This window comes from Rathayibacter sp. AY1F2, assembly GCF_002930885.1.
Lineage (GTDB): Bacteria > Actinomycetota > Actinomycetes > Actinomycetales > Microbacteriaceae > Rathayibacter.
In genome coordinates this window covers 57,672-173,014 of the sequence record NZ_PSVG01000004.1, presented here as the reverse complement: position 1 = coordinate 173,014, position 115,343 = coordinate 57,672, and the positions used below count along the sequence as shown (strand labels likewise).

Genomic DNA, 115,343 nt, shown 5'->3' with positions numbered 1-115,343 from the left:
GCCGCTGCGCCGCGACGAGGACGTGCTCGCCCTCCGCGAGGCCCTCGCCGACGGCACCATCGACATCGTCGCCACCGACCACGCGCCGCACCCGGTCGAGGCGAAGGACTGCGAGTGGGACGCCGCGGCGTTCGGCATGGTCGGCCTCGAGAGCGCGCTGAGCGTGGTGCACGCCGCCGTCGTCGAGGACGGGCGGATGAGCTGGTCCGACGTCGCGCGCGTGCTCTCCTCCGCCCCCGCCCGCATCGGCCGGCTCGACGGCTACGACCGCGGCCTCGCCGTCGGGGCCGCCGCGAACGTCGTGCTCTACGACCCGGAGGCGCGACGCCGCTTCTCCGTCGAGGACCTGCGCGGCCGCAGCGGCAACTCCCCGTACCTCGGTCGCGAGCTGCCGGGCCGCGTCGTCGCCACCCTCCACCGGGGCTTCCCGACCGTGCTGGACGGCGAGCTCGTCGACGCGGCGGTCGTCGCCGCCTCCGCGAAGGCCTCCCGTGGATAGGGCCGCGATCACGATCGTCATCGCCGCGGTCGTCGTCCTCGTCTTCGTCGGCATGCTGCTCTCCTGGCGCGCGCGGCGCCGCCGCTCGGCCGCCCTCGCGCCGGAGCCCGTGCCCGCGTCCTCGCTGGGCGCCGAGGTCGAGCGCGTCGACCTCCCGTACGTGGCCACGACCCGCTTCGAGCAGCCGCTCGAGCGCGTCGTGCTGCCGGGGCTCGGCTTCCGCGGCAACGCTGTGCTGCGCCTCCACGAGCGCGGCGTCGTGATCGCCCCCGTCGGCGAGCGCGAGACGGTGATCCCGGCCTCCCTCCTGCGCGGAGCGGGCCAGGGCAGCTACGTGATCGACCGCGTCGTCGAGGAGGGCGGCCTGCTCGTGATCTCCTGGTCGCCCCGCGGCGACGAGACCGTCGACAGCTACCTCCGCGTGGCCGAGCCCGCCCTCCGGGCGCACCTGGTCGCCGAGCTGCAGCGCCTCGCCGGCCCCCGTTCCTCCCCCTCCCACCCCGGAGCCGCCGACGGCGGCCCCGACACGACCCAGAAGGGCTCCTAGTCCGTGCCAACGACACGCCTCAGCACCGAACCCACCGCCGTCCTCGTCCTCGAGGACGGACGACGATTCCGGGGACAGGCCTACGGCGCCCGAGGCCGCACCCTGGGCGAGATCGTCTTCGCCACCGGCATGACCGGCTACCAGGAGACGCTGACCGACCCGAGCTACGCCGGCCAGATCGTCGTGCAGACCGCGCCCCACATCGGCAACACCGGGACCAACGACGAGGACATGGAGTCGCGCCGCATCTGGGTCGCCGGCTACGTCGTCCGCGACCCCTCCCGCGTCGTCTCCAACTTCCGCGCGCAGCGCTCCCTCGGCGACGACCTGGAGACCGACGGCATCGTCGGGATCTCCGGCGTCGACACCCGGGCGATCACCCGCCACATCCGCTCGGCCGGCTCGATGCGCGCCGGCGTGTTCTCCGGCGAGGACCTCGCCCTCCCCGAGGAGGAGCAGCTCGCGCTGGTCCTCGGCGGCCGGCAGATGCAGGGGCTCAACCTCTCCTCCTCGGTCTCGACCGACGAGCAGTACACGGTGCCCGCCCGCGGCGAGCGCGTCGGCTCGGTCGCGGTCATCGACCTGGGGGTGAAGACCTCGACGGTCAACTACCTCGCGGAGCGCGGCTTCGACGTCCACGTGCTGCCCGAGTCGGTGACCGCCGAGCAGGTGCTCGCGCTCGACCCGTCCGCGCTCTTCTTCTCCAACGGCCCCGGCGACCCCGAGGCCTCGGACCGCCACGTCGAGCTGCTGCGCACCACCCTGCGCGCCGACCTGCCGTTCTTCGGCATCTGCTTCGGCAACCAGCTGCTGGGGCGCGCTCTCGGCTTCGGCACCTACAAGCTCCCGTTCGGCCACCGCGGGATCAACCAGCCCGTGCTCGACAAGCTCACCGGCCGCGTGGAGATCACCTCGCAGAACCACGGGTTCGCCGTGGACGCGCCGATCGAGGGCGAGCTGGACTCGCCCGAGGGCTTCGGCCGCGTCGAGGTCAGCCACTACTCCCTCAACGACTCGGTCGTGGAGGGCCTGCGCTGCCTCGACATCCCCGCCTTCTCGGTGCAGTACCACCCGGAGGCGGCGGCCGGCCCGCACGACTCCAACCACCTCTTCGACCGCTTCCGCGAGATGGTCGTGCAGCGCACGGCCGGGCGCGGGGCCTCGGAGCCCACCGACATCCCCACGACCAGCAGCATCGGAGAGCAGAAGTAATGCCGCGCAGGGAAGACATCCAGAGCGTCCTGGTCATCGGCTCCGGCCCGATCGTCATCGGACAGGCCGTCGAGTTCGACTACTCCGGCACCCAGGCCTGCCGCGTGCTGCGCGCCGAGGGGGTGCGCGTGATCCTCGTCAACTCCAACCCGGCGACGATCATGACCGATCCCGACTTCGCCGACGCCACCTACGTGGAGCCGATCACGCCCAAGGCGATCGAGGCGATCATCGCCAAGGAGAAGCCGGACGCGATCCTGCCGACCCTCGGCGGGCAGACGGCACTGAACGCGGCCATCCAGCTGCACGACCTCGGGATCCTCGAGAAGTACGGCGTCGAGCTCATCGGCGCGAGCTTCGAGGCGATCAACCGCGGCGAGGACCGGCAGATCTTCAAGCAGCTGGTGCTGGACGCGGGCGCCGACGTCGCGAAGTCCTACATCGCGCACACCGTCGACGAGGCGATCGAGTACGCCGAGGACCTGGGCTATCCCCTCGTCATCCGCCCGTCGTTCACCATGGGCGGCCTGGGCTCCGGCTTCGCCTACACCCGCGAGGAGCTGGTGCGGATGGTCGGCGACGGCCTGCACCAGAGCCCCACCACCGAGGTGCTCCTGGAGGAGTCGATCCTCGGCTGGAAGGAGTACGAGCTCGAGCTGATGCGCGACACGGCCGACAACACGGTCGTCGTCTGCTCGATCGAGAACGTCGACCCCGTCGGCGTGCACACGGGCGACTCGATCACCGTCGCACCGGCGCTGACCCTCACCGACCGCGAGTACCAGAAGCTGCGCGACATCGGCATCCGGATCATCCGCGACGTGGGCGTGGACACCGGCGGCTGCAACATCCAGTTCGCGATCGACCCGGCGGACGGCCGGATCATCGTGATCGAGATGAACCCGCGCGTCTCCCGCTCCTCCGCCCTCGCCTCCAAGGCGACCGGCTTCCCGATCGCCAAGATCGCCGCGAAGCTCGCCATCGGCTACCGCCTGGACGAGATCCCGAACGACATCACCAAGGTGACGCCGGCGAGCTTCGAGCCGACGCTGGACTACGTGGTCGTGAAGGTCCCGCGGTTCGCGTTCGAGAAGTTCCCGGCCGCCGACAAGACGCTGACCACGACCATGAAGTCGGTGGGCGAGGCGATGGCGATCGGCCGCAACTACGCGCAGGCGCTGCAGAAGGCGCTCCGCTCGCTCGAGAAGCGCGGCTCGTCGTTCCACTGGGGCGCGCAGGAGCGCTCGGTCGAGGAGCTCCTCGAGATCGCGAGGACCCCGACCGACGGCCGCATCGTCACCGTGCAGCAGGCGCTGCGCCTGGGAGCCACGGTCGAGCAGGCGTTCGAGTCCACGAAGATCGACCCCTGGTTCCTCGACCAGATCGTGCTGATCAACGAGATCGCCGACCTGGTGCGCGAGCACGACGGCCTCGACGCCGGACTCCTCCGCCTGGCGAAGGACCACGGCTTCTCGGACGCGCAGATCGCCGAGCTCCGCGGGCTCGACGAGGCGGAGGTCCGCCGCACCCGCTACGCGCTGGACGTGCGCCCGGTCTACAAGACCGTCGACACCTGCGCGGGCGAGTTCCCGGCGCTCACGCCGTACCACTACTCCTCGTACGACGAGGAGACGGAGGTCGTCGCCGCCGACCGCCGCAAGGTCGTCATCCTGGGCTCCGGCCCCAACCGCATCGGCCAGGGGGTCGAGTTCGACTACTCCTGCGTGCACGCCTCGTTCGCGCTCTCGGACGCGGGCTTCGAGACGATCATGATCAACTGCAACCCCGAGACGGTCTCGACCGACTACGACACCTCGGACCGCCTCTACTTCGAGCCGCTGACTCTCGAGGACGTGCTCGAGGTCATCCACGCGGAGTCGCAGTCCGGCGAGCTCGTCGGCGTCGTCGTGCAGCTGGGCGGCCAGACGGCGCTCGGGCTCGCCGCGGGCCTCGAGGCGGCCGGCGTGCCCATCCTCGGCACCACCCCCGCGAACATCGACCTCGCGGAGGAGCGCGGCGCGTTCTCGCGGATCCTCGACGAGGCGGGACTTCTCGCTCCGCGCAACGGCACCGCGACCGACCTCGACGGCGCCCGCGAGGTCGCGGTGGAGATCGGCTACCCGGTCCTCGTCCGTCCGTCGTTCGTCCTCGGCGGGCGCGGCATGGAGATCGTCTACGGCACGCCCCAGCTCGAGGACTACTTCGAGCGGATGGCCGGCGAGGGGATCATCGACGAGGCGCACCCGCTGCTGGTGGACCGCTTCCTCGACGACGCGATCGAGATCGACGTCGACGCGCTCTTCGACGGCGAGCAGCTCTACATCGGAGGAGTGATGGAGCACATCGAGGAGGCCGGCATCCACTCCGGCGACTCGGCGTGCACGCTCCCGCCGGTGACGCTCGGCCGCCGCCAGATCGACCAGGTGCGGGAGGCGACCCTCGCGATCGCGCAGGGCGTCGGCGTCCGAGGACTGCTGAACGTCCAGTTCGCGATCGGCCAGGGCGTGCTCTACGTGCTCGAGGCGAACCCCCGGGCCTCGCGCACCGTGCCGTTCGTGTCGAAGGCGCTGGGCATCCCGCTCGCGAAGGCCGCGTCGCGCCTGATGGTGGGCGAGACCATCGCCGCGCTGAAGGCCGAGGGCCTGCTGCCCGAGCGCGACGGCTCCGACGTCCCGATGGACTCTCCCATCGCGGTGAAGGAGGCGGTCCTGCCGTTCAAGCGCTTCCGCACCAAGGAGGGCCAGATCGTCGACTCGCTGCTCGGGCCCGAGATGCGCTCCACTGGCGAGGTCATGGGGATCGACCGCGACTTCCCGCGCGCCTTCGCGAAGAGCCAGGACGCCGCGTACGGCGGCATGCCGGCGAGCGGGACCGTCTTCATCTCGGTCGCCGACCGCGACAAGCGCTCGATCGTCCTGCCCGCGCTGCGCCTGCGTCAGCTCGGCTTCGACATCCTCGCGACCGAGGGCACGGCCGAGGTGCTGAACCGCAACGGGATCCAGGCCCGCGTGGTCCGCAAGTACAGCGAGACCGCCGAGGGCGACGCGCCCTCCATCGTCGAGCTGATCGCCCGCGACGAGGTCGACGTGGTGATCAACACGCCCAGCGGAGGAGCGACCCGCGCCGACGGCTACGAGATCCGCGCCGCTGCGGTCGCCGCGGACAAGCCGCTGTTCACCACGATCGCCCAGCTCGCGGCGGCGGTCGCCTCGCTCGACGCGGCGAACGAGCCCTTCGAGGTGACGAGCCTGCAGGACTACGCCCTGCGCCGCGCGGAGCGCACCGCGTGAGCGGCGGCGCGGCGGGCACCGCCTCCTTCGGCTCGCGCCTCGAGGCGGCGTTCGCCGCGCACGGCCGGCTCTGCGTCGGGATCGACCCGCACGCGTACCTGCTCGACGCGTGGGGCCTCGCCGACGACGCGGCCGGGCTCGAGAGCTTCGGCCGAACGGTCGTCGAGGCGGCGGCCGGCCGTGCGGGCGTGGTGAAGCCGCAGATCGCGTTCTTCGAGCGGCACGGCTCGGCGGGCTACGCCGCGCTCGAGCGCGTGCTCGCCGACGCCCGCGAGGCCGGACTGCTGGTGATCGCCGACGTCAAGCGCGGCGACATCGGCACGAGCGTCACCGCCTACGCCGAGGCGTGGCTCCGGCCCGGCTCGCCGCTCGAGGCGGACGCCATGACCGCGGCGGCCTACCAGGGGCTCGGCTCCCTCGAGGGGATGCTGACCCTCGCCGAGGAGGCGGGCAAGGGCGTGTTCGTCCTCGCAGCCACCTCCAACCCCGAGGCCCGCCCCGTGCAGCGCGCCCTCGTGCAGGACGGCGGCCGGGCGGGATCCACCGTGGCACGCGCGGTCGTGGCGGACGTGGCATCCTGGAACGACGCTCACGCTCGCGCGTCGATCGGCTCGATCGGCTCGGTCGGCGTGGTGCTCGGCGCCACTGTCGCCCTGGGCGACTTCGGCATCGGCATCGACGAGCCGCTGCACCCCGCACTTCCGGTGCTCGCGCCCGGCTTCGGCCACCAGGGCGCAGCCGTCGCGGACGCGCAGCGGCTGTTCGGCGCGCTGAGCGCCGCCACCATCGTCAGCGAGTCGCGCAGCGTGCTCGGCGCCGGCCCCTCGGGGATCGCGGCCGAGATCACCCGCCGCGCGACCGACATCCAGGAGACCCTTGTCCGCTGAAACCGTCAGCCCCGATCCCGGCGCCTCCTCGCGCCCGGAGGCCGTGCGCCGTCCCTCGCCGCCCGAGGTCGACCGGCGCGCCGCCTCCGAGGCCGCGATCGCGGCGCGCCGTGCCCGCGCCGCCGTCAAGAAGGCCGTCGCCGCCGGACGCCGCCCCGCGACCGCCGTGCTCGCGGCGGCCCAGGCCGAGCCGCTCGGAGTCGAGGGGCGGATGCGCGTCAGCGAGCTGCTCCGCGCCGTGCCCGCACTCGGCGTGGTGAAGACGCCCCGGGTGATGGACCAGCTGCGGATCGCCGAGTCGAAGCGCCTCGGCGGGCTCGGCCGGCGCCAGGTCGAGGGCCTGGCGTCGTTCCTCGAGGAGCGGGAGTCGCGGCAGCGCCGCCCCGGCCGCAACCGCCTGCTCGTCCTCGCCGGTCCGACCGCGGTCGGCAAGGGCACCGTGTCGACCTACATCCGCGAGAACTACCCGGACGTCCTGCTCTCGGTCTCGGCCACCACCCGGGCCCCGCGTCCGGGCGAGGTGGACGGCGTCAGCTACTACTTCGTCGACGACGCCGAGTTCGACCGGATGGTCGCGGCGGGGGAGTTCCTCGAGTACGCCGTCGTCCACAACGCTCACCGCTACGGCACGCCCCGCGGCCCCATCGACGCCGCGCTGGAGCAGGGCCGGCAGGTGATGCTCGAGATCGACATCCAGGGTGCCCGCCAGGTGCGCGAGCGGATGCCGGACGCGCGGCTGGTCTTCCTCCTGCCGCCGAGCTGGGACGAGCTGGTCCGCCGGCTGGTCGGCCGCGGCACCGAGAGCGCGGAGGAGCAGGAGCGCCGTCTGGCCACCGCGAAGGTGGAGCTGGCCGCGCAGGACGAGTTCGATTTCGCCGTCGTCAACAGCACCGTGCCCGAAGCGGCCCGCGAGGTCGTAGAATTGATGTCGCCTCGTGCCGACGGCGCGCCCGCTGACCCGGGCCGCTGACACCGGGCCACCGACCACCTCCGGGCCGACGCCCCGGGTCCCACCGGGCACACGCCCCTCGGAGCCCGCGCGCCGTGTTGCTCCGGAGCCGCAGATCGGCGCTGATGCGCCTGCAAGGAGACACCCATGGCCAACAACCTCGGCATCATCGACCCGCCCATCGACGAGCTCCTCTCGAAGGTCGACTCCAAGTACGCGCTGGTGATCTTCGCCTCCAAGCGCGCCCGCCAGATCAACGACTACTACGCCGACCTCCACGAGGGCAGCCTGTTCGACAACGTCGGCCCGCTGGTCGACTCCACCATCGACGACAAGCCCCTCTCGGTCGCACTGCACGAGATCAACGAGGACAAGCTCGTCGCCAAGCCCCTCGCCGAGTAGTCCCCTCCGGGTGGGCTCCTCTCTCGAGGCCGGCCGACGGCTCAACGTCGTCGTCGGCATCACCGGCGGCATCGCCGCGTACAAGGCCGTCGGAGTCGTCCGCGCGCTGGTCCTCGCGGAGCACGACGTGCACGTCGTCGCGACCGAGGCCGCGCTGCGCTTCGTCGGGAAGCCCACCCTCGAGGCCATCTCGCGGAACCCGGTGCACACCGAGCTCTACGAGGGCGTCGCCGAGGTCCGGCACGTGGCCATCGGCCAGGCCGCCGACCTCATCGTGATCGCGCCCGCGACGGCGCACACGCTCGCCAAACTCGCTGCCGGCCTCGCCGACGACCTGCTCGGCAACACGGTGCTCGCGAGCACCGCCCCGCTCGTGGTCGCCCCCGCGATGCACACCGAGATGTGGGCGAACGCCGCCACCGTCGCGAACACGGCGGTGCTCCGCTCCCGCGGCGTGCACGTCGTCGGCCCCGCGGTCGGCCGCCTCACCGGCGCCGACTCGGGCCCCGGCCGCATGGAGGAGCCCGAGACGATCGTGGCGGAGGCCCTCGCCGTCCACGCCCGCTCCGCCTCCGCCCGCCGCGACCTCGCGGGCGTGCGCGTCCTCGTGACCGCCGGCGGCACCCGCGAGCCCCTCGACCCGGTGCGCTTCGTCGGCAACCGCTCCAGCGGCAGGCAGGGCGTCGCGCTCGCGCTGGCCGCTGCGGCCCGGGGCGCGGAGGTCACCCTCCTCGCCGCGAACCTCGACGTGCCGGCGCCGGAGGGCGTCACGGTCCTCCCGGTGGGCACCGCGCTCGAGCTGCGCGAGGCCGCCCTCGCCGCGGCCCCCGGCGCGGACGTCGTGATCATGGCCGCGGCCGTCGCCGACTACCGGCCCGCCGCGGTCGCCGACGCGAAGATCAAGAAGGAGCAGCAGGGCGACCGTCTCGTCCTCGAGCTCGTCAAGAACCCGGACGTCCTCGCCGAGATCTCCGCCTCCCGGCGGGAGGGGCAGATCGTCGTCGGCTTCGCCGCGGAGACCGAGCCGGACCGGGACGCGATGCTCGCCCTCGGCCGCGCCAAGATCGCCCGGAAGGGCTGCGACCTGCTCGTCCTCAACAGGGTGGGCTGGGCCGAGGGTTTCCAGAGCGACAGCAACGCCGTCGTGGTCCTCGATCGGGCCGGCGATATAGTTGGCGAGGCCTCGGGCAGCAAGGCGGAGGTGGCCGATCGCGTCCTCGACGCGGTCGTGCGCTAGCCCCGCCGGTCCGCCCGCCCAGGCGCCGATCGCCTGCCGCCCGGCATCGCGCCCGCCAGGCCACTCCCGGTACGAACGACCCCGGTCCGCACGAGCCGGGACGAGAAGAGAAGCATGACCTCCGGTCCCCTCCGCCTGTTCACCTCCGAGTCCGTCACCGAGGGCCACCCGGACAAGATCTGCGACCAGATCTCGGACCGGATCCTCGACGCCCTGCTCCGCGAGGACCCGCACAGCCGGGTCGCCGTCGAGACGCTGGTCACGACGGGGCTCGTGCATGTCGCGGGCGAGGTCTCCACGAGCGGCTACGTCGAGATCCCCAAGATCGTGCGCGACACGATCGTCGAGATCGGCTACGACTCCTCGGAGAAGGGCTTCGACGGCCGCTCCTGCGGCGTCTCGGTCTCGATCGGCCAGCAGTCGCCCGAGATCGCGGCGGGCGTCGACACGGCGCTCGAGGTCCGCTCCTCCGAGGCGGGCGAGGACGCCTTCGACCGCCAGGGCGCGGGCGACCAGGGCCTGATGTTCGGCTTCGCGACCGACGAGACCCCCGAGTACATGCCGCTGCCGAGCTGGCTCTCGCACCGCCTCGCCGAGCGCCTGGCCGCCGTCCGCAAGTCGGGCGAGCTCGACTACCTCCGACCCGACGGCAAGACCCAGGTCACCATCGGCTACGACGGCACGACGCCGTCCACCATCGACACCGTCGTCCTGTCCACCCAGCACGCAGAGCACGTCAGCACCGAGACGATCCACGCGGACATCGCGGCGCACGTCATCCGCCCCGTCCTCGAGACGGTCGACCTCGACTCCTCCGCCGTGCGCCTGCTGATCAACCCGACGGGCCGCTTCGAGATCGGCGGCCCTCAGGGCGACGCCGGGCTCACCGGCCGCAAGATCATCGTCGACACCTACGGCGGAGCGTCCCGCCACGGCGGCGGCGCGTTCTCGGGCAAGGACCCGTCGAAGGTGGACCGCTCGGCCGCCTACGCCATGCGGTGGGTCGCCAAGAACGCGGTCGCCGCGGGGCTCGCCTCGCGGCTGGAGGTGCAGGTCGCCTACGCCATCGGCAAGGCGGCCCCGGTCGGCCTCTACGTCGAGACCTTCGGCACCGGCACCGTCTCCGACGAGACGATCACCGAGGCGATCCGCTCGGTCTTCGACCTGCGCCCGGCCGCGATCATCCACGCACTCGACCTGCTCCGCCCGATCTACGCGCAGACCGCGGCTTACGGCCACTTCGGCCGGGAGCTCCCCGACTTCACCTGGGAGCGCCTCGACCGGGTCGACGACCTGCGCTCCGCCGCGGGCCTCTCGTAGCGGGCGCGGCGGCGATGGCGACGAGCGGAGCCGTCGCGCGCGTGCTCCTGGACTCGCCCCTCCCGCAGCTCGACCGGCTCCTGGACTACGCGGTGCCGGAGGCGCTGCGCGGCGAGGTGGTCCCCGGCGTGCGCGTGCGGGTGCCGTTGCGGACCGGAGGCCGGATCGCCGACGCGTTCGTCGTCGAGACGGGGGAGGGGACCGAGCACGCTGGAGCGCTCAGCGGCATCGAGGAGCTGGTCTCGCCGCTCGTCGTGCTGACCCCGGAGGTCTGGGCCCTCGCCCGCCGGGTGGCCGACCGCGCCTCCGGAGGCGCGAGCGACGTGCTGCGCCTGGCCGTGCCGCGCCGCCACGTCCGCGTCGAGAAGGCGCGACTCGCCGCGGGTCCCGCTCCTGCGGCGCCCGCGGTCGAGGCGGGCGGCGTGACGGGCTACCCCGACGCCTCCTTCGCGGGACTCGCCGAGGGGGCCCGGCTGGCGGTCGGCGCCGTGCCGGCTCCGGTGAGGCTCGACTCGGGCGCGTGGGTCGGCGGCTGGGCCGTCACGCTCGCCGAGCTCGCCCGGGACACGCTCGCCGCGGGCCGCGACGCGATCCTGGCCGTCCCCGACTACCGCGACCAGGAGCAGCTGGAGCTCGCTCTCGCCGCCCTCGTCCCCGCGGAGGCGGTGGTGCGCCTCGATGCGCGGCAGAAGGGCGCCGAGCGCTACTCCGCCTTCGTCCGCTGCCTCGATCCCGGGCCGCGGGTCGTCGTCGGCAACCGCTCCGTCCTCTACGCGCCCTCCTCCGCCCTCGGCCTGATCGCGCTCTGGGACGACGGCGATCCGCTCTTCGCCGAACCGCTCGCGCCCTACGCGCACGCCCGCGACGTCGCCCTGGTGCGGCAGGAGCAGAGCGGCGCCGGCCTCGTCCTGCTCGGCAACACGCGCACGGTCGAGGTCGAGCGGCTCGCCGAGATCGGCTTCGCGACCGAGGTGGAGCCGCGGCCGAGCCGCCGCCCGCACGTCGTGCCGACCGCCCAGCAGTGGGCGGCCGACGAGCACGACGCGGCAGCGCGCATCCCCTCCTCCGCCTGGCGGGAGGCGCGGAAGGCCCTCGACTCCGGTCCCGTGCTCGTCCAGGTCGCGCGCCCCGGCTACGCGCCGGTGGTCGCCTGCGCCCGCTGCCGGACCGTCGCACGCTGCAACCGCTGCCAGGGTCCGCTCGGCGTGCACTCCGAGGGCGGGCGGCCGAGCTGCGGCTGGTGCGGCCTGATCGCGGCCGACTGGACCTGCTCCGTCTGCGAGGCGACGGCTCTGCGCCTCGTCTCCCTCGGCGCGGGCCGCACCGCGGAGGAGCTCGGACGCGCCTTCCCGGGTGCCAAGGTGATCGTCGCCGACGGGCAGCGCCCCGTGCTCACCCTCCCCGACGAGCCCGCGCTCGTCGTGGCCACGCGCGGGGCGGAGCCGCGGGCCGACGGCGGCTACCACGCCGTCCTGCTGCTGGACGGCGAGCGGATGCTGGCCCGCGAGAGCCTGCGGGTCGCCGACGACGCGCTCCGCACCTGGTCGAACGCCGCGGCGCTGGCCCGCCCGGGCGCGCCGGTCCTCCTGGTCGGGGTCGGCGGCCGGCTCGCGACCGCCCTGGCGACCTGGCGGCAGGCCGAGTACCTCCGGGCCGAGCTCCAGGAGCGGCGCGCTCTGCGCTTCCCGCCCGCGGTGCGCCTGGCCACGGTGAGCGGCGACGCGCACGCGGTGGAGGAGGCGCTCGAGGCGCTCGACGAGGACGACCGGCACGAGGTCCTCGGTCCTGTCGGGCTCGAGGACGGCTCCGTCCGGGCGATCGTCCGGTTCGACTACGCTCGCGGTGCGGATGTGGCCGCGCGCCTCCGCTCCGCCGTGATCCGCAACGCCACGCGCCGTCGTCGCCCGCCGACCACGCCCGGCCGCTTCCGGCCGGCCCCCCGGCTCCGGGTCCGTCTCGACGACCCCGACATCCTCTGACTCCCCAGGAGACCCCCGTGCGCCTCGTCTTCGCCGGCACGCCCGCCGCCGCCGTTCCGACCCTCCGCGACCTCGCCGCCTCCGCGCACGAGGTCGTGGCCGTGGTCACCCGGGAGGACGCCCCGGTGGGACGCAAGCGCGTGCTCACCCCCTCGCCGGTCGCCGTCGTGGCCGAGGAGCTGGGGATCCCGGTGATCCGGGCGAACCGCCTCGACGAGGACGTGACCGACCGGATCGCGGAGCTCGCCCCCGACCTCGGCGTGATCGTGGCCTACGGCGGCCTCGTCCGGCAGCGCCTGCTGGCGGTGCCGCGCCTGGGCTGGATCAACCTGCACTTCTCCCTGCTGCCGCGCTGGCGCGGGGCGGCTCCCGTCCAGCGGGCGCTGATGGCGGGCGACACGCGGATCGGCGCGAGCGTCTTCCAGCTGGTCGCCGAGCTCGACGCCGGTGACGTGTACGCCGAGCTCGCCGTCGACGCGGGGGAGCACACCGCGGGCGAGCTGCTGACGGAGCTGGCCGCGAGCGGCGCCGGCCTCACCCTCGGCGTGGTCGACGCGCTGGAGGAGGGCACGGCCGTCGCGACTCCGCAGACCGGAGAGGCGACCCCCGCTCCCAAGCTCGACGCCGCCGACGGCCGGATCGACTGGAGCCTCCCGACCGCGCGGGTCCTCGCGCTCGTGCGCGGAACGACTCCCGAGCCCGGAGCCTCGACCGCGGTGGGGGACGCGCGCCTCAAGGTGCTCGCGGTCCGCGCGGCCGAGGGGGACCTCGCTCCCGGCGTCGTCCGCCTCGACGCGGGGCGCGCCCTCGTCGGCACCGCGGACGGAGCGGTCGAGCTGGTCACCGTCCAGCCCGCCGGCAGGACCCCGATGGCCGGCGCCGACTGGGCCCGCGGCCTGCGCGAGAGCACGGTGCTCGCGTGAGCGCCCGTCGCGAGGCCGCTCCCGCCCGCCGGGTCGCCTACGACGTCCTGCTCGCGGTGAGCGGGTCGGACGCCTACGCCAACCTGATCCTGCCCGCGCGGATCAGCGCCGCCGGCCTCTCGCCCGCCGACGCGGGACTGGCCACCGAGCTCTGCTACGGCACCCTGCGGATGTCCGGCTACTACGACCGCGTGATCGCCCTCGCGGCCGGCCGGTCCGTCGAGAGCATCGATGCGCCCGTGCTCGACGCGCTGCGCCTGGGCGTGCACCAGCTGCTCGCGACCCGCGTGGCCCCGCACGCCGCGGTGAACGAGAGTGTCGCGCTCGTCGCGGCCGGCTCCTCGCGGGGAGCGGTGGCCTTCGCCAACGCCGTGCTGCGCGAAGTCTCGCGCTCGAGCGCCGGCGAGTGGCGCGAGCGGGTCTCCGCGGCCGCGGTCTCCGGGGACGACCGGATCGCCGCGCTGAGCTCCCACCCCGTGTGGATCGTGCGCGCCCTGCGACGGGCGCTGGCGGCGGAGGGGGCGGCCGACGAGCTCGACGCGCTGCTCGCCGCCGACAACGCGGCTCCGCGGGTGAACCTGGTGGCTCTGCCGGGCCTGGCGTCTCCCGGCGAGATCGCCGACGCCGAATCCGACCGGTTCTCGCCGGTCGGCATGACCAGCACCGGCGGCGACCCGGAGGCCTTCCCCGCGGTGCACGAGGGCCGCGTGCGCGTGCAGGACGAGGGCTCCCAGCTCGCCGCTCTGGCGCTCTCCCGGGCACGGCCGGTCCGCCCGGGCGAGCGCTGGCTCGACCTGTGCGCGGGACCCGGCGGCAAGGCGGCGCTGCTCGCGGCGGAGGCGCGCGCAGGCGGGGCGGCGCTGCTCGCCAACGAGGTGGTCGCGGGCCGCGCGGGCCTGGTGCGGCAGGCGCTGGCCGCCGTCGATCCGTCGGTCGAGGTGCGCACCGGCGACGGGCGCGACCTGGGCGACGAGCAGCCGGGATCGTTCGACCGCATCCTCCTCGACGCGCCGTGCACCGGTCTCGGTGCGCTGCGGCGGCGGCCGGAGGCGCGCTGGCGCAAGTCCGCGGCCGACGTGGAGCCGCTGGCCGCCCTCCAGGGCGAGCTGCTCGACTCCGCGGTGAGGGCTCTCGCTCCCGACGGGCTGCTGGCCTACGTGACCTGCTCGCCGCACCTCGGCGAGACCCGGCGCGTGCTCTCCCTCGCGCAGGAGCGGCACGAGCTCGAGCTCGTCGACACGCCGGCCGTGCTGCGCGCGGTGACGGCGGACCCGCTCCCGCTGCCGGACGGCCCCCTCCACGTGCAGCTCTGGCCGCACCGGCACGGCACCGACGCCATGTTCGTGCAGCTCCTCCGCCGCCGGCCCCTCGAGGCGGCGTCCGGGAACGCCTGACCCCTCCGGAGCGGGAGCGTCCTCGGCCGGGCGGACGCGGAGGACGCTCCGATCTAGGCTGGAGGCATGCCCGCACGGATCAACCCCAGCATCCTCTCCGCCGACTTCGTGAACTTCGAGGCCGAGCTGCAGCGCATCGCCGGAGCCGACCTCGTGCACGTCGACGTGATGGACAACCACTTCGTGCCGAACCTCACCTTCGGGCTGACCATGGTCCAGCGCCTCCAGGACGTCTCGCCCCGCCCGCTCGACCTGCACCTGATGATCGACGACCCCGACCGGTGGGCCCCCGACTACGCCGAGACCGGCGCCTTCTCCGTGACCTTCCACGCCGAGGCCGCGCGCGACGCCGTGGCCCTGGCGCGGCGCCTGCGCGGGATCGGCTCGCGGGCGGGGATCGCGCTCAAGCCGGGCACGATGGTGGACGACTACCTCGACCTCCTGCCCGAGTTCGACCAGGTCCTCGTGATGACGGTCGAGCCCGGCTTCGGGGGCCAGTCCTTCATGCAGGAGACGATGCCCAAGCTGCGCACGCTCCGGAACGTGGTGGACCGCACCGGGCTCGACGTCTGGCTCCAGGTCGACGGCGGGATCGCACCCGGCACGATCGAGATCGCAGCGGAGGCGGGAGCCGACACCTTCGTCGCGGGCTCCGCGGTCTTCGGCGCGGACGACCCGGAGGCCGCGATCGCGTCGCTGCGCGAGACGGCGACCGCTCACCTGCACCGGCACTGAGGCGTCCCGCGCCCGGCCGCCGTATAGACTTCCCCGGTGAAAACTTTCGACGACCTCTTCGCTGAGCTGGGCGAGAAGGCCGCCGCCCGTCCCGAGGGTTCGGGCACCGTCCGCGAGCTCGACGCCGGCGTGCACTTCATCGGCAAGAAGATCGTCGAGGAGGCCGCCGAGGTGTGGATGGCCGCCGAGTACGAGGGCGACGAGCGCACCGCCGAGGAGATCTCGCAGCTGCTCTACCACCTGCAGGTGCTCATGCTCGCCAAGGGACTGACGACGGCCGACGTCTATCGGCATCTGTGAGCCCCGCCCCGCTCGCCGGGGTGCGCCTCCGCTCCGCGCCGTCGCGCCCGCACGCTCCCCGAGGAGCCGTGCCGCCCCCTGAACAGCCGTCGAGTCATGAAGGACGTCCCGTGACCACCACCCCCGCCCCGGCGCTCCTGCGCGTCGCCGTCCCCAACAAGGGCTCCCTCTCGGAGACCGCCGGTCAGATGCTCGCGGAGGCCGGCTACACCGGCCGCCGCGACCCGAAGGAGCTGCACGTCGTCGACGAGCGCAACGGGGTCGAGTTCTTCTACCTGCGCCCGCGCGACATCGCCACCTACGTCGGCTCCGGCGCTCTCGACGTCGGGGTCACCGGCCGCGACCTCCTGATCGACTCCGGCTCCGAGGCGCGCGAGATCGCGAGCCTCGGCTTCGCGAACTCCACCTTCCGCTTCGCCGGGCCCGCAGGCCGCTACGACGAGCTCGCGCAGATCGACGGCCTCCGCGTGGCGACCAGCTACCCGGGCCTCGTGGGCCGCTTCCTCCGGGAGCACGGCGTCGAGGTGACGCTGATCCGCCTCGACGGCGCGGTCGAGTCCGCGATCCAGCTCGGCGTCGCCGACGTCATCGCCGATGTCGTCGAGACCGGCACCACGCTCCGCAAGGCCGGCCTCGAGATCTTCGGGCCGGTCATCCTGGACTCGACCGCCGTCCTGGTCTCCGCCGCGGGGGAGCCCGAGGGCATCCCGGTGCTGCTGCGCCGCCTGCAGGGCGTGCTGGTCGCCCGCGAGTACGTGCTGCTCGACTACGACTGCCCCGTCGCGCTCCTGGAGAGCGCCACGGCGATCGCCCCGGGCTTCGAGTCGCCGACGGTCTCGCCGCTGCACGACGCCGAGTGGGTGGCCGTCCGCGTGATGGTGCCGCGCTCGGACATGAACCAGGTGATGGACCGCCTGTACGACCTGGGCGCCCGCGCGATCCTGGTCACCTCCATCCACGCCGCGCGCCTGTAGAGGGGGAGCCGATGAGTCTCGCCGTCCGCGTCATCCCCTGCCTCGACGTCGCCGCCGGCCGCGTCGTGAAGGGCGTCAACTTCCAGAACCTGCGCGATGCGGGCGACCCCGTCGAGCTCGCCCGCCTCTACTTCGAGCAGGGCGCCGACGAGCTGACCTTCCTCGACGTCACCGCCACGGTCGACGACCGCTCGACCACCTACGACGTGGTGCGGGCGACCGCCGAGCAGGTCTTCATCCCGCTCACGGTCGGCGGAGGCGTGCGCAGCGCCGAGGACGTCTCGCGACTGCTCGCGCACGGCGCCGACAAGGTGGGCGTCAACTCCGCCGCGATCGCCCGGCCCGAGCTCCTCGGCGAGATCGCCGACGTCTTCGGCGCGCAGGTGCTCGTGCTCTCGCTCGACGTCAAGCGGAGCGACGCCACGCCGTCCGGCTTCGTCGTCACCACTCACGGCGGACGCCGCGAGACCGAGCTCGACGCCCTGGCCTGGGCGGCCGAGGCCGTCGAGCGCGGCGCCGGGGAGCTCCTGGTCAACTCCATCGACGCCGACGGCACCAAGCAGGGCTTCGACCTCGAGCTGATCGCCGCGATGCGCGAGCTGAGCTCCGTGCCGGTCATCGCCTCCGGAGGCGCCGGCGCCGTCGAGCACTTCGCTCCGGCCGTCGACGCGGGAGCCGACGCCGTGCTCGCCGCCTCCGTCTTCCACAACCGCGAGCTGACGATCGGCGACGTCAAGCGCGCGCTCGCCGCCTCCGGGATCGAGATCCGATGACCCCCGCCGAGCTCGACGCCGTCCTGGACCGCGCCGCCTTCGATCCGACCGGGCTCCTGCCCGCGATCATCCAGCAGCACGACACCCGCGAGGTGCTCATGATGGGCTGGATGGACCGCGAGGCGCTCCGGCGGACCCTCACCGAGGGCCGCGTCACCTTCTGGTCGCGCTCGCGCCAGGAGTACTGGCGCAAGGGCGACACGTCCGGGCACGCGCAGTACGTGCGGGGTGCCGCCCTCGACTGCGACGCCGACACTCTGCTGGTCCAGGTCGAGCAGATCGGCGCAGCCTGCCACACGGGCGAGCACGCCTGCTTCGACGTCGACCCCCTCGTGCCGTTCACCGGCCTCGGCCCGGCGGAGTGAGCATGAGCGGACGGCGGCTGAAGTACACGGCGATCCTCGGGGTCGTGCTCCTCGCCGCGCTCGAGCTGACCTCCTCCACTCAGACCTGGTCCACGCTGACCCTGGCCGCGATCGAGGGGGAGGGCCAGCGGATCGACGTGGCCGGGACCGTCGCCGCGCCCGCGCTCTCCGCCCTGGCGCTCGCGGGCCTCGCCCTCGCCGCGGCCCTCGCCATCGCCGGCCCCGTCTTCCGGATCGTGCTTGGTGTGCTCCAGGCCGTCCTCGGCGCCTCGGTGGTGCTCGCGGCCGCGACGGCACTGGGCGACCCCGTGCGCGCCGGCGCTTCGCTCGTCACCGAGGCGACCGCCATCGCGGGGGAGCAGTCCGTCGCGGCGCTCGTGGCCTCGTCCTCCGCGACGGCCTGGCCCGTCGTCGCCCTGGTCTGCGGCGTGCTCACCGCGCTGCTCGGGATCGGCGTCCTCGCGACCTCGGGCCGCTGGCCGGGAGCGGCGCGGAAGCGCGCGTCCCGCTTCGAGCCCGCCGACGGCTACGGCCACGGCGCGTCGACCGTGCAGACGGACGACGGCGACATCGACCCGGTCGTCTCGTGGGACGAGCTCTCGCGCGGCGACGACCCCACCTCGGGCCGCTGACACCGGCCGGGGTCGTGTCCGGCGGTCCGGCATCCCCGCCTCCTTCAGGCGGCTGCGCAGGCGAGTCCGGGGCCGGGCGCTCAGGCGCCTCACGCTAGACTGCTCTGGTCCCGATGCACCCCCAGGAGGAGACCCATGAGCACCGAGCACGACGACGACAACCACGGCCACTCGCCCGCAGCGTGGACGGCCGTCGTCATCATGCTGGTCGGATTCACGATCGGCACGATCGCGTTCTGGTTCGACGTGCCCCTGGTGGTCTGGCTCTCGGCCGGCCTGGTGGTGGTGGGTCTGCTCGTGGGCATGGGCATGGCCAAGGCGGGCTACGGCGTCAACGGCGCGAAGGCGAACCCGAAGGCGCGCGCCTAGGTGCTCGCCGACCTCACCGCCGGCGCCCTGGCCGACGCGGCCCGGCGCCGCGAGAGCGCCCCGCTCGAAGCCGTCGAGCGCCGCGCGCTCGCCCAGGCGCCCGCCCTCGACGCCCTGGCCGCTCTGGCCCCCGCCGAGCGCGTCAGGATCATCGCCGAGGTGAAGCGCGCCAGCCCGTCGCGCGGAGCCCTCGCCGACATCCCCGTCCCCGCCGAGCTGGCCGGACAGTACGAGCTCGGGGGAGCGAGCGCGATCAGCGTCCTCACCGAGGAGCGCCGCTTCAAGGGGTCCCTCGCGGACCTCGAGGCGGTCCGCGAGCGCGTGTCGATCCCCGTCCTGCGCAAGGACTTCGTCGCCGAGCCGTACCAGGTCCTCGAGGCCCGCGCGGCCGGAGCCGACCTGGTCCTCCTCATCGTCGCCGCGCTCGAGCAGCCCCTGCTCGCCGAGCTGCACGCCCTCGTGCTCGAGCTGGGGATGACCCCGCTCGTCGAGACGCACTCGGCCGACGAGCTCGAGCGGGCCGCCGACCTCGGCGCGCGGCTCATCGGCGTGAACGCCCGCGACCTCTCCACCTTCCAGCTCGACCGCGACCTCTTCGGCCGCCTCTCCGAGCGCTTCCCCGACGATGCGGTGAAGGTGGCCGAGTCGGCCGTCCTCACCGCCGACGACGTCGCGCACTACCGCGGCTCCGGAGCCGACGTCGTCCTCGTGGGCGAGGCTCTCGTCACCGGCGGCGACCCCGTCTCCACCCTCGCCGGCTTCCTGGCGCACTGACCACACCGATAGGCGGTACCCCCATGGCACTCCGGGATGAACTCGGCCCCTACTTCGGCGAGTTCGGCGGACGCTACGTCCCCGAGTCCCTCGTCGAGGCCCTCGACGAGCTGAGCGCCGAGTACGAGCGCACGAAGGTCGATCCCGCGTTCGCGGCAGAACTGATGGAGCTGCACCGCAGCTACACCGGTCGTCCGTCGATCATCACCGAGGTGCCGCGGTTCGCCGAGCACGCCGGCGGTGCGCGGATCATCCTCAAGCGCGAGGACCTCAACCACACCGGCTCGCACAAGATCAACAACGTGCTGGGCCAGGCGCTGCTCACCAAGCGGATCGGCAAGACCCGCGTCATCGCCGAGACGGGAGCGGGCCAGCACGGCGTCGCGACCGCCACGGCCGCCGCCCTGTTCGGCCTCGACTGCGTGGTCTACATGGGCGAGGTCGACACCGAGCGCCAGGCCCTCAACGTCGCCCGCATGCGCCTGCTCGGCGCCGAGGTGATCCCCGTGACGACCGGCTCGCGCACCCTCAAGGACGCGATCAACGACGCGATGCGCGACTGGGTGACGAACGTGGGCACCACGAACTACATCTTCGGCACCGTCGCCGGCCCGCACCCGTTCCCGGCCCTCGTCCGGGACTTCCAGAAGATCATCGGCGAGGAGGCGCGCGAGCAGGTCCTCGAGCTCACCGGCTCGCTGCCCACCGCGGTCACCGCCTGCGTCGGCGGCGGCTCCAACGCGATGGGGATCTTCCACGCCTTCCTCGATGACCCCGAGGTCCGCCTCGTCGGCTTCGAGGCCGGCGGCGACGGGATCGAGACCCCCCGCCACGCGGCGACCATCAGCAAGGGCCGCCCCGGCGTCCTGCACGGCGCCCGCAGCTTCCTCCTCCAGGACGAGGACGGCCAGACCGTCGAGTCGCACTCGATCTCGGCCGGCCTCGACTACCCGGGCATCGGCCCGGAGCACGCGTGGCTCTCGAGCATCGGCCGCGCCGATTACCGCGCGGTCACCGACTCGGCCGCGATGGACGCGCTCATGCTGCTCAGCCGCACCGAGGGGATCATCCCGGCGATCGAGTCCGCGCACGCGCTGGCCGGCACGCTGGAGCTCGGGCGCGAGCTCGGCCCCGAGGCCACCATCCTGGTCAACCTCTCGGGCCGCGGCGACAAGGACATGACGACCGCTGCGCACTACTTCGGCCTCATGGACCAGGGCGCGGTGCAGTCGTGAGCGGCCGCGGACCGAGCGTCGCCGAGACCGTCCGGCGCCGGAACGAGGAGGCGGCGGGCGCCCTGATCGGCTACCTCCCCGTCGGCTTCCCCGACCTGCCGACCAGCATCGACGCCGCCGTGGCCATGGCCGAGAACGGCGTCGACGCGATCGAGCTCGGTCTGCCCTACTCCGATCCGGTGATGGACGGACCCGTCATCCAGGAGGCGACCCAGGCCGCCATCGCGGGCGGCTTCCGCCTCCGCCACGGCTTCGAGGCCGTCCGCGAGATCCGGGCGCGCGTCGACGTGCCGGTCCTGGTGATGACCTACTACAACCCCGTCCTGCAGTACGGGGTCGAGCGCTTCGCCACCGATCTGGCCGAGGCCGGCGGGTCCGGCCTCATCACGCCCGACCTGATCCCGGACGAGGGCGCCGAGTGGCTCGCCGTCTCCGAGCGGCTCGGACTCGACCGCGTGTTCCTCGCGGCACCGTCCTCGACGGACACGCGCCTGCGCCAGGCCGTCGACTCGAGCCGTGGATTCGTCTACGCGGTCTCGACGATGGGCATCACCGGCGCGCGCACCGATGTCGACTCCGCGGCCCGCACCCTGGTCGACCGCCTCCGCGCCGCCGGCTCCGAGAGCGCGTGCGTCGGCCTGGGCATCTCGACCGGCGAGCAGGTCGCCGAGATCCTCGCCTACGCGGACGGCGCCATCGTCGGATCCGCCCTGGTGCGGGCGCTGGCGTCCGGCGGGGTCGACGCGGTCGCCGAGACCTCCCGCGGCCTCGCCGAGGGCACCCGCCTGCGCTCCGCGCGCTGACACCCTCCCGCTACAATCGGGATGCCCACCGGGGCGCGGCCGAGCCGTGCCCGGGGGACCCCCTCCTTCGAAAGGTCGAGTACCGGTGTCCGTACCGCTGAGCATTCCGAGCCCCCCCGACGCGTGGAGTCAGTACGACCTCACGATCGGCACCTTCACGCTCGCGATCCACACCTACGCGCTCTGCATCCTCGCGGGGATCATCGTGGCGACGATCATGACGAATCAGCGCCTCAAGCGCCGCGGCGCGGAGCCGTGGGTCGTGCTCGACATCATCATCTGGGCCGTGCCGCTCGGCATCGTCGGCGCCCGCGCCTACCACGTGCTCACCCACCCCGGCGACTACTTCTACGACGGCGCCGACCCGTGGGAGGTCGTCCGCATCTGGAACGGCGGCAACGCCATCTTCGGCGGGCTGATCGGAGGCGCGGTCGGCGCGTTCATCGGCTGCCGCTGGACAGGAGTGCGGTTCTGGACCTTCGCCGACGCCCTCGCCCCCGGCATGCTCGCCGCGCAGGCGCTCGGGCGTCTGGGCAACTGGTTCAACCACGAGCTCTTCGGCCTGCCCACGACCCTGCCCTGGGGCCTCGAGATCGAGACCACCAACCCGGCCTTCCCCGTCGGCCTCCCGGCGGGCACGCTCTTCCACCCGACCTTCCTCTACGAGATCCTCTGGAACGTCGTCGGCATCGCGGTCATCCTCCTGCTCGAGCGCCGTCTCAAGCTGCAGTGGGGCACCGTCTTCACCGCCTACCTGATCTGGTACGGGATCGGCCGCGTCTGGTTCGAGTCCATCCGGATCGACCCGAGCGAGTTCTTCTGGGGCATCCGCACCAACGTCTGGGCCGCGCTCATCGCCGTGGTCATCGGCCTGGTCCTCGTGGTGATCCAGAAGCGCGAGCACCCGGGCGCCGAGCCCTCGGCCTACCGGCCGGGTCGCGAGTGGACGCCCGCCCCGGCTGCGGTAGAATTCGAGGACGTCGAGTCCGACTCCGACGACACCACCACCCCTGCTTCCGGCACCGACGCCGAGAAGCCGACGGTCTCCCGCACCTGACGGAGGTCGCGGAGCCTCCGCGACCGCCTCCCGGGTGCCCGACACCTCCACGACCGCCCCATCGCGGCGCAGCCACGAGCGCTGCCGCGGGCGGGTCGTCGTGCAGGCACCGCCGGCGGCGCGCGACGCTCGCGCCACGGCAGAACCCTGCGGCCCTCCCGATCGGGGAGCCGCTCCTCCTCCACCACCGCGGGCCAGCGACGTCCCGATCAGCCATCACCCCCGTGAGGACGGTTCCCATGGCCTCCGCCCAGCCCTCGACCCCGGCCCGCGCCGTGCCCTTCCTGGGCATGCCGCCGGCACAGGGGATGTACGACCCGGCCGCCGAGAAGGACGCGTGCGGTCTCGCGATGGTCGCCACCATGCGCGGCACCGCCGGCCACGACATCATCGACGCCGCGCTGAACGCGCTGCGCAACCTCGAGCACCGCGGCGCCGTCGGCTCCGACGCGGGAACGGGCGACGGCGCGGGGATCATCACGCAGATCCCGGACGAGTTCCTCCGCGCGGTCGCTCCCTTCGAGCTCCCGCCGCTGGGCCAGTACGCGGTGGGCAACGCCTTCCTCCCGGTGGACGTGTTCGAGCGCGAGCGGGTCAAGTCGACGATCGCCGACATCGCCCGCGAGGAGAACCTCGCCGTGGTCGGCTGGCGCTCCGTGCCCGTGCAGCCCGACGAGATCGGCACGCTCGCCCGGGCCGCCATGCCGGCGATCGAGCAGCTGTTCATCCGGAGCGAGCTGACCGACGAGAGCGGCACGCCCCTCTCCTCCGTGCGCCTCGACCGCCTGACCTTCCGCCTGCGCAAGCGCGTCGAGCGGGAGCTCGAGGTCTACTTCATGTCGCTCTCGAGCCGGACGCTCGTCTACAAGGGCATGGTGACGACGCTCCAGCTGGAGCCGTTCTACCCGGACCTGTCCGACGAGCGCTTCGCGTCGAAGCTCGCGCTGGTGCACTCCCGGTACTCCACCAACACCTTCCCGTCGTGGCCGCTCGCTCAGCCGTTCCGGATGATCGCGCACAACGGCGAGATCAACACGGTGCAGGGCAACCGCAACTGGATGCGCGCACGCCAGTCGCAGCTGAAGAGCCGCGAGCTGGGCGACCTGGCCCCGCTGTTCCCGATCGTCTCGCCCGGCCGCAGCGACTCCGCCTCGTTCGACGAGACCGTCGAGCTGCTCAACCTGGCCGGCCGGTCGCTCCCGCACGCGGTCATGATGATGGTGCCGGAGGCCTGGGAGAACCAGGACGGCGCGCTCGACCCGAAGCGCCGCGCGTTCTACGAGTACCACTCGATGCTCATGGAGCCGTGGGACGGCCCGGCCGCGATCGTCTTCACCGACGGCGAGCTCGTCGGCGCCACTCTCGACCGCAACGGGCTCCGCCCCGGCCGCTACGTCGTCACCGACGACGGGCTCGTGGTGCTCGCCAGCGAGATCGGCGTGCTCGACATCGACCCCGCGAAGGTGGTCCGCAAGGGACGCCTGCAGCCCGGCCGCATGTTCCTGGTCGACACCGAGCAGGGCCGCATCGTCGAGGACGAGGAGATCAAGGGGCAGCTCGCCGCCTCCGGTCCGTTCGAGGAGTGGCTCGAGAAGGGCCGCATCAACCTCAAGGACCTCCCCGAGCGCGAGCACATCGTGCACACGCCCGCCTCGGTCAACCGCCGCCAGCGCACCTTCGGCTACACCGAGGAGGAGGTCCGCCTCCTCCTGCTGCCGATGGCGCGCGCCGGTGCGGAGCCGCTCGGAGCGATGGGCTCGGACACCCCCGTGGCCGTCCTGTCCAAGCGCCCCCGCCTGCTCTTCGACTACTTCACGCAGGCCTTCGCGCAGGTGACGAACCCGCCGCTGGACTCGATCCGCGAGGAGGTCGTGACCTCGCTCCGCCTGGGCCTCGGCCCCGAGCGCAACCTGCTGACCGCCGGTGCCGAGCACGCGCGCCAGGTCGTCCTCGACTTCCCGGTCATCGACAACGACGAGCTCGCGAAGATCCAGCACATCGCGCCGCGCCCGCTGAGCCACATCACCACGACGATCCGCGGCCTCTACCGCGTCGACGCGGGACCCCGCGCGATGCAGGACCGCATCGACGAGATGTGCGATGAGGCCGACGAGGCCATCGCCGCGGGAGCGCAGTTCCTGGTGCTCTCGGACCGCGACTCCACCAAGGACTTCGCGCCGATCCCCTCGCTGCTGATGCTCGCCGCCGTGCACCACCACCTCATCCGCACCGAGAACCGGATGCGAGTGGGGCTCGTGGTCGAGGCGGGCGACGTCCGCGAGGTGCACCACGTGGCGACGCTCATCGGCTACGGCGCCTCCGCGGTCAACCCGTACCTGGCGATGGAGACCTGCGAGGACCTCGTCCGCAGCGGCATGCTGTCGGACGTCTCGCCGGAGAAGGCCGTGAAGAACGTGATCAAGGCGCTCGGCAAGGGCGTGCTGAAGATCATGTCCAAGATGGGCATCTCCACCGTGTCGAGCTACGCCGGGGCGCAGACCTTCGAGGCCGTCGGCCTCAGCCAGGCGTTCGTCGACCAGTACTTCACCGGCACCGTCTCGAAGCTCGGCGGCATCGGCATCGACGTCGTCGCCGAGGAGAACGCCGCGCGTCACCGCGCCGCCTATCCCGAGGACGGCGCGATCGTCGCGCATGAGCGCCTGGCGGTCGGCGGCGAGTACCAGTGGCGCCGCGACGGCGCCCCGCACCTGTTCAACCCGGACACGGTGTTCCGCCTGCAGCACTCGACGCGCAACCGCCGCTACGACGTCTTCCGCGAGTACACGAAGATGGTCGACGACCAGGCGAGCTCGCTGATGACCCTCCGCGGCATGTTCAAGCTCGACACCGCGGGGCGCACGCCGATCCCGATCGACGAGGTCGAGCCGGTCGAGGCGATCGTGAAGCGCTTCTCGACGGGCGCGATGAGCTACGGCTCCATCTCGCCGGAGGCGCACGAGACGCTCGCCATCGCGATGAACCGACTCGGCGCCAAGTCGAACACGGGCGAGGGCGGCGAGGACACCGAGCGGCTGCTCGACCCGGAGCGCCGCTCCGCGATCAAGCAGGTCGCCTCGGGCCGCTTCGGCGTCACGAGCATGTACCTCACCCACGCCGACGACATCCAGATCAAGCTCGCCCAGGGCGCCAAGCCCGGCGAGGGGGGTCAGCTCCCGCCCACGAAGGTGTACCCGTGGATCGCGCGCACCCGGCACGCGACCGCCGGTGTCGGCCTGATCTCGCCGCCGCCGCACCACGACATCTACTCGATCGAGGACCTGAAGCAGCTGATCTTCGACCTCAAGCGGGCGAACCCGTCGGCGCGCATCCACGCGAAGCTGGTCAGCCAGTCGGGCATCGGAGCGGTCGCCGCCGGCACCGCGAAGGCCCTCGCCGACGTGATCCTCGTCTCGGGTCACGACGGCGGCACCGGCGCGAGCCCGGTGAACTCGCTCAAGCACGCGGGCACGCCCTGGGAGCTCGGCCTGGCCGAGACCCAGCAGACGCTGATGCTCAACGGCATGCGCGATCGCGTGGTCGTGCAGGTCGACGGCCAGATGAAGACCGGTCGCGACGTCGTCATCGGCGCGCTGCTCGGAGCCGAGGAGTTCGGCTTCGCGACGGCTCCGCTGATCGTCGAGGGCTGCATCATGATGCGCGTCTGCCACCTCGACACCTGCCCGGTGGGCGTCGCGACGCAGAACCCGGAGCTGCGCCAGCGGTTCTCCGGCAAGCCCGAGTTCGTCGTCAACTTCTTCGAGTTCATCGCCCAGGAGGTGCGCGAGTACCTCGCGCAGCTCGGCTTCCGGAGCGTCGACGAGATCGTCGGCCACCGCGAGCTGCTCGACGTCGACCAGGCGATCGAGCACTGGAAGGCGAGCGGGCTCGACCTGACGCCGATCCTCGTCGGACCGGTCTTCACGGCGGAGGAGCCGCGCCGCCACGGCCGCGCGCAGGAGCACGAGCTCGAGCACCACTTCGACAACGAGCTGATCCGCCTCGCGGCGAACGTGCTCGACCACCGCGGCACCGTGCGGATCGAGCGCGAGATCAAGAACACCGAGCGCGCCGTCGGCACCATGCTGGGCCACGAGGTCACCGTCCGATTCGGCGAGAACGGCCTGCCGGCCGACTCCATCGTCGTGTCGCTCCGCGGCTCGGCCGGGCAGTCGCTCGGAGCGTTCCTCCCCGCCGGCATCACGCTGCGGCTCGAGGGCGACTCCAACGACTACGTCGGCAAGGGCCTCTCGGGCGGTCAGATCGTGGTGCGGCCGGACCGCCGCAGCACCTTCGACGCCTCGACGAACGTGATCGCGGGCAATGTGATCGGCTACGGGGCGACCCAGGGCACGATGTTCATCCGCGGGATGGTCGGCGAGCGCTTCCTGGTTCGCAACTCCGGCGCCACCGCGGTGGTCGAGGGAGTGGGCGACCACGCGCTCGAGTACATGACCGGCGGCCTGGCGGTGATCCTCGGCGAGACCGGGCGGAACCTCGGCGCCGGCATGTCGGGCGGCACGGCCTACATCCACGGCCTGCGCCGCGAGCTCGTGAACCGCGACGCGATCGCCTCCGGCGAGCTGACCCTCTCCGCGCTCGGCAGCGCCGACGTGGAGATCCTGCGCGACCTGCTCGAGCGGCACGTCGCGGAGACCGAGTCGACCCTGGCACAGGGGATGCTCGACGATTTCGACGGAACGGTCTCGCGTTTCGTCAAGGTACTGCCCCGCGACTTCGCCGCGGTGCTCGCGACGCGCGCATCCGCTGTGGAGGAGGGGCTCGACCCCGACGGCGACGTCGTCTGGGGACGGATTCTGGAGGTGACCGGTGGCTGATCCCAAGGGGTTCCTGAAGGTGCAGGACCGGGAGCTGCCCAAGCGGCGTCCCGTGTCCGTCCGCCTGATGGACTGGAAAGAGGTCTACGAGCAGGGCGACTCCGCCGTGCTGCGCCGGCAGGCGGGCCGCTGCATGGACTGCGGCATCCCGTTCTGCCACAAGGGCTGCCCGCTGGGGAACCTGATCCCCGAGTGGAACGACCTGATGTGGCGCGGCGAGGGCCGCCAGGCGATCGAGCGCCTGCACGCGACGAACAACTTCCCGGAGTTCACGGGCCGGCTCTGCCCGGCGCCGTGCGAGTCGTCCTGCGTGCTCGGCATCAATCAGCCCGCCGTCACGATCAAGCAGATCGAGGTCTCGATCATCGATCAGGCCTTCGGCAACGACTGGGTGCAGCCGCACCCGCCGGAGCGCCTGACCGGCAAGACCGTCGCGGTCGTCGGCTCCGGCCCGGCGGGGCTCGCCGCAGCTCAGCAGCTCACCCGCGCCGGGCACACCGTCGCGGTCTACGAGCGCGACGACCGCATCGGCGGCCTCCTGCGCTACGGGATCCCGGACTTCAAGATGGAGAAGAAGCACCTCGAGCTCCGCCTGAACCAGATGAAGGCCGAGGGCACCCGGTTCCGCGCGGGCGTCGACATCGGCTCCGACATCACCTGGGACGACCTGCGGGCGCGCTACGACGCGGTCGTGGTCGCCACCGGCGCTCTCGTGCCGCGCGACCTGCCGATCCCGGGGCGCGACCTCGACGGCGTGCACTTCGCCATGGAGTACCTCGTGCAGTCGAACCGCGCGATCGCGGGCGACCGCGTCTTCGAGCAGATCTCGGCCGAGGGCAAGCACGTCGTCGTCCTGGGCGGAGGCGACACCGGAGCGGACTGCATCGGCACCGCCCACCGCCAGAAGGCCGCGTCGGTCACGAACCTGGCGATCGGGCAGCAGCCGCCGTCGCAGCGCCCGGACAGCCAGCCCTGGCCGATGGACCCGACCGTGTTCGAGGTCTCGAGCGCCCACGAGGAGGGCGGGGAGCGGATGTTCCTCGCGTCGACCGTGGAGTTCCTCGCGAACGAGGGCGGCGAGGTCCGCGCGGTGCGCGTGGCCGAGACCGAGTACCTCGACGGACGCCGCGTCCCCAAGGCGGGCACCGAGCGCGAGATCCCGGCCGACCTGGTCCTGCTCGCCCTCGGCTTCACCGGCCCGGAGGCGGACCACCTCGGCCGCCAGCTCGACGTCCCCTTCACCGAGCGCGGCAACGTCGCGCGCGGCGACGCCTTCGAGACCACCGTCCCCGGCGTCTTCGTGGCCGGCGACGCCGGGCGCGGCCAGTCCCTGATCGTCTGGGCGATCGCGGAGGGCCGCTCCGTCGCGGCCGAGGTCGACCGCTACCTCGAGGGCACGACCCAGCTGCCGGCGCCGGTCGGCCCCAACGACCGGGGCTTCACGCTCTAGTCCCCGGGACGCGATAGTCTCGGCCCGCCAGCAATCAGCTCACCCTCCCCGCTAACGACGCGCCTCCGGGCGCAGAACAACGGAGCACCCCCTCAATGAGACGAGCGAAAATCGTCGCCACCCTCGGCCCGGCAACGTCGTCGTACGAGACCATTCGTGCGATCATCGACGCCGGCGTGGACGTGGCCCGCATGAACCTCAGTCACGGAAGCTACGACGTCCACGAAGGCATCTACCGCATCGTGCGGAAGGCCGCGGACGACGCCGGGCGCGCGGTCGCGATCCTCGTCGACCTGCAGGGTCCGAAGATCCGCCTCGGCAAGTTCGAGGGCGGCCCGTACGCCCTCGCCGAGGGCGACGTCTTCACCATCACCACCGAGGACGTCCTCGGCACGCGCGAGCTCTCGGGCACCACGTTCAAGGGCCTCCCGGACGACGTGAACCCGGGCGACATGCTCCTCATCGACGACGGCAAGGTCGCTGTCCGCGTCACCGCCGTCGAGGGCCCCCGGGTCGTCACCGAGGTCGTCGTCCCCGGCAACGTCTCGAACAACAAGGGCATCAACCTGCCCGGTGTCGCGGTCAACGTCCCCGCCCTCTCCCAGAAGGACGAGGACGACCTCCGCTGGGCGATCCGCCTCGGCGCCGACATCATCGCCCTCTCCTTCGTGCGCAACGCCAGCGACATCGAGCGCGTGCACGAGATCATGGCGGAGGAGGGCCGCAAGGCTCCCGTCATCGCCAAGATCGAGAAGCCTCAGGCGGTCGACAACCTGCAGGAGATCATCGACGTCTTCGACGGCATCATGGTCGCCCGCGGCGACCTCGGCGTCGAGCTGCCCCTCGAGGCGGTGCCGATCGTGCAGAAGCACGCCGTCGAGCTCGCCCGCCGCTGGGCGAAGCCGGTCATCGTCGCGACCCAGATGCTCGAGTCGATGATCGAGAGCCCCCGCCCCACGCGGGCCGAGGCCTCGGACGTCGCGAACGCCATCCTCGACGGCGCGGACGCGGTCATGCTCTCGGGCGAGACCAGCGTCGGAGCCTGGCCCGTCGTCACCGTGCAGACCATGGCCCGCATCGTCGAGTCCACCGAGGAGCACGGCCTGGAGCGCATCCCCCCGCTGGGGAGCAAGCCCCGCACCCAGGGCGGATCCGTCACGCTGGCCGCCGCCGAGGTCGCGGAGTTCGTCGAGGCGAAGTTCCTCTGCGTGTTCACGGAGTCGGGCGACTCGGTCCGCCGCATGACGCGCCTGCGCCACGGCATCCCGATCATCGGCTTCACCCCCGAGCCGGCCGTCCGCCGCCGCATGGCGCTGAACTGGGGCGTCCAGTCCTTCGTCACGCCGCGCGTCAACCACACCGACGCGATGTTCGCGCAGGTGGACGCGGTGCTGCTCCGCGAGGGCCTCGCCCAGGCGGGCGAGACCGTGGTCGTCGTCTCCGGATCGCCCCCCGGGCGCGCCGGCACGACGAACGACATGCGGGTGCACATCGTCGGCTCGTCCAGCTCGGCCGACAGGGCCGAGAACTGGGACCACTGAGTCCAGCACCCTCCGGAGGGCCCGGTCGCGCGAGCGGCCGGGCCCTCCGGCGTTCCCCGGCGGCCCGCGTGGCGGGACGCGCCTCCGCGGGCGGATACCGTGGACCCATGCGACTCGGCGTGCTCGACATCGGCTCCAACACGGTCCACCTGCTCCTCGTCGACGCGCACCCCGGCGCCCGCCCGGTGCCCTACCGCTCGCACAAGCGGAGCCTCGCTCTCGTGGCGCACCTCGATGAGGCGGGGGAGATCACCGAGCGTGGCCAGCGCGAGCTGATCGCGTTCGTGACCGAGGCCGCCGAGGTCGCCCGCGAGCACCGCGCGGAGGACCTGCTGGCGTTCGCGACCTCGGCGATCCGCGAGGCCGGCAACGGCGCGGCGGTCCTCGACCGGGTCCGCGCCGAGACGGGCGTGCACCTCCAGGAGCTCGGCGGCGAGGCCGAGGCGTCGGCCACCTTCCTCGCCGTGCGCCGCTGGTTCGGCTGGGGCGCGGGCTCGATCCTGGACCTCGACATCGGCGGCGGCTCGTTCGAGCTCTCGATGGGCGTGGACGAGGTGCCCGAGCTCGCCGTGTCGGTCCCGCTCGGAGCGGGGCGGGTGACGCGGGACCTGCTGGTCGGCGATCCCGCCTCGGCCACGAGCGTGAAGGCCGCCCGGCGTCACGCCCGCGAGGTGCTCGCGGAGCCCGTCCGCGGCTTCCTCGCCCTGGGGCGCCCCGACCTGGTCGCAGGCACGTCGAAGACCTTCCGGTCTCTGGCGCGGATCACCGGCGCCGCTCCGAGCGCCGCCGGTCCGCTGGTGCGCCGCGAGCTGCACCTGGTCGACCTCCGGCTGTGGTCCGCCCGCCTCGCCGCGATCGGCGCGGCCGATCGCTCAGCGCTGCCCGGCGTCTCCGCTCTGCGGGCTCCGCAGCTGCTCGCGGGCGCTCTCGTCGCGGAGGCGGCCATGGACGCCCTCGGCATCGAGACGCTGGTGATCTGCCCCTGGGCCACCCGCGAGGGGCTGATCATCCGCCGCTTCGAGCTGCTCGACGCGCAGATCCAGCGCGCGGACGTTCAGCTCAGCGCGATGCTGTAGGACAGCGACCGTCGGCCGCCCGGCTCGAGGACGACCTGGCGCGGCTTGTCGACGATGTCGCCGTCCCAGCCCTCGGGGGTCGGGACGCTCCGCCACGGCTCGAGGCAGACGAACGGGGCCCCGACGGGCTTCCACACGCCGACCACGTCGAAGTCCCCGGTGTCGACGACGATCGCGCGGGCGGCGCCGTCGGCCTCGAGCCGGAGGGTCCGCCGGCGCGGCTCGTCGAAGATCATCACGCCCTCCTCGAAGTGCGCGTCGTCCACTGTCAGGACCCCGTCCTCGAGCGGCGCCGGGTGGCGCGCCTCGAGCAGCAGGTTCTCCGGAGCGCGGCGGTACCCCTCCGGCTCGGGCTGCGCGAAGCGGATGCGGTGCTCGCCGCGGCCCTCGGGCAGCGGCAGCGCGAAGGCCGGGTGGTTGCCGAGCGAGAAGCCCAGCGGAGAGGGACCCCTGTTCTCGACGGTCTGGGTGATCCGGAGCGAGGCGCCGGTCACGGCGTAGGCGATGAGGAGCGTCCAGTCGAAGGGGAACACCGCGCGCGTGGCGTCGTCGCTCCGGAGCCGGAACACCGCCTCGTCCGCCGAGACGCCCGCGAGCTCGAAGACCCGGTCCCGCGCGAAGCCGTGCTGCCCCATCCGGTGGTCCGCGCCGTCGTGGTGCAGCGTGTCGCCGGGGAGGCGCCCGATGATCGGGAACAGGACGGGAGCGTGCCGGCGCCACTCCAGGCCGGCCTGCCACAGGTACTCGCGGCCCTCGTCGTCGCGGAGGGACGTCATCTCGGCCCCGGCGGGCGTCAGGGCGAGGCGCAGGCTCTCGCTGCCGAGGGTGAGGACGGTGGGCGCGGGGGAGTCGCTGCTGGTCATCCTCCGATTCTGCCCGTCACGCGGTGCGGGCGGGGGTGTCGGCGGCGCGTGGCAGCATGGGGCGGTGCCTCCCGAGTCGACCCCTTCCTCCTGGCGCGCCCGCGTCGGCGAGCTCAGCGGACCCGCCGAGGCCGAGTCGCCGCCCGTCCTCACTCCGATCGGGCTGCAGTTCGAGCTGCGCCGGCTGGTGCGCCGGGCCGACGATCCCTGGCGGGCGCCGGCGAGCGAGCGCGTCACGGCGAAGACCTACGACGCCGCCGAGCGCCGCGACCACCGTCTGGCCACCCGCCCCGTCGTCCGCGGGCGCGGGGGCGCCTGGAACCGCACCACCCTCACCTGGAAGTCGCTGAACTTCCAGACCCACCGGCTCTCGCTCGACCCCGCTCACCAGCGCTGGTTCGCCGAGTTCGCGGCCCTGCACCGCGCCACGCGCACCGTCCACCTGGGGCAGGACCCCGACTGGATCCATCTCGACGACTACGAGAGCCCGCTGCTCTGGCGGCTGCTCGAGCAGGCGCAGGCCGTCGGGATCCCGCTGCTCGCCCCGGAGAAGGGCGCGGTCCGCCTCGCCGGTCCCGCCCATGTGGCGGTGACGGTCTCGGCGGAGGCGGGAGGCCTGCGGCTGCGGCCCGTCCTGCGGATCGACGGCGCGGAGCACGCACCCGAGTCGGCGCGTCCGGTCGCCCGGCACGGCGTCTACGCGGTCGAGGGCGGCGATCCGTCCTCGCTCCTGCTCGCGCCCGCGTCCCTGCCCTTCGACGACGAGGAGCTGCGGCTCCTCGACCACCCCGAGGAGACGGAGGTCCCGGCGGAGGACGTGCCCGAGTTCGTCGGCGAGCACCTCCCCGCCCTCCGCGGCCGCGTCGCGGTGCGCGAGGAGGGCGTCGACCTCGTCCTGGACGATCCGGAGCCCCCGCGCCTGGTCTGCACGGTCTCGTTCGAGCCGCGGCGCGCCGTCAGCGTGGGCTGGCACTGGCGCCGCTCGGCCGATCGCGCGGGCGAGCTCGACGGCACGGCCGACGCCGCTCTCGAGCGCGCGGTGCTCCGCCGGGTGCGCTCGGTGCTCGGCGAGGCCGGGTCCGCTCTCGTGCCGGAGCCGGGGACGAGTGCGGTCCTGCGCGGGGCCGAGGCGGCGGTGTTCGTGGTGGAGCAGCTCCCGCAGCTGGAGGGGATCGGCGGGGTCCGGATCGAGCGCGAGGGCGCGGCCCCGGACTACCGCCTGCTGACCGGACCGCTCACGCTCACCATCACCGCGGTCGACACCGAGAGCGCCGACTGGTTCGACCTCGGCGTCGTCGTGACCATCGGCGACGCGACCGTGCCGTTCCTGCCCCTCTTCCGCGCTCTGGCCGCGGGCGGCGACCGCATCCGCCTGGTCGACCACTCCTACCTCTCGCTCGCGCACCCCGGCCTCGACCGGCTCCGGGAGCTGCTGACCCGGGCGGACGAGCTCGTGGAGTGGGAGACGGGACCGCGGCTCGGCCGGCACCAGACCGGGCTGTGGAACGAGCTGGAGGAGCTCGCCGACGAGAGCGTCCCCTCCGACGCGTGGCGCGCCGTGCTCGACTCCGCGCTGGCCGCCGGGTCGCCGGAGGACGTGGAGCCGCCGGAGGGACTGACCGCCCGGCTGCGCCCGTACCAGCGGGCGGGCTACGCCTGGCTCGTCCACCGCCTCCGTCACGGGCTCGGCGGGATCCTGGCCGACGACATGGGCCTCGGCAAGACCCTGCAGGCGCTGGCCATGATGCTCGACGCGGTCGAGGAGGCGGGCCGCGCCGGGATCCGCCGCGCGCCGTTCCTCGTGGTCGCCCCCACCTCGGTCGTGCCGGGCTGGCGCTCGGAGGCCGAGCGCTTCGCGCCCGCCCTGCGCGTCCACGTCGTCGCGAGCTCGCGGGAGGGCGCGCTCGACGCGATCCCGGGCGACGCGGACGTGGTCCTCACCAGCTACGCGGTCCTGCGCCTCGGCGGCGAGCGCTGGGCGTCGAGGACGTGGTCGGCGCTGATCCTCGACGAGGCCCAGTTCGTCAAGAACCCCGCCTCACAGACGCACCGGGCCGCCCGCGGGGTCGGCGCGCCCGTCACGCTCGCGCTCACCGGCACACCGCTGGAGAACTCGCTCGACGAGCTCTGGGCGGTCCTCGCCCTGGTGGCGCCCGGGCTCCTGCCGCCGCTGCGCCGCTTCCGCGAGGAGTACACCCGGCCGATCCTGCACGCGGAGGCGCCCGTCGGCATCGGTTCGCCCGATCTGTCCGAGGGACGGACCGTCAGCCACACCGAGGGCGCGCGCCGCCGCCTCGAGAGACTGCGCCGGCGACTGCGTCCGTTCCTGCTCCGCCGCACCAAGGAGGCGGTGGCGCCGGAGCTCCCCGAGAAGCAGGAGCAGACGATCGAGGTCGCGCTGACGCCCGCCCACAGGGTGCTCTACGACGGCTACCTCCAGCGCGAGCGGCGGAAGCTCCTGGGCCTGGTCGACGACCTCGACCGGCAGCGCTTCACGGTGTTCCGATCGCTCACCCTCCTGCGCCTGCTCGCGCTCGACGCGTCCCTGGTCGACCCGGCCTACCGGCACGTCCCGTCCGCGAAGCTCGACGTGCTCGTCGAGCAGCTCGACGACGTGATCGCGGAAGGCCGTCGGGCCCTCGTCTTCAGCACCTTCACCTCGTACCTGGAGCGGGCGGGGGAGCGGCTGCGTCGGCGCGGCATCCCGTTCGTGCAGCTCGACGGCTCCACGCGGGACCGCGCGGGAGTGATCGAGGAGTTCCGCTCGGGAGCCGCGCCCGTCTTCCTGATCAGCCTGAAGGCGGGCGGCACCGGGCTCACCCTCACCGAGGCCGACCACGTCTTCATCCTCGACCCGTGGTGGAACCCGGCGGCCGAGGCGCAGGCCGTCGACCGCGCGCACCGCATCGGCCAGGAGCGGCGGGTGAACGTGTACCGGCTGGTGGCGACGGACACGATCGAGGAGAAGATCGTGCGCCTCCAGGAGCGCAAGGGCCGCCTCAGCACGGCGGTGCTCGACGAGGGCGAGCTCTTCGCCCGGGCGCTGTCGGCCGACGACGTCCGCGAACTGCTGGCCGAGTGACCACGGCCCCACGAAGGGTGACAGAACGGCCAGCCGCGGCCCAGGATCCGAGCGCACACTGAGCGGATGAGACGCCGCCGCCCCCGCCCCCGCGCCGACTGGATCGTCGCCCTCGAGAAGGGCGACGACGCCGGGCTCTTCGGACCGGGCAGCGCGGTCTGGGCGGTCAACGGCGGCCTGCCCACGATGATCGCCGGAGTGCGGGCTCTGCTCATGCAGACCCTCCATGCCGGAGCGATGGCCGGTGTGCACGACCACTCCCGCTACCGCGAGGACCCGATGGGCCGCCTCGACAACACGGTCCGCTGGGTCCTGACCACCAGCTTCGGCGACACCGCCGCGGCGAGCGGAGCGGCGCGCTGGGTGACCGGCGTGCACGAGCGGATCGTCGGCTCCTACGAGGACGCCGGCGGGCGTGAGCGCTCCTACTCGGCGCAGGACCCCCGCCTGCTGCTCTGGGTGCACGACGCCTTCACCGACGCGTTCCTCGGCGCCCACGAGATCTGGGGCGGACGGATCCCCGGCGGCCCCGACGCTTACGTGCGCGAGTGGGCCGCCTCCGGCCGGCTGCTCGGAGTGCAGGATCCGCCCGAGAGCGTCGCGGAGCTCCGCGCGCAGCTCGCCGGATTCGCGGGCGAGCGCAAGCCCGACGCACGCGTGCACGAGGCGGTCGGGTTCCTCCGCGACATCCGGCTGCCGGGCGAGGCGGGCGTGGTCTACCCGCTGCTGTTCGCCGGCGCGGTCGCCTCGCTCAGCCCCGAGGTGCGGAGGCTCCTAGGCCTCCGGCGCCCGTGGTGGCCCGCGATCACGGCGAACCGCCTGCTGTTCGTGTTCCTGGGCCGGTATCTCGGCCGGGTCTCGCCGAGCGAGCAGGCCGCGATCGACCGCATCGCCGGCCTCGACCAGGTTCGCACCGGCGCCTGACGCTCTTCCCGTACACCTGTCCGGGAAGTGGTAGACTGACGTCGATGACTCCCGCCCGCCTCGCCTCCGTGCCCGCGGCGGAGTCCCCCTCGGCGCTCGGCTCCGCCGATCCGCGAGCCCGGCGCACCCGCCGCCGCGTGTTCGACGCGGTCGAGCGGCTCGTCATGCAGAGCGACGGCGAGAGGGCCGAGGGCATCGCGGTGAGCGACATCGTGCGCGAGGCCGGGATCAGCCGCAGCTCGTTCTACGCCCACTTCGACGACGCGGCGGGAGTCGCCTCCGCGCTGCTCCGCCAGGACCTCGTGGTCGCCGACGTCGCCGAGGGCGATCCCGCCGACCGCTCCGGAGCCGACGCCCTGCAGCGCGGCTACTCGCGGCTCGTCGAGCGGCTGGTCGACCGCCACGCCTTCCATGCCCGGCTCCGCGCGCGGGCCTCCGCCCGGGTCGCCTCCGACGACGCCGTGCTCGACACGGCGCTCGCCCTGCACCGCGAGGTGCTCGCCCGGGTCGACGTCCCCGCAGCGGTCGACCCCGAGCTCACCGCGGTCTTCGCGGCCGGCGGCGTCCTCTCCGTGGTCGGCGCCTGGCTCGCCGGCTCCCTCGACGGCACCGACGAGGAGCTGGTCGAGCACCTCGTCGCGCTGCTCCCGGCCTGGCTCGCCGCTGCGCCGCTGCGCCCCCTGGACTCCTCACTCCCACCACGCCCCACGACGAAAGGCACGACATGATGACATTCGAGGTCGGCGAGACCCTGGTCTACCCGCACCACGGAGCGGTGACGATCACCGGGCTCGAGAAGCGCTCGGTCAAGGGCGTCGAGAAGACGTTCATGACGATGAACGTGCACACCAGCGAGCTCACCATCACCCTCCCCGTCGAGAACGCCGAGCTCGTCGGCGTCCGCGAGATCATCGACGACGCCGGAGTCCAGGCGGTCTACGACGTCCTGCGCAGCGACGTCGCGGAGGAGGCCAGCAACTGGTCCCGCCGCTTCAAGGCCAACCAGGAGAAGATGGCCAGCGGCAGCGTGTACCGCGTCAGCGAGGTCGTCCGCGACCTGTGGCGCCGCGAGCAGGCGGGCGGCGTCTCGGCCGGCGAGAAGCGGATGCTCCTCAAGGCGCGTCAGATCCTCGTGTCGGAGCTCTCGCTCGCCCTGAAGGGCACCGACGAGGAGGCCTCGGCCAAGCTCGACGAGGTCCTCGCCTCGGCGATCTGACCCCGCGTCGCGGCGGGTCGGCTCACTCGGGCCGGCACGCCGCGATGATCCTCGCGGCGACCTCGTCCTGCGAGGCGGAGCCGTCGATCCGCACCAGGAGCTCGCGCTCGTCGTAGACCTCCGCCAGAGGAGCCGTCTCGCGCTCGTAGACCTCGATCCGGTTCCGCACCACCTCGGGGTCGTCGTCGGCGCGGTCCTGCTCCTGCGCCCGCACGTGCAGCCGTTCGACGACCACGTCCACGTCGGCCGTCAGCAGCACGACGCACGAGAGCGGTGTACCCCGCTCCTCGAGGAGCTCCGCCAGCGCGTCCACCTGGGCGAGCGTGCGCGGGTAGCCGTCGAGGATGAACCCGTCCCGGGCGTCCTCCTCGGCGATGCGCTCGGCGACCAGGGCGTTCGTCAGCTCGTCCGGCACGTACTCGCCGGCCTCCACGAGCGCCCGCAGACGCCGTCCGAGGTCGGTGCCGTCGGCGACGTGCGCGCGGAACAGATCGCCGGTGGAGATCGCCGGCACCCCCAGCTCGCGCGACAGCACGGCCGCCTGGGTGCCCTTGCCCACGCCGGGCGGGCCCATCATGATGACGCGCATCGCTCGTCCTCCTCGGTGTCGTCAGGCGATGCTAGCGGTGCGGAGCGGGGTGGCCGGTGCACACCGCGCCCGTAGGCTGGCGGGACGAGCCGAGGAGGAGCGATGCCCGCAGCACCCGGGGCCGAGCAGGCCGCCGCCGATCTGGCCGCGCTCCTGCGCGAGGTCTCCGCAGAGCTCGACGCCCGCGGCATCGCCGACCAGGCCGTCGCCGAGCTGCGGACGCCGCGCGCGATCCTCGGCTTCCGCCGCAAGCCGGTGATGGCGCCGGTGACCCGCGCGTGGCGCCTCGGCGTGGTGCTCCTCGGACGCGAGGGCGAGCTCCTCGCGACGGGATCGGTCACTCGTGCCGTCGCTCCGCTGCACGCCAACAACCAGTCCGAGTCGCAGGAGGCGCGCCGCGAGATCCGGCGCGCCGCCTTCGACGGTCCGTTCCAGGAGGGCGAGATCGTCAACTACGGCTGGCGGCGCCTCGCACTGGACGCCGCAGCGCTCGAGTCGGGCCAGGAGCCGCTGGCCCTGCGCGGCTCCGAGGTGCTCGTGCGCTGGGCGCCCGGTCTGGGCGAGCAGGGACTGATGCCGCTGCGCCGGTACCTGGCCGACCGCCTCGACCTCCTCGAGGCCGACTAGCGCCGGGTCACTCCTCCTCGGCCACCGGGTGGAACCACGGCGGGTAGACGGCGACGCGGGGAGAGGCGTCGATGCCCTCGAAGAGAGCCTTGACGCGGTTGCGGGCGGCGACCGACGCCACGCCGACCGTCGCGACGCCCTCGAGCGGGAAGCGCTCGGGCACGAGCGCCTCGGCGCTGCGCAGGGCCGGCTCGTCGACCAGGAGGCGCGCGAAGGTGCGCACGAGCGCGTCGCCCTCGGTGAAGCGCGTGAGGACGTGGGAGGCGTCGCCGTCGCTCAGGACCGGGGCGGAGGCGAGCGAGCCCACCAGGACGACGTACTGCGAAGCGGTGGTCTCGTGGGCGCTCGGCGACCAGTGCGGAGCGACCCGCTCGCCGCGCAGGTCGGCCCAGAGGGCGGCGTCGGGGGAGAGGAAGAAGGGCACGAAGCCGGCGACGCTGACGCCGTCCTTCACCTGCACGGCACGGCGGTGCTCGCGGGTGGTCTCGGCGCTGACGTCGATCGCGGGGCGCTCCTGGAGCTGCTGGTCCGCCAGGATCGCGCCGGCGGCGACGATCGCCTCGAGGTTGTCGAGGTGGGTGACGTGGTAGATCCGCTGCGCGGCGATGTCGACCTTCGGCAGGGGCTTCTCGCGCGCCGTGCCGCGGGCGGCGGCACGGGCGGTGGCCGCACGGGAGGTCCCGGGCACGCGCGCGGGGGCGCGGGTGGCACGGCCGACCTGCTCGGGGAGCTTCTTCGGGGTGCAGACGTCGCAGAGCGCGATGTCGAGGCCGTGGATGCATTCGGTGGGCACTCTGGATTCCTTCTGCGCGCGGGCTCGGGGTTCCGCCGCAGGGACGACGTTACGCGACCGGGGCCCTCGCGCGTCCCGGCGGCGGGGATCTGCGGAGCCGCGGCGTCCGCCCGGGCATCCTCTGGGAGGCGCCGGAGCACCGCTCCCCGCCGCGTAGCGTGAGCGGGATGAAGCGCGTGCCGCCCGCCGAGGGCCAGGAATCCGTCTGGGACTACCCGCGACCCCCGAGGGTCGAGACCACCGCCGAGCACGTGGTCGTGCGGCTGGGCGGCGTCGTCGTCGCCGAGACCCGCGACGCTCTCCGCGTCCTCGAGACGAGCCACCCTCCCGTCTACTACCTCCCCGTGTCCTCGTTCGCGCCCGGGGCGCTCGAGCCCGCGCCCGGCCGCAGCATCTGCGAGTTCAAGGGCGCGGCCTCCTACCTGACCCTGCGCGGGGGAGGAGGAGCGGTCGCGGAGGCGGCGGGCTGGACGTACCCCGAGCCGATGGCCGGCTTCGAGGCCCTCGTCGACACCGTCGCCCTCTACCCCGGCCGGATGGACTCCTGCACGGTCGACGGCGAGGCGGTCCAGCCGCAGCCGGGCGACTTCTACGGCGGCTGGATCACCTCGCGCGTGGTCGGTCCGTTCAAGGGCTCGCCGGGCACGATGTTCTGGTGAATCAGACGGGGGAGGGCGGACCGAGCGGGTCCTGGACGAGGACCGCTCGTGCTGCGTCGATCCCCGAGGCCTCCAGCGTCCATTCCGGCCGCACCAGGGTCTCCGGTGTGACGCGGAACCGCAGCTCCTCGACCGACATACCGTCCGGACCGACGATCCGGTGCGTCCCGTTCGGCCGGTAGCCGAGGGCCTCCGAGACCCGGATCGAGCGGGTGTTCCAGGCCAGAGCGCCGCTCTCGGCGACCTCGGCTCCGAGGTGGTCGAAGGCGAGGAGGAGGACGGCGGCGCGCATCTCCCGCCCGAGGCCGCGGCCCTGCGCCGAGCGGGTGAGCCACGAGCCCGAGGTCAGGGTGCGGGTGGCGGCGAAGGACTCGGCGACCACGTCCTGGCAGCCGACGACCCGGCCGTCCTCGACCACGGCGAACGCGACGCGCCACGACTCCCGCGTCGTCTGCGCGCGCTGCGACCAGTGGAAGCGGGCGAGCTCGCCGGGCAGGCGCTCCGCCGTCGCCTCGGCCCAGGGGGAGGGGAACGGCGAGCGGCCGCTCTCGTGCACGCCCGCGAGGGCTGCCTCGGCGAGAGGGCCGAGGTCGGCGTCGCGGACCGGATGCAGCTCGAGCCGCGGCGTGCGCAGCTCCAGCGAGAACAGGGGCCAGGGGTCGGTGCTCATCCGACGACGCTAGCGAGCGGAGGCGCGCACCGCGCGACCAGGCGGGTACCGGTGGTGGGACTCGAACCCACAAGCCCTCTCGGACAGAGCATTTTGAGTGCCCCGCGTCTGCCATTCCGCCACACCGGCTCATCACCAGCCCGTCGAGAATACCGTAGGCTCATCGGCGTGACTGACCAGGAACCCTCGTCGACCGCACCCCGTCGGGTCGTCGTCGCCGAAGACGAATCCCTCATCCGCCTCGACATCGTGGAGATCCTCCGCGACAACGGCTTCGAGGTCGTCGGCGAGGCCGGCGACGGAGAGACCGCTGTGGCCCTCGCCACCGAGCTGCGCCCCGATCTCGTCATCATGGACGTCAAGATGCCCCAGCTCGACGGCATCTCGGCGGCCGAGCGCCTCTCGAAGGCGCACATCGCGCCTGTCGTCCTGCTCACCGCCTTCAGCCAGAAGGAGCTCGTCGAGCGCGCCAGCGAGGCCGGAGCGCTCGCCTACGTCGTGAAGCCCTTCACGCCCAACGACCTGCTGCCCGCGATCGAGATCGCCCTCTCGCGGTACGCCCAGATCCTCACCCTCGAGGCCGAGGTCGCCGACATGGTCGAGCGCTTCGAGACCCGCAAGCTCGTCGACCGCGCCAAGGGCCTGCTCAACGAGAAGATGGGGCTCACCGAGCCCGAGGCGTTCCGCTGGATCCAGAAGGCCTCCATGGACCGCCGGCTCACCATGCACGACGTCGCGCAGGCGATCATCGAGCAGCTGAGCACGAAGAAGGCCTAGCGCGAGGCCGGGCCCGAGGGCCCACGGCCTCAGGGCCAGAGGCGGGTGCGCTCCCACGGGGAGCCGCCCGCCTCCGTCGTTCCCGGGCGGTACTCGAGACGGGTGTGATCCTGCTCCGGCGCGGTCGAGCCCTGCCAGAACTCGATGCGCTCGGGCACGACGCGGTAGACGGCCCACTCCCGGTCGAGCGTCGCGGGCGAGCAGCCCACGGCGACGCTGGTCTGGAGCGTGACGAGGCCGAAGTCCTGCGCGCTGCGCATCGGCTCGCTCTGGCGTCCGACGAGCAGGGCGGTGCGAGCGGCCTCGGAGCGGCGGCGGAAGTCGTCGGCCGACTCCTGCGCGGAGGCGCGCTCGACCCGGCCCTCGACCCGGACCTGACGGCCCTGGACCGGCCAGAAGAAGGTCAGCGCGGCGTGCGGGTTCTCCTCCATGGCGCGTCCCTTGGGGCTGGTGGCATGGGTGGAGAACGCCCAGCCCGCCTCGTCGATCTCGCGCAGCACGAGCACGCGCGCCGAGACGGTGCCGTCGTCGGAGGCGGTGGAGAGCGTGGCGCCGTGGGGGAGGAGCTGGCCCGCGTCCTTCGCCTCCTCGAGCCACTGCGCGAACAGCTCGAGAGGATCGGCCGGAGCCGCCTCCGCATCGAACGAGGGCAGCTCGGAGGGCATGGACGGGAGGCTCTTGAGGAGATGGCGAAGGCTCATCCGCTCAGTGTCGCCCTTCGGGCACCACCGGGCACAGTGGGGCGCCGTCGCTTGACAGTGCCGCTCGCCGCGGTGCCGGGTCCCCGAGCGGCGCGGCCGACCGGTCGATCCCCCGTCGCTCGCAGGCACGGGCGGTCCCGACGGCGGTCGCGGTCCTGGGCGTGGTCGTCGCCCTCCGCTCCCGCGAGGGGGACCCGTCCGCTCCCGTCAGCGGGCGTCGCGGATGATGTTGGTGATCCGCACGGTGGAGAGGCGGCGCCCCTCCTGGTCGCGCACGACGATCTCGTGGGTGGTGAGGGTGGAGCCCAGGTGGATCGCGTCGCAGGTGGCGATCACGAAGCCCGAGTGGACCGACCGGCTGTGGCTCGCGTTCAGCTCGATGCCCATCGCCAGGCGGCCCGCGCCGGCGTGCACGTTCGCCGCGATCGAGCCCATCGACTCGGCGAGCACGACGTGCGCGCCGCCGTGCAGGATGCCGACCGGCTGCCGGTTGCCCTCGACGGGCATCGAGGCCACCGAGTGCTGCGGGGTGAGCTCGTGCCAGAGGATCCCCATCCGCTCGGCGAGCTCGCCCATGCCGCGGCCGATCCCGGCGACCAGGTCGAGCGCGGGCGGGCGGATCCAGGCGGTCGTGGTGGGGGTCGGCTCGGTCACGTCGCTCCTCGCGCTGGAGCCTCGGAGCGGCCCTGACCGGCGGGCGCGAGCGGGCCGATCCGGTGTCGGAGGCGCTGTGTAGTCTGGCCCTGTGTCAGATCCGGAACAGCCTACCCTCCTGCTCGTCGACGGCCATTCCCTGGCGTTCCGGGCGTTCTACGCGCTCCCGGTCGACAGCTTCCAGACCCGCGAGGGCCAGCACACGAACGCCATCCACGGCTTCCTCTCGATGCTGATCCTGCTGCTGAAGAACGAGAAGCCGACCCACCTCGGCGTCGCGTTCGACATCTCCCGCTACTCGTTCCGCACGCGCGAGTACCCGGAGTACAAGGGCACCCGCGGCGAGACGCCGCCCGAGTTCAAGGGCCAGGTCCCCCTCCTCGAGGAGGCGCTGCACGCCATGAACATCCGGACCGTCTCGAAGGAGGACTTCGAGGCCGACGACATCCTCGCGACGCTCGCGCGCCAGGGGGCCGAGGCCGGCTTCCGCGTGCTGGTCGTCTCGGGCGATCGCGACACCATCCAGCTGGTGACCCCGGACGTCACCCTGCTCTACCCCTCCACCCAGGGCGTCTCGCAGCTCACCCGCTACGACCGCGACAAGGTGTTCGAGAAGTACGGCGTCGAGCCGCACCAGTACCCCGAGATCGCCGCCCTCGTCGGCGAGACCAGCGACAACCTGCCCGGCGTCGACAAGGTCGGCCCCAAGACGGCCGCGAAGTGGGTCAACCAGTACGGCACGGTCGCCGACATCATCGCCCACGCCGACGAGATCAAGGGCGTGGTCGGCGAGAAGCTGCGCGAGCAGAAGGAGAACGCGCTCCGCAACCGCCGCCTCAACCGGCTGGTGACGGACGTCGAGCTCCCCCTCGGGCCGCACGATCTGACGCGCCGTCCGATCGATCCCGACGCGGTCCGCGAGATCTTCAGCCGCCTCGAGTTCAAGACCCTGCAGGAGCGGGTCCTCACGATCGCCGCGGAGGAGGGCGTCGACGGCGCTGCCGCGGCCCTGGCGGGCGACGTGGTCACGACCTCCGCACCCGCCGTCCGCACCCTGGTCGACGAGGAGCTCGCGCACTGGCTCGACCGCGTGTCGGCGAAGGGCACCGCGCCGGTCGCCGTGCAGGTCCTGCTCGGAGCCGGCGGGCTCGAGGGTGTGGGCCTCGCGGTCGAGAAGGAGACGGCGTTCGTCCCGTGGGCCGCCGAGCGGCCCGACTACACCGCGCTCGAGCAGTGGCTGGCCGGGCCCGCCCCCAAGTACTTCGCCGACGCGAAGCCCCAGATCAAGGCGCTTCGGAGGGCCGGACTCCCCGTCGCGGGGCTCGCGTTCGACACCCGCGTCGCCTCCTGGCTGGTGCAGCCCACCGGGCATCCGGCCACGCTCGCGGCGCAGGTCGCGCAGCACCTCGACGAGACCATGGCGCAGGGCGACCCGAACCAGCTGGTCCCCACCGTCGAGCCGATGGGGCCCGCCACCGAGGCCTGGTACGCGTACCGGCTCGTCGCTCCGCTGCGCGAGCGGCTGGGCGAGGGGATGCTCTCGGTGCTCGTCGACATCGAGCTGCCGATCGTCCAGGTCCTCGCGACGATGGAGCTCACCGGCGTCGCGATCGACGCCGACGTGCTGGCGCGCCTCCGCGCCGAGCTGACCGTTTCGGCCGCCGACCTCGCGAGCCGCGCGTTCGCCGAGATCGGCCACGAGATGAACCTCGGCTCGCCCAAGCAGCTGCAGCAGGTCCTCTTCGAGGAGCTCGACATGCCGCGCACCCGGGCCACGAAGACGGGCTACACCACCGACGCCTCCGCCCTCGCCGACCTGCAGGAGTCCCACCCGCACCCGTTCCTCGGGCTGCTCCTCGAGCACCGCGACGCGACCAAGCTCAAGCAGATCATCGAGACGCTCGAGAAGTCGGTCACCGCCGACGGCCGGATCCACACCAGCTACGACCAGACCGGCACGGCCACCGGCCGGATCTCCTCCAACGACCCGAACCTGCAGAACATCCCCGTCCGCAGCGAGGTGGGCCGCCGCATCCGCACCGCCTTCGTCCACGGAGCGGACGCGAGCACCCTCCTCACCGCCGACTACTCGCAGATCGAGATGCGGATCATGGCGCACCTCTCCGGCGACGCCGGGCTGATCGAGGCCTTCCACTCCGGCGAGGACCTGCACCGCTTCGTCGGGTCGCGGATCTTCGGCGTCGATCCGGGCGACGTCACCTCGGCCATGCGCAACAAGGTCAAGGCGATGTCGTACGGCCTCGCCTACGGCCTGAGCGCCTTCGGCCTGTCGAAGCAGCTGCGCATCTCGAGCGCCGAGGCCAAGCAGCTGATGACCGACTACTTCGTCCGCTTCGGCGCGGTGCGCGACTACCTCCGCAGCGTCGTCGAGCAGGCCCGCGAGACCGGCTACACCGAGACGATCTTCGGTCGCCGGCGTCCGTTCCCCGACCTGCAGAGCGCGAACCGCGTCCTCCGCGACAACGCCGAGAGGGCGGCACTCAACTCGCCGATCCAGGGCTCGGCCGCCGACATCATGAAGCGCGCGATGATCGGCGTGCAGGCCGACCTCGACGAGCAGGGGCTCGGCTCTCGGATGCTCCTCCAGGTGCACGACGAGCTGATCTTCGACGTCGCCCCCGGCGAGGAGGAGCCGCTCGAGGCGATCGTCCGCGGCCGGATGGCGGGTGCCGCCGACCTGAGCGTCCCGCTCGAGGTGCAGGTGGGCCACGGGTCCGACTGGGACGTCGCCGCGCACTGAGCCGGCCGCAGGGCCTGGCTAGGCTCGGAGGCATGAGCACCGACACCCCCCGCGAGCCCACCGCCGTCGACGCCGTCGCCGAGCGCTGGGTCGACACGCTCGTCGACCTCGACCCCACCCTCGGCACCGCGATCGGACGCAGCGGCGCGAACGGCCGTCTGGGCGACTACTCGCCGGCCGGTCTCGAGCAGGCCCGGGCGGCGACCGCCTCGGCCCTCGCCGAGCTCGAGGCCGCCGACCCCGTGGACGACGTCGACCGCGTCACGGTCGCCGACCTCGGCGCCGAGCTCCGGCTCTCCCTGGAGGGGCACGACGCCGGTCTGCCGCTGCGGGACCTCAACGTGATCGCGTCCCCGGCGCAGGAGCTGCGCGACGTCTTCGACCTGATGCCGACGGACGAGGTCGCCGACTGGGAGGCGGTCGCCGAGCGGCTGCTGGCCGTGCCGGCCGCCCTCGAGGGCTACGCGGAGACCCTGCGCGAGGGGATCCGCACCGGCGTGGTCCCCGCCCGCCGCCAGGTCGAGCTCGTCGCCGAGCAGGCGCGGAAGATCGCCGCTCCCCGCGGGTTCTTCGCCGAGCTGGCCGCGGAGGCCGCTCCCGCCGCCGGATCCCTGCCCGCGTCGCTCGCTCAGCGGCTGGAGGACGGCGCCCGCCGTGCCTCGGCCGCCTACGGGTCGCTCGCGCAGTTCCTCCGGGGCGAGCTCGCCCCCGCCGCGACCGAGCAGGACGCCGTCGGCCGGGAGCTGTACGCGCTGCACTCCCGCCGCTTCCTCGGCGCTGTCGTCGACCTCGACGAGACCTACGAGTGGGGGATCGAGGAGCTGGCCCGCATGACGTCCGAGCAGGAGGCGATCGCGCGCGAGATCCTGCCCGGCGCCTCCGTCGCCGAGGCGATCGCCCACCTCGAGGCGGACCCGGCCCGCACTCTGCACGGCGTCGACGCTCTGCAGGCGTGGATGCAGGAGACCAGCGACCGCTCCGTCCGCGAGCTCGCCGGCACCGCCTTCGACATCCCGGAGGAGGTGCGCCGCCTCGAGTGCAGGATCGCGCCGACCCAGGAGGGCGGCATCTACTACACCGGTCCGAGCGACGACTTCTCGCGCCCGGGGCGGATGTGGTGGTCGGTCCCGGCCGGAGTCACCGAGTTCGCCACCTGGCGGGAGCTGACCACGGTCTACCACGAGGGCGTCCCGGGCCATCACCTGCAGATCGGCCAGGCCGTCCACAACCGCGCCCGCCTCAACACCTGGCGCCGTCAGCTCGCCGGGACCTCCGGCCACGCCGAGGGCTGGGCGCTCTACGCGGAGCGGCTGATGGAGCGCTTCGGCTACCTCGACGACCCGGCCGACCGCCTGGGCATGCTCGACGGCCAGCGGATGCGCGCGGCGCGCGTCGTGCTGGACATCGGCGTGCACCTCCAGAAGCCGATGCCGGGCTCCGGCACCGTCTGGACCGCCGAGTCGGCCCTCGACTTCATGCGGGCCAACGTGAACATGGACGACGCGTTCGTGCGCTTCGAGGTGAACCGGTACCTCGGCTGGCCGGGGCAGGCTCCGTCCTACAAGATCGGGCAGCGGATCTGGGAGCAGCTGCGCGACGAGGCGGAGGCGCGCGAGGGCGCCGCGTTCTCGCTCGCGGCCTTCCACCGGAGGGCGCTCGACCTCGGCGGCGTCGGTCTCGACACCCTCCGCTCCTCCCTCGCCGGCTGACTCCGGAACCCGCGCCTGGACGGGCGCGGCGAGATTGCCGTGCGCCTCCCGGGGCGTCTAAGCTGGGGTGTCACATCTGTGGCGCCGCCGTGCCCGCGGCGCGCGAGGAAGGCCGGTCCTCCGGCCGGCCGAGCGCGGCTCCCGGGCCGGAGGCACATCCCTCACCACCGCAGTGGTCACCACTCCGCCGAGCCGCGAGGCCCGCAGGCGGCCGCCGCCCGAGACCCATCCATCCTGGAGCATCCCTTAATGACAACCGCAACGACCGACAAGGCAACCAAGCAGGTCGCGATCAACGACATCGGGTCTGCTGAAGACTTTCTTGCCGCGGTCGAAAAGACTCTGAAGTTCTTCAACGACGGAGACCTCATCGAAGGCACCGTCGTGAAGATCGACCGCGACGAGGTCCTCCTCGACGTCGGCTACAAGACCGAGGGCGTCATCCCCTCGCGCGAGCTCTCCATCAAGCACGACGTCGACCCCTCCGAGGTCGTCAACGTGGGCGACAGCGTCGAGGCCCTCGTCCTCCAGAAGGAGGACAAGGAGGGTCGCCTGATCCTGTCCAAGAAGCGTGCGCAGTACGAGCGCGCGTGGGGCGACGTCGAGAAGATCAAGGAGTCGGACGGCGTCGTCACCGGCTCGGTCATCGAGGTCGTCAAGGGCGGTCTCATCGTCGACATCGGCCTCCGCGGCTTCCTCCCGGCCTCGCTCATCGAGCTGCGCCGCGTCCGCGATCTCACGCCGTACCTCGGCCAGGAGATCGAGGCGAAGATCCTCGAGCTCGACAAGAACCGCAACAACGTGGTCCTGTCGCGTCGCGCGCTCCTCGAGCAGACCCAGTCCGAGAGCCGCACCACGTTCCTGAACAACCTGCACAAGGGTCAGGTCCGCAAGGGCGTCGTGTCGTCGATCGTCAACTTCGGTGCGTTCGTCGACCTCGGCGGCGTCGACGGTCTCGTCCACGTCTCCGAGCTCTCCTGGAAGCACATCGAGCACGCCTCCGAGGTCGTCGAGGTGGGCCAGGAGGTCACCGTCGAGATCCTCGAGGTCGACCTCGACCGCGAGCGCGTGTCGCTCTCGCTCAAGGCGACCCAGGAAGACCCGTGGCAGGTCTTCGCCCGCACCCACGCGATCGGACAGGTCGCGCCGGGCAAGGTCACGAAGCTGGTCCCGTTCGGTGCCTTCGTCCGCGTCGCGGACGGCATCGAGGGCCTCGTCCACATCTCCGAGCTGTCGGGCAAGCACGTCGAGCTCGCCGAGCAGGTCGTGTCGGTCGGCGAAGAGGTGTTCGTCAAGGTCATCGACATCGACCTCGACCGTCGCCGCATCTCCCTCTCGCTCAAGCAGGCGAACGAGAACGTCGACCCCGAGGGCACCGAGTTCGACCCGGCGCTCTACGGCATGGCCACGGAGTACGACGACCAGGGGAACTACAAGTACCCCGAGGGCTTCGACCCCGAGACCAACGAGTGGCGCGAGGGCTTCGAGTCGCAGCGCGAGGCCTGGGAGCTGGAGTACGCCGCTGCTCAGGCGCGCTGGGAGGCCCACAAGGCCCAGGTGGCCAAGTCGCAGGAGGAGGCGGCCACCGTCTCCGAGGGCGTCTCGGTCGGCGCCGGCTTCACCAGCGAGTCGACCACCGGCGGCACCCTCGCCGACGACGAGTCGCTCGCCGCGCTCCGCGAGAAGCTGTCCTCGAACAACTGATCGCGAGCACATCGCATCGAACGGCCGGTCCCCTCGGGGGCCGGCCGTTCGGCGTTCCGGGCGACGGCGCTGGGTAGGGTGGCCGGGTGCATCTCGTCGCCCTCACCGGAGGCATCGCCTCGGGCAAGTCCACCGTCGCCCGCCGTCTCGCCGAGCACGGAGCGGTGGTGGTCGACGCCGACGTCCTCGCGCGCGAGGTCGTCGAGCCGGGGGAGCCGGCGCTGGCGGCGATCGCCGAGCGCTTCGGCCCGTCCGTGATCCGCGCGGACGGCGCGCTCGACCGCCCGGCGCTCGGCGCGATCGTCTTCTCGGACGCGGCGGCCCGCGCCGACCTCAATGCGATCACCCATCCGGCGGTGACCCTCCGTTCGCAGCGGCTGTTCGCGGAGGCCGCCGAGGCGGACCCGGCCGCGGTGGTCGTCTACGACGTCCCCCTCCTCGCCGAGGGCCGTGGAGCGGGGGAGTTCGACGAGGTGGTCGTCGTGCACGCGCCGCAGCACCTCCGCATCGAGCGTCTCGTCGCCCTCCGGGGACTGACCGAGGAGGAGGCTCGTGCGCGGGTCTCGTCGCAGGCGAGCGACGAGGACCGCCTCGCCCTCGCCGACGTCGTGATCGACTCCTCCGGCACGCTGGAGGAGACGCTCGCTCGGACCGACGCGCTGTGGGAACGTCTCGCCCGCTGACGGTCCGTCCCGGACACCCGCCCTCGTGGCCGAGCGGCCCGGCCGGAGAGCGCACCCCCGTTCGCCGCCAGCGCACGCGCCGTCCGGTGTCGGTGGTCGCGGCTACGCTTCGAACCATGGAGCCAACCCGTGCCGTGCACCCGTTCGAGGTCATCAGCGAGTACAAGCCGAGCGGTGACCAGCCCGGCGCGATCGCCGATCTGAGCGCCCGCATCAACGCCGGCGAGACCGATGTCGTCCTGCTGGGCGCCACCGGGACCGGCAAGTCCGCGACCACGGCCTGGCTCGTCGAGGCCGTGCAGCGCCCCACGCTCGTGCTCGCGCACAACAAGACCCTCGCCGCGCAGCTCGCCAACGAGTTCCGCGAGCTGTTCCCCAACAACGCCGTCGAGTACTTCGTCTCGTACTACGACTACTACCAGCCCGAGGCCTACGTCCCGCAGACCGACACCTTCATCGAGAAGGACAGCTCGGTCAACGCCGAGGTCGAGCGGCTGCGCCACTCCACCACGAACTCGCTCCTGAGCCGCCGCGACGTGATCGTGGTGTCGACCGTCTCGTGCATCTACGGCCTCGGCCAGCCCGAGCAGTACCTCGAGGCGATGGTGGCGCTCCAGGTCGGCCAGCGGGTCGACCGGGACCGCCTCATCCGCAAGTTCGTGTCGATGCAGTACGCGCGCAACGACGTCGACTTCGCCCGCGGCACCTTCCGGGTGCGGGGCGACACGATCGAGATCATCCCGATGTACGAGGAGCTCGCGATCCGGATCGAGATGTTCGGCGACGAGATCGAGGCGCTCTACACGCTCCACCCGCTCACCGGCGACATCGTCCGGAAGCTCGACTCCGTGTCGGTCTTCCCCGGCTCGCACTACGTCGCCAGCCAGGACGTCATGCACCGTGCGATCGACACCATCCAGCAGGAGCTCGAGGTGCGCCTGGCCGACCTCGAGAAGCAGAACAAGCTCCTCGAGGCGCAGCGCCTGCGGATGCGCACGACCTTCGATCTCGAGATGATGCAGCAGATCGGATTCTGCTCCGGCATCGAGAACTACTCCCGCCACATCGACGGCCGCGAGTCGGGCGAGGCCCCGCACTGCCTGCTCGACTACTTCCCGGACGACTTCCTCGTCGTGATCGACGAGTCGCACGTGACGGTGCCGCAGATCGGTGCGATGTACGAGGGCGACGCGTCCCGCAAGCGCACGCTGGTCGAGCACGGCTTCCGCCTGCCCTCGGCGATGGACAACCGGCCCCTGAAGTGGGAGGAGTTCAAGTCGCGCGTCGGTCAGACCGTCTACCTCTCGGCGACCCCGGGCCGCTACGAGATGGGCATCGCCGACGGCATCGTCGAGCAGATCATCCGCCCGACCGGCCTGATCGACCCCGAGATCGTCGTCAAGCCGACGAAGGGCCAGATCGACGACCTGCTCGAGGAGATCAAGCGCCGCACCGAGCGCGACGAGCGCGTGCTCGTCACGACGCTGACGAAGCGCATGGCCGAGGAGCTCACCGACTTCCTCACGGAGGCCGGCGTCCGGGTCCGCTACCTGCACTCCGACGTCGACACCCTGAGGCGCGTCGAGCTCCTCTCGGAGCTGCGAGCGGGCGTGTACGACGTCCTGGTCGGCATCAACCTGCTGCGCGAGGGGCTCGACCTGCCCGAGGTCTCGCTCGTGGCGATCCTCGACGCCGACAAGGAGGGCTTCCTCCGCTCGTCCACGTCGCTCATCCAGACGATCGGCCGTGCGGCGCGCAACGTCTCGGGCGAGGTCCACATGTACGCCGACAAGGTGACGGACTCGATGCGGCTCGCGATCGACGAGACCGACCGCCGACGCGAGAAGCAGGTCGCCTACAACCTCGACCACGGCATCGACCCGACGCCGCTGCGGAAGAAGATCGCCGACATCACCGACGCCCTCGCCCGCGAGGGGGCCGACACCGCCAAGCTGCTCGCCGGGCGCGACGCCAAGAAGAAGAGCCCGACGCCGAACCTGCGCCGTCAGGGTCTCGCCGCGAACGGCGGCAACGACCTCGAGGCGATCATCTCCGACCTCAACGGGCAGATGCTCCAGGCGGCGGGCGAGCTCAAGTTCGAGCTCGCGGCCCGGCTGCGGGACGAGGTCCAGGAGCTCAAGCGCGAGCTCCGCCAGATGGAGAAGGCCGGGCACCTGTCCTGATCGGGGGCGCTGATCCGCAAGGGGAGGGGCCCGCGGATCAGCGCCCAGCGAACGCCACGGGCGATGTCGGTGGCTCCGCATACACTTTCGGAGTGTCGATCCTGAACGCCGTTACGGACCCCTCCTCCACCCCCTCTCCCTCCTTCCACCGCTTCGTCTCCTCGCTCGACGAGTCGTCCTCGAAGCTGGTGGTGAGCGGCGCGCGGGTGCACAACCTGCAGAACGTCGACCTCGAGATCCCGCGCGACTCGATGGTGGTGTTCACCGGTCTCTCGGGCTCGGGCAAGTCCTCCCTGGCCTTCGACACGATCTTCGCGGAGGGCCAGCGGCGCTACGTCGAGTCCCTCTCCGCGTACGCCCGCCAGTTCCTCGGGCAGGTGGACCGGCCGGACGTCGACTTCATCGAGGGCCTCAGCCCCGCGGTCTCGATCGACCAGAAGTCGACGAACCGCAACCCGCGCTCGACCGTCGGCACGATCACCGAGATCTTCGACTACATGCGTCTGCTGTGGGCGCGCATCGGCGTCCCGCACTGCCCCATCTGCAGCGAGCGGATCTCCGCGCAGACCGTGCAGCAGATCGCCGACCAGCTGATGGAGCTCGAGACCGGTACCCGCTACCAGATCCTCAGCCCCGTCGTCTCCCAGAAGAAGGGCGAGTTCGTCGACCTCTTCAAGGAGCTGACCGCGGGCGGCTACTCCCGCGCCATGGTGGACGGGAAGCTCGTCCAGCTGAGCGAGCCGCCGGTGCTCAAGAAGCAGTACAAGCACGACATCTCCGTCGTGGTCGACCGGCTCGTGGCCGGCCCCGACATCCTCGGGCGCCTCACCGACTCGCTCGAGACGGCCCTGCGGCTCACCGACGGCATCGTGCAGATCAACTACGTCGACGGCGAGGGCGACGGCGCCTGGACCACCTACTCCGAGAAGCTGTCCTGCCCCAACAACCACCCGATCTCGCTGACCGAGATCGAGCCGCGGACCTTCTCCTTCAACGCGCCCTTCGGCGCCTGCCCGGAGTGCTCGGGCCTCGGCACGCGCATGTCGGTCGACGACGAGCTGCTGCTCGGCGACCCCGACCTGAGCATCGCCGAGGGCGTCATCATCCCCTGGACCACCCAGGGCAAGGGCTTGTTCCAGTACTACGAGAAGCTGCTCGACGGCCTCTCCCGCGACCTCGGCTTCACGCTCACCACCCCGTGGAAGCGCCTCAGCACCGAGGTGCAGCAGGCCGTCCTCCACGGCGACAACTTCGAGGTCAAGGTCAAGTGGAAGAACCGCTACGGCCGCGAGATGAGCTACACCTCGGGCTTCGAGGGCGTCGTGCCCTACATCGAGCGCCAGTTCGTCCAGGCCGAGACCGACGTCCAGCGCACCCGCTGGTCCGAGTTCCTCCGCGAGGTGCCCTGCCCCGTGTGCAAGGGCTCCCGCCTGAAGCCGGAGGTGCTCGCCGTGCTCGTGCACGGGGCGAGCATCGCGGACGTGGCCGACCTCAGCCTCGGCGACGCCCAGGACTTCATGAGCCGGCTCGAGCTGACCGACCGCGAGGCGCACATCGCCGCGCAGGTGCTGCGTGAGATCCGCGCGCGCATCGACTTCCTCATCGAGGTCGGGCTCAACTACCTCAACCTCTCGCGCGCCGCCGCCTCCCTGTCGGGCGGCGAGGCGCAGCGCATCCGCCTGGCGACCCAGATCGGCTCCGGGCTGACCGGCGTGCTCTACGTGCTCGACGAGCCGAGCATCGGCCTGCACCAGCGCGACAACCGCCGCCTGATCGACACCCTCATCAAGCTGCGCGACCTGGGCAACACGCTGATCGTGGTCGAGCACGACGAGGACACCATCCGCACCGCCGACTGGATCGTCGACATCGGCCCGGGCGCCGGGGTCAACGGCGGCAAGGTCGTGCACTCCGGCTCCTACGAGTCGCTGCTCGAGAACACCCACTCGCTCACCGGCGACTACGTCTCGGGCCGCAAGGCGATCGAGGTCCCGAAGAAGCGGCGGAAGATCGACCGCAAGCGGATGATCAAGGTCGTCGGGGCGAACGCCAACAACCTCCGCAAGGTCGACGCGGAGTTCCCGCTCGGCACGTTCGTCGCGGTCACCGGGGTCTCCGGCTCCGGCAAGAGCACCCTCGTGAACGACATCCTCTACCGCGTGCTCGCCAACCAGCTCAACGGCGCCCGCAAGGTGCCGGGCAAGCACACGCGCGTCACCGGCCTCGAGAACCTCGACAAGGTCGTGCACGTCGACCAGAACCCGATCGGCCGCACGCCGCGCTCGAACCCCGCCACCTACACGGGCGTGTTCGACCGCATCCGCAACCTCTTCGCCGAGACCACCGAGGCGAAGGCGCGGGGGTACCTGCCCGGACGCTTCAGCTTCAACGTCAAGGGCGGCCGCTGCGAGGCCTGCTCGGGCGACGGCACCATCAAGATCGAGATGAACTTCCTGCCCGACGTCTACGTGGCGTGCGAGGTCTGCGGGGGAGCGCGCTACAACCGCGACACACTGACCGTGCACTACAAGGGCAAGAACATCGCCGAGGTGCTCGACATGCCGATCGCCGAGGCGGCCGACTTCTTCGAGCCCATCACGGCGATCCACCGCTTCCTCCGCACGCTGGTGGAGGTGGGCCTCGGCTACGTCCGCCTCGGCCAGAGCGCGACCACGCTCTCCGGCGGCGAGGCGCAGCGCGTCAAGCTGGCCACCGAGCTCCAGCGCCGCTCCAACGGCCGCAGCGTCTACGTGCTCGACGAGCCGACGACGGGCCTGCACTTCGAGGACGTCCGCAAGCTCCTCCTCGTCCTCAACGGCCTGGTCGACAAGGGCAACACGGTGATCACCATCGAGCACAACCTCGACGTCATCAAGTCCGCCGACTGGCTGATCGACATGGGTCCCGAGGGCGGCGCCGGCGGCGGACAGGTGGTCGCGGTGGGCACCCCCGAGCACGTGGCGAAGGTCGAGGGCAGCCACACCGGCATGTTCCTCGCCGAGATCCTCGGCTGACGCGAGCGAGAGGCATGGCGCAGACAGTCGACTTCCGGCCGAAGCCGGGTGAGATCCCGACCCTCCCGGGCGTGTACCGCTTCACGGACGCCCGGGGGCGGGTGCTCTACGTGGGCAAGGCCAAGAACCTCCGCGCGCGGCTGAGCAACTACTTCGCCCCGCTGCCGAGCCTGCACGAGCGCACCCGGCGGATGGTCACCTCGGCCTCCGGCGTCGAGTGGACCGTTGTCGGCACCGACGTCGAGGCCCTGCAGCTCGAGTTCACCTGGATCAACGAGTTCGATCCCCCCTTCAACGTCAAGTTCCGCGACGACAAGTCCTACCCCTACATGGCGGTGACGCTCGGCGACGAGGCCCCGCGGGTGATGGTCACGCGGAACGCCAAGATCAGGAAGGCCCGCTACTTCGGGCCCTACCCCAAGATCTGGGCGATCCACGAGACGATCGACCTGATGATCAAGGCGTTCCCGATCAGGACCTGCAACGACTCCAACTACAAGCGCGCCATGCAGAGCGGCAAGCCCTGCTTCGCGTCGCAGATCGGCCGCTGCGGCGGGCCCTGCTCCCACCGTGTCACCTTCGCCGAGCACCGCGAGATGGTCGACCGCTTCGTCGCCTTCATGGGCAGCCACGACCGCCGGATGATCGGCGAGCTCGAGAAGGAGATGCGCGAGGCCGCCGCGGCGATGGAGTACGAGCGCGCCGGCAAGCTGCGCGATCAGGCCGCCGCCCTCGACGCGGTCCTCGCCAAGAGCGCGGTCGTGCTCAAGGACAACGTGGACGTCGACCTCTACGCGATCGTCCACGACGAGCTCGCCGCCTCCGTGCAGCAGTTCCGGGTCCGCGGCGGGCGCATCCGCGGCGAGCGGGGCTGGGTCGTCGACAAGGAGCTCGACATGAGCACGGCGGAGCTCGTCGACACGGCCCTCCAGGCCGCCTACGAGACCGGCGACGTCCCGCCCCGGGAGGTCGTCGTGCCGGAGCTGCCCGAGGACACCGAGGCGCTCGAGGAGTGGCTGAGCGGACTGCGCGGCACGAACGTGCGCCTCCGAGCGGCCCAGCGCGGAGACAAGGCCGCCCTCCTCGAGACGGCGACGCAGAACGCGAAGCACTCGCTGATGCTCTACAAGACCCGCCGCTCCGCCGACTTCACCGCTCGGACGCAGGCCCTGGAGGACATCCGCGACGCCCTCGGCATGAGCGAGGCGCCGCTCCGGATGGAGTGCTACGACGTCTCCCACCTCAGCGGCACCAACATCGTCGCCTCGATGGTGGTCTTCGAGGACGGGCTCGCGCGGAAGGACCAGTACCGGCGGTTCTCCATCGCGGAGTCGACGGACGACACCGAGTCGCTGCACCAGGTGCTCACCCGCCGCCTCGCGTACCTCCGCGAGCCGGTCGAGCCCGCGGCGGTCGACCCCGAGACCGGCGAGGCCAAGCGGCGCAAGTTCTCGTACCCCCCGCAGCTGCTGATCGTCGACGGCGGCCAGCCGCAGGTCGCAGCCGCGCAGCGCGCGCTCGACGAGTCCGGGGTGACCGGCATCACCCTCTGCGGGATCGCCAAGCGCCTCGAGGAGATCTGGCTGCCGGACTCCGACTTCCCCGTCATCCTGCCGCGCAACAGCGATGCGCTCTTCCTCTTCCAGCGCATCCGCGACGAGGCGCACCGCTTCGCGATCACCCACCAGAGGACGCGTCGCAAGCGCGACATCTCGTCGCAGCTGGCCGAGGTGCCCGGGCTCGGAGGCACGCGCGTGCGCGACCTGCTGAAGCACTTCGGATCCGTCGCCCGGCTCCGCGAGGCGGGCGAGGCCGAGATCGCCGAGGTCAAGGGCATCGGCCCGACGCTGGCGGGCGCGATCCACGCGCACCTGCATCCGGACGGGTCCGCCGTCGGGGGCACGCCCTAGGCTGGAGGCCCGCGCTCCGGGGGAGAGCGGCCGGTGCCCGGCACCGAGGACACGAGCAGACACGAGCACGGAGAGCGCATGAGCACGGAGAGCGAGCAGCAGGACGTGCTGATCGTCACGGGGATGTCCGGAGCGGGCCGGTCCACGGCCGCGAACGCGCTGGAGGACCTCGGCTGGTACGTCGTCGACAACCTGCCGCCGCAGATGCTGCGCCCGCTGGTCGACCTGGCGCAGCGTGCAGGGGACACGCTGCCGAAGATCGCGGCGGTCGTCGACGTCCGCGGACGCGACTTCTTCGAGGACCTCGGCGACATCGTCCGCGAGCTGCGCGCCGGGGTCGACCTCCGAGTGGTGTTCCTCGAGGCCACCGACGCCGCGCTCGTCCGCCGCTTCGAGCAGGTGCGCCGTCCGCACCCGCTGCAGGGCCGGGGGACCCTCCTCGACGGCATCTCCGCCGAGCGGACGCGCCTCGCTCAGCTGCGGGAGTCGGCCGACATCGTCATCGACACCTCGGACCTCAACATCCACCAGCTGGCCACCAGCATCACCGAGCGCTTCGCCGAGGCCGGCCGCGCGGGCCTCCAGGTCACGGTGATGAGCTTCGGCTTCAAGTACGGGCTGCCGACGGACGCCGACATGGTGGCCGACGCGCGGTTCCTGCCGAACCCGTACTGGATCCCGGAGCTGCGTCCGCACACGGGTCTCGACGAAGAGGTGAGAGACTACGTGCTGGCCCAGCAGGGCGCCGAGGAGTTCATCGACTCCTACTCCCGGGCCCTGCGCCCCGTGCTCGACGGCTACCAGCGCGAGAACAAGCGCCACGCGACCATCGCGATCGGTTGCACGGGAGGCAAGCACCGCTCCGTCGCGGTCGCGGGCCGTGTCGCGGCCCGTCTGGCCGAGCTGCCGGGCGTCGCCGTCAACGTGGCGCACCGCGACCTCGGCCGAGAATGATCCCCGCGCGCTCAGCCGCGCACCCGACGTAAGGAAGACTCCGTGGCCCTCACCGCAGACGTCAAGGGCGAACTGGTCGCGATCGTCTCGCGCAAGAACACCGTCCGTGCCGCCGAACTGGCGACCATCCTCCGCTTCTCCGGAGGACTGCACATCATCTCCAACCGCCTCGCGGTCGAGGTCGAGCTCGACTCCGCCCCGCTCGCGACCCGCGTGCGCCGCGACCTCGCCGAGCTGTACGGCGTCCGCAGCGAGGGCAGCATCGTCTCGGCCGGCGGATCCCGGAGGACCACGAGCTGGCTGGTGCGCGTCGTCGAGGGCGGGGACACCCTCGCCCGGCAGACCGGCCTCCTCGACCAGCGGGGCCGGCCCGTCCGCGGCCTGCCCAACCGCCTCACGACCGGCTCCCGCGAGGAGCTCGCCGCCCTGTGGCGCGGCGCCTTCCTCGCCCAGGGCTCGCTGACCGACCCGGGCCGCTCCGCGGCGCTCGAGATCATCTGCCCCGGCAACGAGGCGGCCATGGCGATCGTCGGAGCCGCCGGACGCCTGGGAGTCCAGGCCAAGTCCCGCGAGGTGCGCGGCGTCCACCGGGTCGTCATCCGCGACGGCGAGAGCATCAGCGCGATGCTCACCCTGATGGGCGCGACCGCGACCGTCGCGAGCTGGGAGGAGCTGCGCCAGCGCCGCGAGGTGCGGGCGACCGCGAACCGCCTCGTCAACTTCGACGACGCGAACCTCCGCCGCTCCGCCCAGGCCGCCGTCGCGGCGTGCGCCCGCGTCGAGCGCGCGATGGAGATCCTGGGCGACGACATGCCCGAGCACCTCCGCTACGCCGGGCGCCTGCGCCTCGCGCACCGCGACGCGAGCCTCGACGAGCTCGGCCACCACGCCGATCCGCCGATGACGAAGGACGCCGTCGCCGGCCGCATCCGCCGCCTCCTCGCGATGGCCGACAAGCGCGCGTCCGACCTCGACATCCCGGGCACCGACGCGAACCTCCCGGCAGAGCTGCAGGACCTGTAGGCCCGGCCGCACGGCGCGCCCCGCCCGGCGAACGCTGAGTGTCTCCTGGTCGAACAACGCAAGCCCTCCGAACGCGGAGGGGCCCCCTCGCTAGACTGATCGGGTCGCTCAGGACACTCCCGGCCCTCCTCCTCCGCCTCGCGGAGGACGCCGAGACGCCGGCGGGTCGCACGGGAGCGACGACCACGAACAGGAGATCGCACATGGCTGACTACACGCTCGCCGAACTGCCCTACGACTACTCGGCCCTCGAGCCGAACATCAGTGGGCGGATCATGGAGCTCCACCACGACAAGCACCACGCGACGTACGTGGCCGGGGCGAACACCGCCCTCGCCTCGCTGCAGGAGGCTCGCGACAGCGAGAACCTCGCGAACGTGAACAAGCTCCAGAAGGACCTCGCCTTCAACCTCGCCGGTCACGTGAACCACACCGTGTTCTGGAACAACCTCTCGCCGGACGGCGGCGACAAGCCCGTGGGCGAGCTCGCCGCGGCCATCGACGACAACTTCGGGTCGTTCGACAAGTTCCGCGCCCACTTCACCGCCTCGGCCCTCGGCATCCAGGGCTCCGGCTGGTCGATCCTCGCCTGGGACTCGCTCGGCGAGAAGCTCATCATCGAGCAGCTCTACGACCACCAGGGCAACCTCGCCGCGGCGACCGTCCCGGTCCTCCTCCTCGACATGTGGGAGCACGCCTTCTACCTCGACTACGTCAACGTGAAGGCCGACTACGTCAATGCGTTCTGGAACATCGTGAACTGGGCCGACGTCTCCGCGCGCTTCGAGAAGGCCCGCGAGAAGACTTCGGGCCTGCTGCTACTGTCGTAGCGATCTCGGCGTCCCGGGCCCCGCGTCCGGGACGCCCTGTCGTCGGCTTCCACCCCTCCACTGCACCGTCGAGGTGCCTTTCCTCACCAGGAGATATCTGTGTCCGTCAAGATCGGCATCAACGGCTTCGGCCGTATCGGCCGTAACTTCTTCCGTGCAGCCCTCGCCAAGGGCAGCGACCTCGAGATCGTCGCGGTCAACGACCTCACCGACAACAAGGCCCTCGCGCACCTCCTGAAGTACGACTCCATCACGGGCCGCCTCGACGCGACCGTCGAGCTCGACGGCGACCGCATCGTCGTCAACGGCAAGCCGATCATCGTCCTCGAGGAGCGCGACCCCGCGAACCTCCCCTGGGGCGAGCTGGGAGTCGACGTCGTCATCGAGTCGACCGGCCGCTTCACCAAGTCGGAGGACGCGCGCAAGCACATCACCGCGGGTGCCAAGAAGGTCATCGTCTCCGCTCCCGCCACCGGCAGCGACGTCGCGACCCTGGTCCTCGGCGTGAACGAGAACACCTACGACCCCGCGACGCACGACATCATCTCGAACGCGTCCTGCACCACGAACTGCCTCGCGCCGCTCGCCAAGGTGCTGCTCGACAACTTCGGCATCGAGCGCGGCCTGATGACCACGGTCCACGCGTACACCGCCGACCAGAACCTCCAGGACGGCCCGCACAGCGACCTGCGTCGCGCCCGCGCCGCCGCCGTCAACATCATCCCGACCTCGACCGGTGCCGCCAAGGCGCTCGGCCTGGTCATCCCGGAGCTCGTCGGCAAGCTCGACGGCTACGCCCTCCGCGTCCCGGTCCCGACCGGCTCGATCACCGACCTCACCGTCGAGCTGACCAAGCCCGCCACCGTCGAGGAGATCAACGCGGCGTACAAGGCGGCCTCCGAGGGAGACCTCAAGGGCATCCTCAAGTACACCGAGGACCCGATCGTCTCGAGCGACATCGTGACCGACCCGCACTCGTCGATCTTCGACGCGGGCCTCACGAAGGTCATCGGCAGCCAGGTCAAGGTCGCCTCCTGGTACGACAACGAGTGGGGCTACTCCAACCGCCTCGTCGACGTCACCGAGTTCGTCGCCGGCAAGCTCTAAGGGCTGCGCGCAGTGACGCTCCGCACTCTGGACTCACTGGGCTCCCTCGCAGGCAAGCGCGTCGTCGTCCGCTGCGATCTGAACGTCCCCCTGAAGGACGGAACGATCACGGACGACGGCCGCGTGCGCGCGTCGGTGCCCACGCTCCAGCGTCTGGTCTCCGAGGGCGCCCGAGTCGTGGTCGTGAGCCACCTCGGGCGCCCCGAGGGGAAGCCCGAGGCGAAGTACAGCCTCGCTCCCGTCGCCGCCCGCCTCGGCGAGCTGCTCGACGCTCCGGTGGCCTTCGCCGAGGACACCGTCGGGGAGGCGGCCTCGGCCGCCGTCGACGCCCTCGAGGACGGCCAGGTCGTCGTCCTCGAGAACCTCCGGTTCAACGCCGGCGAGACGAGCAAGGACGAAGCCGAGCGCCGCACCTTCGCCGAGAAGCTGGCCGCCTACGGCGACGCCTTCGTCTCCGACGGGTTCGGCGTCGTGCACCGCAAGCAGGCGAGCGTCTACGAGCTCGCCGAGCTTCTCCCCAGCGCCGCCGGCACGCTGATCGCGGCCGAGCTCGAGGTGCTGGAGCGGCTCACCGAGAAGCCCGAGCGCCCCTACGCGGTCGTCCTCGGCGGCTCGAAGGTCTCGGACAAGCTCGGCGTGATCGAGCACCTGCTGCCGAAGGTCGACTCGATCCTCATCGGCGGCGGAATGCTGTTCACCTTCCTCAGGGCCCAGGGCCACGAGGTCGGCGCCAGCCTGCTGGAGGCGGACCAGGTCGACACCGTGCTCGGCTACCTCGCGAAGGCGAAGGAGCTGGGCGTGGAGATCGTCCTGCCGACGGACGTCGTCGTGGCGTCGGAGTTCGGCCCCGACGCCGAGCACCAGGTCGCCTCGGCCGACGCGATCGAGGGCACGCCCTTCGGTGAGAAGGGCCTCGGCCTGGACATCGGACCGGACACCGCCGCGCACTTCGCCGAGATCATCGCGGCGTCCGAGACGGTGTTCTGGAACGGCCCCATGGGCGTCTTCGAGCTCGAGCCGTTCGCGGCGGGCACCAAGACCGTCGCGCAGGCGCTCACCGAGGTCGACGGCCTCAGCGTCGTCGGCGGAGGCGACTCCGCCGCGGCCGTCCGCGCCCTCGGGTTCCGCGACGACCAGTTCGGCCACATCTCGACGGGAGGCGGAGCGAGCCTCGAATTCCTCGAGGGCAAGCGCCTCCCCGGACTGGAGGTCCTCGGATGGTAGACACCGCCGCCCGCACCCCGCTCATCGCCGGCAACTGGAAGATGAACCTGGACCACCTCCAGGCCATCGCCTTCGTGCAGAAGCTGGCGTGGAGCCTCAAGGACGCCGACCACGACTTCGACGGCGTCGAGGTCGCGGTGTTCCCGCCCTTCACGGACCTCCGGCCCGTGCAGATCCTCGTCGACTCGGACAAGCTGCCGCTCAAGTACGGTGCGCAGGACGTCTCGAAGTTCGACAGCGGCGCCTACACCGGTGAGATCTCGGGCCAGTTCCTGAAGCAGCTCGACTGCGACTATGTGATCGTCGGCCACTCGGAGCGTCGCACGCTCCACGGCGAGACGGACGCGGACATCGCCGCCAAGTCGGCCGCGGCCGTCAATCACGGCGTCGCTCCGATCATCTGCGTCGGCGAGACCGCGGAGGACCTCGAGAAGCACGGCCCGTCGGCTGTGCCGGTCGCCCAGCTGAAGGAGGCCCTCACCGGCCTCCCCGCGGACGCCGACCTCGTCGTCGCCTACGAGCCGGTCTGGGCCATCGGCTCCGGACAGGCCGCGACGCCCGAGCAGGCCCAGCAGGTCTGCAAGGCGCTCCGCGGAGTCGTCGCCGACGTCCTCGGCGCCGACACCGCCGCGAAGACCCGCATCCTCTACGGCGGCTCCGTGAAGTCCGGCAACATCGCCGGCTTCATGCGCGAGCCCGACGTCGACGGAGCACTCGTCGGAGGCGCCAGCCTCCAGGTCGACGAGTTCGCGGCGATCGCGCGATTCCGGAACCACGTCGGGGTCTGAGCTGCTGCGACGAGAGGGCGGGCCCATCGGGCCCGCCCTCTCGTCGTCCACGCCGCTCCCCGCGCGGCGTGGCGCGGTCGGCTCCGCGACGGGGCGCGGTTCCGAGAGCGGGATGCGTTCGGCTACGTCGATCCGCTGGGACGCGAATCGCCGGTTCGCCTCGCTGTCGTCCACGCCGCTCCCCGCGCGGCGTGGCGCGGTCGGCTTCGCGACGGGGCGCGGTTCCGAGAGCGGGATGCGTTCGGCTACGTCGATCCGCTCGGACGCGGATCGCCGGTTCGCCTCGGAGATCCCACACCGGCTTCACGCGTTGGCCGGTCCGGGGCTGTCGGCTCGTTGCGGGGTGCTCTCCGAGAGAGTGGCGCGTTCGGCTCGATCGATCCGAAAGTACGTGGATCACAGGCTCGTGGTCCGGCGACTGGAGAGGTTGTCGAGGGTACCGCGACGAGGCCACCCGCTCCGCCCCTCGACGGACACTCGTATACATCGCCCCGAACACGGGACGACGCATTCCTCGCGGATTCGCAGGCGCCGTTATACTCGTCGGGGCGCGCAACGCGCCAGAACTTCGAAAGGTACCGCGTGGACATCCTCCAGGTCGTGCTCCAGGTCATCCTGGGCATCACGAGCCTCCTGCTCACCATGCTGATCCTGCTCCACAAGGGGCGCGGCGGCGGTCTGTCCGACATGTTCGGGGGCGGAGTCACCTCCAACCTCGGCGCGTCGGGCGTCGCCGAGCGCAACCTGAACCGCATCACCGTGATCCTGGGCGTCGTCTGGCTGGCCTGCATCGTGGTGCTCGGACTCATCACCAAGTTCACCACCGGAGCATAGGGGTACTCGCAATGGCATCAGGCGGCAGTGCAATCCGCGGTTCGCGCGTCGGCGCAGGACCCATGGGCGAGCAGGACCGGGGCTTCCACGCGGAGCGCGTCGCGGTCTCCTACTGGGACGCTCTCGGCAACGAGACGGTGCGCCACTTCTCGGCGGCCCTCCCCGAGGACGAGATCCCCGAGGTGATCGACTCGCCGCAGTCCGGTCTCCCCGCGGGCCGTGACCGGGCGAACCCGCCGCAGGTCGCGAAGACCGAGCCCTACAAGACGCACCTCGCCTACGTGAAGGAGCGCCGCACCGAGGCAGAGGCGGCTCAGCTCCTCGAGGAGGCGCTGCAGCAGCTGCGCGCCCGACGAGGCACCGCGACCCCGTCCTGATCCTCACTGGACGACGAACGACGGAAGGCCCGCCCCCTCGGGGGACGGGCCTTCCGTCGTTTCCGGACCGTTCTCAGTAGCTCGGAGCGATGAGCGACTCGGGGACCTCGGCCGCTGCCTCCTGGTCGACGAAGAACACCGTGCGCTTGCGACCGAACGCGCCCGACGCGGGCACCTCGTTCGTGCTGGCACCCGCGAGCGCGAGGCCCAGGGCCGAGGCCTTGTCGGCGCCGGCGAGCACCATCCAGATGCGGTCCGACTGGTTGATCAGCGGCAGCGTGAGGGTGAGGCGCTCGGGCGGCGGCTTCGGAGAGTTGCGGACGGCGAGGACGCCGGGCGTCGTGGAGCGGATCGCGGAGCGCTCGGGGAACAGCGACGCGATGTGCCCGTCCGGCCCGACGCCGAGGAAGGTGATGTCGAAGCGCGGGTAGTCGCGCCCCTCGGAGGCGTGCTCGCGCAGCTCCGCGTCGTAGGCAGCGGCGGCGCCGTCGAGGTCCAGGCCCTCGTCCGAGGCCGGGTAGGAGTGCACGTTCGCCGCCGGCACGTCGAGGACGCTGAAGAGGTCCCCGGCCTGGACGTCGTTGCGGTCCTCGTGGCCGCGGGGCACCCAGCGCTCGTCGCCCCACCAGAAGTGCACGCGCGACCAGTCCACGTTGCCGGCGGCGGAGGAGGAGCCGATCTCCTTGAGCGTGGCGGCTCCCATCGTCCCTCCGGTGAGCACGACGTTCGCCGAACCCAGGTCGTCGAGGACGTCGATCGTCTTGGTGAGGAACCGGGCGGCGACCGAGCCGGCGAGGGTCTGCTTGTCGCGGTGGACCAGCACGCGGCGTTCGGTGGTCATCTCAGGGGACTCCTTCGGGTTCGGGTGCCGATCGGCGGGGTTCGGCTCCGTGTCGGGAAGCTCTGAGGTGCGGGCGCCCTGGACGGGCGCCCACACCTCAGGAGGCGCTGCGGGCCTCGGCCTTCTCAGTGAGCATGTCGACCCCGCGCGAGATCACTTCACCGTACAGGTCATCCGGGTCGAGCCGGCGCAGCTCCTCCGCCAGGCAGTCCCGGAGGCTGCGGCGGGGGAGCGAGATGTCGTGGACCGGCTGATCGGGCTGCGTGAGCGTCGCGACGTTGGGCACCGAGCGCTCGAGCTCGATCACTCCGGAGTCGCGGATGAGCCGGACGCCGTGGATCCCGCTGGACCCGGTCGCGCTGATCGTGAGCTCGTGGTCGACGGGGATGTCGAGCTCGAGCTGCAGCCAGGCGGCGAGCAGGATCGTGGAGGGGGAGTCGGGCGCGCCCGAGACCTCGACGGCCGTGATCGGCTCGTAGGGCGGCTGGTCGAGCACGGCGGCGAGCTGCGCGCGCCAGAGGGTGAGGCGGGTCCAGGCGAAGTCGGTGTCGCCGGGGGCGTAGGTGGACGCGAGGTGGTGCAGCGCTTCCGCCGGGTTCGACTGGGCCGACGCGTCGGTGATCCGCCGAGTGGCGATCCGGCCGATCGGGGACGCGGAGGCGTTGTCCGGAGCGCTGTTCGGCCACCAAGCCACGACGGGGGCGTCGGGGAGGAGCAGGCCCGTGACCAGGCTCTCCTCGTCCTCGGCCGCGTCTCCGTAGGGACGGAGCACGACGACCTCGCTCGCGCCGGCGTCGCCTCCGACCCGGATCTGCGCGTCGACCCGCGCCGTCGCGTCGACCGGGACCGTGGTGGTGCCGTCGTCCTTCGAGACCACGATGACGCGCATCGGGTGCTCGCGGGACGCGTCGTTCGCGGCCTCGATGGCCTCCTCCTCGTGACCCCGCGAGGTCGCGATGATGAGGGTGAGGACGCGGCCGAGGGCGACGGCGCCGCCCTCCTCGCGGATCTTGACGAGAGTCTTCGAGACCTCGCTCGTCGTGGTGTCGGGCAGATCGACGATCATGGACGCCTCCAGGTGCGGCCGTCGCGGGCGAGGAGCTCGTCGGCGGAATCGGGGCCCCAGGTTCCGGGGCGGTACTGCTCGGGCTGGCCCTGCGTGGCCCAGAACTCCTCGATCGGGTCGAGGATCTTCCAGGACAGCTCGACCTCCTCGTGCCGGGGGAAGAGCGGCGGCTCGCCCAGGAGGACGTCGAGGATGAGGCGCTCGTAGGCCTCGGGGCTCGCCTCGGTGAACGCGTGGCCGTAGCCGAAGTCCATCGTCACGTCGCGCACCTGCATGCCGGCGCCGGGCACCTTCGAGCCGAAGCGCATGGTGACGCCCTCGTCGGGCTGGACCCGGATGACGAGCGCGTTCTGGCCCAGCGACGTGGTCTGGCTCTCGGCGAAGAGCTGCTTCGGTGCCCGCTTGAACACGACCGCGATCTCGGTGACGCGGCGGCCGAGGCGCTTGCCGGCCCGCAGGTAGAACGGCACGCCGGCCCAGCGTCGGGTGCCGATGTCCAGGCGCATGGCGGCGTAGGTCTCGGTGGTCGAGGTGGGGCTCATGCCGTCCTCCTCGAGGAAGCCGAGCACCTTCTCGCCGCCCTGCCAGCCGCCGGCGTACTGTCCGCGGGCGGTAGAAGTGGAGAGGTCGGCGGGGAGGCGGACGGCCGCGAGGACCTTCTCCTTCTCCGCACGGAGATCGGCCGCGTCGAACGAGATCGGCTCCTCCATGGCGGTCAGGGCGAGCAGCTGCAGCAGGTGGTTCTGGATGACGTCGCGCGCCGCTCCGATGCCGTCGTAGTAGCCCGCGCGCCCGCCCACGCCGATGTCCTCGGCCATGGTGATCTGCACGTGGTCGACGTAGTTCGAGTTCCAGAGCGGCTCGTACATCATGTTGGCGAAGCGGAGGGCCAGGATGTTCTGGACCGTCTCCTTGCCGAGGTAGTGGTCGATCCGGAAGACGGAGTCGGGCGGGAAGACCGACTCGACGACGTCGTTCAGCTCGCGGGCCGTCTTCAGGTCGCTGCCGAACGGCTTCTCGATGACGACGCGGCGCCACTGGCCGTCCTTCTGCTCGGCGAGGCCGGAGCTGCGCAGCTGCTCGGTGACCTGCGGGAAGGACTTCGGGGGGATCGAGAGGTAGAAGGCGAAGTTGCCGTTCGTGCCGCGCTCGCGGTCGAGGTCGTCGACGGTCGTCTTCAGGCGGGCGAACGCCTCGGGGTCGTCGAACTCGCCCTGCACGAACCGGATGCCCTGCGCGAGCTGCGCCCAGACCTCCTCGTGGAACTCGGTGCGGGCGTGCTTCTTCACGGAGTCGTGGACGACCTGCTCGAAGTCCTGGTCGTCCCAGTCGCGCCGGGCGAATCCGACGAGGGCGAAGCCGGGAGGCAGGAGGCCGCGGTTGGCGAGATCGTAGACCGCGGGCATGAGCTTCTTGCGGGAGAGGTCGCCGGTCACGCCGAAGATGACGAGGCCGCTGGGCCCGGCGATCCGGTTCAACCGGCGGTCGAAGCTTAACCTCAGCGGGTTGAACTCGGGGGTGATGTCCACAGACATGTGCAGTGTCCTTCTGTGTGCCGGTGGGACCGGCGCACTGCTATCGGTGAGGGAGGGGGAGGAGCGGGCGGGCCCGGCTGCTGCCCCGGGAAGTGGTCGCGGGACGACCGCGGGCACGCCGCCGCGCGCTCGAGAGCGCAGCGGCGGCGTGCCCGTCGGATCAGGTGTTGAGGGCCTCGAAGAGCGCCTCGAGGTCGGCCTCGGGGTCGGTCAGCGTGAGGGTCAGCACCGGCCGGCCGTGCTCGGCGAGCACGCTCGCGTCGCCGGCGGCCTGCGCCAGGATGAGCTGGCCGAAGGTGAACGGGCTGTCCGGGATCTCGAGGTCCACGTCGGAGCGCTCGGTGATCTGGAGGAACACGCCGGTCGGCGCCCCGCCCTTGTGGTACTGCCCGGTCGAGTGCAGGAAGCGCGGGCCCCACCCGAAGGTGACGGGGCGCTGAGCCTGCGCGGCGAGGAGGTCGCGCACGCCCTCGAGCTGCGGGAGTGCGAGGCGGTCGACGTACGCCTGGATCGAGACGTAGCCGCCGTCGCCCAGCTGCGCGAGGAGGCGGTCGACAGCGGCGGCGACGGTCGAGACGCCCTCGGTGACGCTGCTGCTGCCGGTGACCTCGATGCCCGCGTCGCTGAACGCGGGCGCCTCGGGCTCGGGGCGCTTCTCGAGCAGGGCCCGGGTCGCGACCTTCGCCGACTCGACGTCGGGCTGGTCGAACGGGTTGATGCCCAGGAGGCGACCCGCGACGGCGACGGCGTACTCCCACGTCAGCATCTGAGCGCCGAGCGAGCCGGAGAGGAGGATCTCGCCCTCGTGGCGGTCGCGCGGGAACAGGTGCAGCGCCGTGGCGTCCTCGACCAGGCGGACGACCTGCACGTCGGGCAGGTCCTCCGAGAGCTCGGGGGCCAGCGTGCCGAGGACGACGGGGAGGATGCCCGTGCCGTCCTTGCCGGTGGACTCGGCGATGAGCTGCTCCGCCCAGTCGGCGAAGCCGACGATGTCGGTCCCGTCGGCGACGATCGCGAGCTTGTCGCGGCGCGGGCTGGTCGCGGCGATCGCCGCTCCGAGGATCAGGCCCGGGTTCTCGGGGGAGTCCACGGCGAGCCCGAGGGAGGCCTCGGCCGCCTCGTCGAGGAGGGCCTCGATGTCGGCGCCGGCGAGCCCGGACGGCACGAGGCCGAACGCGGAGAGCGCCGAGAAGCGCCCGCCGATGTTCGGGTCGGCGTTGAACACGCGGTAGCCGGCCTCGCGGGAGGAGGTGTCCAGGGGCGAGCCCGGGTCGGTCACGATGACGATGCGGTCGAGCGGATCGATGCCCGCCTCCGTGAACGCCCTCTCGTAGGCCTTCTTCTGGCTCGCGGTCTCGACGGTCGAGCCGGACTTCGAGGAGATGACGACCGCGGTCGACGCGAGCCGATCGTTCAGGGCCGCGAGCACCTGGCCGGGCGCCGTCGAGTCGAGCACGGTGAGCTCGACGCCGGCGGTGCGGGTGATGACCTCGGGCGCGAGCGAGGAGCCGCCCATGCCGCCGAGGACGATGTGGTCGACGCCCTTGGCCTGGAACTCCTCGCGCAGAGCGAGGATCTGGGGGATCAGGGGGCGGGAGACGGTGGTCGACTCGGTCCACCCGAGGCGCTTGGCCGCCTCCTCCTCCGCCGCGGCGCCCCACAGGGTGGGGACCTGGGCGGTGATGCCGGACGCGACCTCGTCGGCGACGAGCTCCGGGACGACGCGGTCGACGGCCTTCTCGGCGTCTCCGCTGACGTGGATCTGGATGGCCATGATCAGGCCTGCGCCTTCGCGCCCTCGAGCGCCGCGGTGACGGTGTCGAGCAGCTCGTTCCAGGAGACGATGAACTTCTCCACGCCCTCCTTCTCGAGCAGCTCGGTGACGTCGGCGTACGAGACGCCCTGCGCCGCGACGGCGTCGAGGACGGCGTTCGCGTCGGCGTACGAGCCCGTGACGGTGTCGCCGGTGATGACGCCGTGGTCGAAGGTCGCCTCGAGGGTCTTCTCGGGCATCGTGTTGACCACGCCGGCCGCGACGAGCTCGGTCACGTAGAGGGTGTCGGGGAGGTCGGTCGACTTGACGCCGGTCGAGGCCCAGAGGGGGCGCTGGCGGTTGGCGCCGGACTCCTGGAGCAGCAGGGCGCGCTCGGTGGCGAACGCCTCGACGAAGACCTCGTAGGCCAGCTGCGCGTTGGCGACGCCGGACTTGCTCTTGAGGGCGCGGGCCTCGTCGGTGCCGACGGCCTCGAGGCGCTTGTCGATCTCGGTGTCGACGCGCGAGACGAAGAACGAGGCGACGGAGTGGATGGTCGACAGGTCGATGCCGGCGTCCTTGGCCTTCTCGAGGCCGGCCAGGTACGCGTTGATGACGGCGCGGTAGCGGGCGAGCGAGAAGATCAGGGTGACGTTCACCGAGATGCCGGAGCCGATGACCTCCGTGATGGCCTCGAGGCCCTCGACGGTCGCGGGGATCTTGATCATCGCGTTGGGGCGGTCGACCTTGGCCCAGAGGGCCTTGGCCTGCTCGATGGTGCCCTGGGCGTCGTGCGCCAGGCCGGGCTCGACCTCGATCGACACGCGGCCGTCGTAGCCGTTGGTCGCGTCGTAGATCGGGCGGAAGATGTCGGACGCCGCGGCGACGTCGTCGGTGGTGATCTCGAAGACGGCGTCGGTCACCGAGGTGCCGGCGGAGGCGAGCTCGCGCACCTGGGCGTCGTAGGACTCGCCGTTGGTCAGAGCCGCGGCGAAGATCGTGGGGTTCGTGGTGACTCCGACGACGTTCTTCTCCTCGATGAGCTTCTGCAGCCCTCCGGTGGAGATGCGCGAGCGGGAGAGGTCGTCGAGCCAGATGCTGACGCCGGCGGCGGAGAGCTCTGCGGTGGGGGTGTTCTCGGTCATGTCTCTTCTTCTTCTGCGTAGGTGGTGCGTGGTGTGAGGGGGAGCCGCTGCTCCGACGGCGAAGGCCGCGTCCGTGGTGGACGCGGCCTTCGGGTCAGGAGGCTGCGAGCGACTCCTTGGCGGCGGACAGTGCCGCCTCGGTGGTGATCCCGAACTCGCGGAACAGGGTCTTGTAGTCGGCCGAGGCGCCGAAGTGCTCGATCGAGACGGAGCGGCCGGCGTCGCCGACGTACTTCTGCCAGCCCAGGCTCAGGCCGGCCTCGATCGAGACGCGCGCCTTCACCGAGGAGGGCAGGACCTTCTCGCGGTACTCGGCGTCCTGCTCCTCGAACCACTCGAGGGACGGAGCCGAGACGACGCGGGCGTTGACGCCCTCGCTCCTCAGGGCCTCGCGCGCCTCGACGGCGATCTGGACCTCGGAGCCGGTCGCGATGAAGATCACGTCCGGGGTGCCGCCCGGCGCCTCGGCCAGGATGTAGGCACCGCGGGCGACGTTCGCGGCGGAGGCGAAGGTCTCGCCCTCCGCGTCGCCCTCGCCGCGCTCGAACACCGGGATGTTCTGACGGGTGAGCGCGAGGCCGGCGGGGCCCTCGCGGCGCTCGAGGATGGTCTTCCAGGCGTAGGCGACCTCGTTCGCGTCGCCGGGGCGGACGACGTCCAAACCCGGGATCGCGCGGAGGGTCGACAGCTGCTCGACCGGCTGATGCGTCGGGCCGTCCTCGCCGAGCGCCACGGAGTCGTGGGTCCAGACGTAGATGGCCGGCGCCTTCATGAGCGCGGCGAGACGGACCGCCGGGCGCATGTAGTCGGAGAAGATCAGGAAGGTGCCGCCGAAGGGGCGGGTGTTGCCGTGCAGGACGATCCCGTTGAGGATCGCGCCCATGGCGTGCTCGCGGATGCCGAAGTGCAGCACGCGGCCGCCCTTCTTCCCGGTCCACTCGTGGGTCGAGAACTCCGTCGGGACGAAGGAGCCGGCTCCCTCGATCGTCGTGTTGTTCGACTCGGCGAGGTCGGCGGAGCCGCCCCACAGCTCGGGGATCACGCCGGCGAGGGCGTTGATGACCTTGCCGGACGCGGCGCGGGTCGAGACCTCCTTGCCGGGCTCGAAGACGGGGAGCGCCTCCTGGACGCCCTCGGGCAGCTCGCCCGAGAGGACCCGGTCGAGCAGCTCCTTCTTCTCGGGGTTCGCGGACGCCCAGGCGGCGAGCTGCTCGTCCCACTCGGCGTGCTGGGCCTGGCCGCGCTCGACGGCCTTGCGGGTGTGCTCGATGACCTCGTCGGCGACGTCGAAGATCTTCTCGGGGTCGAAGCCGAGCACCTCCTTGAGTCCGCGGAGCTCGTCGGCGCCCAGGGCGGAGCCGTGGATCTTGCCGGTGTTCTGCTTCTTCGGCGACGGCCAGCCGATGATGGTGCGCAGGATGATGAGCGACGGCTTGTCGGTCTCGCCCTTCGCGGCCTCGATCGCGGCGTGCAGCTCGGCGACGTCCTCGTGGTACTCGCCGGTCTTCTTCCAGTCGACGACCTGGACCTGCCAGTCGTAGGCCTCGTAGCGCGCCTTGACGTCCTCGGTGAAGGCGATGTTGGTGTCGTCCTCGATCGAGATCTGGTTGGAGTCGTAGATGACGACCAGGTTGCCGAGCTTCTGGTGGCCGGCCAGGGAGGAGGCCTCGCTGGTGACGCCCTCCTGCAGGTCGCCGTCGCCGGCGATCACGTAGACGAAGTGGTCGAACGGGGAGGTGCCCGCGGCGGCCTCCGGGTCGAACAGGTCGCGCTCGAAGCGCGAGGCGTAGGCGAAGCCCACGGCGGAGGCGAGGCCCTGGCCGAGCGGTCCGGTGGTGATCTCGACGCCGTCGGTGTGGCCGTACTCCGGGTGGCCCGGGGTCTTCGAGCCCCAGGTGCGCAGCGCCTTGAGGTCGTCGAGCTCGAGTCCGTAGCCGCCCAGGTAGAACTGGACGTACTGCGTCAGCGAGGAGTGGCCGACCGACAGGATGAACCGGTCGCGGCCGATCCAGGTCGCGTCGGACGGATCGCGGCGCATGACCTTCTGGAACAGGAGGTAGGCGGCGGGCGCGAGGCTCATGGCGGTTCCGGGATGGCCGTTGCCGACCTTCTCGACCGCATCCGCGGCGAGAACCCTCGCCGTGTCGACTGCCTTCTCGTCAATGGATTCCCATTGCAGTTCTGACACTTGGTACTGACCCTTCTCGAGACGTGGGGCAGACGGGGACCGTCCGCCCTCTCGCATGGTGGAGCACGCCGCATGACGACTTCGACACGATGCTCCGGCGACGGCCCTCTCGGCCCCGTGCCGACGATCGTCGGGCGGGCTCGGGTGCGTGCCGGGCGCTCTGGCGAGCAGTCCCGAGTATACGGAGGGGGGTGCGCCGCCGACCGGGGGTTGCGTGGTCGCATATGTCTGCGTCCGATTGGACAAGCGTGCACGCCGGGCCCGGCTCCCGGACGGGCGCATTACACTCGTTCGGGATCATCGAATCGTTAGAGGAGCAATGGACGCAGTCGTGGAGACCACCGCCGTCGAGCGGGACGGGGCGTCGCCGACGACCCTCTCGCGCAAGGTGAAGGCCTTCGTCGCTCTGACGAAGCCGCGCGTGATCGAGCTGCTCCTCGTGGTGACCGCTCCGACGATGATCCTGGCGCAGGGCGGGATCCCGAACCTGCTGCTGGTCCTCAACGTCCTGATCGGCGGCGCTCTGAGCGCCGGGTCCGCGGGCGCGTTCAACTGCTACTTCGACCGCGACATCGACCGGATCATGAACCGGACGAAGAACCGGCCGCTCGTGACCGGGGAGATCTCGGACCGGTCCGCGCTCGTCTTCGCGACCACGATCGGCGTCCTGTCGATCGTCTGGCTCGGCCTCACGGCCAACTGGCTCTCCGCGGGGCTCTCGCTCGCCGCGATCCTGATCTACGTCGTGTTCTACACGCTCTTCCTCAAACGCCGGACGCCGCAGAACATCGTGTGGGGCGGCATCGCGGGCTGCATGCCGGTGCTGATCGGTTGGGCGGCGGTCACCGGCTCGCTCGACTGGGCCCCCGTCATCCTCTTCTCCGTCATCTTCCTCTGGACGCCGCCGCACTACTGGCCGTTGTCGATGAAGTACCGGGACGACTACCAGGCCGCCGGCGTGCCGATGCTGGCCGTCGTGCGCGGGCGCACGATCGTCGGGCTCCAGGTCATCCTCTACGCCTGGGCTACCGTCGCCTGCTCGCTCCTGCTGATCCCCGTCGCCGGAATGGGGGTGCTCTACACGGTGGTCGCGCTCGGCAGCGGAGTCTGGTTCATCGCCGAGACGCACCGCCTCTACAGCCTCGCGATCCGTCACGAGCACGTCTCGCCGATGCGGGTGTTCCACGGGTCCATCGGATACCTCACCCTGCTCTTCCTCGCCGTCGGCATCGACCCGCTGCTCCCCTTCTGATGGTGACGCCGTTCTCCTTGCTCGCCGAGCGGGTGACCCTGGGTCCGCGCGCACTGCGCTGGGGGACCACCGCGGCGCTCGTCGCGAGCATCCTGATCATCTTCTTCGGGGGCGTCGTCCGGCTGACCGGCTCTGGCCTCGGCTGCCCCACCTGGCCGGCGTGCGAGCCGGGCTCGCTCACCTCGACCCCCGAGCTCGGGATCCACGGCTTCATCGAGTTCACGAACCGCGCGTTCACCGGCGTCCTCGTGGTCGCGGTGGGCTGGGCGATCACGGCCGCGCGCCTGCAGAAGCCGCGCGACCGCACCATGACCCGGCTCGCTTGGTCGCAGTTCTGGCTCGTCGTCGCGAACGCCCTCGCGGGCGGCGCGACCGTCCACTCGGGCCTCAACCCGTACATCGTGGCCGGGCACTTCGTTCTCGCCATCGCCCTCCTCACCACCACCGCACTGACGTGGCACCGCGCCCACCGCTCGCAGTCCGTGGCCTTCGAGCCTGACCGCCCGACGCGGGCGCTCAGCATCGGGCTCGTCGGCCTGACGCTCCTCGTGATCCTCGTGGGGACCCTCGTGACGGGGACCGGCCCGCACGCCGGCGACTCCGCGGAGGTGCCCCGCATGCAGTTCCACTGGGAGAGCGTGACCGTCGTCCACGGCGTGCTCGGCACGGCGGTGCTCGTCGTGGGCGCCGCGCTGCTCCTGCGCCTGTCGCGGGCGGCGGGCTCGGAGCTCGCCCGGCGGCGCGTGGTCGCCTTCCTCGTGGTCGTCGTGCTGCAGGCGCTGGTCGGGGTCGCGCAGTCGCTCACCGCGCTGCCCGAGACGCTCGTCGCGGTGCACCTGCTCGGCTCGGCGCTCATCTGGGTCGGCGCGGTCCGCGTGCTGCTCGACGTCAACCCGAGGCTGTTCACCGTGCGCGCCCAGCGCCGGGACGCCGCCCAGGAGCTCCAGCCCGCCGCCTGACCGCGGGCTCCGGCTCGGCGGAGAGCAGGTGCCGCCGGAGGCGCAGGAGCACGCGGGGGAGCGCCCGCAGCGGGAGGTCGGCCGCGATCGCGCGGGCGAGAGGGCCGAACGCCCGTGCGGGTCCGGTCGGCAGGCCGGCGCCCACCAGTGCGGTCACGAGTCGTGCGGGGATCGGGGTCGATGCGTCGTTCGTCATGGCGGAACCGAATCACGGACCACCGACACTGGTATGGCCATGCGCGTCTGGAGGCACGTCACCGGTGCCCGGCCGACACCCAGGTGCGGAGGTTCCGCTGAACGGCGGACGCCGGTAGAATGAGAAGCTGGTCACGGTTCGGCGCACCCTGCGCACGTGATCCGCACACGGCCCGATGGAGCGCCGACGCACACCTCCGGAATCCAGGGACGCACATAATCCGCTCCGCGCATCAGATCGATCGCGCGACCGGCCGGAGAGCACCCGCGGGCCACCCCCGGGGGAATGACTCCGGGACCCGACCGGTTAGCAGTGGGTAGGAAACGAGGTACACATGTCAGACATCCTGATCGACCGCCCCGAGCTCGAGAGCCTGGGCGTCTACGAGTTCGGCTGGTCCGACTCGGACTCCGCCGGAGCCTCCGCGCGACGCGGCATCTCGCCCGAGGTCGTCTCCGACATCTCCGCGCTCAAGAACGAGCCCGCCTGGATGCGCGACCGCCGCATGAAGGCCCTGAAGCTCTTCGAGCGCAAGCCCATGCCGACGTGGGGCGCCGACCTGTCGGACATCGACTTCGACAACATCAAGTACTTCGTCCGCTCCACCGAGAAGCAGGCGCAGACCTGGGACGACCTCCCGGACGACATCAAGAACACGTACGAGAAGCTCGGCATCCCGGAGGCGGAGCGCCAGCGCCTCGTCGGCGGCGTCGCGGCCCAGTACGAGTCCGAGGTCGTCTACCACCAGATCCGCGAGGACCTGGAGGAGCAGGGCGTCATCTTCATGGACACCGACACGGCGCTGCGCGAGCACCCCGAGATCTTCGAGGAGTACTTCGGCACCGTCATCCCCGCGGGCGACAACAAGTTCGCGGCGCTGAACACCGCGGTCTGGTCCGGCGGCTCCTTCGTGTACGTCCCCAAGGGCGTCCACGTGGACATCCCGCTGCAGGCCTACTTCCGGATCAACACCGAGAACATGGGCCAGTTCGAGCGGACCCTGATCATCGCGGACGAGGACAGCTACGTCCACTACATCGAGGGCTGCACGGCTCCGATCTACAAGTCGGACTCGCTGCACTCGGCCGTGGTCGAGATCATCGTGAAGAAGAACGCCCGCGTGCGCTACACGACGATCCAGAACTGGTCGAACAACGTCTACAACCTCGTCACCAAGCGCGCGATCGCGCACGAGGGCGCGACGATGGAGTGGATCGACGGCAACATCGGCTCCAAGGTCACGATGAAGTACCCGTCGATCTTCCTGGTCGGCGAGCACGCCAAGGGCGAGACCCTCTCCGTCGCGTTCGCGGGCCCCGGCCAGCACCAGGACGCCGGCGCGAAGATGGTCCACATGGCGCCGTACACGCAGTCGTCGATCGTCTCGAAGTCGATCGCCCGCGGCGGCGGTCGCGCCGGATACCGAGGCGAGGTCCGGGTGGACGCGAACGCGCACCACTCGGCGAACACCGTGCGCTGCGACGCCCTCCTGGTCGACACCATCTCGCGCTCCGACACCTACCCGGCGATCGACATCCGTGTCGACGACGTGCAGCTCGGCCACGAGGCGACGGTGTCGAAGGTCAGCGAGGAGCAGCTCTTCTACCTGATGTCGCGCGGCCTGCCGGAGGACGAGGCGATGGCCATGATCGTCCGCGGCTTCATCGAGCCGATCGCGCGCGAGCTGCCCATGGAGTACGCCCTCGAGCTGAACAAGCTCATCGAGATGGGGATGGAGGGCAGCGTCGGTTGACGCCCGCCTCCCCCCTCGAAGGGGCGCCCGGACGGGGCGCCCCGCACCCATCGAAAGGAACCACCGCCAGATGACGGTCCCCACGAGCGCCGCGACCCCCGAGATCGACGGCGCGGCCGCCGCTGAGCGCCTGGGCATCAGCGCCCACTCCGACGGGGCGTTCACGCCCGTGCAGACGCGCTCCGAGCGCTTCGCGTCGGCCGACGTCGAGGCCTTCGAGGCCGTCACCGGCCGCGAGATCGCCTGGAAGCTGACGCCCGTCGCCCGCCTCGGCGATCTGATCGACGGCGCGCTCGACGGCTCGCCCGCCCCCCTCGAGCACGCGGCGGTGGACGGTGTGGACGTCTCGTGGGTCGGCCGCGACGACCAGCGGATCGGCACCGCCGGCCTCCCCGAGGACCGCGCCGCCGCGAACGCCTGGTCGAGCTTCGAGAAGGCCCTCGCCGTCCGCGTGACGGGCGAGGACGAGAAGGTCGCCACCCTCGTCCGCTCGGGCCTCGGCTCCGCACCCCGCGCCGCGCACACGATCATCGAGGCGGCGCCCTACGCCCGCGCCGTCGTCGTGCTGCAGAACGAGGGGGAGGCCTCCCTCGCGGAGAACGTGGAGATCCTCGTCGGCGAGGGCGCGCAGCTCACCGTCGTCACCGTGCAGGAGTGGGCGGATGACGCCCGGCACCTGGCCAACCACTTCGTGCGGGTCGGACGCGACGCGAAGGTGAAGCACATCGTGGTCACCCTCGGCGGCTCCATCGTCCGGGTGAACCCCTCGGCGCACCTCGTCGAGCGCGGAGCGGACGGCGAGCTCTTCGGCCTGTACTTCGCCGACGGCGGCCAGCACCTCGAGCAGCAGGTGTACGTCGACCACGACGCCCCCGACACCCGCAGCCGCGTGACCTACAAGGGCGCGCTGCAGGGCGAGGGCGCGCGCACCGTCTGGATCGGCGACGTCCTGATCCGCAACAGCGCCACCGGCACCGACAGCTACGAGCAGAACCGCAACCTCGTCCTCTCGGACGGCACGCGCGCCGACTCCATCCCGAACCTCGAGATCGAGACCGGTGACATCGCCGGAGCGGGGCACGCCTCGGCGACCGGCCGCTTCGACGACGAGCAGCTCTTCTACCTGCAGTCCCGCGGGATCCGCGAGGACGAGGCGCGACGCCTGGTCGTGCGCGGGTTCCTCAGCGAGATCGTGCAGCAGATCAAGGTCGCCGAGCTCGAGGACCGCCTGCAGCTCGCGATCGAGGCGGAGCTCGCCGGCAGCGCCGGCCAGACCGGCTCCTCCCGCGGAGCGGCGGTCACCGCATGAGCAACGCCGCGATGATCTGCTCGGTCTCCGAGCTGATCCCCAACCAGGCCATGCGTGTCGAGGTCGACGGAGTCGCGATCGCGGTCGTGCAGGACTCCGCCGGCGAGATCCACGCCATCGGCGACACGTGCACGCACGGCGAGATCTCGCTCTCCGAGGGCTTCGTCGAGGGCGACAGCCTCGAGTGCTGGGCGCACGGCTCCCAGTTCTCCCTCCGCACCGGCACCCCCCTGAACCTCCCGGCCTACGAGCCGGTCCCCGTCTTCGTCGTCGAGATCATCGACGGCGACGTCTACATCGACCCGACCGTCACGAAGGAAGTCTGAATGTCCGTTCTCCAGATCAGCGATCTCCACGTCAGTGTCGAGACCGAGCAGGGGACCAAGCAGATCCTCCGCGGTGTCGATCTCACCATCAACCAGGGTGAGATCCACGCGATCATGGGCCCCAACGGGTCCGGCAAGTCCACCCTCGCGTACACGATCGCGGGACACCCCAAGTACCACGTCGACGGCGGCTCGATCACCCTCGACGGCGTCGAGGTCCTCGACATGTCCGTCGACGAGCGCGCCCGCGCGGGCCTCTTCCTCGCCATGCAGTACCCGGTCGAGATCCCCGGTGTGACCAACACCAACTTCCTCCGCACTGCCAAGACCGCGATCGCCGGCGAGGCGCCCGCCATCCGCACGTGGACGAAGGACGTCAAGTCGGCGATGGCGAACCTCCGCATGGACTCGTCCTTCGCGGCGCGCAACGTCAACGAGGGCTTCTCGGGCGGCGAGAAGAAGCGCAACGAGATCCTCCAGCTCGAGCTGCTCGCCCCGCAGTTCGCCGTCCTCGACGAGACCGACTCCGGCCTCGACGTCGACGCGCTCAAGATCGTGTCGGAGGGCGTCAACCGCGCCCACCAGAGCACCGGTCTCGGCGTGCTGCTGATCACGCACTACACGCGGATCCTCCGCTACATCCAGCCCGACTTCGTCCACGTCTTCGTCGCCGGCCGCGTCGCCGAGCAGGGCGGCAAGGAGCTCGCCACCCGGCTCGAGGACGAGGGCTACGACCGCTTCCTGACCTCGGCGACGGTCTGATCATGGCGGTCACCACTCTCGAGCCGAAGCTCTTCGACCAGGTCGAGGAGGCCCTCAAGGACGTCATGGACCCCGAGCTCGGGGTCAACGTGGTCGACCTGGGACTCATCTACGACCTGGGCTGGGACGACGAGAACGACGCCCTCGTCATCCACATGACCCTCACCTCGGCGGGCTGCCCGCTGACCGACGTGCTCGAGGAGCAGACCGCCGAGTCGCTCGACGGCATCGTCGAGGCGTTCCGGATCAACTGGGTCTGGATGCCGCCGTGGGGTCCCGACCGGATCACCGAGGACGGGCGCGACATGATGCGCGCACTCGGCTTCTCGATCTAGCCGCTGCACACCGACGCCGAAGGGCCGGGAGGAGTCGTCCTCCCGGCCCTTCGGCGTTCCTGTCGTCTTCAGCCGGTCGCAGTCCGTCGTGGAGTCGGAACGGCCGGGCGGGACGGCTCCGGAGTCCGGGGCCGTCGTCGTCCCCGCCGGTCGAGTCGGTGGAGGTGCCCACCGAGGTCGAGCAGGAGGACCGGGCGGCTCGACCTCTGCCGGACGCCCGAAGGGCCGGGAGGAATCGTCCTCCCGGCCCTTCGGCGTCCGTGCGACCGCTCAGCGCGAGCGTCGCGAGAGCATCGCCCAGGTGGTGGGGAGCAGCGCGGCGGCGACCAGCGCCTTGAGCGCGTCGCCGACCAGGAAGGGCACGAGTCCCGCGGAGAGGACGGAGCCGAGGTCGGCTGGCAGCCCCAGCGAGGCGAGGGCGGCGGCCAGCCAGGGCAGGCCGACGAGGTAAATGGTGGCGGTGCCGGCGAGGAAGGTCACCAGCGTGCCGAGGACGCGACGGTCCCACTGCCGCTGGGCGAGCCACCCGGTGACGATCGACGCGAGGACGAAGCCGACGATGTAGCCGCCGGTGGGACCCGCGAGGACCGCCCAGCCGTGCGAGCCCTCGGTGAAGACCGGGGCGCCGAGAGCGCCGACGAGCGCGTACACGAGCATGGAGAGCGCGCCGCGGAGTGCGCCGAGCGTCGTGCCGACCAGGAGGACCGCGAAGGTCTGGCCCGTGAAGGGGACCGGCCACATCGGGATGAACAGCTGCGCCATCGCCGCGGTGAGACCCGCACCCGCGAGCACCAGCAGGGCGTCGGTCGCGACGGAGCGGGTGACGAGCCGGTCGGCGAGGACCGGGCGCGGGAGGGCGGAAGAGGAAGGGGACATGGGTGATCTCCGAGAGTCCTGGTCGCCCGAGAGCGAGGAGCGAGCGCGTCCGCGGTGAGCGGACGTGGATCCGCCCCGCGGCTCAGGAAATATACTAGGGGGCTGCCGCATCGCGGCCCCTTGCCCCACTCCTCCCGAACCGAACGCCATTTCTTGGCGGGAACGGACAGCACTGTGCTCAGCGTGCACGACCTCGAACTCCGAGTCGGCGCCCGACTCCTGATGGAGAACGTCTCCTTCCGGGTGGGCGACGGCGACAAGGTCGGCCTCGTCGGCCGCAACGGGGCGGGGAAGACGACGCTGACCAAGGTCCTCGCGGGCGACCTCATCGCCTCGAAGGGCACGGTCGACCGCGGCGGCGAGATCGGCTACCTCCCTCAGGACCCGCGCTCCGGCGACCCGGAGGAGCTCGCGCGCACCCGCATCCTCGACGCCCGCGGGCTGGGGCAGCTGGTGCTCGGCATGCAGGAGGCGACGGTCGCGATGTCGAGCAGCGACACCTCCGTGAGCGAGGCCGGCATGAAGAAGTACGGCAACCTCACGGATCGCTTCCTCTCCCTGGGCGGATACGCGGCTGAGGCGGAGGCCGCGTCGATCGCGAGCAACCTCAACCTCCCCGACCGGATCCTCGACCAGCCGCTCAAGACGCTCTCCGGTGGCCAGCGGCGCCGCATCGAGCTCGCGCGCATCCTCTTCTCCGACGCGAGCACGCTCATCCTCGACGAGCCGACGAACCACCTCGACGCCGACTCCGTCGTCTGGCTCCGCGAGTTCCTCAAGAACTACCGCGGCGGCTTCATCGTGATCAGCCACGACATCGAGCTGGTCGGCGAGACCGTGAACCGCGTCTTCTACCTCGACGCCAACCGCCAGGTCATCGACGTCTACAACATGAACTGGAAGAACTATCAGCGCCAGCGCGCCGCCGACGAGGAGCGCCGCAAGAAGGAGCGGGTCAACGTCGAGAAGAAGGCCGGTGCCCTCCAGCTGCAGGCCGCCAAGTTCGGCGCGAAGGCCTCGAAGGCCGCAGCGGCGCACCAGATGGTCGCGCGTGCCGAGCGCATGCTCAGCGGGCTCGAGGAGGTCCGCGCGGTCGACCGCGTCGCGAAGCTCCGGTTCCCGACCCCGTCCGCCTGCGGTCGCACCCCTCTGCAGGCTCAGAACCTGTCGAAGAGCTACGGCTCGCTCGAGATCTTCACCGCCGTCGACCTCGCGATCGACCGCGGCTCCAAGGTCGTCATCCTGGGGCTCAACGGAGCGGGCAAGACGACGCTCCTGCGCATCCTGGGCGGCGTCGACCAGCCCGACACCGGAGTGATCGAGGCCGGGCACGGCCTCCGGATCGGCTACTACGCGCAGGAGCACGAGACGATCGACGTCAAGCGCTCGGTGCTCGAGAACATGGTCTCCTCCAGCCCGAACCTCACCGAGACCGAGGCGCGCCGGGTCCTGGGCTCGTTCCTGTTCACCGGGGACGACTCGCACAAGCCGGCCGGGGTCCTCTCCGGCGGAGAGAAGACCCGTCTCGCCCTGGCGATGATCGTGGTCTCGGGCGCGAACGTGCTCCTGCTCGACGAGCCCACCAACAACCTCGACCCCGCGAGCCGCGAGGAGATCCTCGACGCGCTCGCGCACTACGAGGGCGCGGTCGTCCTGGTCAGCCACGACGAGGGAGCCGTCGAGGCGCTGAACCCCGAGCGCGTCCTGATCATGCCGGAGGGCACCGAGGACCACTGGGCGGCCGACTACCTCGACCTGATCACGCTCGCCTAGCGGGCGTCGAGCAGCTCGTCCTCGACCTCGGAGTCGCTGCGGCCGCGGCGTCGGCGGCGCTCCTCGCGCCGCTCCTCGGCCGCGACGACCTCGGGGTCGTCGGCGTTGCGGATGCGGTACTCGTGGCGGATCGCCCAGCCGAGCCCGCCGAAGCCCATGACGGCGAACAGCACCCACTGGACGGCGTAGCTGATGTGCAGGCCCTCGTCGGCGACCGGCTTGATCGCGGCCCGCGGGGGAGCGTCGACCGGCGCCGGCGCCTCGGCGACCAGCAGGCCGTACGCCGAGGTCCGCAGGGGCTCGTCCAGCTGCGCCGACAGGTCGTCGAGCTGGATCGTGGCGATCTGTCCGGCCGGTGCGGAGCGTCCGTCGATCCGTCCCTCCGCGGGCTTCAGGCGGGCGACGACGGTCACCTCCCCCTCGGGCGGCGCGGGGATCGCGTCGGGGGAGTCCTGGGTCGAGCCGACGGGGACCCAGCCGCGGTCGACGACGAACACGCTGCCGTCGTCGAGCCGCAGCGGCGTCAGGATCTCGAAGCCGGGGTTGCCGTTGTAGGGCCGGTTGCGGACGAGGGTCTGCCCCTGCGTCTCGTAGACGCCGGTGATCTCGACCGGGCGGTACTCGAGGGCGTCGTCCCACGTGGAGTCGGCGGGGAGCAGCCCGTCGAGCGCCACCGGGTCGGCGGTCCAGTTCGCCGTGACCAGCCGGTTGGTCGAGGCGGCCTGGTCGAGCCGCGCGACCTGCCAGCGCGAGAGCAGCACGCAGGCGACGGCGAAGACGATCGCGAGAGCGAGGTAGCCGAACCAGCGTCGCGAGAAGACGAAGCGCCAGGAGGGACGGGGCGCGTCGCCGCTCATCGTTCCGCTCCGCGATCGACCGTGTAGAGCGGCTTCACCTCGAGCGGGAAGTCGCGGGCGAGGAGGAACTCGCGCAGGAACTCCCGGTGCTCGCCGCAGGCCAGCCAGGTCTTCCGACGGTCCTCCGCGTGGATCCTCGGGTTCCGCCACTCGATCGCGAATGTCGCCGTCCGCGGGCAGCCCGCTCGGGAGCAGGCGTGCGCGTCGGGGACCCGGCCGAGCGGGATCACGGCCGGTCTCCCCGCGGGTCGCCGCCCTCGGGGCCGGTCGGCGCCTCGGAGTCGGGGGCGGGGGGCGGCGGGACCGGCCGGGAGAGGACGATCGCACCCGGCCGCTCGACGTTGCCGCGCTCGCCCGCACTGCCGACGTTGGCCAGCACGACGGCGAAGTAGGGCAGGACCACGGCGCCGATGGCGAAGAACAGCAGCCACCAGCCGTGGGCGAAGAGCAGGCAGATGACGCAGAGCATTCTGATGCCCATGGCGATCGAGTACTTGATCGCGCGGGAGCGCCGCTCGGCGCTCGGCGACGGCGGTAGGGAGGTGAGTGTCTCGCGTGGTTTCACAGCCCTGCAAGCCTACGTCGCGGCGGGCGGGTGCAGGCCGGGAGGGCCTCATCCCGGAATCTGTTGCGCGACGCGCCTCTAGGATGTACGGGTCGCCCGGCGCCGCACGAGCGCCGGCAGGAGGGACACCATGACCACGCCGCGCACCGTCCTCGTCACCGGGGGCAACCGGGGGATCGGCTTCGCCATCGCCCAGGAGTTCGTGGCCGCCGGTCACCGGGTCGCCGTGACCGCGCGCTCGGGATCCGGTCCGGAGGGCTCTCTCACCGTCGTCGCGGACGTGACCGACGCCGCCTCCATCGACGCCGCGTTCACGCAGGTCGAGGCCGAGCTGGGCCCGGTCGAGATCCTGGTGGCGAACGCGGGCATCACCCGCGACACCCTGCTGCTGCGCATGACGGAGGAGGACTTCACGTCCGTCGTCGACACGAACCTCACCGGGGCGTTCCGCGTCGTCAAGCGCGCATCGAAGGGGATGCTCAAGCAGCGCTTCGGCCGCGTCGTCCTCATCTCCAGCGTGGTCGGCCTCTACGGGTCGCCGGGCCAGATCAACTACTCCTCGTCGAAGGCCGCCCTCGTGGGCTTCGCCCGCTCGCTGACCCGCGAGCTCGGCGCCCGCAACATCACCGCCAATGTCGTCGCTCCCGGCTTCATCGAGACCGACATGACCGCGGAGCTCTCGCCGGAGCAGCAGGCGGAGTACCGGAAGAGCATCCCGCTCGCCCGCTACGGCACCGCTGCCGAGGTCGCGAAGGTCACGCGCTGGCTGGCCGGCGACGAGGCGGCGTACATCTCGGGTGCCGTGATCCCGGTCGACGGCGGCCTCGGGATGGGCCACTGACCGATAAGCCCTGGGCTTATATCCGACGGATATAAGCTCTAGGCTTATGCGATGACCTCCTCCGATGTCGTCGCCGTGCTCCTGGATCTGGTGACCTCCCGCTCCCTCGTCGACCGCGCGGGTGCTCAGCGCGAGATCGAGCGGGGCTTCGCCGAGGTGGAGGCCGCGGTCCCGGCGATCCAGCCCCTGCACCCGACGGTCGGCGACGAGTTCCAGGCGATCTACCCCTCCGTCCACGCCGCGCTCCGGGCGACGCTGCAGGCGCGCCTCTCGCTCCCGGCCGGCGTCGACTGCCGCGCGGGCATCGGCCTGGGCGAGGTGCGGGTGGTCGGGTCGGGGATCGCCGGGGACCTCGAGGACGGGTCCGGCTGGTGGCGCGCGCGCGAGGCCATCGATCGCGCCCACGCGCTCGAGGACGGTGCCGTGCCCACGGCCCGCGGATGGTTCGTCGCCGGGGACTCCGGCGAGGCGGCCGTCAACGCCTACCTCCTCTCCCGCGACGCGCTGGTCGGAGCGCTCAGCGCGCGCGATCGCCGACTCGTGCTGGGGAGCCTGCGCGGAGCGTCGCAGAAGGAGCTGGGCGAGCAGGAGTCGATCTCGCAGCCCGCCGTCTCGCAGGCGCTGCGGCGCGCGGGAGCGGGCGCCCTCCTCGCCGGCGCGCGCCTGCTGGAGGAGACGTGCTGACGGCGCTGCTGCTCGCCGTGATCGGCCTCGGCGACCTCGCGCGCACGCACCTCCGCCGCCGTGCGGCCCTCCTCGCGATCCCCGTGCTCGCCGCCGCAGCCGTGACCGCAGCGCTCCTCGCCGGAGCCCCGCCGCTCGGTGCGGCGATCGTCGTCGTCCTGGCCGGAGCCTGGCTGCTGACGACCACGACCGTCGAGAACGCGCGGCCGCCCGGGGGTCTGCGTCCGGCCGTCGCCCTCGTCGCGGCGGTCCTGGTGCTGACCGCTGTCGACCGCGCCGTCGGCATCCCGACGGGGCCGCTCGCGCCGACCATCGTCGCGAGCACGCTCCCTCCGATCGAGCAGCTCGCTCTGGCGGTCGGAGCCGGGCTCTTCCTGCTGGAGAGCGGCAACGTGATCGTGCGGGCGGCACTGTTCCGCGAGCTCCCGCAGGCCGAGCCCGCGCCGCGTCCGCGCTGGAGCGAGCGGTTCGCGCGTCGGGAGCCGGCCGACGCCCGCCTGCCGGACCTCCAGGGCGGGCGCACGATCGGACCGCTGGAGCGGCTGCTGATCGCCGGCCTCACGCTCGCCGGAGCGATCGGCCTCGCCGGTGCCGTGCTCGCGGCCAAGGGGATCGTGCGCTTCCCCGAGATCTCCCGCGACGGCGGCAGCGGCGAGAAGGCGGAGTACTTCCTGGTGGGCTCGCTCGTCAGCTGGGCGCTGGCGCTCGGCTGCGCCGGACTCGTCGCGATCGCGGGCCGCTGACCTTCCTGAGGCCGGGGGAGGCGGGCCTCAGCCGCGGAGGCCGAGGACAGGCAGCAGCTGCGACAGGTCGAGGCCGCCGACGACGAGGTCGGCGCGCTCGCGCACCAGGGGCTTGGCGTTGAAGGCGACCGCGAGGGAGGCGACCGCCATCATCTCCAGGTCGTTCGCACCGTCGCCGACGGCGATCGTGCGCTGCGGCGGGACGCCCGAGACCGCCGCCCACTCGCGGAGCGCCTCCGCCTTGGCCGCGGCGTCGATGACCTCCCCGTCGACCGCTCCGGTCAGCAGGCCGTCCCCGCAGCAGAGGCGGTTGGCCCGGACGAAGTCGAGGCCGAGCGCACCGGCGACCGGGTCGAGGACCTCGTGGAACCCTCCGGACACCACACCGACGCGGCCGCCGGCGGCGTGGACGCCGGCCACGAGCTCGGCGGCGCCGGGCGTGACGCGGACGCCCGAGCTCACACCGGGGAGCACCGACTCCGGGACCCCGGCGAGAGTGGCGACCCGCTCGCGGAGGCTCTCGCCGAAGTCGAGCTCGCCGCGCATCGCCCGCTCCGTGACGGCGGCGACGCGCTCCTCGGAGCCGGCGTGCACCGCGAGGAGCTCAATCACCTCGTCCTGGAGGAGGGTGGAGTCCGCGTCGAGGACGACGAGGAAGCGGGCAGGCGTCGCAGGACGCTCACTCATGGGCCGGTCCGATCGGTCGGGTGGGCGCGCCGGGGCGCAGAGCTCGACCCGCGGGGGTGCTACGGGTGGACGACGACGCCCTTGCCGACGACGGTGATGCCCGACTCGGTGACGGTGAACCCGCGCTCGCGATCGCGGTCGTGGTCCACGCCGACTCGAGCACCGGGCTCGACGACGACGTCCTTGTCGAGGATAGCGCGGACGACCAGCGCGTCCGGGCCGATGCGGACCTTGTCGAAGACCACCGAGTCGGTGACCGTCGCGTTCGACTCGATGACCGTCCAGGGCCCGACGACGCTGCGCTCGATGTGCGCGCCCGAGATCACGGTGCCGAGCGAGACGACCGAGTCGACCGTCGATCCCATGTTGCCCTTGCCGTCGCGGACGATCTTGGCCGGCGGGGAGTTCAGCTGCGACGAGAAGATCGGCCACTGCTGGTTGTAGAGGTTGAAGACCGGCAGCGCCGAGATGAGGTCCTGGTGGGCCTCGAAGAAGGAGTCGATGGTGCCGACGTCCCGCCAGTAGTAACGGTCGCGGTCGGTCGAGCCGGGGACGTCGTTGAGCTTGAGGTCGTAGACGCCCGCCTCGCCGCGCGCGACGAAGTCGGGGATGATGTCGCCGCCCATGTCGTGGTCAGACGTGGAGGACTCGCCGTCGCGGATGACCGCGTCGATCAGGGCGTCCGCGTCGAAGACGTAGTTGCCCATGGAGGCGAGGACCTCGTGCGGGGAGTCGGCCAGGCCGACGGCGTCCTTGGGCTTCTCGAGGAACTCGGAGATCATCGTCGGGACGATGCCGTCGCCCGCCTCGTCACCGGCGAGCTGGATGACGCCGAACTGGTCCGCGAGCTCGATCGGCTGGCGGATGGCCGCGACGGTCGCCTTCGCACCGGACGTGATGTGCGCGTCGATCATCTGCGAGAAGTCCATGCGGTAGACGTGGTCGGCGCCGACCACGACGACGATGTCGGGCTTCTCGTCGCGGATCAGGTTGAGGCTCTGCAGGATCGCGTCGGCCGAGCCGCTGAACCAGCGCTTGCCCAGGCGCTGCTGCGCGGGGACCGAGGCGACGTAGGAGTTCAGGAGCCCGGAGAGGCGCCAGGTCTGCGAGACGTGGCGGTCGAGCGAGTGCGACTTGTACTGCGTCAGCACGACGATCTGGGTGAGACCGGAGTTGATCAGGTTGGACAGCGCGAAGTCGATCAGCCGGTACTGCCCGCCGAACGGCACCGCGGGCTTGGCCCGGTCCGCCGTGAGGGGCATGAGGCGCTTTCCCTCGCCGCCGGCGAGGACGATGCCGAAGATCTTCTTTGACTGCATGGCACCACAGTAGGGGCTCGGGCTTCCCCGTGGACCCCGGCTGTCGCCGGGGGAGCGCCCTGTACTACGGTTCGGGGGTGCGAGTCGATCTGCTGACCAAGGAATACCCGCCCGAGGTGTACGGGGGAGCCGGTGTCCACGTGGCCGAGCTCACCAAGGCGCTGCGCAGCGACCTGGAGGTCGTGGTGCGCTGCTTCGGCGCGCCGCGCGAGGAGGAGGGCACGTTCGCGTACTCCGTCCCCGCGGAGCTCGCCGAGGCGAACGGCGCGCTGCAGACCCTCGGGGTCGACCTGCAGATCGCGCAGGACGCGGCGGGGGCCGACCTGGTCCACTCCCACACCTGGTACGCCAACGCCGCGGGGCGTCTCGCCCAGCTCCTGCACGGCATCCCGCACGTGGTCTCGGCGCACAGCCTCGAGCCGCTGCGTCCGTGGAAGGCCGAGCAGCTCGGCGGCGGCTACCGCGTCTCGAGCTGGATCGAGCGGGAGGCGTACGAGAACGCCGACGCCGTGATCGCGGTGTCCGGCGGCATGCGCGAGGACATCCTCCGCTCCTACCCGGCCCTGGACCCGGCGAAGGTCCACGTGGTATACAACGGCATCGACCTCGACGCCTGGCACCCGGTCGAGGACGAGGCCGTCCTCGCCGAGCTGGGCATCGACCCCTCGCGCCCCTCCGTGGTCTTCGTCGGCCGCATCACCCGGCAGAAGGGCCTGCCCTACCTGCTCCGCGCTGCAGCGACCCTGCCTCCCGAGGTGCAGCTCGTGCTCTGCGCGGGCGCCCCCGACACCCCCGAGATCATGGCCGAGGTCACCTCCCTCGTCCGCAGCCTCCAGGAGGAGCGCACCGGCGTCGTCTGGATCGACCGGCATCTGCCGCGCCACCAGCTCTCCGCGGTCCTGACGAACGCGACCACGTTCGTCTGCCCCTCGATCTACGAGCCCCTCGGCATCGTCAACCTCGAGGCGATGGCCTGCGGTGCGGCGGTCGTCGGGACGGCGACCGGCGGCATCCCGGAGGTCGTCGACGACGGCGTGACCGGCCGTCTCGTCCCGATCGAGCAGGTCACCGACGGCACCGGCACCCCCGTGGACCCGGAGCGCTACGTCGCCGACCTGGCCGCCGTCCTCGCCGAGGTCGTCGCCGACCCGGAGACGGCGAAGCGGATGGGCGCCGCGGGCCGCGAGCGCGCGCAGAGCCACTTCAGCTGGACGCAGATCGCGCGGGACACCCGGGCGATCTACGACTCGCTCGTCTGAGCCTCCCGGCCGCCTCCTTTAGAATGGCTCCCATGCCCAGCGTTGTCTCGTTCGTCGATGTGTCCTTCGTCCGGAACGGCAAGCGGATCCTCGACCACGTGTCGTGGGACGTGGCCGAGGACGAGCGCTGGGTGATCCTCGGCCCCAACGGGGCGGGCAAGACCTCGATCCTGCAGATCGCCGCCGCGCAGAACTACCCCTCGACCGGTGCCGCGCACCTGCTCGAGGAGACCCTCGGCCGGGTCGACGTGTTCGAGCTGCGTCCGCGCATCGGCTACGCCTCGACCGCGATGGCGCGCCGCCTCCCGGCCGGCGAGAGCGTGCTCGACGTCGTGATGACCGCCGCCTACGCCGTCACCGGCCGCTGGAACGAGGGCTACGACGCGATCGACGAGCGCCGCGCCCGCCGCGTGCTGTCCGAGTGGAAGCTCGAGCACCTCGCCGAGCGCACCTTCGGGACGCTCTCGGACGGCGAGCAGAAGCGCGTCCAGATCGCCCGCGCGATCATGACCGACCCCGAGCTGCTCCTGCTCGACGAGCCGGCCGCGAGCCTCGACCTCGGCGCCCGCGAGGAGCTCGTCCAGCTGCTGGGCGGCTTCGCAAAGGACCCGGCATCGCCCGCGATCGTGATGGTGACCCACCACGTCGAGGAGATCCCCGACGGCTTCACCCACGCCCTGCTCCTCCGCGACGGAGCGGTGGTGGCGGCGGGCCCGCTGGCCGAGTCCCTGACCGAGGCGACGCTCGCCGAGACCTTCGGGCTCGACATCGCTCTCACCCGCGAGAACGGGCGCTTCTCGGCCCGCGCCCGCGGCTGACCCCGGCTCCGGGGTCCGGGCGCGGCGCGACTTCTGCACACGCTGCCGGTCTGGTATTCTCGGTAGCTGGTTCGGGCCCGTTCGCGGTGCGCCCGCCCTCATCCACCCGTTCCCGTCGACGACAGGTGCGGTTCAGGACCATCGACGACAGGACACGACCATGAAGACCGACATCCACCCCGAGTACTCCGCGATCGTCTTCCGCGACCTCGCGTCCGGTGAGACCTTCCTCACCCGCTCGACCGCGAAGAGCAGCAAGACGATCGAGCTCGACGGCGTGACCTACCCCGTCATCGACGTCGAGATCTCCTCCGCCTCGCACCCGTTCTACACGGGCAAGCAGCGCATCATGGACTCGGCCGGCCGCGTCGAGAAGTTCAACAGCCGCTACAAGAACTTCGGCAAGTAGCACTCCTCGAAGGGCCCTCGACCTCACGGTCGGGGGCCCTTCGTCGTTCCCGCGGGGCGGTCCTCAGTAGCGGTAGAAGCCCTCTCCGGTGGCCGTTCCGAGGCGGCCGCGATCGAGGTACTCCGTCTTCAGGTGGGCGGCGAAGGCCTGGGAGGCCTCGTCCGGGGCCGCGGCGGCGATGTTGTAGGCGGTCCGCAGACCGACGACGTCGAAGATCTGGAAGGGTCCGAGAGGGGCGCCGGTGCCGATCCTCCAGGTCTTGTCGATGGTCTCGTGGTCGGCGTAGCCGCCCATGAGCAGACCCGACGCGGCGTTGAGGAGCGGCACCAGCAGCGAGTTCAGGACGTAGCCGGCCTTCTCCTTCTGCAGCCTGATGGGCTCGAGGCCGCTGGAGACGGCGAACTCCACGACGGCGTCGACCACGGCGGGGTCCGTGTCCGCCGTCCCCATGATCTCGGCCGTGTTCTGCGCCCAGACGTGGTTGGCGTAGTGCAGCGCGAGGAACCGGTCGGGTCGGCCGGTCGAGGCCTTCAGGTCGCTGGGGAGCAGCGTGGACGAGTTGGTCGCGAAGACCGTGCGCTCGGGAGCGAGCGCACCCAGGCGGCCGTACAGCTCCTGCTTCAGGCCCAGGTCCTCGGGGACGGCCTCGATCACGAGGTCGGCGTCGGCGACAGCCTCCGCGAGGTCGGAGGTGAGGCGGAGGGAGTCGAGCGCCTCCTGCGGTCCGCCGGCGACGCCGCCGGGCACCGACTCGTAGACGCCCGCGAGACCGCGGAGCCGCTCGCGCGCCGACTCGAGGACGTCGTCGGAGAGGTCGTAGACGGTGACGGCGAAGCCGTGGAAGGACGACTGGAAGGCGATCTGGGAGCCGAGCACTCCGCTGCCGAGGACGGTGACCGTGCGGATCGTGGGCATGACTTCTCCTTGCGAGAGGGGGGGAGGGGGAACACGTGCTCACCCGATCCCACAGCGCCGCGGTCCGCGGAGCGAGGGCTTGCGCCGACGGGCGGGCCGTGGCCGTCGGGGAGCCGGCGCGGTAGCGTCCCGGCATGGTGTCCTTCGCCGACAAGCCGATCCTGCCGTTCACGACTCCTGAAGAGTGGGACGCCTACCTCCGCGGCGAGCCCGACCCGGACGGAGTCCGGCTGAAGCTGCGGAAGAAGGCCGCCGTCGATCCGGGGATCACCTACGCCGAGGCGCTCGACATCGCGCTCTGCCACGGCTGGATCGACGGTCAGGCGGGAGCCTTCGACGAGCAGTTCAAGCTCCAGGCCTTCACCCCGCGGCGTCGCGCTAGCCCGTGGTCCAAGGTCAACCGCGATCACGTCGCACGGCTGCTGGCGGAGGGCCGGATGCTGCCGGGCGGGCTGGCCGAGGTCGAGCGGGCACGCGCCGACGGGCGCTGGGACGCGGCCTACCGGCAGCGCGATGCGGAGGTGCCGGACGACTTCCAGCGGGCGCTCGACGCGGATCCGCAGGCCCTGGCCTTCTTCGCGACCGTCGGCGGGCAGAAGCGCTTCGCGTTCCTCTTCCGCCTCTCGCAGCTGAAGCGGGCGGCGACGCGGGAGCGGCGGATCGCGGAGTACGTGGCGCTCCTGCGCGAGGGGCGCACGCTGACCTGAGGGGTCAGTGGCGGACCGGCCAGCCCCCGTCGGCGACGAAGGACTCGTCGCGGACGCGGCGCATGTACTCCTGGAAGGACTCGGCCTGGGTGCGGCACCAGTCGACCTGGAGCGCGTGCAGGGCCTCCGCGCCGACTCCGAGCTCGTCGGCGAAGGCGCGGCCCAGCGCCTGGGCGACCCGACCCGCCGCGATCGCGTCCGCGCCCGCGTCGTGCGCCTCGGTGAGGGCGACGCCGTAGTGCTCGGCGGCGAGGGTCAGGGTGCGCTTGCCCTTGCGGTAGCGGTCCACCGCCTTGTCGATCACGAGCGGATCGACGACGGGGCTCGGGTCGAGCAGCACGGGCACGCCCCAGCGGCGCGCCTCGTGGGCGAGGAGCGAGAGGTCGTAGGGGGCGTTGTAGACGACGACCGGGATGCCGCGGGCGAGGAGCGAGCGCAGCGCCTCGGAGATCTCGGCCACGACCTCGCCGGCGGGGCGGCCGTGCGCGCGGGCGTGCTCGGTGCTGATCCCGTGGACGGCGGAGGCGCCGGCCGGGATCTCGACCCCGGGATCGGCGAGCCAGGTCGTGCCCTCGATCGGCTCGCCCGCCGCGTCGATCACGCCGACGTGCGCGGTGACGATGCGGCTCGTGCGGACGTCGATGCCGGTGGTCTCGAGGTCGAACACGGCCAGCAGATCGAACCACCGCGCCCCCTCGGAGGGGACGAGCTCCTGCTCGGCGTCGTCGAACAGCATCGGCTCGGTCTGCGTCTCGGTCGTTCCGGTGGTGCTCACGCCGACAGCCTAAAGGGGGCCTCCGACATCGGCCGGAGGCCCCTCGGCGTGCTGCCGGGTCAGCGGGCCTCGTGCGCCTTGGCGACGTGGAGCCAGAAGAAGCCCTGCGTGCCGAGCGTCATCGTCAGCGTGCCGTCGTCCGAGAATCCGGGGAAGCGGCCGCCGCCGAACAGGTCGCTCAGCGTCGATCCGGGGTTCTCGGGGTCGGTGATCGTGACCGAGACCGGGTTGTGGTTGAAGCTGAAGACGCAGAGCACCTCCTCGGGCTGGTCGCCCATCTCGGAGCCCGAGCCGGCGTAGTCCCGCACGAAGGCGAGCACCGACTCGTGGTCCGTCTCCAGGACGCGCATCGACCCGAGGCCGAACGCCGGGTGGCCGCGGCGCACGTGCAGGACGTTCCGCATCCAGTGCAGCAGGGAGCGGGACTGCGCCAGCTGCGCCTCCACGTTGACCTGGTTGTAGTGGTAGACGAGCGACTGGACGATCGGCTGCACGAGCTTGCCGGGGTCGGCTGCCGAGAAGCCGGCGTTGCGGTCGGGCGTCCACTGCATCGGCGTGCGCGACGCGTCGCGGTCGTTGAGCCAGATGTTGTCGCCCATGCCGATCTCGTCGCCGTAGTACAGGAACGGGCTGCCGGCGAGGGAGAAGAGCAGGGCGTTGATCAGCTCGAGCTCGGCGCGCGAGTTGTCCAGCAGCGGCGCGAGCCTGCGGCGGATGCCGATGTTCGAGCGCATCCGCGGGTCGTAGGCGTACCAGCCGTACATGGCCTGGCGGTACTCCTCGGACACCATCTCGAGCGTGAGCTCGTCGTGGTTGCGGAGGAACACGCCCCAGGCGGCGCCGCTGGGGATGTCGAACGTCTCGGAGAGCACCTTCTTCAGCTCGTTCGCCGTCTGCGCGCGGAGGGAGTAGAAGATGCGCGGCATGACCGGGAAGTCGAACGCCATGTGGCACTCGGGCTCCTCCTCCGTGCCGAAGAACGCGGCGACCTCTCGCGGCCACTGGTTCGCCTCGGCGATCAGGATGCGGCCGGGGTAGTCGCGGTCGACCATGGTGCGGAGGTTCTTGATGAACTCGTGGGTCGGCGGTTCGCCCTCTCCGTTGCCCTCGTCGGACTCGTAGAGGTAGGGGATCGCGTCGAGCCGGATGCCGTCGACGCCGAGGTCGAGCCAGAACTTGACCACGTCGTGGATCGCCTCGTGCACGGCGGGGTTCTCGAAGTTGAGGTCCGGCTGGTGCGAGAAGAAGCGGTGGAAGTAGAACTGGCGGCGCTCGGCGTCGAAGGCCCAGTTCGAGTCCTCGGTGTCGACGAAGATGATGCGGATGTCCGGCCACTTGTCGTCGGTGTCGTTCCAGACGTAGAAGTCGCCGTAGGGGCCCTCGGGGTCGGACCGGGACTGCTGGAACCACTCGTGCTGGTCGCTGGTGTGGTTGAGCGGGAAGTCCATCACGATGCGCATGTTGCGCTCGTGGGCCTTCCGCACGAGGTCGCGGAAGTCCTCCATCGTGCCGAACTCGGGGAGGATCGCCTTGAAGTCGGAGACGTCGTAGCCGCCGTCGCGCAGAGGCGACATGTAGAACGGCGGGAGCCAGAGGGCGTCGATCCCGAGCCACTGCAGGTAGTCGAGCTTGGAGGCGAGCCCGTTGATGTCGCCGGCGCCGTCGCCGTTGGAGTCGTAGTACGACCGGATCATCACCTCGTAGAACACCGCCCGGCGGTACCACTGGGGGTCGAGGGCGAGTCCGGGGAGTTGGATCGGCGACGTGAAGCTCACGGTGCTCCTTCTGCTGCTGCCTGAGCGGATGACCGTCTCGCGAGACGGGTGGGCGGTGCGCCGTGTTGCGAGCGCGTGATCATGCTCCCGGCTCGGATCGAGGCCACGCAAGGCGTTGCGGCCAGATCTTCGACGGGGTTTCCCTACGATAAGGAACGCGATGACCACTCCCTCCCCCTACGCCTCCGATCTCGGCCGTGTCCCCGTCCGCGAGGCCGCGGTGGACGTCGCCGGATCCCGCACCGCCTACTGGACCTACGGCGCTCCGGACGCCTCGACCGTCCTCGTGCTGGTGCACGGGTTCCGCGGCGAGCACCACGGCCTCGAGCCCGTCGTCGCCCGTCTGCTCGCCGGGGGAGCGGACGTGCGGGTCGTCGCTCCCGACCTGCCCGGCTTCGGCGCCTCGACCCCGATGACGCGCCTGCCGCACGACGTGGACGGCTACGCCTCCTGGCTCGGCTCCTTCCTCGACGCGCTGGGGCTCCGCGGCGAGGCGGCCGTCCTCGGCCACTCCTTCGGCTCGATCGTCGCGGCCGCGGCCGTCGCGGACGGGCTGCCCGCTCCGCTCCTGGTGCTGGTCAACCCGATCGGCGCGCCCGCCCTGCAGGGTCCGCGCGGCGTCCTGACCAGGCTCGCCGTCCTCTACTACCGGCTCGGCGCGCTCCTGCCGGGGCCCCTCGGACGCCGCCTGCTCAGCGACCCGCTGATCGTGCGGGTGATGAGCCTGGCGATGGTGAAGACGAAGGAGCCGGCGCTGCGACGCTTCGTGCACGACCAGCACGACCGCTACTTCAGCGCCTTCGCCTCCCGCGACACGGTCCTCGAGGCGTTCCGCGCCTCCGTCTCGCACGACGTCGGCGAGTACGCCTCCCGGATCGGCGTGCCGACGCAGCTGATCGCCGCGGCGCAGGACGACATCACTCCGCTCCCGGCGCAGTACCGCCTGCTCGAGAGGCTGCCGCACGCCCGCCTGCACGTCATCGACGGAGTCGGCCACCTGATCCACTACGAGACGCCGGACGAGGCCGCCGCCGTGCTGCGGACGGCCCTCGAGGAGGGGATCGACCGATGAGGATCGTCGTCGACTGCCGGTACACCCGGCTCGAGCGGCACGACGGGATCAGCCGCTACACCGCGGAGCTCGTCCGCGAGCTCGCGAAGCTGCACGACGTGACCATGCTGATCAGCGACCGCCGCCAGCTCGCGATGCTCCCGTCGCTCCCGTGGGAGCGCGTGACCGGGCCGACCAGCCCGTTCGAGCCGTTCGTCGCGCTGCTGGTGAACCGGCTGCGGCCCGACGTGGTCTTCTCGCCGATGCAGACCATGGGCTCGCTCGGCCGCCGCTACCGGCTCGTCCTGACCGTGCACGACCTCATCTACTACCGCCACCGCACTCCGCCGCGCGACCTGGCCGCTCCCGTGCGCGCGCTCTGGCGGCTCTACCACCTCGCCTGGTGGCCGCAGCGGAGGCTCCTCCAGCGCGCCGACGCGGTCGTCACCGTCTCGGAGACGACCCGCGACCTGATCCGCTCCCACCGCCTCACCACCCGGCCGGTGGTCGTCGTCCCGAACGCGGCGACCGAGCCCGACGAGGCGAGCGCCGCTCTGGCGGGATCGCTGCCCGACCGGTCGGCCGCGCGCTCGCTCGTCTACATGGGCTCGTTCATGCCCTACAAGAACGTCGAGACGCTCGCGCGCGCGATGCGGCTGCTGCCCGACTACGAGCTGCACCTGATGAGCCGGGCGAGCGACGAGACCGTCGAGACGCTCCGGGCCCTGGCGCCGACCGCGAAGCTGGTGTTCCACCAGGGGGCGCCGGACGCGGAGTACCGTGCGGTGCTCGCGCGGGCGACCGCTCTCGTGACGGCGAGCAGGGACGAGGGCTTCGGGATCCCGCTGGTCGAGGCGATGGCGCTCGGGACGCCGGTCGTGGTGAGCGACATCCCGATCTTCCGCGAGATCGCCCAGGACGCCGCCGTGTACGTCGACCCGTCGAGCGCGAAGGGCATCGCGGACGGCGTGCGGTCGCTCGAGGACGGCGCCGTGTGGCGGACGCACTCGGCCCGGGCGAGGGAGCGGGCCGCGGCCTTCTCCTGGCGCGACTCCGCCCGGGTGCTCTTCGGGCTCCTGCAGGACCTCGGCCGGCGCTGACGCGGTCCGGCGATCGGACCGCCTTCGGGAGGCGGGCCGTCAGGCTCCCGGGGCCGGGCTGAGCACGTCGTCGAGGTCGACGTCCGCCACGACCACGTCGCCGGAGTCGTCGACGCCGACGATGCGCAGTGCCCCGTCGACGATCGCGAAGTCGTGCCGGGAGCCGTTGCCGACCGAGACGCCGTGCACGGGGAGGTCCTCGCTGCTGAGCGCGCGGATCAGGCTGCCGATGACCGCACCGTGCGTGGCGACGACGACGGACGCGTCGGGGAAGCGCTCGGCCACCTCGAGCAGCGCGGCGGTCGCCCGCTCGACGACCTCGGCGCGGGTCTCGCAGCCGGGGATCGGCGCGCGCTCGATGCCTCCGGGGAAGCGCTCGGCGAGCTCGGGACCGGTCATCCCCTCCGCCTCGCCGTAGGCGCGCTCGGCCAGGCCCGGCACCGCCAGCGGCTCGTCGAGTCCGAGACCGCGCGCGATGATCGCTCCGGTGTCGAAGGCGCGCTGCAGCGGACTGGCGACCACCGCGTCGAAGCGCCGGTCGGCGAGCAGCCGCGCCGCCGCCCGCGCCTGGGCGCGCCCGGTCGCGTTGAGCGGGATGTCGCTCCTGCCCTGGATGCGCCGGGCGGCGTTCCAGTCGGTCTGGCCGTGGCGGACGAGGGTGAGCTGGGTCACAGGGGCCTCTCGGGAGGTCGGGTGCGGAGCGGGCGGGAGCTCAGAGGGCGGCGGTGCGGCGCGCGGGCAGGCGCTCGGCGAGCTCGCGGAGCACCTCGCTGGTGCCGCCGTCGATCTTGATGCTCGCGCGCGAGTCGCCCTTGGTGGTGCCGCGGTTGACGATCACGATCGGCATCCGGGCGCGACGGGCGATCTCGAGGAAGCGGATGCCGGAGTTGACCACGAGCGACGAGCCGGCCACGAGCAGCGCGTCGGCGCCCGCGACGATGGCGCGCGCCTCCTCGAACCGCTCGGTCGGGATGAACTCGCCGAAGAAGACGATGTCCGGCTTCAGGATCCCGCCGCAGACCGTGCACTCGGGGACGGTCATCGCCGAGACGTCGTGGACCTCGGCGTCGCCGTCGGGGTTGAGGGAGGAGACGTCGGGGTCGTCGAGCCAGGGGTTGAGCGCCTCGATCCGCTCGGCCACCGCGTCGCGCGCGAAGTACTGGCCGCAGGTCATGCAGCGCACACGGTCCGCCGAGCCGTGCAGATCCACCACGCGGCGCGAGCCGGCCCGGACGTGCAGGCCGTCGACGTTCTGGGTGACGACGCCCGTGAGCAGGCCGCGCTCCTCCAGCCGGGCCAGGGCCCGGTGGCCGTCGTTGGGGAGCGTGCTGGTGAAGCGGCGCCAGCCGAGCTGGCTGCCGGCCCAGTACCGGCGGCGGTAGTCGGGGTCGGCGACGAACTGGGAGTAGGTCATCGGGCTGCGCACCGGTGCCCCGGCTCCGCGGTAGTCGGGGATGCCCGAGTCGGTGCTCATGCCCGCGCCGGTGACGGCGGCGATGCGGCGCCCGCTGAGGAGTTCGACGGCCTGCTCGACCGCGAGCGCCTCGGGGCCCTCGGCGACCGGTGTCGGACTCGACTCCATCCGCGCCTCCTTCGAGGGCCGTTCGAGCGGCCCCTGGACGAGTTTAGTCCGCGCCGTGCCCTAGATTGCCGGGATGCCGATCGTGCACATCACCGACCTCGACCACCCGCTCCTCGCCGACTACCACCGCCTCACCGACGTGGCGCTGCGGCGGGTGCTGGAGCCGGAGGGCGGTCTGTACATCGCCGAGTCCGCCAAGGTGATCGAGCGGGCGCTCGACGCCGGGCACCGTCCCCGCTCGGTCCTGGTGCAGGAGAAGCGGCTGCCGGACGCGGCCGGGGTGCTCGAGCGTCATCCCGAGGTGCCGGTCTTCGTGGCGCCGGATCCGCTGATCGAGGAGCTGACCGGGTTCCACCTCCACCGCGGAGCGCTCGCCTCGATGCACCGTCCGCCGCTGCGGCCGATGGCCGAGCTGCTGGAGGGCGCGCGCCTCGTCGTGATCCTGGAGGACCTGGTCGACCACACCAACGTCGGCGCCGTCTTCCGCGCCGCGGCCGGCATGGGCGCGGACGCGGTGCTCGTGACGCCGCGGTGCGCGGACCCCCTGTACCGGCGCAGCGTCCGGGTGAGCATGGGAACGGTCCTGCAGGTGCCGTGGACGCGCACCCCCGAGTGGGCACCGGCTCGCCGCGCTCTGGAGGAGGCCGGGTTCTCGGTCGCCGCGCTGGCGCTCGCTCCGGACGCGGTGCCGCTCGACGAGTACGCGGCGGCTCGCCCCGAGCGCGTCGCGATCGTCCTGGGCGCCGAGGGGGACGGGCTCAGCCGCGCGGCGCTGGACGCCTCGGACACCGTCGTCACCATCCCGATGCTGCACGGCGTCGACTCGCTCAACGTGGCCTCGGCGAGCGCCGTCGCACTGTGGGCGCTGACCCGCGGGCGCTGACCGCCCGGCTCCGGCGCTCGGCGGCCCCGCGGTGACCTGCTGCTGACGCTCCCGCCGCTGGATCGGGGTCGGTGCCGCGCGTCACCCGCCGCGTCCGACGACGGGGCGGCGTCCGGGACGGGTGAGAGGCCCGCCCGTACGATGACGGGGTGACCTCCCCGACCCGATCCGACGACGCCCTCGACCTGTTCGGGGAGCCCGCCGCGCCGGAGCCGCGACCGCGTCGACGGCGCGGGGCGGTCGTCGCCGGTCTCGTCGCCGCGACCGTGCTGGTCGGCGGAGGCGGTGCCTACGCGACCAACGCGGCGACCGCGGAGCTGCCGACGGCGAGCGCCGTCGCGGTGGACCCCGTCTCGAGCACCGTCGACGCGCCCGCTCCGGCCTGGCCGGCCTACGGCTCCGGCGCCGTGGCGGCCGTGGGCATCGACGGGACGGAGGAGGACGGGCTGCTCGCCCGCTACGGCTCCACCGGAACCGTGCCGACGGGGAGCATCGCCAAGGTCGTCACCGCTCTCGTCGTCCTCGCGGCGAAGCCGATCGCAGAGGGGACGGACGGGGAGACCATCACCTTCACGAGCGCGGACGTGCAGTACTACAACGACACCCTGGCCGAGAACGGCTCGAACGCTCCGGTCACCGCGGGTCTGCAGCTGACCGAGCGGGAGGCGCTGACCGCCATGATGCTCCCGTCCGCGAACAACTACGCGAAGTCCCTCGCGATCTGGGCGTACGGCTCGGAGGACGCCTTCCTCGCCGCGGCGCGCGGCTGGCTCGACGGGCAGGGGCTCGAGCGGACCTCCCTCGCCGACACCAGCGGGCTCTCGCCGGCGACGGTCAGCACGACGGCCGAGATGGTGCGCCTGGGCGAGCTGCTGATCGCGGACCCGGTGCTCGCTCCGATCGTCGCGACGCCGACCGCGGTCATCCCGGGGGTCGGCGAGGTCGACAACACCAACTCGCTCCTCGGCCGCTCGGGAGTGGACGGTATCAAGACGGGGACGACCGACGAGGCGGGCTCGTGCCTGCTGTTCTCGCTCGACGCGACCGTCGAGGGCCGGCCGGTCACCCTCGTCGGCGTGGTGGTGGGCGCGCGCACGCACCCGCAGCTCGCCGCGGACGTGCTGACCCTCGTCCCGACCGTCGAGGCGGGCTTCCGGACCGTCCCGCTGACCGTCGAGGGCCAGGACTACGGCACCCTCACGAGCGCCTGGGGGGAGACGGCGACGGCCGAGACCGCGGAGGCGCGGTCCGTGCTGGTGTGGGGTGCGGTCTCGACGTCGACCACGGTCGCCCTCGATCCGCTCGAGACCGTCGCCGACGGCGAGCGCGTGGGGACCGCGACCGTCGACGTCAACGGCACCCCGTACGAGCTTCCCCTCGTCGCCGACGGGTCGATCGAGGACCCGGGCTTCGCCTGGCGCCTCGGCCACCCGGCCGAGCTGTTCGGCTGAGCGCGGGGCGAGCCGCCGCCTCCCGGGAGCGGATCAGGCCAGGGGATCCGCGGCCCGGTCGCCGACGATCCGCACGCCGGCGGTCGCGATGTCCTCGGCGACCTCCTCCGGCGTGGCGTTGCCCGGCACGACCGAGCCCGGCTCCGAGGCCGCGGGATCGATGCTCCAGCGCTCGGCGGAGGGCCGCTTGGCGGTGATGAAGTCGCCGGAGGACTGGTGGCGGACTCGGCGCAGCACCCACGGCACGAGGTACTCCCGCGCCCACTGGATGTCCTCCGTGCGGGCGGCACGCCACGTGCGGGCGTGCAGCGGCTCCGGGGCGAGGGGGCGCAGGTCGTTCTCGACGTTCAGCGACTCGAGGACCATGCGCGCGACCTCGTGGTGGCCGTGCGGGTTGAGGTGCAGGCGGTCCGGCGCCCACATCCGCACGTCCTGGATCTCCTGGAGGGACCACTGGTCGGCGACGATGCAGTCGTACCGCTTGGCCAGCGCCCGCAGGTTCTCGTTGTAGATCGCGACCTTCCCGCGGATCCGCCCGAACACGGGGGAGAAGCCCACGTCCACTCCGGTGAAGAGGACGACGGTCGCCCCGTCGGAGCGGAGCCGGGCGAGGCCCGACTCGAAGCGGGACGCGATGTCGTCGGGGTCCGTCCCCGGGCGGATGACGTCGTTCCCGCCCGCGGAGATGGTGATGAGGTCGGGGCGCAGCTCCAGGGCGGGCTCGACCTGCTCGTCGACGATCTGCTGCAGGAGGCGGCCGCGCACCGCCAGGTTGGCGTAGGCGAAGTCCTCGTTCTGGCTGCCCAGGACCTCCGCCACGCGGTCCGCCCAGCCGCGGTGCCCGCCGGGGCTGCCGGGCTCGGGATCGCCGATCCCCTCGGTGAAGGAGTCGCCCAGGGCGACGTAGCGGGACCACGGATGACGCTGCTCGACCATCCCTCCATCATGCTCCGCACCAGGCCGCCGGTGGCACGGCGCGACACGCCGTGCGCCTCCCGGCGGGCCGCGGAGACCGAGCCGCTGTCGGAGGCGTCGGCTAGATTCGGTCCACGTGAACAGTCCCTCGAGCTTCGGTCATCAGGTCGGCACCTCCGCCGCTGAGCACCTGTCCCCGTCGTTCCCGGGCAGGGCACCGTGGGGTACCGCGAACAAGCTCCGCGCCTGGCAGGCGGAGGCGCTCGAGGCCTACTTCCAGCACGAGCCGCGCGACTTCCTGGCCGCCGCGACCCCGGGCGCGGGCAAGACCACCTTCGCGCTGCGGCTGGCCGCCGAGCTGCTGCACAACCGCACGGTCGACCGGATCACCGTGGTCGCGCCGACGGAGCACCTCAAGCGCCAGTGGGCCGAGGCCGCGCACCGCGTCGGCATCCGCCTGGACCCGACCTTCACCAACCGCATGGGCCGCCACGCCCGCCACTACCACGGCGTCGCCGTCACCTACGCGCAGGTCGCGGTCCGCGCCGAGCTCCACCGCGAGCTCACCCTGTCCGGGCGCACCCTCGTCATCCTCGACGAGGTGCACCACGCCGGCGACGCGCTCAGCTGGGGCGACGCGGTGCGCGAGGCCTTCGAGCCCGCCGTCCGCCGGCTCTCGCTGACCGGGACGCCGTTCCGCTCGGACACGGCGGCGATCCCGTTCGTCAGCTACCTGCCGGACGAGGAGGGCATCCGCACCTCGCTCACCGACTACGCCTACGGCTACGGCCGCGCGCTCGCGGACGGCGTCGTCCGGCCGGTGCTGTTCATGGTCTACGCCGGGCAGATGCGCTGGAAGTCGAAGGCCGGCGACGAGATGGAGGCGCGGCTCGGCGAGGGCAACACCAAGGACATCACCTCGCAGGCCTGGCGGACCGCGCTGGACCCGAAGGGCGACTGGATCCCCTCTGTCCTCCGCGCCGCGAACACCCGCCTCACCGAGGTGCGGCGCGCCGTGCCCGACGCCGGCGGCCTGGTCATCGCGACCGACCACTACACCGCGCGCGCCTACGCCGCGATGCTCCGCGAGATCAGCGGCGAGACCGTCACCGTCGTGCTCTCCGACGAGAAGGAGGCGAGCGACCGGATCGAGGAGTTCGCGAAGGACACCGGTCGCTGGATGGTCGCGGTCCGCATGGTCTCCGAGGGCGTCGACGTGCCGAGGCTCGCCGTCGGCGTCTACGCGACATCGGCGTCGACTCCTCTGTTCTTCGCCCAGGCGATCGGCCGCTTCGTGCGCGCGCGGCGCCGCGGCGAGACCGCCTCGGTGTTCCTCCCGAACGTGCCCGGCCTGCTCGCGCTGGCGGGCTCGATGGAGCTGCAGCGCGATCACGCCCTCGACCGCAGGACCTCCGACGACGAGGAGTACCCCGAGGCCGACCTGATGGCCGACGCCGAGCGCAGCGACAAGGCGTCCTCCGATCTCCTGGAGGAGGGCCGCTTCGAGTCGATCGGCTCGGCCGCCACCTTCGACCGCGTCGTCTACGAGGGCGCCGAGTTCGGGATGGAGGTCGAGGTCGAGAGCGAGGAGGAGCTCGACTTCATCGGCCTGCCGGGGCTCCTCGAGCCCGACCAGGTGCGGGAGCTCCTCCAGCACCGGCAGCAGCGGCAGGCCAAGCGCGCCGGCAGCCGCGCGGGGGCGGCGGCCCCGGCCGAGCCGGTGAGCGAGATCCCGGCACCGCTCTACCGCACGCTCAAGGAGCAGCGCAGCCTGCTCAACTCCCTGGTCGGCCTGTGGGCACGGGGGACGGGCGAGTCGCACGGCCAGGTGCACACCGAGCTGCGCCGGCTCTGCGGCGGACCCGCGGTGGCGCAGGCGAGCGTGACCCAGCTGCAGGCGCGGATCGATCTCCTGCGGCGCAGGCTCGGCTCGCACTGATCGCGGTGCGGCACCCCGGTCCGTGGCGACGTGGCCCTGACGACGGGGCCGATCGCTGCTCCCGCCCAGCCCGGCCGGCCCCTCCGCGTGGGCCGGACAGCCCCTCCGGCGCGTTCTAGCCGATGCACCCGGCGCGGCGCCAGCCCTCCCCGGCGGACCGGGCGCGACCGTACTGTTCGAGCGTGACCCACCGGAACGACCTGCCCGCTCACGCGCCCGCAGGACGAACCGGACGGCGGTTCCGGCCGCCGGTCGTGACCACCGGAGGAGGACCGCGCGATGAGCGCTGACCGTCAGGGGAATGCTCGAGACACGCTCGCTAAGCTGAGCAGTCGGTCCGTCGTGGAAGTGACGGACCATCACCCCCGACGTCGGGCATCCGCAGACCGCACATCGGCGTCTCCCGGACTGCCCGAGAACAATCCCCTGAGGAGTCTCGTGGAGACCTGGCCCGGAACCGCCTACCCGTTGGGCGCGACGTTCGACGGAAGCGGCACGAACTTCGCCCTGTTCAGCGAGATCGCCGATCGCGTCGAGCTGTGCCTCTTCGCGGAGGACGGCACCGAGACGCGCGTCGAGATCCAGGAGTCGGACGCCTACGTCTGGCACTGCTACCTCCCGCAGGTCCAGCCGGGCCAGCGCTACGGCTTCCGCATCCACGGACCGTACGACCCCGATGCCGGCCACCGCTGCAACCCGAACAAGCTGCTGCTGGACCCCTACGCGAAGGCGATCTCGGGGGAGATCGACTGGGACCAGTCCCTCTTCTCGTACACCTTCGGCGACCCGGACTCGACGAACGACGAGGACTCGGCGCCGCACATGATGATGGGCGTCGTCATCAACCCCTTCTTCGACTGGGCCGGTGACCGCCGCCCGCGGACCTCCTACGACAGCACCGTGATCTACGAGGCGCACGTGAAGGGGCTCACCAAGACGCACCCCGACGTGCCGGAGGAGCTCCGCGGCACCTACGCCGGAGTCGCCCACCCCGCGGTGATCGACCACCTCAAGCACCTGGGCGTCTCGGCGATCGAGCTCATGCCCGTGCACCAGTTCGTGAACGACTCCACGCTGATGGACAAGGGCCTCTCGAACTACTGGGGCTACAACACGATCGGCTTCTTCGCACCGCAGAACACCTACTCCTCCACGGGCGACCAGGGCCAGCAGGTCCAGGAGTTCAAGAGCATGGTGAAGGCGCTCCACGCGGCCGGCATCGAGGTCATCCTCGACGTGGTCTACAACCACACGGCGGAGGGCAACCACCTCGGCCCCACCCTGTCGTTCCGCGGCATCGACAACGAGGCCTACTACCGCCTCGTCGACGACGACAAGCGCTACTACATGGACTACACCGGCACCGGGAACACCCTGAACGTGCGCCACCCGCACTCGCTCCAGCTCATCATGGACTCGCTGCGCTACTGGGTGACGGAGATGCGCGTCGACGGCTTCCGCTTCGATCTCGCCTCGGCGCTGGCACGCGAGTTCTACGACGTCGACCGGCTCTCCACCTTCTTCGAGCTCGTCCAGCAGGACCCGGTGGTCTCGCAGGTGAAGCTGATCGCCGAGCCGTGGGACGTCGGGCCCGGCGGCTACCAGGTGGGCAACTTCCCGCCCCAGTGGACGGAGTGGAACGGCAAGTACCGCGACACGGTCCGCGACTTCTGGCGCGGCGAGCCGTCGACGCTGGGGGAGTTCGCCTCGCGCCTCACCGGCTCGGCCGACCTCTACGCGCACTCGGGCCGCTACCCGGTCGCCTCGATCAACTTCGTCACGGCGCACGACGGCTTCACCCTCCGGGACCTGGTCTCGTACAACGAGAAGCACAACGACGCCAACGGCGAGGACGGCAACGACGGCGAGTCGCACAACCGCTCCTGGAACCACGGCATGGAGGGGCCCACGGACGACCCGCGGGTGCTCGCGCTCCGGGCGCGCCAGCAGCGGAACTTCCTCGCGACGATGCTGATCTCCCAGGGCGTTCCGATGATCCTCCACGGCGACGAGCTGGGCCGGACCCAGAACGGCAACAACAACACCTACGCCCAGGACAGCGAGCTGACCTGGATCGACTGGGCGCACGCCGACCGGCCGCTGCTCGAGTTCACCGCGGCGCTCATCCGCCTGCGCGCCGAGCACCCGACCTTCCGCCGCATGCGCTTCTTCGACGGCCGCCCCGTCCTGCGCGGCGACGGCGAGCCCCTGCCCGACATCGTCTGGTTCACCGCCGCCGGCACCGAGATGTCCCCGTCCGACTGGGACTCCGGTCTCGGCCGATCGGTGGGCATCTACCTCAACGGCAACGGGATCCGCGAGCGCGACCAGCGCGGGCGCCCCGTCACCGACGACAGCTTCCTCCTGTACTTCAACGCCGACGACGTCGACGTCGAGTTCGCGATCCCGAGCGACGAGTACGCGCTCGAGTGGAGCGTCCTCGTCGACACCGCCGGCGCCGAGGCGGACTCGATCCCGCGTCCGGCGGGGGCGATGCTCACGGTCCAGGCGAAGTCGCTCGTCATCCTCCAGGAGCACAGCACGCCCGAGCCCGAGGTCGACCACTCGGTCGCCGCCTCGCTCGCGTCCCTGGCCGCCACTTCGGCCATCCCGATCGTCTCCTCGACGGGACCCACCAGCCCCCACGCCGAGTCGACCGACTCCGCGACCGCACCCTCGACAGGAGCCTGACGTGCGTCTGCCCGCCTCCACCTACCGCCTCCAGATCCGGTCGGCGTTCGACCTCGACGACGCCGCCCGCGTCGCCGACTACGTGCGCGCGCTCGGAGCGGACTGGCTGTACTTCTCGCCGCTGCTGAAGGCCGAGCCCGGCTCGGACCACGGCTACGACGTGGTGGACCACACCGAGGTCGATCCCGACCGCGGTGGCGCGGCCGGCCTGGCGAACGCCTCGGCCGCGGCGCGGGCGGAGGGCCTCGGCGTCCTCATCGACATCGTCCCCAACCACATGGGCGTCGCGACCCCGAGCGAGAACTCGTGGTGGTGGGACCTGCTGAGGAACGGGAAGTCCTCCCGCTACGCCACCGCCTTCGACATCGACTGGGAGGCGGGGGGCGGGAAGCTGCGCGTGCCGATCCTCGGCGACGGTGCGAGCGAGGGAGACAGCGACAGCGAGCTCGACGCGCTCGAGGTCGTCGGCGACGAGCTGCACTACTACGAGAACCGCCTGCCTATCGCGCCCGGCACCGCCGAGCCCGGCGACTCCGGCCGCACGGTGCACGAGCGCCAGAGCTACGAGCTCGTGAACTGGCGCCGCGCCGACGCCGAGCTGAACTACCGCCGCTTCTTCGCGGTGAACACCCTCGCCGCCATCACGGTCGAGCGGCCCGAGGTGTTCGACGCCTCGCACGCCGAGATCGTCCGCTGGTTCACCGAGGGGCTCGCAGACGGCCTGCGCGTCGACCACCCGGACGGCCTGGCCGACCCGGGCGGATACCTCGACGACCTGGCCCGCGCGATCGGCGGCGCCCCGGTCTGGGTCGAGAAGATCCTCGAGGGCGACGAGGAGCTCCCGCCGCACTGGGCGACCGTCGGCACCACGGGCTACGACGCCCTGGCCGACGTCGACCGCATCCTGGTCGACCCCGACGCCCGCCCCGTGCTGGAGGGCCTCGACGCCGAGCTCACGGGGAAGGGCGCCCCGCTGCAGTGGGCCGACCTCATCCACGACACCAAGCGCGGCATCGCCGACGGCATCCTCCGCTCCGAGGTCCTGCGGCTGGCCCGCCTGATCCCCGGCATCGAGGGAGCGGACGACGCGCTGGCGGAGCTCCTGGCGACCTACCCGGTCTACCGCAGCTACCTCCCCTACGGAGCGGAGCACCTCGAGCACGCCCGCGTCGACGCCGTGCGCCGCCGTCCCGAGATCCGCGCGACCATCGACGAGGTCGCCGCGGCGCTCGGCGAGACCGACACGCCGGTGTCCGTGCGCTTCCAGCAGACCTCCGGCATGGTGATGGCGAAGGGCGTCGAGGACACGGCGTTCTACCGCTTCAGCCGCCTCACCTCGCTGAACGAGGTCGGAGCGGACCCGGACGAGTTCGCGATCGACCTGGTCGAGTTCCACCGCCGCCAGGCCGTGCGCCAGGCCTCGTTCCCCGCCTCGCTCACCACGCTCTCGACCCACGACACGAAGCGCGGCGAGGACACCCGTGCCCGCATCACCGCACTGGCCGAGGACCCGGAGGCGTGGGCGGCGACGCTCCGCGAGCTCCACGCCCTCGTCGGCTTCGGCGACGGCCCGATCGAGCACCTGCTCTGGGAGGCCGTCGTGGGGACCTGGCCCGCGAGCCGCGAGCGCCTGCACGCCTACGCCGAGAAGGCGTCGCGCGAGGCCGACGACTCGACGCACTGGACCGCTCCTGACGAGCAGCTCGAGAAGCGGATGCACGCGGCGATCGACGCGGCGTTCGACGAGCCCGCCGTCCGCCGGCTGGTCGAGCAGACCGTCGAGCGGGTGTCGGCCGCCGGCTGGTCGAACGGCCTCGCCGCGAAGCTCGTGCAGATCACCGCCCCGGGCATCCCGGACGTCTACCAGGGCAGCGAGCTCTGGGAGACCTCCCTCGTCGACCCGGACAACCGCCGCGAGGTCGACTTCGGGCAGCGTCGAGCGCTGCTGGAGCGGATCGACGGCGGCTGGAAGCCCGCGATCGACGCCGAGGGAGCCGCGAAGCTCCTCGTCACCTCACGCGCCCTCCGGCTCCGCCGCGACCGCCCCGAGCTGTTCACCCGCTACGCCGCCGTCCCCGCGATCGGGCCCGCCGCCGAGCACGCGATCGCCTTCGACCGCGGCGGCGCGCTGACCGTCGCGACCAGGCTCCCCGAGGGCCTCGCCGCTTCGGGCGGGTGGAACGGCACGGTCGTGGTCCTGCCCGGGCACCCGATGGAGGACGTCCTCACCGGCCGCACCTTCGCGGGAGGAGTGACTCCGGTCGCCGAGATCCTCGCCGACTACCCCGTGGCACTGCTCGCCCCGGTCTCCTGACCGGTTCCGCACCGCACCGCAGACCGATCCGACCCCTCCTGGAGACAGCAGTGATCAGCACGACTCCCTACCGCTACGCACTCCCGACGACCGGGCCCGAGCGGTTCGACGTCTGGGCCCCCGAGGCCTCGACGGTCGAGCTCCTTCTCGGCGACGACTCGTCGCTGACGATGACCCGCCACGGAGACGACGGATGGTGGCGGGCGCCCGCGTCGGCCCCGGCCACCGGCGAGGTCGACTACGGGTACCGGGTGGACGGCAGTGGTCCGCTGCCGGACCCCCGCTCGCGCCGCCAGCCGAAGGGCGTGCACGAGCTCTCGCGCACGTTCGACCCCTCGGCGCACGAGTGGGGCGACTCCGCCTGGACCGGGCGCGAGCTCGCCGGCGCCGTCATCTACGAGCTGCACCTCGGCACGTTCACACCCGAGGGCACCCTGGACGCGGCGGCGGAGCGCTTCGAGCACCTGCGCTCGATCGGCGTGGACTTCGTCGAGCTGCTGCCGGTCAACGCGGTGAACGGAACGCACAACTGGGGCTACGACGGCGTCCTCTGGTACGCCGTGCACGAGCCGTACGGCGGACCCGAGGCGTACCAGCGCTTCGTGGACGCCGCCCACCGCGCCGGCCTCGGCGTGGTCCAGGACGTCGTCTACAACCACCTCGGCCCGAGCGGCAACTACCTGCCGGAGTTCGGCCCCTACCTCAAGAACGAGAAGGCCAACACCTGGGGCAGCTCGATCAACCTCGACGGCGAGGGTTCGGACACCGTCCGCGGGTACATCATCGACAACGCTCTGATGTGGCTGCGCGACTACCGCGTCGACGCCCTGCGCCTGGACGCGGTGCACGCCCTCTCGGACGAGCGGGCCGTGCACGTGCTCGAGGAGATGGCGAGCGAGGTGGCCGTGCTGTCGGCCCACGTCGGGCGCCCTCTGACGCTGATCGCCGAGTCCGACCTCAACGACCCGACGCTGATCACTCCGCGGGAGGCGCACGGCTACGGGCTCGACGCGCAGTGGAGCGACGACTTCCACCACGCGGTCCACGTCGCGCTGACCGGGGAGACCACGGGCTACTACGAGGACTTCGCGCCGCTCGGCGCCCTCGCGAAGGTGCTGACGCGGGGCTTCTTCCACGACGGCACCCTCTCGACGTTCCGCGGCCGTCACCACGGCCGTCCGGTGGACACCGAGCACATGCCGACCTGGCGCCTGGTGGTCTGCAGCCAGAACCACGACCAGATCGGCAACCGGGCGGTCGGCGACCGTCTGACGGCGTCCCTCGACGAGGGCCGTCTCGCGATCGCCGCTGCTCTGACGCTGCTGGGCCCTTTCACTCCCATGCTGTTCATGGGCGAGGAGTGGGCGGCGTCGACCCCGTGGCAGTTCTTCACCTCGCACCCGGAGAAGGATCTGGGCGAGGCGACGGCGAAGGGCCGCATCGAGGAGTTCGCGAAAATGGGCTGGGACCCGGAGGTCGTGCCCGACCCGCAGGACCCGGAGACGTTCCTGCGCTCGCGGCTCGACTGGTCCGAGGTCGGGGAGGGGCGTCACGCCCGCACCCTCGAGGTGTACCGCGAGCTGGCGGCGATCCGCCGCCGCTACCCCGAGCTGACGGACCCGCGCTTCGGGTCGCTCCGCGTGGAGTTCGACGAGGAGGCCCGCTGGCTGACTCTCGGCCGCGGTCGGGTGACCGTCGCGATCAACGTCGGCGAGTCCGCCGCCCGCATCGCCCTGCCGGAGGTGTCGGAGACGCTGCTCGGCGTCGGGGAGTACGCGGTGCAGCCCGGGGACACCGAGGTGGATCTCGGCGGTTCCTCGCTGCTGGTGACGCTGAGCGCCTGAGCTCCTGAGCTCCTGAGCGCCTGAGCGCCTGAGCGCCTGAGCGCCTGAGCGCCGTGGCGGCCGGCTGATCAGGTGGCCGGCCGCCGCTGTCCTGAACGGCCGCCTCGGGCCCGAGCGCTCAGAGCGTGACCGCGGCGTACTCCGTCGCGGTCACGACCCGCACTCCCTCGTCGTGGACGAGCAGGAGCGCGCGGAGGGGGATGGCCCGCTTGTGGCACGCCGCCGCCAGGTGACGGGCGAGGACCCGATCGGTCTCGCCGAGGAAGGCGCGCCCGGGACGTTCCAGGGCGAAGGCGAGCGAGCCCACGTCCTGGTGCGCCACGGCCTTGGCGAGGGTGGCGACGATCCGCTCGGTCTTCTCCTCGTCGGGGTGCACGGGGAGTCCGTCCACCGGGTAGAGGATCGGCAGCTGCACGCCGTCGCGGTCGAGGAAGATCGGCCACAGCGCCCGGCGGTAGGCCGGTCCGATCAGCGAGGAGACGCGCTCGCGCAGCTCGCGGTCGTTCAGGAGCGGCGCAACGAGGTGCAAAGCGGGAGCGGCGTGGTCGAGAGTGGTCATGGTGTCGCTTTCTCGTGGGGCGAGCGGGCGGTGCCGCTGAGGGGTCATCGGAAGTTGCGGGAGGTGGTGCGAGCGCCGACCGTGAGGGTCTCGAACCTGTCGGCGAGGAGGTTCGTCACCCCCTCGTCGGAGCGCTCGAGGATCCCCCTGACCAGCAGGGCGGGTGCCTCGCGGGCCACGCGGCGGTAGCGGTTCCATACTCCGACGGAGCAGATCACGTTGAGGATCCCGTGCTCGTCCTCGAGGTTGAGGAAGGTCACTCCACCGGCTGTGGAGGGACGTTGGCGGTGGATCACGACCCCGCCGACCTCGATCCGGGTCCCCGAGGGGATGGCGGGGAGATCGGCCGAGGAGCGGGCGCCGCGGCGAGCGAGTCCCTCGCGGAGGTGGCGCAGCGGATGGTCGTCGGGCGAGATGCCGGTGGCCCAGAAGTCGAAGACCACGCGCTCCTGAGGGGAGAGCATCGGCAGGAGCGGGGGCTGCACGACGACCGTGGAACCGGCGAGGAACTCCTCGCGGTCACCTGCGGCGGTGCCGGCTTCCCAGAGCGCCTGCCGGCGCTGCAGACCGAGCGTGTCGAAGGCGCCCGCGGCACCGAGGGCCTCCAGCTGAGCCGCGGTCGTGCCGACCCGACGCGAGAGGTCGGCCATGCTCGCGTAGGGTCCGCCGCGCTCGCGCTCGGCGACGATGTGCTCGGCGAGCGAGGTGCCGATGCCCTTCACCCCGGCCAGCCCGAGCCTGATCACGAAGCCGCTGTCGCGCCTGTGGTCGTCCGTGTGGAAGTGCTCGGTGCGGTCGAACAGCCCCGTGGGCGGCTGATCGGCGCGGAGGCAGTCGTCGCTCCCGTAGGCGGCACCGCCCCTCCGGCGTGCGGGGGTGTCCTCCTTCGCCTCGAGCCCGGGAGGCGCCAGCGAGCGGTTGACGTCGGGCGAGACGACCTCCACTCCGTGACGCCGGGCATCGGCGACCAGGGTGTGCGGGGCGTAGAAGCCCATGGGCTGCGCCCGCAGCAGCGCGGCGGTGAACGCAGCGGGGTAGTGCAGGCGGAGCCAGGCGCTCGCGTAGACCAGCAGGGCGAAGCTGATCGCATGGCTCTCGGCGAAGCCGAAGTTCGCGAAGGCCTGGATCCGGAGGTAGATGTCGTCCGCGACCTCGCCCGTGATGCCGTTGCGGGCCATCCCCTGGTAGAGCCGCTCGCGGAGGGTCTCGATCTTCTCGGTCCCGCGCTTGGACCCCATCGCCCGGCGCAGCAGGTCGGCGTCCTCCGCGTTGCAGTCGCCGACGGCCACGGCCACCTGCATGAGCTGCTCCTGGAAGAGCGGCACGCCGAGGGTGCGCTTGAGCGGCGTCACGAGGAGGGGGTGCTGGTACGTCACCGGCTCCTCGCCGAGCTTGCGGCGGATGTAGGGGTGGACCGCACCGCCCTGGATGGGGCCGGGGCGGATGAGCGCGACCTCGATCACCAGATCGTAGAAGCGGCGAGGCTGCAGCCGGGGGAGGGTGCCCATCTGCGCCCTGCTCTCGACCTGGAACACCCCGATGGAATCGGCGCGGCAGAGCTGGTCGTAGACGCCCTTCTCCTCCCGGGGGAGGGTGGAGAGGTCCCACTTCTCGCCGACGTGCTCGGCGACGAGGTCGAACGTGTACTGCAGGGCGGCGAGCATCCCGAGCCCGAGGAGGTCGAACTTGACCAGGCCCATCCAGGCGCAGTCGTCCTTGTCCCACTGCAGGACGGTGCGGTCCTCCATCCGAGCGGGCTCGATCGGGCAGACCTCGCCCACGGGCCGGTCGGTCAGCACCATGCCGCCGGAGTGGATGCCCAGGTGCCGGGGCGTGCCCAGCACCCGGGTGGTCAGGGCGACCACGTCCTCGGGGATGTCGTGGTCGGTGCTCTCGGTGACGGACCCCCACCGCTCGACCTGCTTCGACCAGCCGTCCTGCTGCCCGGCGCTGTATCCGAGGGCCTTGGCCATGTCGCGCACGGCGAACTTGGGCCGGTAGGTGATGACGTTGGCGACCTGGGCCGCGTTCAGACGTCCGTACTTCCGGTAGACGTACTGGATCACCTCCTCGCGTCGCTCCGAGTCGAAGTCGACGTCGATGTCGGGCTCCTCGTCGCGGATGCTGGAGAGGAACCGCTCGAACGGCAGGTCGTAGAAGATCGAGTCGACCGCCGTGATGCCCAGGACGTAGCAGACCGCCGAGTTGGCGGCCGAGCCGCGTCCCTGGCAGAGGATGCCGTTCCGCTTGGCGTAGTGGACGATGTCGTGGACGATCAGGAAGTAGCCCGGGAAGTCCTTCTGCTCGATCACCGCGAGCTCCTTCTCGAGGCGCGCGAGGACGTCGGCGTCGGCGCGGGGGTACTTGGCCGGCACGGCCTCGCGCACGAGCTCGCGCAGCCAGCTCATCGAGGTGTGCCCCTCGGGGACCTCCTGGCGCGGCAGCCGGGGCCGGACTCGGCCGAGCTCGAAGGCGATCTCGTCGGCGACTCGCACCGTGTTCTCCACGGAGCCGGGGTAGCGGCCGAAGCGCTCGGCCATCTCGGCGCCGGAGCGCAGGTGGGCGCCGCCTGCGGCGGGGAGCCAGCCGTCCATCTCGTCGAGGCTCCGGCGTGCTCTGACCGCGGCGAGGGCCGTCTGGAGGGGGCGCTCCTCCGGCCGGGCGTAGTGCACGTTCCCGGTGGCGACCGTCCGCAGCCGGAGCTTCTCGGCGATCGCCGCCAGCTGGTCGTTGGCGCGCGAGGCGAGGGGATCCCCGTGGTCGTACAGCTCCACGAGGACGTTGGCGGGACCGAAGAGCCGGACGAGCTCGCGGACCTCCCGCTCGGCCGCGGCCACTCCTGCGGCGGCGAGCGCTTGACGGACCGCTCCCTTGCGGCAGCCCGTCAGCACGATCCAGTGGCCGTCGGCGGCGCGCGCGAGCTCCTCGAGGTCGTAGCTCGGCTTGCCCTTCTCGGCTCCGGCGAGCTGGGCGGTGGTGATCGCACGGGCGAGGCGGTGGTAGCCCTCCTCGCGGCGCGCGAGGACGAGCAGGTGGGTCCCCTCCGGATCGGCGACCCCGTTCTGAGGCGAGGTGAGCCCGATCGAGAGCTCGGCTCCGAAGGCCGTGCGGACGGCGTGCCCCTGCGCGGCCTCGGCCATCCTCACGATGCCGTAGAGGCCGTCGTGGTCGGTGAGCGCGAGAGTGTCGATGCCGAGCCGGACCGCTTCCTCGACCAGCTGCTCCGGCTTGCTCGCCCCGTCGAGGAAGCTGAAGTGGGAGTGGGCGTGCAGCTCGGCGTAGGGCACCGGATGAGCCGGCGGCCGGACGTCGTCCCCTGCCACGTAGGCGGGGCGCTTGTGCGACCAGGCCGGACTGTCGCCGCCGTCGCCCCGGACGACCGTGCCGTCGGCGCGCTTGCCGCTGGAGAGGCGGCGCTCGAACTCCGACCAGGGGATCGGCGGGTTGTTCCAGCCCATCGGGGCTCCTTCGGTGCTCGTTCGCGGTGGTGGAGGGATGCTCCGGTTCAGTCGTAGCGGGCCTCTGCTGCCCAGACCCCGTCGAGGCAGAGCAGCAGCCAGGCGACACCGGCGGCGTCGACCACCTGGAAGCGGTCGTAGCGGACGGCGGTGCTCGTATCCCACCAGCGCTCGTCGATCGGCCAGGGACCCGCCCATCCGGCGAGGGGCTCCAGTCGTGCCTGAGAGGTCCCGGGGGTGAAGTAGGCGGGCACGGAGCTGAGGGCGCCGCGCTCGTCGACGGCGACGGGTTCGCCCCTCGGTCCGCGGACCAGCACGGCCGCGGGCTCCGCGAAGACCGTCGGCGGGAGGGGCGGCGGCAGGGAGCCGGGCCAGGGCAGGGTCCTCGGCCGTGCGTCGCCCGGCTCCCGGTCGCCCCAGGGGATCAGGTGCTGGCGGTCGCGGAGGGATCGACCCCCTCCGATCGACGCGGTCATCACGGCCTCGTGCCCGAGCATGCTCTGCACGCGGCTCAGCCCGTGGTGGACGCGCTCCTCCGGAGCGGTGCCCCAGAGACCCTGCTCGTGGTTGCCGATCGCGTCGACCGCGTCGGGCTCGACGCACAGCCGCGAGATCGGCGCTCCGAGACCGGTGTCGATCTCCCCGCTGCCCTGCAGCTGCCAGCGGACCCGGTCGAGCACGTCGCCCGGGGTGAACCATCTCGGGTGCAGCCAGCTCCGGGAGGAGACCTCACCGCGCTCGCTGACGACCTCGATGCGGATGGCGGTCGCGACCAGCTGTGCGCGGGTGAGCCCGGCGACGAACTCCTCCGCGGGGACGCGGAGGGCGAAGGCGGCCTGGTCGATGCGGTCCAGAGGGGGCTCGAACTCCATCGCCCGGTCGAGGCGCTCCGGCGGGAGCCGGGGCACCACCGTCTCCG

General features: G+C 71.9%; 99 protein-coding genes and 1 tRNA gene (2 of these 100 cut by a window edge). 72 read left to right on the top strand and 28 right to left on the bottom strand.

The features are described from left to right. The 27 genes from C5C54_RS05150 to C5C54_RS05020 all read left to right on the top strand — a co-directional run. A protein-coding gene (locus tag C5C54_RS05150) for a dihydroorotase (protein WP_104224748.1) crosses the window boundary here: on the top strand, nt 1-499 show its 3' end. 878 nt of this gene lie to the left of the window's left edge; only the last 499 of its 1,377 coding nucleotides appear in the window; its start codon lies off the left edge, out of view; it ends in the stop codon at nt 497-499. Continuing rightward, a complete protein-coding gene (locus C5C54_RS05145) occupies nt 492-1,046 on the top strand; it encodes a hypothetical protein (RefSeq protein ID WP_104255383.1) in 555 nt (184 codons plus the stop codon). The genes C5C54_RS05150 and C5C54_RS05145 overlap by 8 nt, the downstream gene beginning before the upstream one ends. A 3-nt stretch (nt 1,047-1,049) precedes the next feature. After that, nucleotides 1,050-2,258, top strand: coding sequence for a glutamine-hydrolyzing carbamoyl-phosphate synthase small subunit (gene carA / locus C5C54_RS05140; RefSeq protein WP_104225321.1), 1,209 nt, complete (start codon nt 1,050-1,052; stop codon nt 2,256-2,258). After that, nucleotides 2,258-5,548, top strand: coding sequence for a carbamoyl-phosphate synthase large subunit (gene carB, locus C5C54_RS05135; protein WP_104221829.1), 3,291 nt, complete (start codon nt 2,258-2,260; stop codon nt 5,546-5,548). Before carA ends, carB begins: the two co-directional genes overlap by 1 nt. Then, entirely contained in the window at nt 5,545-6,435 is an 891-nt protein-coding gene (pyrF, locus tag C5C54_RS05130; RefSeq protein ID WP_104287923.1) for an orotidine-5'-phosphate decarboxylase, read from the top strand. The genes carB and pyrF overlap by 4 nt, the downstream gene beginning before the upstream one ends. Nucleotides 6,436-6,478: 43 nt before the next feature. Further along, nucleotides 6,479-7,405 (top strand): guanylate kinase, encoded by a 927-nt coding sequence (gene gmk, locus C5C54_RS05125; protein WP_104354723.1) that lies wholly within the window; start codon nt 6,479-6,481, stop codon nt 7,403-7,405. A 126-nt stretch (nt 7,406-7,531) separates the two neighbouring features. Then, nucleotides 7,532-7,786 (top strand): DNA-directed RNA polymerase subunit omega, encoded by a 255-nt coding sequence (rpoZ, locus tag C5C54_RS05120; RefSeq protein WP_104221835.1) that lies wholly within the window; start codon nt 7,532-7,534, stop codon nt 7,784-7,786. A 10-nt stretch (nt 7,787-7,796) separates the two neighbouring features. Next, complete coding sequence (gene coaBC, locus C5C54_RS05115; protein WP_104237507.1) at nt 7,797-9,023, top strand: bifunctional phosphopantothenoylcysteine decarboxylase/phosphopantothenate--cysteine ligase CoaBC; 1,227 nt, start codon at nt 7,797-7,799, stop codon at nt 9,021-9,023. Nucleotides 9,024-9,137: 114 nt separating this feature from the next. Continuing rightward, the gene (gene metK / locus C5C54_RS05110; RefSeq protein ID WP_104221839.1) at nt 9,138-10,343 is read left to right on the top strand and encodes a methionine adenosyltransferase; all 1,206 of its coding nucleotides are present in this window, start codon (nt 9,138-9,140) and stop codon (nt 10,341-10,343) included. Between the two features lie 14 nt (nt 10,344-10,357). Then, nucleotides 10,358-12,322: a hypothetical protein gene (locus tag C5C54_RS05105; RefSeq protein WP_104287922.1), complete on the top strand. Its 1,965-nt coding sequence runs from the start codon at nt 10,358-10,360 to the stop codon at nt 12,320-12,322. 17 nt (nt 12,323-12,339) lie between these two features. After that, entirely contained in the window at nt 12,340-13,245 is a 906-nt protein-coding gene (fmt, locus tag C5C54_RS17880) for a methionyl-tRNA formyltransferase (RefSeq protein ID WP_181127849.1), read from the top strand. Next, complete coding sequence (locus tag C5C54_RS05095; RefSeq protein ID WP_258063228.1) at nt 13,242-14,639, top strand: RsmB/NOP family class I SAM-dependent RNA methyltransferase; 1,398 nt, start codon at nt 13,242-13,244, stop codon at nt 14,637-14,639. The genes fmt and C5C54_RS05095 overlap by 4 nt, the downstream gene beginning before the upstream one ends. A gap of 66 nt (nt 14,640-14,705) precedes the next feature. Next, nucleotides 14,706-15,374, top strand: coding sequence for a ribulose-phosphate 3-epimerase (gene rpe, locus C5C54_RS05090; RefSeq protein ID WP_104287920.1), 669 nt, complete (start codon nt 14,706-14,708; stop codon nt 15,372-15,374). A 36-nt stretch (nt 15,375-15,410) separates the two neighbouring features. Then, complete coding sequence (locus C5C54_RS05085) at nt 15,411-15,674, top strand: phosphoribosyl-ATP diphosphatase (RefSeq protein ID WP_055791842.1); 264 nt, start codon at nt 15,411-15,413, stop codon at nt 15,672-15,674. Between the two features lie 110 nt (nt 15,675-15,784). Continuing rightward, nucleotides 15,785-16,648, top strand: coding sequence for an ATP phosphoribosyltransferase (gene hisG, locus C5C54_RS05080; protein ID WP_104221851.1), 864 nt, complete (start codon nt 15,785-15,787; stop codon nt 16,646-16,648). A gap of 11 nt (nt 16,649-16,659) precedes the next feature. Further along, nucleotides 16,660-17,421, top strand: a complete 762-nt coding sequence (gene hisF / locus C5C54_RS05075) for an imidazole glycerol phosphate synthase subunit HisF (RefSeq protein ID WP_104287919.1) — start codon at nt 16,660-16,662, stop codon at nt 17,419-17,421. After that, nucleotides 17,418-17,786, top strand: a complete 369-nt coding sequence (gene hisI / locus C5C54_RS05070; protein WP_104221855.1) for a phosphoribosyl-AMP cyclohydrolase — start codon at nt 17,418-17,420, stop codon at nt 17,784-17,786. Before hisF ends, hisI begins: the two co-directional genes overlap by 4 nt. 2 nt (nt 17,787-17,788) lie before the next feature. Then, the gene (locus tag C5C54_RS05065; RefSeq protein ID WP_104287918.1) at nt 17,789-18,418 is read left to right on the top strand and encodes a Trp biosynthesis-associated membrane protein; all 630 of its coding nucleotides are present in this window, start codon (nt 17,789-17,791) and stop codon (nt 18,416-18,418) included. Nucleotides 18,419-18,553: 135 nt separating this feature from the next. Beyond that, nucleotides 18,554-18,787: a DUF6704 family protein gene (locus tag C5C54_RS05060; protein ID WP_104221860.1), complete on the top strand. Its 234-nt coding sequence runs from the start codon at nt 18,554-18,556 to the stop codon at nt 18,785-18,787. Beyond that, the gene (gene trpC, locus C5C54_RS05055; RefSeq protein WP_104221862.1) at nt 18,788-19,561 is read left to right on the top strand and encodes an indole-3-glycerol phosphate synthase TrpC; all 774 of its coding nucleotides are present in this window, start codon (nt 18,788-18,790) and stop codon (nt 19,559-19,561) included. 23 nt (nt 19,562-19,584) lie between these two features. Further along, complete coding sequence (gene trpB, locus C5C54_RS05050; RefSeq protein ID WP_104225310.1) at nt 19,585-20,796, top strand: tryptophan synthase subunit beta; 1,212 nt, start codon at nt 19,585-19,587, stop codon at nt 20,794-20,796. Further along, nucleotides 20,793-21,599: a tryptophan synthase subunit alpha gene (trpA, locus tag C5C54_RS05045; RefSeq protein ID WP_104232657.1), complete on the top strand. Its 807-nt coding sequence runs from the start codon at nt 20,793-20,795 to the stop codon at nt 21,597-21,599. The genes trpB and trpA overlap by 4 nt, the downstream gene beginning before the upstream one ends. Nucleotides 21,600-21,684: 85 nt before the next feature. Further along, a complete protein-coding gene (lgt, locus tag C5C54_RS05040) occupies nt 21,685-22,656 on the top strand; it encodes a prolipoprotein diacylglyceryl transferase (RefSeq protein WP_258063227.1) in 972 nt (323 codons plus the stop codon). A gap of 239 nt (nt 22,657-22,895) precedes the next feature. Next, on the top strand, nt 22,896-27,491 hold the full coding sequence (gene gltB / locus C5C54_RS05035; protein ID WP_104287917.1) for a glutamate synthase large subunit: 4,596 nt from the start codon (nt 22,896-22,898) through the stop codon (nt 27,489-27,491). Continuing rightward, nucleotides 27,484-28,941, top strand: coding sequence for a glutamate synthase subunit beta (locus tag C5C54_RS05030; RefSeq protein WP_104246790.1), 1,458 nt, complete (start codon nt 27,484-27,486; stop codon nt 28,939-28,941). The genes gltB and C5C54_RS05030 overlap by 8 nt, the downstream gene beginning before the upstream one ends. A 95-nt stretch (nt 28,942-29,036) precedes the next feature. Next, entirely contained in the window at nt 29,037-30,482 is a 1,446-nt protein-coding gene (pyk, locus tag C5C54_RS05025) for a pyruvate kinase (protein WP_104221869.1), read from the top strand. Nucleotides 30,483-30,589: 107 nt separating this feature from the next. Next, nucleotides 30,590-31,558 (top strand): exopolyphosphatase, encoded by a 969-nt coding sequence (locus tag C5C54_RS05020; RefSeq protein ID WP_104246791.1) that lies wholly within the window; start codon nt 30,590-30,592, stop codon nt 31,556-31,558. Here C5C54_RS05020 and C5C54_RS05015 read toward each other — a convergent pair. Then, nucleotides 31,537-32,421, bottom strand: a complete 885-nt coding sequence (locus C5C54_RS05015; RefSeq protein WP_104287916.1) for an aldose 1-epimerase family protein — start codon at nt 32,419-32,421, stop codon at nt 31,537-31,539. The two genes, C5C54_RS05020 and C5C54_RS05015, sit on opposite strands and share 22 nt — an antisense overlap. Before the next feature lie 64 nt (nt 32,422-32,485). On the opposite strand from C5C54_RS05015, the gene C5C54_RS05010 reads away from it, so the two are divergent. From C5C54_RS05010 to C5C54_RS04995, 4 genes are all read left to right on the top strand, one after another. Beyond that, a complete protein-coding gene (locus C5C54_RS05010) occupies nt 32,486-35,503 on the top strand; it encodes a DEAD/DEAH box helicase (protein ID WP_104246845.1) in 3,018 nt (1,005 codons plus the stop codon). 66 nt (nt 35,504-35,569) lie between these two features. Next, nucleotides 35,570-36,427 (top strand): oxygenase MpaB family protein, encoded by an 858-nt coding sequence (locus C5C54_RS05005; protein ID WP_104287915.1) that lies wholly within the window; start codon nt 35,570-35,572, stop codon nt 36,425-36,427. Between the two features lie 44 nt (nt 36,428-36,471). Further along, complete coding sequence (locus C5C54_RS05000; RefSeq protein ID WP_104221877.1) at nt 36,472-37,155, top strand: TetR/AcrR family transcriptional regulator; 684 nt, start codon at nt 36,472-36,474, stop codon at nt 37,153-37,155. Continuing rightward, nucleotides 37,155-37,643, top strand: a complete 489-nt coding sequence (locus tag C5C54_RS04995) for a CarD family transcriptional regulator (protein ID WP_068257183.1) — start codon at nt 37,155-37,157, stop codon at nt 37,641-37,643. The genes C5C54_RS05000 and C5C54_RS04995 overlap by 1 nt, the downstream gene beginning before the upstream one ends. Nucleotides 37,644-37,665: 22 nt before the next feature. On the opposite strand, the gene C5C54_RS04990 is transcribed toward C5C54_RS04995, so the two are convergent. Continuing rightward, nucleotides 37,666-38,232: an adenylate kinase gene (locus C5C54_RS04990; RefSeq protein WP_104260728.1), complete on the bottom strand. Its 567-nt coding sequence runs from the start codon at nt 38,230-38,232 to the stop codon at nt 37,666-37,668. A gap of 102 nt (nt 38,233-38,334) precedes the next feature. Between C5C54_RS04990 and C5C54_RS04985 the strand changes: the two genes are divergently transcribed. Next, nucleotides 38,335-38,859, top strand: a complete 525-nt coding sequence (locus C5C54_RS04985; protein WP_104232649.1) for a hypothetical protein — start codon at nt 38,335-38,337, stop codon at nt 38,857-38,859. Nucleotides 38,860-38,866: 7 nt separating this feature from the next. On the opposite strand, the gene C5C54_RS04980 is transcribed toward C5C54_RS04985, so the two are convergent. Then, complete coding sequence (locus C5C54_RS04980; protein ID WP_104221883.1) at nt 38,867-39,652, bottom strand: DarT ssDNA thymidine ADP-ribosyltransferase family protein; 786 nt, start codon at nt 39,650-39,652, stop codon at nt 38,867-38,869. A gap of 167 nt (nt 39,653-39,819) precedes the next feature. Here C5C54_RS04980 and C5C54_RS04975 point away from each other — a divergent pair, with 167 nt between their 5' ends. After that, the gene (locus C5C54_RS04975; protein WP_104257829.1) at nt 39,820-40,311 is read left to right on the top strand and encodes a DUF427 domain-containing protein; all 492 of its coding nucleotides are present in this window, start codon (nt 39,820-39,822) and stop codon (nt 40,309-40,311) included. Between the two features lies 1 nt (nt 40,312). On the opposite strand, the gene C5C54_RS04970 is transcribed toward C5C54_RS04975, so the two are convergent. Continuing rightward, complete coding sequence (locus C5C54_RS04970) at nt 40,313-40,981, bottom strand: GNAT family N-acetyltransferase (RefSeq protein ID WP_104287914.1); 669 nt, start codon at nt 40,979-40,981, stop codon at nt 40,313-40,315. A 46-nt stretch (nt 40,982-41,027) separates the two neighbouring features. Beyond that, nucleotides 41,028-41,110 (bottom strand) — tRNA-Leu (locus C5C54_RS04965). A gap of 39 nt (nt 41,111-41,149) precedes the next feature. Here C5C54_RS04965 and C5C54_RS04960 point away from each other — a divergent pair. Then, nucleotides 41,150-41,758, top strand: a complete 609-nt coding sequence (locus C5C54_RS04960) for an ANTAR domain-containing response regulator (RefSeq protein WP_104221889.1) — start codon at nt 41,150-41,152, stop codon at nt 41,756-41,758. 29 nt (nt 41,759-41,787) lie between these two features. Here C5C54_RS04960 and C5C54_RS04955 read toward each other — a convergent pair whose 3' ends face one another. Both C5C54_RS04955 and C5C54_RS04950 read right to left on the bottom strand, forming a co-directional pair. Beyond that, nucleotides 41,788-42,459: a pyridoxal 5'-phosphate synthase gene (locus C5C54_RS04955; protein WP_104232645.1), complete on the bottom strand. Its 672-nt coding sequence runs from the start codon at nt 42,457-42,459 to the stop codon at nt 41,788-41,790. 207 nt (nt 42,460-42,666) lie between these two features. Continuing rightward, complete coding sequence (locus tag C5C54_RS04950) at nt 42,667-43,113, bottom strand: PaaI family thioesterase (protein ID WP_374953047.1); 447 nt, start codon at nt 43,111-43,113, stop codon at nt 42,667-42,669. 91 nt (nt 43,114-43,204) lie between these two features. On the opposite strand from C5C54_RS04950, the gene polA reads away from it, so the two are divergent. The 15 genes from polA to C5C54_RS04875 all read left to right on the top strand — a co-directional run bounded on the left by polA (nt 43,205) and on the right by C5C54_RS04875 (nt 64,214). After that, a complete protein-coding gene (gene polA / locus C5C54_RS04945; protein WP_104273125.1) occupies nt 43,205-45,874 on the top strand; it encodes a DNA polymerase I in 2,670 nt (889 codons plus the stop codon). Between the two features lie 32 nt (nt 45,875-45,906). Beyond that, entirely contained in the window at nt 45,907-47,583 is a 1,677-nt protein-coding gene (locus tag C5C54_RS04940) for a DUF885 domain-containing protein (RefSeq protein WP_104273124.1), read from the top strand. 249 nt (nt 47,584-47,832) lie between these two features. Further along, complete coding sequence (gene rpsA / locus C5C54_RS04935; RefSeq protein ID WP_104225298.1) at nt 47,833-49,287, top strand: 30S ribosomal protein S1; 1,455 nt, start codon at nt 47,833-47,835, stop codon at nt 49,285-49,287. A gap of 86 nt (nt 49,288-49,373) precedes the next feature. Beyond that, a complete protein-coding gene (gene coaE, locus C5C54_RS04930) occupies nt 49,374-49,970 on the top strand; it encodes a dephospho-CoA kinase (RefSeq protein ID WP_104287913.1) in 597 nt (198 codons plus the stop codon). A 116-nt stretch (nt 49,971-50,086) separates the two neighbouring features. Continuing rightward, nucleotides 50,087-52,153, top strand: a complete 2,067-nt coding sequence (gene uvrB / locus C5C54_RS04925) for an excinuclease ABC subunit UvrB (protein WP_104221901.1) — start codon at nt 50,087-50,089, stop codon at nt 52,151-52,153. A 188-nt stretch (nt 52,154-52,341) separates the two neighbouring features. After that, complete coding sequence (gene uvrA, locus C5C54_RS04920; protein WP_244229661.1) at nt 52,342-55,167, top strand: excinuclease ABC subunit UvrA; 2,826 nt, start codon at nt 52,342-52,344, stop codon at nt 55,165-55,167. 14 nt (nt 55,168-55,181) lie between these two features. Next, nucleotides 55,182-57,077, top strand: a complete 1,896-nt coding sequence (uvrC, locus tag C5C54_RS04915; RefSeq protein WP_104268633.1) for an excinuclease ABC subunit UvrC — start codon at nt 55,182-55,184, stop codon at nt 57,075-57,077. A gap of 78 nt (nt 57,078-57,155) precedes the next feature. After that, nucleotides 57,156-58,031 (top strand): RNase adapter RapZ, encoded by an 876-nt coding sequence (gene rapZ, locus C5C54_RS04910; RefSeq protein ID WP_097166020.1) that lies wholly within the window; start codon nt 57,156-57,158, stop codon nt 58,029-58,031. A gap of 42 nt (nt 58,032-58,073) precedes the next feature. Further along, a complete protein-coding gene (gene whiA, locus C5C54_RS04905) occupies nt 58,074-59,054 on the top strand; it encodes a DNA-binding protein WhiA (RefSeq protein WP_104287912.1) in 981 nt (326 codons plus the stop codon). Between the two features lie 203 nt (nt 59,055-59,257). Next, nucleotides 59,258-59,884, top strand: coding sequence for a superoxide dismutase (locus C5C54_RS04900; protein WP_104287911.1), 627 nt, complete (start codon nt 59,258-59,260; stop codon nt 59,882-59,884). Between the two features lie 99 nt (nt 59,885-59,983). After that, nucleotides 59,984-60,991, top strand: a complete 1,008-nt coding sequence (gene gap / locus C5C54_RS04895) for a type I glyceraldehyde-3-phosphate dehydrogenase (RefSeq protein ID WP_104221909.1) — start codon at nt 59,984-59,986, stop codon at nt 60,989-60,991. Nucleotides 60,992-61,003: 12 nt separating this feature from the next. After that, the gene (locus C5C54_RS04890; RefSeq protein WP_104287910.1) at nt 61,004-62,215 is read left to right on the top strand and encodes a phosphoglycerate kinase; all 1,212 of its coding nucleotides are present in this window, start codon (nt 61,004-61,006) and stop codon (nt 62,213-62,215) included. Next, nucleotides 62,209-63,003: a triose-phosphate isomerase gene (gene tpiA, locus C5C54_RS04885; protein ID WP_104221913.1), complete on the top strand. Its 795-nt coding sequence runs from the start codon at nt 62,209-62,211 to the stop codon at nt 63,001-63,003. The genes C5C54_RS04890 and tpiA overlap by 7 nt, the downstream gene beginning before the upstream one ends. 582 nt (nt 63,004-63,585) lie before the next feature. Further along, nucleotides 63,586-63,837 carry a preprotein translocase subunit SecG gene (gene secG, locus C5C54_RS04880; protein WP_104221915.1) on the top strand — a complete coding sequence of 84 codons (252 nt, stop codon included), beginning with the start codon at nt 63,586-63,588 and terminating at the stop codon, nt 63,835-63,837. A gap of 11 nt (nt 63,838-63,848) precedes the next feature. Then, nucleotides 63,849-64,214, top strand: a complete 366-nt coding sequence (locus C5C54_RS04875; RefSeq protein ID WP_055791968.1) for an RNA polymerase-binding protein RbpA — start codon at nt 63,849-63,851, stop codon at nt 64,212-64,214. A gap of 73 nt (nt 64,215-64,287) precedes the next feature. Here C5C54_RS04875 and pgl read toward each other — a convergent pair whose 3' ends face one another. From pgl to tkt, 6 genes are all read right to left on the bottom strand, one after another. Next, nucleotides 64,288-65,055 (bottom strand): 6-phosphogluconolactonase, encoded by a 768-nt coding sequence (gene pgl, locus C5C54_RS04870; protein WP_104221917.1) that lies wholly within the window; start codon nt 65,053-65,055, stop codon nt 64,288-64,290. A gap of 97 nt (nt 65,056-65,152) precedes the next feature. After that, nucleotides 65,153-66,121, bottom strand: coding sequence for a glucose-6-phosphate dehydrogenase assembly protein OpcA (locus tag C5C54_RS04865; protein ID WP_104232638.1), 969 nt, complete (start codon nt 66,119-66,121; stop codon nt 65,153-65,155). Then, nucleotides 66,118-67,656 carry a glucose-6-phosphate dehydrogenase gene (zwf, locus tag C5C54_RS04860; protein WP_104225293.1) on the bottom strand — a complete coding sequence of 513 codons (1,539 nt, stop codon included), beginning with the start codon at nt 67,654-67,656 and terminating at the stop codon, nt 66,118-66,120. The genes C5C54_RS04865 and zwf overlap by 4 nt, the downstream gene beginning before the upstream one ends. Nucleotides 67,657-67,816: 160 nt before the next feature. Continuing rightward, the gene (locus C5C54_RS04855) at nt 67,817-69,430 is read right to left on the bottom strand and encodes a glucose-6-phosphate isomerase (protein ID WP_104287909.1); all 1,614 of its coding nucleotides are present in this window, start codon (nt 69,428-69,430) and stop codon (nt 67,817-67,819) included. A 2-nt stretch (nt 69,431-69,432) separates the two neighbouring features. After that, nucleotides 69,433-70,554 carry a transaldolase gene (gene tal, locus C5C54_RS04850; protein WP_104221924.1) on the bottom strand — a complete coding sequence of 374 codons (1,122 nt, stop codon included), beginning with the start codon at nt 70,552-70,554 and terminating at the stop codon, nt 69,433-69,435. A gap of 94 nt (nt 70,555-70,648) precedes the next feature. After that, nucleotides 70,649-72,742: a transketolase gene (gene tkt / locus C5C54_RS04845; RefSeq protein WP_104287908.1), complete on the bottom strand. Its 2,094-nt coding sequence runs from the start codon at nt 72,740-72,742 to the stop codon at nt 70,649-70,651. A 319-nt stretch (nt 72,743-73,061) separates the two neighbouring features. On the opposite strand from tkt, the gene C5C54_RS04840 reads away from it, so the two are divergent. From C5C54_RS04840 to C5C54_RS04810, 7 genes are all read left to right on the top strand, one after another. Then, entirely contained in the window at nt 73,062-73,994 is a 933-nt protein-coding gene (locus tag C5C54_RS04840) for a heme o synthase (RefSeq protein WP_104232635.1), read from the top strand. Beyond that, nucleotides 73,994-74,953, top strand: a complete 960-nt coding sequence (locus C5C54_RS04835; RefSeq protein ID WP_104246804.1) for a heme A synthase — start codon at nt 73,994-73,996, stop codon at nt 74,951-74,953. The genes C5C54_RS04840 and C5C54_RS04835 overlap by 1 nt, the downstream gene beginning before the upstream one ends. Before the next feature lie 530 nt (nt 74,954-75,483). Further along, on the top strand, nt 75,484-76,902 hold the full coding sequence (gene sufB, locus C5C54_RS04830; protein ID WP_104221933.1) for a Fe-S cluster assembly protein SufB: 1,419 nt from the start codon (nt 75,484-75,486) through the stop codon (nt 76,900-76,902). 70 nt (nt 76,903-76,972) lie between these two features. After that, the gene (sufD, locus tag C5C54_RS04825) at nt 76,973-78,211 is read left to right on the top strand and encodes a Fe-S cluster assembly protein SufD (protein ID WP_104287907.1); all 1,239 of its coding nucleotides are present in this window, start codon (nt 76,973-76,975) and stop codon (nt 78,209-78,211) included. Next, the gene (locus C5C54_RS04820) at nt 78,208-78,537 is read left to right on the top strand and encodes a non-heme iron oxygenase ferredoxin subunit (RefSeq protein WP_077222834.1); all 330 of its coding nucleotides are present in this window, start codon (nt 78,208-78,210) and stop codon (nt 78,535-78,537) included. The genes sufD and C5C54_RS04820 overlap by 4 nt, the downstream gene beginning before the upstream one ends. Further along, nucleotides 78,538-79,299: a Fe-S cluster assembly ATPase SufC gene (gene sufC, locus C5C54_RS04815; RefSeq protein WP_104221937.1), complete on the top strand. Its 762-nt coding sequence runs from the start codon at nt 78,538-78,540 to the stop codon at nt 79,297-79,299. Between the two features lie 2 nt (nt 79,300-79,301). Then, nucleotides 79,302-79,634, top strand: a complete 333-nt coding sequence (locus tag C5C54_RS04810) for a metal-sulfur cluster assembly factor (protein ID WP_104221939.1) — start codon at nt 79,302-79,304, stop codon at nt 79,632-79,634. A 270-nt stretch (nt 79,635-79,904) separates the two neighbouring features. Here the strand turns inward: C5C54_RS04810 and C5C54_RS04805 are convergent, their stop codons facing one another. Next, a complete protein-coding gene (locus C5C54_RS04805) occupies nt 79,905-80,510 on the bottom strand; it encodes a biotin transporter BioY (protein ID WP_104232632.1) in 606 nt (201 codons plus the stop codon). A gap of 174 nt (nt 80,511-80,684) precedes the next feature. On the opposite strand from C5C54_RS04805, the gene C5C54_RS04800 reads away from it, so the two are divergent. Beyond that, a complete protein-coding gene (locus tag C5C54_RS04800) occupies nt 80,685-82,283 on the top strand; it encodes an ABC-F family ATP-binding cassette domain-containing protein (RefSeq protein ID WP_104221943.1) in 1,599 nt (532 codons plus the stop codon). Here the strand turns inward: C5C54_RS04800 and C5C54_RS04795 are convergent. The 3 genes from C5C54_RS04795 to C5C54_RS04785 are packed head-to-tail and all read right to left on the bottom strand — an operon-like array spanning nt 82,280 to nt 83,705. Beyond that, entirely contained in the window at nt 82,280-83,140 is an 861-nt protein-coding gene (locus tag C5C54_RS04795; protein ID WP_104287906.1) for an SURF1 family protein, read from the bottom strand. The two genes, C5C54_RS04800 and C5C54_RS04795, sit on opposite strands and share 4 nt — an antisense overlap. Beyond that, nucleotides 83,137-83,370, bottom strand: coding sequence for a hypothetical protein (locus tag C5C54_RS04790; protein ID WP_104221947.1), 234 nt, complete (start codon nt 83,368-83,370; stop codon nt 83,137-83,139). Before C5C54_RS04790 ends, C5C54_RS04795 begins: the two co-directional genes overlap by 4 nt. Then, nucleotides 83,367-83,705 carry a DUF3099 domain-containing protein gene (locus tag C5C54_RS04785; RefSeq protein WP_104221949.1) on the bottom strand — a complete coding sequence of 113 codons (339 nt, stop codon included), beginning with the start codon at nt 83,703-83,705 and terminating at the stop codon, nt 83,367-83,369. Before C5C54_RS04785 ends, C5C54_RS04790 begins: the two co-directional genes overlap by 4 nt. 130 nt (nt 83,706-83,835) lie before the next feature. On the opposite strand from C5C54_RS04785, the gene C5C54_RS04780 reads away from it, so the two are divergent. From C5C54_RS04780 to C5C54_RS04770, 3 genes are read left to right on the top strand one after another with little or no spacing between them, the layout of a single operon-like run. Beyond that, on the top strand, nt 83,836-84,546 hold the full coding sequence (locus C5C54_RS04780) for a beta-ketoacyl-ACP reductase (protein WP_104225284.1): 711 nt from the start codon (nt 83,836-83,838) through the stop codon (nt 84,544-84,546). Between the two features lie 51 nt (nt 84,547-84,597). Continuing rightward, the gene (locus C5C54_RS04775; protein ID WP_104287905.1) at nt 84,598-85,230 is read left to right on the top strand and encodes a SatD family protein; all 633 of its coding nucleotides are present in this window, start codon (nt 84,598-84,600) and stop codon (nt 85,228-85,230) included. Then, a complete protein-coding gene (locus C5C54_RS04770) occupies nt 85,224-85,973 on the top strand; it encodes a hypothetical protein (protein ID WP_104287904.1) in 750 nt (249 codons plus the stop codon). Before C5C54_RS04775 ends, C5C54_RS04770 begins: the two co-directional genes overlap by 7 nt. A 27-nt stretch (nt 85,974-86,000) precedes the next feature. Here C5C54_RS04770 and serB read toward each other — a convergent pair whose 3' ends face one another. Then, nucleotides 86,001-86,660 carry a phosphoserine phosphatase SerB gene (serB, locus tag C5C54_RS04765; RefSeq protein ID WP_104287903.1) on the bottom strand — a complete coding sequence of 220 codons (660 nt, stop codon included), beginning with the start codon at nt 86,658-86,660 and terminating at the stop codon, nt 86,001-86,003. A gap of 59 nt (nt 86,661-86,719) precedes the next feature. Further along, nucleotides 86,720-87,979, bottom strand: coding sequence for a glucose-1-phosphate adenylyltransferase (locus C5C54_RS04760; protein ID WP_104221960.1), 1,260 nt, complete (start codon nt 87,977-87,979; stop codon nt 86,720-86,722). Between the two features lie 77 nt (nt 87,980-88,056). On the opposite strand from C5C54_RS04760, the gene glgA reads away from it, so the two are divergent. The 3 genes from glgA to C5C54_RS04745 all read left to right on the top strand — a co-directional run bounded on the left by glgA (nt 88,057) and on the right by C5C54_RS04745 (nt 90,465). After that, the gene (gene glgA, locus C5C54_RS04755; protein WP_104221962.1) at nt 88,057-89,238 is read left to right on the top strand and encodes a glycogen synthase; all 1,182 of its coding nucleotides are present in this window, start codon (nt 88,057-88,059) and stop codon (nt 89,236-89,238) included. Nucleotides 89,239-89,270: 32 nt separating this feature from the next. Next, nucleotides 89,271-90,056, top strand: a complete 786-nt coding sequence (locus tag C5C54_RS04750) for an ABC transporter ATP-binding protein (RefSeq protein WP_104221964.1) — start codon at nt 89,271-89,273, stop codon at nt 90,054-90,056. A gap of 160 nt (nt 90,057-90,216) precedes the next feature. Continuing rightward, nucleotides 90,217-90,465 (top strand): type B 50S ribosomal protein L31, encoded by a 249-nt coding sequence (locus C5C54_RS04745; RefSeq protein WP_068253003.1) that lies wholly within the window; start codon nt 90,217-90,219, stop codon nt 90,463-90,465. A 63-nt stretch (nt 90,466-90,528) separates the two neighbouring features. Here the strand turns inward: C5C54_RS04745 and C5C54_RS04740 are convergent, their stop codons facing one another. Continuing rightward, a complete protein-coding gene (locus C5C54_RS04740; protein WP_104287902.1) occupies nt 90,529-91,380 on the bottom strand; it encodes a 3-hydroxyacyl-CoA dehydrogenase in 852 nt (283 codons plus the stop codon). Nucleotides 91,381-91,514: 134 nt separating this feature from the next. Here C5C54_RS04740 and C5C54_RS04735 point away from each other — a divergent pair, with 134 nt between their 5' ends. Next, nucleotides 91,515-92,087: a YdeI family protein gene (locus C5C54_RS04735; RefSeq protein WP_104232624.1), complete on the top strand. Its 573-nt coding sequence runs from the start codon at nt 91,515-91,517 to the stop codon at nt 92,085-92,087. Nucleotides 92,088-92,091: 4 nt separating this feature from the next. Here C5C54_RS04735 and C5C54_RS04730 read toward each other — a convergent pair whose 3' ends face one another. Both C5C54_RS04730 and treS read right to left on the bottom strand, forming a co-directional pair. Continuing rightward, entirely contained in the window at nt 92,092-92,823 is a 732-nt protein-coding gene (locus tag C5C54_RS04730; protein ID WP_104222136.1) for a 3'-5' exonuclease, read from the bottom strand. A 98-nt stretch (nt 92,824-92,921) separates the two neighbouring features. Next, the gene (gene treS / locus C5C54_RS04725) at nt 92,922-94,637 is read right to left on the bottom strand and encodes a maltose alpha-D-glucosyltransferase (protein WP_104221970.1); all 1,716 of its coding nucleotides are present in this window, start codon (nt 94,635-94,637) and stop codon (nt 92,922-92,924) included. Between the two features lie 160 nt (nt 94,638-94,797). Here treS and C5C54_RS04720 point away from each other — a divergent pair, with 160 nt between their 5' ends. After that, a complete protein-coding gene (locus C5C54_RS04720; RefSeq protein ID WP_104250357.1) occupies nt 94,798-95,709 on the top strand; it encodes an alpha/beta fold hydrolase in 912 nt (303 codons plus the stop codon). After that, nucleotides 95,706-96,788 carry a glycosyltransferase family 1 protein gene (locus tag C5C54_RS04715; protein ID WP_104225279.1) on the top strand — a complete coding sequence of 361 codons (1,083 nt, stop codon included), beginning with the start codon at nt 95,706-95,708 and terminating at the stop codon, nt 96,786-96,788. The genes C5C54_RS04720 and C5C54_RS04715 overlap by 4 nt, the downstream gene beginning before the upstream one ends. 39 nt (nt 96,789-96,827) lie before the next feature. Here C5C54_RS04715 and C5C54_RS04710 read toward each other — a convergent pair whose 3' ends face one another. After that, complete coding sequence (locus tag C5C54_RS04710; protein WP_104232621.1) at nt 96,828-97,460, bottom strand: histidine phosphatase family protein; 633 nt, start codon at nt 97,458-97,460, stop codon at nt 96,828-96,830. A gap of 40 nt (nt 97,461-97,500) precedes the next feature. Beyond that, nucleotides 97,501-98,370: a Sir2 family NAD-dependent protein deacetylase gene (locus C5C54_RS04705; RefSeq protein ID WP_104250355.1), complete on the bottom strand. Its 870-nt coding sequence runs from the start codon at nt 98,368-98,370 to the stop codon at nt 97,501-97,503. A 73-nt stretch (nt 98,371-98,443) separates the two neighbouring features. Here C5C54_RS04705 and C5C54_RS04700 point away from each other — a divergent pair, with 73 nt between their 5' ends. Both C5C54_RS04700 and C5C54_RS04695 read left to right on the top strand, forming a co-directional pair. Next, a complete protein-coding gene (locus C5C54_RS04700) occupies nt 98,444-99,253 on the top strand; it encodes an RNA methyltransferase (RefSeq protein WP_104232619.1) in 810 nt (269 codons plus the stop codon). Nucleotides 99,254-99,402: 149 nt separating this feature from the next. Beyond that, on the top strand, nt 99,403-100,704 hold the full coding sequence (locus tag C5C54_RS04695) for a D-alanyl-D-alanine carboxypeptidase family protein (protein WP_104287901.1): 1,302 nt from the start codon (nt 99,403-99,405) through the stop codon (nt 100,702-100,704). Between the two features lie 33 nt (nt 100,705-100,737). On the opposite strand, the gene C5C54_RS04690 is transcribed toward C5C54_RS04695, so the two are convergent. Further along, complete coding sequence (locus C5C54_RS04690) at nt 100,738-101,640, bottom strand: SGNH/GDSL hydrolase family protein (RefSeq protein ID WP_104287900.1); 903 nt, start codon at nt 101,638-101,640, stop codon at nt 100,738-100,740. Between the two features lie 115 nt (nt 101,641-101,755). Here C5C54_RS04690 and C5C54_RS04685 point away from each other — a divergent pair, with 115 nt between their 5' ends. The 4 genes from C5C54_RS04685 to treZ all read left to right on the top strand — a co-directional run bounded on the left by C5C54_RS04685 (nt 101,756) and on the right by treZ (nt 110,407). Continuing rightward, entirely contained in the window at nt 101,756-103,558 is a 1,803-nt protein-coding gene (locus tag C5C54_RS04685) for a DEAD/DEAH box helicase (protein WP_104273057.1), read from the top strand. Nucleotides 103,559-103,996: 438 nt separating this feature from the next. Beyond that, the gene (gene glgX, locus C5C54_RS04680; RefSeq protein WP_104287899.1) at nt 103,997-106,249 is read left to right on the top strand and encodes a glycogen debranching protein GlgX; all 2,253 of its coding nucleotides are present in this window, start codon (nt 103,997-103,999) and stop codon (nt 106,247-106,249) included. Nucleotide 106,250: 1 nt separating this feature from the next. Continuing rightward, nucleotides 106,251-108,563: a malto-oligosyltrehalose synthase gene (gene treY / locus C5C54_RS04675; RefSeq protein ID WP_104287898.1), complete on the top strand. Its 2,313-nt coding sequence runs from the start codon at nt 106,251-106,253 to the stop codon at nt 108,561-108,563. Between the two features lie 50 nt (nt 108,564-108,613). Further along, on the top strand, nt 108,614-110,407 hold the full coding sequence (treZ, locus tag C5C54_RS04670) for a malto-oligosyltrehalose trehalohydrolase (RefSeq protein ID WP_258063226.1): 1,794 nt from the start codon (nt 108,614-108,616) through the stop codon (nt 110,405-110,407). A gap of 118 nt (nt 110,408-110,525) precedes the next feature. Here the strand turns inward: treZ and C5C54_RS04665 are convergent, their stop codons facing one another. The 3 genes in view from C5C54_RS04665 to C5C54_RS04655 are tightly spaced (at most 47 nt apart) and all read right to left on the bottom strand, a layout consistent with a single transcriptional unit that may run on beyond the window. Continuing rightward, nucleotides 110,526-110,966 (bottom strand): hypothetical protein, encoded by a 441-nt coding sequence (locus C5C54_RS04665; protein ID WP_104287897.1) that lies wholly within the window; start codon nt 110,964-110,966, stop codon nt 110,526-110,528. Nucleotides 110,967-111,010: 44 nt separating this feature from the next. Continuing rightward, the gene (locus tag C5C54_RS04660) at nt 111,011-114,424 is read right to left on the bottom strand and encodes an error-prone DNA polymerase (protein ID WP_104287896.1); all 3,414 of its coding nucleotides are present in this window, start codon (nt 114,422-114,424) and stop codon (nt 111,011-111,013) included. A 47-nt stretch (nt 114,425-114,471) separates the two neighbouring features. Continuing rightward, a protein-coding gene (locus C5C54_RS04655) for a DNA polymerase Y family protein (RefSeq protein ID WP_104287895.1) crosses the window boundary here: on the bottom strand, nt 114,472-115,343 show its 3' portion. The gene runs 727 nt beyond the window's last position; only the last 872 of its 1,599 coding nucleotides appear in the window; the start codon falls outside the window, past its right edge; it ends in the stop codon at nt 114,472-114,474.

Coding starts and splice junctions, on each gene's coding strand:
- C5C54_RS04775 (WP_104287905.1), top strand. CDS start 84,598: ATGACCTCCTCCGATGTCGTCGCCGTGCTCCTGGATCTGGTGACCTCC.
- C5C54_RS04835 (WP_104246804.1), top strand. CDS start 73,994: ATGGTGACGCCGTTCTCCTTGCTCGCCGAGCGGGTGACCCTGGGTCCG.
- C5C54_RS04970 (WP_104287914.1), bottom strand. CDS start 40,981: ATGAGCACCGACCCCTGGCCCCTGTTCTCGCTGGAGCTGCGCACGCCG.
- trpB (WP_104225310.1), top strand. CDS start 19,585: ATGGCACTCCGGGATGAACTCGGCCCCTACTTCGGCGAGTTCGGCGGA.
- rapZ (WP_097166020.1), top strand. CDS start 57,156: ATGAGCACGGAGAGCGAGCAGCAGGACGTGCTGATCGTCACGGGGATG.
- C5C54_RS04760 (WP_104221960.1), bottom strand. CDS start 87,979: ATGCAGTCAAAGAAGATCTTCGGCATCGTCCTCGCCGGCGGCGAGGGA.
- tal (WP_104221924.1), bottom strand. CDS start 70,554: ATGACCGAGAACACCCCCACCGCAGAGCTCTCCGCCGCCGGCGTCAGC.
- C5C54_RS05065 (WP_104287918.1), top strand. CDS start 17,789: ATGAGCGGACGGCGGCTGAAGTACACGGCGATCCTCGGGGTCGTGCTC.
- C5C54_RS04720 (WP_104250357.1), top strand. CDS start 94,798: ATGACCACTCCCTCCCCCTACGCCTCCGATCTCGGCCGTGTCCCCGTC.
- C5C54_RS04735 (WP_104232624.1), top strand. CDS start 91,515: ATGGTGTCCTTCGCCGACAAGCCGATCCTGCCGTTCACGACTCCTGAA.
- C5C54_RS04740 (WP_104287902.1), bottom strand. CDS start 91,380: ATGCCCACGATCCGCACGGTCACCGTCCTCGGCAGCGGAGTGCTCGGC.
- rpe (WP_104287920.1), top strand. CDS start 14,706: ATGCCCGCACGGATCAACCCCAGCATCCTCTCCGCCGACTTCGTGAAC.
- uvrC (WP_104268633.1), top strand. CDS start 55,182: ATGGCGCAGACAGTCGACTTCCGGCCGAAGCCGGGTGAGATCCCGACC.
- C5C54_RS04745 (WP_068253003.1), top strand. CDS start 90,217: ATGAAGACCGACATCCACCCCGAGTACTCCGCGATCGTCTTCCGCGAC.
- C5C54_RS05020 (WP_104246791.1), top strand. CDS start 30,590: ATGCGACTCGGCGTGCTCGACATCGGCTCCAACACGGTCCACCTGCTC.
- C5C54_RS04975 (WP_104257829.1), top strand. CDS start 39,820: ATGAAGCGCGTGCCGCCCGCCGAGGGCCAGGAATCCGTCTGGGACTAC.
- hisI (WP_104221855.1), top strand. CDS start 17,418: ATGACCCCCGCCGAGCTCGACGCCGTCCTGGACCGCGCCGCCTTCGAT.
- metK (WP_104221839.1), top strand. CDS start 9,138: ATGACCTCCGGTCCCCTCCGCCTGTTCACCTCCGAGTCCGTCACCGAG.
- C5C54_RS04805 (WP_104232632.1), bottom strand. CDS start 80,510: ATGTCCCCTTCCTCTTCCGCCCTCCCGCGCCCGGTCCTCGCCGACCGG.
- C5C54_RS04715 (WP_104225279.1), top strand. CDS start 95,706: ATGAGGATCGTCGTCGACTGCCGGTACACCCGGCTCGAGCGGCACGAC.
- tpiA (WP_104221913.1), top strand. CDS start 62,209: ATGGTAGACACCGCCGCCCGCACCCCGCTCATCGCCGGCAACTGGAAG.
- C5C54_RS04940 (WP_104273124.1), top strand. CDS start 45,907: ATGAGCACCGACACCCCCCGCGAGCCCACCGCCGTCGACGCCGTCGCC.
- C5C54_RS04665 (WP_104287897.1), bottom strand. CDS start 110,966: ATGACCACTCTCGACCACGCCGCTCCCGCTTTGCACCTCGTTGCGCCG.
- rpoZ (WP_104221835.1), top strand. CDS start 7,532: ATGGCCAACAACCTCGGCATCATCGACCCGCCCATCGACGAGCTCCTC.
- C5C54_RS04690 (WP_104287900.1), bottom strand. CDS start 101,640: ATGGTCGAGCAGCGTCATCCGTGGTCCCGCTACGTCGCCCTGGGCGAC.
- C5C54_RS05005 (WP_104287915.1), top strand. CDS start 35,570: ATGAGACGCCGCCGCCCCCGCCCCCGCGCCGACTGGATCGTCGCCCTC.
- C5C54_RS04990 (WP_104260728.1), bottom strand. CDS start 38,232: ATGCGCGTCATCATGATGGGCCCGCCCGGCGTGGGCAAGGGCACCCAG.
- C5C54_RS04795 (WP_104287906.1), bottom strand. CDS start 83,140: ATGAGCGGCGACGCGCCCCGTCCCTCCTGGCGCTTCGTCTTCTCGCGA.
- C5C54_RS04840 (WP_104232635.1), top strand. CDS start 73,062: ATGGACGCAGTCGTGGAGACCACCGCCGTCGAGCGGGACGGGGCGTCG.
- C5C54_RS05015 (WP_104287916.1), bottom strand. CDS start 32,421: ATGACCAGCAGCGACTCCCCCGCGCCCACCGTCCTCACCCTCGGCAGC.
- C5C54_RS04985 (WP_104232649.1), top strand. CDS start 38,335: ATGCCCGCAGCACCCGGGGCCGAGCAGGCCGCCGCCGATCTGGCCGCG.
- C5C54_RS04875 (WP_055791968.1), top strand. CDS start 63,849: ATGGCATCAGGCGGCAGTGCAATCCGCGGTTCGCGCGTCGGCGCAGGA.
- C5C54_RS04995 (WP_068257183.1), top strand. CDS start 37,155: ATGACATTCGAGGTCGGCGAGACCCTGGTCTACCCGCACCACGGAGCG.
- C5C54_RS04955 (WP_104232645.1), bottom strand. CDS start 42,459: ATGAGCCTTCGCCATCTCCTCAAGAGCCTCCCGTCCATGCCCTCCGAG.
- C5C54_RS04810 (WP_104221939.1), top strand. CDS start 79,302: ATGGCGGTCACCACTCTCGAGCCGAAGCTCTTCGACCAGGTCGAGGAG.
- C5C54_RS04780 (WP_104225284.1), top strand. CDS start 83,836: ATGACCACGCCGCGCACCGTCCTCGTCACCGGGGGCAACCGGGGGATC.
- C5C54_RS04750 (WP_104221964.1), top strand. CDS start 89,271: ATGCCCAGCGTTGTCTCGTTCGTCGATGTGTCCTTCGTCCGGAACGGC.
- C5C54_RS04660 (WP_104287896.1), bottom strand. CDS start 114,424: ATGGGCTGGAACAACCCGCCGATCCCCTGGTCGGAGTTCGAGCGCCGC.
- C5C54_RS04730 (WP_104222136.1), bottom strand. CDS start 92,823: ATGCTGTTCGACGACGCCGAGCAGGAGCTCGTCCCCTCCGAGGGGGCG.
- sufC (WP_104221937.1), top strand. CDS start 78,538: ATGTCCGTTCTCCAGATCAGCGATCTCCACGTCAGTGTCGAGACCGAG.
- C5C54_RS05105 (WP_104287922.1), top strand. CDS start 10,358: ATGGCGACGAGCGGAGCCGTCGCGCGCGTGCTCCTGGACTCGCCCCTC.
- C5C54_RS05060 (WP_104221860.1), top strand. CDS start 18,554: ATGAGCACCGAGCACGACGACGACAACCACGGCCACTCGCCCGCAGCG.
- zwf (WP_104225293.1), bottom strand. CDS start 67,656: ATGTCTGTGGACATCACCCCCGAGTTCAACCCGCTGAGGTTAAGCTTC.
- pyk (WP_104221869.1), top strand. CDS start 29,037: ATGAGACGAGCGAAAATCGTCGCCACCCTCGGCCCGGCAACGTCGTCG.
- C5C54_RS04705 (WP_104250355.1), bottom strand. CDS start 98,370: ATGGAGTCGAGTCCGACACCGGTCGCCGAGGGCCCCGAGGCGCTCGCG.
- serB (WP_104287903.1), bottom strand. CDS start 86,660: ATGAGTGAGCGTCCTGCGACGCCTGCCCGCTTCCTCGTCGTCCTCGAC.
- C5C54_RS04700 (WP_104232619.1), top strand. CDS start 98,444: ATGCCGATCGTGCACATCACCGACCTCGACCACCCGCTCCTCGCCGAC.
- hisF (WP_104287919.1), top strand. CDS start 16,660: ATGAGTCTCGCCGTCCGCGTCATCCCCTGCCTCGACGTCGCCGCCGGC.
- gltB (WP_104287917.1), top strand. CDS start 22,896: ATGGCCTCCGCCCAGCCCTCGACCCCGGCCCGCGCCGTGCCCTTCCTG.
- C5C54_RS04855 (WP_104287909.1), bottom strand. CDS start 69,430: ATGGCCATCCAGATCCACGTCAGCGGAGACGCCGAGAAGGCCGTCGAC.
- sufD (WP_104287907.1), top strand. CDS start 76,973: ATGACGGTCCCCACGAGCGCCGCGACCCCCGAGATCGACGGCGCGGCC.
- C5C54_RS04865 (WP_104232638.1), bottom strand. CDS start 66,121: ATGATCGTCGATCTGCCCGACACCACGACGAGCGAGGTCTCGAAGACT.
- uvrB (WP_104221901.1), top strand. CDS start 50,087: ATGGAGCCAACCCGTGCCGTGCACCCGTTCGAGGTCATCAGCGAGTAC.
- C5C54_RS04820 (WP_077222834.1), top strand. CDS start 78,208: ATGAGCAACGCCGCGATGATCTGCTCGGTCTCCGAGCTGATCCCCAAC.
- C5C54_RS05000 (WP_104221877.1), top strand. CDS start 36,472: ATGACTCCCGCCCGCCTCGCCTCCGTGCCCGCGGCGGAGTCCCCCTCG.
- pgl (WP_104221917.1), bottom strand. CDS start 65,055: ATGACCACCGAACGCCGCGTGCTGGTCCACCGCGACAAGCAGACCCTC.
- C5C54_RS04900 (WP_104287911.1), top strand. CDS start 59,258: ATGGCTGACTACACGCTCGCCGAACTGCCCTACGACTACTCGGCCCTC.
- carB (WP_104221829.1), top strand. CDS start 2,258: ATGCCGCGCAGGGAAGACATCCAGAGCGTCCTGGTCATCGGCTCCGGC.
- rpsA (WP_104225298.1), top strand. CDS start 47,833: ATGACAACCGCAACGACCGACAAGGCAACCAAGCAGGTCGCGATCAAC.
- sufB (WP_104221933.1), top strand. CDS start 75,484: ATGTCAGACATCCTGATCGACCGCCCCGAGCTCGAGAGCCTGGGCGTC.